We start from the raw sequence: 115343 nt of genomic DNA, 5'->3' as shown, positions 1-115343 counted from the left end.
CGAGGAGCCCGAGGGCAACGAGCCCCTGCCGCTCTACGAGTTCGAGCCGGACGCCGATGCGGTGCTCGACTCGCTGCTCCCGGTCTACATCGAGAGCCGCATCTTCAACGCCATGCTGCAGTCGGCTGCTTCCGAGCACGCCGCCCGTCAGAAGGCGATGAAGGCGGCCAGCGACAACGCGGACTCGCTGATCCGTGACTTCACCCGACTCGCGAACAACGCGCGTCAGGCGGAGATCACGCAGCAGATCTCCGAGATCGTCGGCGGCGCCGACGCCCTCTCGTCGAAGAAGAAGTAGTCCGCGTCGTTCGCGGACAGATACCCACCCTCAGGAAGGCACCAGCCATGACCGACACCGCAACCACCGCGGTCGAGACGTCGTCGGCGCCCGGTGTCGGCCGGATCGCCCGTGTCACGGGTCCCGTCGTCGACATCGAGTTCCCCCACGACGCAATCCCGGAGATGTACAACCTCCTGTTCACGACCATCACCATCGGTGACTCGTCGCAGGAGATCGGCCTCGAGGTCGCCCAGCACCTGGGCGACGACCTGGTCCGTGCCATCTCCCTGAAGCCGACCGACGGCCTGGTCCGTGGCCAGGAGGTCCGTGACTCGGGCGCTCCGATCTCGGTCCCCGTCGGCGACGTCACCAAGGGCAAGGTGTTCGACGTCCTCGGGAACGTGCTCAACACGGACGAGAAGCTCGAGATCACCGAGCGCTGGCCGATCCACCGCAAGGCCCCGGCCTTCGACCAGCTCGAGTCGAAGACCTCGATGTTCGAGACCGGCATCAAGTCCATCGACCTCCTCACCCCGTACGTGCAGGGTGGCAAGATCGGCCTCTTCGGTGGTGCGGGCGTCGGCAAGACCGTCCTCATCCAGGAGATGATCCAGCGCGTCGCGCAGGACCACGGCGGTGTGTCGGTGTTCGCCGGTGTCGGTGAGCGCACCCGTGAGGGCAACGACCTCATCGGTGAGATGGAAGAGGCGGGGGTCTTCGACAAGACGGCCCTCGTGTTCGGCCAGATGGACGAGCCGCCGGGAACGCGTCTCCGCGTGGCCCTGTCGGCGCTGACGATGGCGGAGTACTTCCGCGATGTCCAGAAGCAGGACGTGCTCCTCTTCATCGACAACATCTTCCGCTTCACGCAGGCCGGCTCCGAGGTCTCGACGCTGCTCGGTCGCATGCCGTCCGCCGTGGGCTACCAGCCCAACCTCGCCGACGAGATGGGTGTGCTCCAGGAGCGCATCACCTCGACGCGTGGTCACTCGATCACCTCGCTGCAGGCGATCTACGTGCCGGCTGACGACTACACCGACCCGGCTCCGGCCACCACGTTCGCGCACCTCGACGCGACCACCGAGCTCTCGCGTGAGATCGCGTCGCAGGGTCTGTACCCCGCGATCGACCCGCTGACCTCGACGTCGCGGATCATGGACCCGCGGTACCTGGGCGCCGACCACTACGAGACGGCCACGCGCGTCAAGCAGATCCTCCAGAAGAACAAGGAACTGCAGGAGATCATCGCCATCCTCGGTGTCGACGAGCTCTCCGAAGAGGACAAGATCACGGTCGAGCGCGCTCGTCGTATCCAGCAGTTCCTCTCGCAGAACACGTACATGGCGAAGAAGTTCACCGGCGTCGAGGGCTCCACGGTGCCGCTCAAGGACACCATCGAGTCCTTCCGCGCCATCGCCGACGGCGAGTTCGACCACGTTGCGACGCAGGCGTTCTTCAACGTCGGTGGCATCAACGACGTGGAAGAGAAGTGGGCACAGATCCAGAAGGAGAACCGCTGACATGGCGGGTCTCAGCGTGAGCGTCGTCTCGGCCGACCGTGAGGTCTGGTCGGGCGACACCACCATGGTCGTCGCACGCACGACAGAGGGCCAGATCGGTATCCTCGCGGGACACGAGCCGATGCTCGCGATCCTCGCGCAGGGTCAGGTCCGCATCACGCGGGCCGACGGGTCGACCGTCGCGGTCGACGCCGAAGACGGCTTCCTGTCGGTGGAGCACGACACGGTGACGATCGTCGCGCGGCAGGCCGCGCTGGCGTCCTGACCGGACTGACCGTCCTCCTCCCGCCTTCGGAGACGAAGCGGGAGGGTGGGGACACGAGCCGCACGCTCGATCTGCGTGCACTCTCGTTCCCGGAACTGGCCGATGAGCGGGCCGCGGTGATCACCGCGGCCCGCTCTGTCAGTTCCGAGGAGTCCTCGGCCAGGACGGCTCTCAAGCTCGGCCCGAAGTCGATCGCCGAACGGTTCCGGAACCTCGAGTTCGACACGTCGGGGACGATGCCCGCGATCGAGCGCTACACGGGGGTGCTCTACGACCCGCTCGGCGCGCAGACGGCCGACGACTCGACGCGGTCGTGGTGGTTCGACCACGTGGTCGTGCAGTCGGCGATGTTCGGTCCGATCGGCGCGGGCGACCCGATCCCGGCGTACCGGCTGTCGCACGACTCCCGGCTCGGGAACCTCCGGCTCGCGTCGCACTGGCCGGCGGTCTCGTCCCGGGTCCTGGACGAGCGGGCAGACGGCCTGGTCCTCGACCTCCGGTCGGATGGCTACCGCCAGCTCGGTCCCGTCCCGGGCTCGGTCGCCCCGCGCGTCGTGAGCGTCGACGGCTCCGGTCGACGACGAGCGTTGAACCACTGGAACAAGACCGCGAAGGGTCGGCTGGTCGCGCTGCTCGCGCGCGCCGGAGCGGTCGTCGCGACCATGGACGAGCTGGTCGACTGGGCCGCGGCCAACGGTGTCGTCGTCGAGCGCAGCGACTCCGGGTGGGACCTGGTCGCCGAGAGCCTCGAACCCGTCGCCGTCTGACCATCGCCCCGGTCCGTCCTCCACAGGTCGGGCCGGGGCGGTGCTGTCCACAGGTGGTCGGCTCGTGCCTGCCGGGAGGCCCGGATCACGCTTCGATGGCGTGCATGATCCCCTCGACGGCACGTTCCCCCGACCAGACCGCAGTCCGTTTCCCTCGCGAGATCGCGGCGGCGGTCACACTGCCCGCGGCCGCAGCATCGCTGGTCGCGCCCGGCGCTGGCCCCTGCACCAGGACCGGGGCGATCGCGATCGTCACGGCGTGTGGTGCCCTCGCGACACGTCTGGCCCTCGTGCCGTTCCTGGTGGCACGCGATCTGCCGGATCCACGGTCGGTCCGCGGGTTCGACCCGTCCGACGGCCCCGTGCCGCCAGCGCTTCTGGGTCGCGGGCCCGAACCGGACCGCGACCGTGTGCGGACGGCTGGCGACCGGTGTGCCGAGGCGTGGCGGGTCTGGCGCGCCGAGGACCGGCTGGGGGACAGCGCGGCCGGAGCCGCCGGTGCGCTCGCGCTCGGAGCCTGGTGTGCGTGGGCGCTCGGGTCGTCGGCCCGAGCGGAGACCCGTGCGCGCTACGCCCTCGAGACCTGCGCAGACGACCCGCTCGCCGGCCTGGTCCTGCGCTCGGTGCTGGCCGGTAGCTCCCCGACGTGGGGTGACCCCCGTCGTGACCGGCGCCGATCGTGACCGGCCCCGGCCCCGGTCACCCGCACGTCGGACGACACGGTGTGACGGGTCGACCGGATCGTCTACGGTGGATGGGACCACATCCGAAGGGCTCCGGTTGCGCGACGACGACATCGACGACACCGTCATCCGTCGACCCCACGGTACGGGCGGCGGCGACCGTGTCGACGACCTGTTCGGCGACACCGTCATCCGGCCGCGCACGGAGCCGCCGGCGCCCGACGGCGAGCCGGCCGTCGACGGAGCCGACCCGGAGGACACGATCGTCCGCGCCCGTGTCCGGAGCACCGCCGGACCGAGCGTGCCCGTCGGAGCCGTGCCGGGCCTCCCGTCCGTCCCTGCCGCGCCCGCGGCGCGTGTGCCGTCCGTCCGCATCGGCGACCGCACCTTCCGACTGGACCACCCGGTGATCATCGGGCGGCGCCCGTCGCTGCCGCGGATCACCAGCGGCCCCGAACCGGAACTCGTGACGGTGCGCTCCGCCAACGGGCAGGTGTCGTCCTCGCACGTCCGCATCCACGCCGAGGGCGAAGCCGTGGTCGTGCAGGACCTCCGGTCCACGAACGGCACCGTCGTCCGACCGGCCGGCGCGCCGGTGTACCGCATGGCATCGGGTGCGTCGATCGTCGCACTGACGGGTACGGTAGTCGAGGTCGGTGACGGCAACGCCATCGAGGTCCTGTCGCCGTACCTCCGGGTCGCACCGACGGCGGACGGGTTCCCACCGGTTCCCCCGTGGCCCACCGACCAGACAGCACCCGGCACGCCCCGACCCCCCAGAGAGCGATCCTGAAACGTGACCGAACTCGGCCGAGCAGCGACTGCGCACGCCATCGACGTCCCCGGTGCCGACGGTGCCACCCTGACGCTCTCGTGGGGAGCCGCGACCGACGTCGGTCGTCGGCGTGACCACAACGAGGACAGCTACATCGTCGGGGCGCCCTTCTTCGTCGTCGCCGACGGCATGGGCGGTCACCTCGCCGGTGACCGCGCGAGCGACGCCGTCGTGCGTCGGCTCGAGCAGGTGACGCAGGAGTCCTTCACCTCGCGGCAGGGCATCCAGCGGGCGCTGCTGCTCGCCACCGCCGACATCGAACGCGCAGCCGGTGGCAACGCGATCGGCGCCGGGACGACCGTCACCGGCATCGCACTGGTCGCGTCGCTCGGCCAGCCGGCCGCACTCGTCTTCAACGTCGGCGACTCCCGGACCTACCGCATCGAGGACGGCGTCCTGCGACGCGTCACCGTGGACCACTCCGTGGTGCAGGAGATGGTGGACGCCGGCCTGCTGCGCGCCGAGGACGCCGAGCAGCACCCGGACAGCAACGTCATCACCCGCGCGGTCGGGTTCGGCGAGCCACCGGCACCGGACTGGTGGACGCTGCCGCTCCGCGCGGGTGACCGCTACATCGTCTGCTCCGACGGACTGACGAAGGAACTCGGCGACGCCGGCATCGCCCGCATCGCCGCGCGGGAAGCCGGCGCGCAGGAGCTCGCCGAACGCCTGGTCGGCGACGCGGTCGTCGCCGGCGGTCGGGACAACGTCACCGTCGTCGTGCTCCAGGTCGATGCCGCGCCCGACGACGGCGACCTCGAGGACACGCTCCCGCGGCACTGACCACTGTCAGGACCCCCCGAACTGGGGGAGTGCACCCGTCCACAGGCGGTCGGTGCGCGGATCGACGGTCACCGGCGCTTCGTACAATGACTGTGCCACGACGAGAGAGTTGGCCGCTCGGCCGGGGAGGAGACGACGATGGCTCGACGCCTGCCGTCCAACCCGCCGGTGATCGGCGGGTTCAGCCCCGTGCACGTCCTCGGCTCCGGTGGCTTCGCCGACGTCTTCCTGTACGAGCAGGACATGCCGCGCCGTCAGGTCGCGGTGAAGGTCCTGCTCGACGAGGTCGTCGACGACCGCGTCCGACAGATGTTCCAGGCCGAGGCCAACCTGATGGCCCGGCTCAGCACCCACCCGTCCATCCTGACCGTGTTCCAGGCGAGCGTCGCGGCGGACGGCCGTCCGTACCTGGTGATGGAGCTCTGCTCCTCGTCGCTCAGCGAGCGCTACCGGCGTGAGCCGATCCCGGTGTCCGAGGTGCTCTCGATCGGTGTCCGGATCGGGTCCGCCCTCGAGACCGCGCACCGCGAAGGCGTGCTCCACCGCGACATCAAACCGTCGAACATCCTGCTCACGGCGTACGGCAACCCCGTCCTGTCCGACTTCGGGATCGCGGCCACCATCGGCGGGACCGACCCGGACGAGCCCGTCGGCATGTCGATCCCGTGGTCGGCGCCCGAGGTGCTCATCGACGAGTCCCGCGGCACGATCCAGTCCGAGGTCTACTCCCTCGCCGCCACCGTGTACTCGCTGCTCGCCGGCCGCAGCCCCTTCGAGGTCCGCGGCGGCAAGAACGGTGCGAGCGACCTGATGGCCCGGATCGACAAGGGCGGCGTCAAGCCGACCGGTCGCACCGACGTGCCGCCGTCGCTCGAACGTCTGCTCGCCACCGCGCTGTCCCGCAAGGTGCCGTCGCGGCCGACGACCGTGCTCGAACTGGTGCGCGGGTTCCAGCAGGTCGAGGCCGAGCTCGGGATCCCGCAGACCGCCGCCGACGTCGCGGTCGAGGCCTGGGCCATCGCGACCCCGGCGCCCGAGGGCGACCGGACCATGATCCGCGAGCTCCAGCCGCCGTCACGGGTCGGTGCCCGGCGCCGAACGCGTCGTGCGGTCCAGGGCGGGGTGGTCGCCGGCGGCTCGCAGAGCGTCGGGACGGTCCACCGCACCGGGTCGGTCACGCGTGCGCGTCGCCGCACCCGTTCGACGCTCGTCTGGGCGACGTCCCTGACCGTCGTCGTGGTCGCGGCCCTGGCCATCGCCACCGTGGTCGTCGTCGGGCGGCTCGGCGCCGGGGCCATCCCCGTGGTGGCCGACGTCCGCGCGCAGACCTCGGCGGAGTCAGTGTCCTTCTCGTGGGCGGACCCCGGGCTGCGGAGCGGCGACACGTACGTCATCTCGTCGAACGGGTCGTCCAGCCAGCAGACCGGCACGACGTTCGTCGTCTCCGGCCAACGCGGTGACGAGGAGTGCATCGCGGTCGCGGTGAACCGTGACGGCAAGACCGGCGCCGCGAGCGCGCAGAAGTGCGCGACCGTCGGGAGCGCCGGGTGATCCGCGCGCTCGTCGCGAAGCACCGTTCCGCCGCCGTCACCACCGGGGTCTCCGTCCTGGTCGCCGCGGTCGTCGCGACCACGGCGATCGTCTCGACCGGGTACCACACGCAGCGCGTCGACCTCGGCGACGGCACCGTCTGGGTGCCCTCTGCGGAGTACGGAGCGGTCGGCCGGGCCAACACCGGGGTCCTCCAGCTGAACACCGCCGTCGAGACCGCGAGCGACGACCTGTCCGTGCTGCAGCGCGGGTCCATGGTCTACAGCGTCGACCAGACCAAGGGGACCGTCGCGAAGGTCGACGTCGCCGACGCCACCGTCGGCGATGCCGTGACGCTGCCCGCCGGGACACCCAAGGTCTTCTTCGCGGGCGACACGGCGGTGATCGGCAACCAGGACACCGGCGAGCTCTGGGCGACGCCCGCGGCGGACCTGACCGAGTTCGACGCCTCGACCAAGGCCGACCTGACGCTCGGGGCGGACACCGTGTTCGACGCCTCGGACGGACACGTCGCCGTGTACTCGGCGAAGACCGGCACCGCGTCGCTCGTCGACGTCGGGTCGACACTGTCCGTCGACCAGCGGTGGAAGGTCGACATGGACCGCACCGACGACTTCCAGGTGGCGACCTTCGACGGGCACCTGGCCGTGCTCGACCGCACCAGCGGTGCCCTGTCGATCGACGGCCGCTCGGTCGAGCTCGGCGACCGGGTGGGGGCGTCGCCCGCGCTCCAGCGATCATCCGACACCTCGTCCGACGTCACCGTCGCCGGGACCGCCGGGCTCGTGCGCGTGAGCGCCTCGGGTTCCGTCGACGCCACGGCCCTCCAGGTGTCCGGCCGTGCGGCGCGACCGTACGTCGACGGGAGCTGCACCTACGCGGCGTGGGCCGGCGGTCAGGCGATCGACACCTGCGACGGCAACGCCCTCCAGCGGCTCGCGAGCACCGGCGGGACCAGCACGCTGCAGATCCTGCACAACGGGCAGACGATCGTCGCGAACGACCCCGCGAGCGGCCGGTCCTGGGCGATCGACCGCAGCGGCCAGCTCATCGACAACTGGGCCGACCTCATCAAGCAGGACGACGAGCAGCAGCAGGAGCAGGTCTCCGACGACGACCCCGAGGTCGACAAGGACCAGAAGCCGCCGGTGGCGGTCGACGACGACCTGGGCGCTCGTCCCGGACGCACCACGAGCCTCCCGGTCCTGCTGAACGACTACGACCCGAACGGTGACCCGATCATCGTGAGCGAGGTCGGGTCCTTCCCGGAGTCGGCGGGTCGCGTGGCGATCGTCGGGGACGGCCAGCGGCTGCAGGTCACGCTGTCGTCGCGGGCGAGCGGCACGGTGACCTTCCCCTACACGATCACCGACGGCAACGGCGGATCGGACACCGCGACCGTCCGGGTGAGCGTCCGGCCGGAGTCGCAGAACGAAGCCCCGCGGCAGGTGCGCGACACCTCGGCGGACGTGGTGCAGAACGGACACGTCGTCAGCAGCGTGCTCGGCGACTGGGTCGACCCCGACGGTGACCCGGTGTACCTGAAGTCCGCGACCGCCTCCGACGGCGACCGGGTGTCCACCACACCGGACGGTCTGCTGGACTTCCGTGCGGACAGCGGACGGACCGGCGACCGCGCCGTGCAGCTCGTCGTGAGCGACGGACGTGCTGACGGCCGCGGCTCGGTGACCGTCCACCTCGCGAAGCAGGGCAGCGTGCCCCTGCGTGCCGACCCGTTCCCGGTGCAGGGCTACGCCGGCAAGGCCTTCACGGTGGAACCGCTCGACCACGTCCGCGGCGGCAACGGCACCGTGACCCTGACGAGCGTGTCGTCGGCGTCGGGCCTGACGGTCACCCCGAGCTACGACGCGGGCACCTTCCGGGTGCAGGGCGCGAGCGCCGGCGACCACCAGCTCGAGTACACCGTGACCGACGGCGTGAAGACGTCGAGCGGCATCGTCCGCGTCACGGTGCTCGCGCCCCCGGACGCCTCGACCGCCCCCATCACGACCCCGAAGACGGTCTTCGTCAACACGCTGTCGACCAAGGACACCGACGTCACCGCGACCGACATCGACCCCGCGGGCGGCGTGCTGCTCGTCACCGCCCTCGACGGGCCCGTCCGGGGGAGCGGCGTGCAGGCGAGCATCCTCGACCAGCACACCGTGCGCGTCACGCTGACCGCACCGCTCGACGGGCCGGTGTCGTTCGGCTACACCGAGACGAACGGCCTGGCGTCGTCCACCGGCACGATCACCGTCGTCGAGATCCCCAAGCCCGACCGGATCCAGCCGCCCGTGGCCCAGCCCGACAGCGCCACCGTCCGGGTCGGTGACGTCGCGAACATCGACGTGCTCGACAACGACACCCAGCCCGAGGGCGAACCCCTGACCCTCGAGCCCGAACTCGTGCAGAACGTGCCCGGCGACGGCGGTCTGCTGTTCGCCTCGGGCGACCACCTGCGCTACCTCGCGCCGAAGACCCCCGGCAACTACACGGCCGTCTACCGCGTCGCGGGTCCGGACGGCCAGTACGCCGACGCGGCCGTCTCGATCTCGGTGCGCGAGCGGGACGCAGCGACGAACAACCCACCGGTGCCGCAGACCGTCACCGCCCGGGTCGTGGCCGGCTCGTCGGTGCGGATCACGGTGCCGCTGAACGGGATCGACCCGGACGGCGACTCCGTGCAGCTCGTCGGCGTCGGATCCAACCCCGACAAGGGCTCGGTCACCGACGTGGCCTCCGACGCACTGACCTACGAGGCGGGCGACTACTCGGCCGGCACCGACGAGTTCACCTACACGGTGGTCGACGCCCTCGGCGCACGCGCCACCGGCACCGTTCGCGTGGGCATCGCGCCACGGGCCGAGCAGGCGTCGAACCCCGTCGCCGAGGCCGACCACGTGACGATCCGACCCGGCGGCTCAGTGACCGTGCGGGTGCTGCAGAACGACTCCGACCCCGAGGGCGGCCAGCTCACCGTGTCGGCGGCCGAGCCCACCGCCGACGACGTGTCGGCGAAGATCCTGCGGAAGCAGCAGATCCGGGTGACACCCCCGAAGGCCGCGAGGTCGGGCGACTACGCCGTGCTCTACACGGTGGCGAACGCCAGCGGGGGGTCGAGCACCGCGTTCCTCACGGTCACCGTCGACCCGGACGCGCAGCCCCTCCGTCCCGAGGTGGACGACACCACCCTGGACCTGCAGGACATCCTGCGGCGTGAGAGCGTGACCGTCGATGTGCTCGACAACGTCTTCTTCGCCGAGGGCACCGCCGCCGATCTGCAGGTCGGGGTCGTCGACGGCTACGGCGACACCGCACGGCTCACGGACGACGGACGGATCACGATCCGGCTCACCGACGAGTCCCAGGTGATCCCGTTCTCGGTCGCACGGGTCGACCACCCCGACATCGTGTCCTACGGCTTCATCAACGTGCCCGGGTTCGACGACGCCCTGCCGCAGATCAACCGCTCGGCCGGCGCCGTCACCGTGAAGAGCGAAGCCACCGTCCGGATCCCGCTCGAGGACTACGTCGTCACCGCGAACGGCGAGACGGCGACGATCACGGACCGCGGCACGGTGAAGGCGACGCACGCGAACGGCCAGAGCCTGGTCGTGGACTCGTCGACGCTGCAGTTCACGTCGTCGAAGCTCTACTACGGCAACGCGTCCATCTCGTTCGAGGTCACGGACGGGTCCGCCGCCAACGGCGGGAAGGGCCGCGTGGCGACCCTCGTGCTGCCGGTCACCGTGACGCCACGGTCGAACCAGCCGCCGGCGTTCACCGGCTCGGCGGTCGAGATGCAGCCGGGCGAGACCCGCACCGTCGACCTGACGAAGCTCACCGACTACCCGTACCCGAAGGACCTGCCGGAGCTGCGCTACTCCGTCGTCGGTCGTCCCACGGCCGGCACCACCGCGACGATCTCCAAGCAGCAGCTGACCATCACGGTCGCCGACACCGCGAAGAAGAACACCACGGCGTCGATCGGCATCGGCGTGCAGGACGACGCGAACGCCGGTCGTGCCGGCACCGTCACCGTCGGGGTGGTGGCCTCGACCCGGCCGCTCGTGCAACCCGGCGCCGACCGGTCGATCACCAAGCGCGGCGCGACGACCACCATCGACGTCCTGACCAACGACCAGCCGACGAACCCGTTCCCCGGGCAGCGGCTGCGCGTCGTGAACATCCGCGGTCTGTCCGGCGGGCTGCCGAGCGGTGTCTCCGTGACGCCGAGCGCCGACCGCACCCGCCTGCAGGTCCGCGTGTCCGACAGCGCCAAGCCCGTGGACGCCCACCTGCAGTACCAGGTCGCCGACGCGACGAACGACCCGGACCGGTACGTGTGGGGCGACGTGACGATCTCGGTGCAGGACGTCCCCGACGCTCCGGGGACACCGACCCGTACCGGGTCCTACGACGGGGGGCAGGCCACGCTGACCTGGTCCACCCCGCAGGGCAACAACTCGCCGATCACCGGGTACCGCGTCACCGGCACCAACGGCGTGTCGAAGAACTGCGGTACCGCGACGGTGTGCACCCTCACCGGGCTCGACCCGAAGGCGTCCTACCGGTTCCAGGTCATCGCCACCAACGCCATCGGCGACTCGAAGCCGTCGGGCCGCTCCGCCCCGATCAGCGCGGACTTCGTGCCGGCACCGCCGAAGGGCATCACCGTCACGCCGAGCAAGTCGACGCCGAACCAGCTCGACGTCAAGTGGAACGCCGTGGCTGCTCCGAATCGGGGGAGCGCGGTCGACGACTACATCGTGACCATCGAGGGGCCGGGTCTGTCCGGCACCCGGCACACCGGCACGGCGACGAGCACCTCGTTCACCGGTGCCCAGAGCGCCGCGCAGTACAAGGTGACGATCTCGGCCCGGAACGACGCCGACCGCAACGGCACCGTCGTGCAGTGGAACTCGGGGTCGGCCACGGGCACGGCCGTCGGCACGCCCGCGGTCCCGACCCTGAACGCGACGCGGGACCAGTCCCCGGGGAAGACGACGGTCGCGCTGAGCGCGTCCGAGAGCGACTGGGCCGGCAGCGGTCGCACGCTCACGATCGTCCGCTACCCGCCCGGCGTCGACATCCCGGGCGGCTGCACGACGACGGGCTCGGACAAGAAGTGGGACGGCAGCAGCGCGACGGACACGTTGAGCTCGAACGGGAACTTCCAGTACGTCGCACTGGCCGACAACGGCCTGTTCTGCACCCCGAGCCGTGCCGCATCCGTGCAGGGGTACGCGGCACCGGGAACTGCGTCGGCGGACATCGCGGTCGAGAAGTTCAGCGACGATGCGGGCACGTACGCCATCCGCATCCGAAACCCGCGAGCGCAGCCCAGCGCCAACGGATCCGTGGATCACTACGCGTACGCGGTGAACGGCGGCGGGCTCGTGTCGTTCGGCGCGAACGGTTCGTGGGTCGACGGTGTCGCCTTCGGTTCCGCGGTGAGCGTCACCGTCGTGGCGTGTGCGGACAGTACGTCGAACTTCTGCGGCGACGGCACCACCGTCAACGGGCTCCGTCCGGTTCAGACCCGGGCAACGCTGCCGGACTCGATGACCGCCGGCACCCAGGTGACGGTGAGCGCGGCGCCGCAGAACGCCGGTCTCCAGCCGACCGGCTACCGCGTGGTCTTCTGCGCGTCGCGGTACTACGCGCTCTGTGGTCAGGGAACGGTCTACGCGCCCGATGCCCTGCCGACCGTCGAGGACTCGCTCCTGGCGCGGTACGTGTACGTCGCCGCGATCGTCGACGGGCACGAGGACCCGAACCCGCCGAGCGCGACCATCGCAGCGGCGCCGGCACCCGAACCCGAGCCGTCGCAGCCCGTTCCGGGTGAGCCCGATCCGGAACCCGCGCCCGGCTGACCCGGTTCCGCGGCCCGCGGACCGTACGCTGCACACACCGCCATCCCCGAGAACGAGGAACGACCACGCATGAGCATGACCCCGGAGCAGGCCACCTGGTTCGCCGACGTCGCAGGCCGCATCGTGACCAACGTCGAGCAGGTGCTCCTCGGGAAGACGTTCGTGATCCGCCTCGCGGTGACGGCGATGCTCAGCGAGGGGCACCTGCTGCTCGAGGACGTCCCCGGCACGGGCAAGACGAGCCTGGCGCGGGCGATGGCGCAGAGCGTGCAGGGGACCACGAACCGCATCCAGTTCACCCCCGACCTGCTGCCCGGCGACATCACCGGCATCAGCGTCTACGACCAGCGCACCCAGGAGTTCGACTTCCACCGCGGCCCGGTCTTCGCCAACATCGTCCTCGCCGACGAGATCAACCGTGCGAGCCCGAAGACGCAGTCGGCCCTGCTCGAGGCGATGGAGGAGTCGGCGATCACCGTCGACGGTGTGAACCACCGCCTGGCGGCCCCGTTCATGGTCATCGCGACGCAGAACCCGATCGAGCAGGCCGGCACGTACCGCCTGCCCGAGGCGCAGCTCGACCGCTTCCTCATGAAGACCTCGATCGGCTACCCCGACCACGCCGCCACGGTGAAGATCCTCGAGACCTCGTCGGCGCCGTCGGCATCGGTGCCGCTCGCGAGCGTGGTGCCCGCGGCGACGATCACCGAGATGGCCGCGCTGGCGCGCACGGTGCACGTCGACGCCGTCATCGCCGACTACGTCGCACGGCTGGTCGACGCGACGCGTTCGGCCAGCGAGGTCCGCCTCGGCGTCAGTGTCCGCGGCGCCATGGGTCTCATCCGGTCGGCACGTGTGCTCGCTGCGCTGAGCGGCCGCCACTACGTCACCCCGGACGACGTCAAGGCCCTCGCCGTGCCGGTGCTGGCGCACCGCCTGGTGCTCGACGCCGAGGCGGAGTTCGACGGTGTCAGCGCGCCGAGCGTCATCGCGCAGCTGCTGGTGGAGACGCCGCCGCCCGCCGACCGAGTCACGACGTGACGGACCGCCGGCCCGTCTCCACGCGCTCGCGCCGTCCGTCCTCGACGCGGTCGCGTCGCGGGACGACGGCGTACGAGCGCACGGGGACGGTCGCCGGCCTGACCAACGTCCGCTCGCGGATCGTCGGTGACCGCGAAGGCGTCGCCGCGGATGCGGTCGTCGGGATCGTCCGGATCTGGGCGACGGCCTGGAGGCTCGTCAAGCGTTCCTGGGGCGAGGTCTCGTCCGTCGTCACCGGGCTCGGTTGGACGGTCGCCGCGCTCACGTTCGTCGCGTTCGTCGCCGGCTACCGGTTCGGCCTGCGCGAGATCGTCGTCGTCGGCTTCGCGGGGGCGGTGCTGGTCGTCGTGGCGGCGATCGCGCTCATCGGCCGGACTCGTCTGGTGATCCGGATGCGCCTGCCGCAGCACCGGGTGGCGGTCGGCGACGAGGCCGGTGTGGTGGTCACCGCGGAGAACCCGACGCGCCTGCCCTCGGTGCCGACGACGGTCGAGGTGCCGGTCGGTCCGGGTCTGGTCGACGTCGCGATCCCGGCGATCGGCGCGCACGGCACGTTCGAGCAGCTGGTGCCGGTGCCGACCGTGCGCCGCGGCGTGCTCGACGTGGGTCCGGTCACCGGTGTCCGCGCCGACCCGGTCGGTCTCGTCCGTCGCGAGGTCGTGTGGACAGCGCGCGAGCAGGTCATCGTGCACCCTCGCACGATCGCGATCCCGTCGACGAGCACGGGGCTGGTGCGCGACCTCGAGGGGCAGGCGACCACCGACCTGTCACCGGCCGACATCGCCTTCCACGCCATCCGCGAGTACATGCCCGGTGACGACCCCCGGACCATCCACTGGAAGTCGACGGCGAAGTCGGGCGCCCTGATGGTGCGCCAGTTCGAGGACACGCGCCGCTCGCACCTGGTCGTGGCGCTCGGCATCGCCCGGTCGGAGTTCGGGGACGACGAGGAGTTCGAGCTCGCGGTGAGCGCGGCGGCGTCGCTCGGTGCCCGCGCGATCCGTGACGGCCGGGAGGTCTCGGTCGTCGTGTCCGAACGCACCCCGGAGTTCGCGAAGCGCGCGGTCTACGCGGTGCGGACCCTGCCGACCGTCACCCCCACACGCCTCCTCGACGACTTCGCCTCGGTCGGACTCGCCGATGCCTGCCTGCCCATCGCCGAGGTCTCGCGGATCGTCGGCAGCGACACCGAGGGCATCTCGGTGGCGTTCCTGGTCGTCGGTTCGACGATCGGGTTGCCGGCACTCCGGCTCGCGGCGACGCGCTTCCCGGTCGGGGTCGAGGTCGTCGCGGTGATCTGCGAGCCCGAAGCGCAGCCGCGGTTCCTGCGCGTCGCAGGGCTGACCGTGATGACCATCGGGTACCTGGACGACCTCCGGCACGCCCTCCACCGATCGGCCGCAGCGTGAGCGCCGCTCCGGTGACCACTCCGACGCCGCCGGCGGAGCGTGCTCGCCGGTCGACCCGCCGTTCCCATCGCCGCGATGCCCGACGGCTCGCGCCGTTCCGTCTCGCCGGCGGGACCCTCGTCGTGTGGCTCCTGCTCGCGGTCGCGAGCGTGTCCTGGTGGCCGGTCTACCGCGACGACTCGATGATCGTCGCGGCGGTGACCGCGATCGTCTTCGGCACGCTCGTCGCCCTCGTCGGCGCGGTCCTGCGTCTGCCGCTCGTCGTCGTGGCGATCGCGACGGTGGCGGCGTTCACGCTCGCCGGTGTGCCCGCGGCCGTTCCCGGGCAGGCCAACGGGGTCCTGCCCACGGGGCCGGGCCTGCTCGCGCTGTTCGCCGGTGTCGCGCTCGGGTGGAAGCAGCTGGTGACCATCAGCCTGCCGGTCGGGTCGTACGAGGCGCTCCTCGTGCCGTACTTCGTGACGCTCCTCGTCGCCACGGTGACGGCCGTGAGCGTGGCGACCCGGGCCTCCAGGCAGGAACTCGCGAGCATCCCGGCACTGGTGCTGTTCGCGGTCGGGGTGGTCGTCGGGCCGAGTCGGCTGGACACGTCGATCGTGACGGCCGTCGTGCTCGTCGCCATCGCGCTCGTCTGGGCGCTGACGGTGCGGCACGCGCGTCGCGCGGTCGCCGTCGCGACCACGATCGGGTCGGCGGTGCCGATCGCACGGTCCGTCGTGCGCCCTGCGCTCGTCGGTACGGGCACGATCGTGGCGGCGGCCGTCGTCGCCACCGGGCTCGGACTGGTCGCACCGCCCGGGAACGAGCGCACCGTCGCCCGGACCGACGTCGTCAAGCCCTTCGACCCGCGCGACTACGTCAGCCCGCTCAGCGGATTCCGGGCGTACGAGGAGCGGAGCGCCGCGGACACGGCACAGCTCCGGGTCACCGGGCTGCCGGAGAACGGGTTCGTGCGCATCGCGACGCTCGACACCTACGACGGCGTGGTCTACCGCGTCGGCGGGTCGGACGGCTCCTCGGCGTCGGGCACCTTCGAGCGCGTCCCGACGTCGGTCGACGTCCGCGGCGTGGACGGCACGAGGGTGCGCGTCGGGGTGACCGTCGACGGCTACAGCGGGGTCTGGCTGCCGACGGTGGGCGACCTGGAGCGCGTCGAGTTCACCGGTGCCGACGCCGATGACGAGCGCGGGTCCTTCTTCTACAACGGCTCGACGCAGACCGGTGCCGTGGTCGGCGGTGTCCGTGACGGCACCTCGTACGACCTCATCGCCGTGGTGCCGGACCAGCCGACTGACGCGCAGCTCGAGGCGGCTCGCCCCGGGAGCGCAGCGGTCCCGACGGTGCGCGACGTGCCGGACGCCGTCCGCGAGACGGTCGAGGCCACGACCGACGCCGATGCGTCGTCGGGAGCGAAGCTGGTCGCGGTGATCCAGGCCCTCAAGCGCAACGGCTACGTCAGCCACGGCGTCGGAGACGACCGGATGAGCCGTTCCGGGCACGGTGCCGACCGCATCCAGGAGCTCTTGACGTCGCCGCTGATGATCGGCGACCAGGAGCAGTACGCGGCCGCCGCAGCGCTCATGGCCGACGAGCTCGGGTTCCCGGCCCGGGTCGTCATGGGCTTCACCGCCGGCGGCGACTCCGGGTCCGCCGGGGCGTCGGCGAGTGGCGGCACCACCACCTTCCGCGGCTCGGATGTCACGGCCCGTATCGAGGTCGACACCGCGCAGTGGGGATGGGTGATGCTCAACCCGAACCCGAGCGTCCGCGAGATCCCGAACGAGCAGCAGCAGACGCCGCAGCCGGTGACCCGCCCCGAGACCGTCGTGCCGCCGCCCCCGGTGGACCAGCAGGACCAGGACCAGCAGGCGCCGCCGCAGAGCGACCGGAACACGCCGCCCGTGCAGCCGCTGTGGCTGCAGATCCTGCTGGCGGCACTGCCCTGGGTGCTCGGTGCGCTCGGGCTGATCGCGCTCGTCCTCCTGCCGTTCGGCGTGATCGTCCTGCTGAAGCGGATCCGTCGTCGTCGGCGTCGTCGCGCACCGACGCCACGCGGCCGCATCGTCGGCGCGTGGGACGAGTACCGCGACGCGCTCCTCGACCGCGGGCACGACGTCGCCGGATCGGCCACCCGGCGCGAGACCGTCGCCGGCGCCCCGGGTGAGGGCGGGGCCGGACTGGCCGCGCTCGCGGACCGGGCGGTGTTCGGACCGAGCGACGTCGACCAGGTCGCTGCCGACCGGATGTGGTCGGCGACGGACGACGCCGTCGGGACCCTGCGTGCCGGTCGGACGCGGCGTGAGCGGTTCCGCACCGCCGTGTCGCTCCGGTCCCTGCGCGGACCCGATCGACCGCGCGGGACGACCGGTCAGGGCTCGGCGAGACGCGGTGACTACGATGGCCGGAGGCCTGACGAGCGTCGTGGACGGCCGAGTGAGGACAGAGGCAGACCGTGATCAGATGCGAACACTGTGGATCGATGCTCCCGGACGGGGCGATCTTCTGCGGTGAGTGCGGACGCGCGGTGACCGCCGGGGCGAGCCGCCGGCCGGTCGCTCCGACCCCCGTCGAGCAGGCTCCGCCACCGCCCCTGCAGCAGCCCGACGCCCACGGACGTCGCTCCGATCCGGCCGCCGACGCGTGGTTGCCCGAGTCGACCCTCGACCCCGCCACCCGCGCCTGGCTGACCGGTGCCGACCGCCGCGACACCGAGCCCCCGGCAGCCGTGCCGGTCCAGCGCCCTGACGACCTCGCCCCGCGCGAGGCACCGTCGCACGTGCACGGTTCGGGTTCGGGCCTCGGCGACTGGTCGAACGCGGCCGCGCAGCCCGGCGCCGCACCTGTTCAGGACGAACCGCCGCTCGACCCGGACGCCTACTGGTCCGAGCCCGCAGACGCCCTGGCCGACGACCCCGAGCGCACGCGCTTGGCCCCCGTCGACGAGCGCCCCGCGACCCCGGCGCCCGACGAGGCCCCGGCACCGGTGTGGGCGCCGCCCGTCGCTCCCACCCCGACCGCCGCTCCGAGCGGCCCCTCGTGGTGGGTCGGTCGAGGCGCCGCAGTCGAGCCGGACGCCGCAGCGGAACCCGGGGCGCCGTCGGAACCCGACGTACCCGTCGTGCCGCCGATCCCGACCACGTCTGGTCGCGACGCCGTCGGTGACGCCGACACCTCCTCGGCTGACGCCACGCAGGACGCGTCTGCCCCCGCGGGGTCCGACGCGGATGCGCCCGGACCGAACGGCGCCGGCGAACAGTCCGCCGCTGCGCCCGTCGTGTCCCCGCCACAGCCGGGGGACACCGCCGTGGTCGAGCCGCTGATCGACCGCCGACCGCCGCGGCCCGCACCCCTCGTGACGCCGGGAATGCACGCCACGACCATCTGCCACGTCTGCGGCAACCGCCTCGAGCCGGACGACATCTTCTGCGGCGAGTGCGGTGCCGTCCGGCCTGCCGTGACCGCCGCCTTCACCGGGCCGGTCGTGCCGCTGCCCATGGCGCGTCCGGACTGGGCGACCGAGCACTCCGGCGAGGAATCGGCCGGAGCGGGCGGATCGTCGTCGGCAGCCGTGCCGGACGACGAGATCCCGGTCGGCGAGACCGCTGCCGACGAGACCGCTGCCGACGAGATCACGCTCGACGACGGCGCTGCCGACGACGGCGCTGCCGACGACGGCGCTGCCGACGACGAGTCGGCCCTGCCGGACAGCGAGGCATCGCGGCCGGGTGGGCGTCCCCGCGGCGCACACGCGGCGCCGGTCACCGAGCCGTCCGAACCCGGTGATGCGGCAGGGTCCGGCGAGTCACAGGGGGCCGAACGGTCCTGGGCTCCGACGGCGCAGACTCCGCTCGCCGCGCCGCTGCCACCGGTTCCCGGGGCGACGACGCCTGAGGTTCCGCTCCCGCCGTCGGAGCGTCCTGAGGCCAGCGCGGACGCCGACGAACTCGACGAGGACGTCGACGAGACCCGCATCGTCTCGAAGACCCCGACGCGTGCGCCGTTCCTGCTGCACTTCAGCACGGGCGAGCGCTTCGGCGTGCACGGCACCGGACTGCTCGGCCGTCTGCCGCGTCCGCAGCCGGGGGAGCGCTACGACGACCTGCTGACCGTCCACGACCCGGGCAAGTCGGTCTCCAAGACCCACCTCGAACTCGGTCGTGACGGCGACGACCTGTGGGTGTCCGATCGGTTCTCCGGCAACGGCACCGTCGTCCGGCACATCGACGGTTCGATCCGCCGGTGCGAGCCGGGGCGCCGCTACCGCGTGGAGCGCGGTGCACGCGTGGACATCGGCGAGCAGTTCTTCCTCGTGCAGTAGCGATCCCGACCTTCTCCACAGATCGGTCGGGGCCGCCCCCGCACCGTCGCGCTTCTGGTGCGATGGAGGCATGACCCCGTTCGCTGCTCGGTGCGTCCTGGTCGGGACCGCCGTCGTGCTCGTGCTCGCCGGGGTGTTCGCGCCGCTCGACGGCGCCTCCCGTCCCGTGGTGTTCGCAGCCGCCGGGTGCTGCGCGGTGCTCGACGTCCTGCTGTACCGGTCCAGTGCGGACGGACGCCACGAACCGGAGTCGCTGTCCGGCGACGACTCCGCAGCGACGGTCGAGCCCCTCCGTGCGAGCGCACCCGGACGGCTCCTGCTCGGCCACGGCCCGGACGGTGTCCCGTGGGAGACCGACACGACCGGTCACCTCGTGGTCGTCGGCACCGGGGCACTGGCCGCCGCGGTGTTCCAGGCGATCGCCGGACAGCTCCGTGCCACCGCCGACCCGTGCGACGACCTCCGCACGGCCGGCCGACTCGAGACCCCCGCCGGCGAGACCGCGGCGCTGCCCGCCGGCGCGGCGGTGCCTGACGGCACGGCGCTGCCCGACGGCACGGCGGTGCTCGCGCGGCTCGACCGGTCCGGACGTCCGAGCGGCACGGTCGTGCTCGTGCCGGGCCTCGGCGCGATGCCACGGCTCTGGGACGCCGCGGTCGAGGTCACCCGCTACGGCTGCACCGTCCGTCGCCCACCCGACCGACGCGGTGTCACGCTCACACCGGTGCTCCCGCTACTGCCGGAGCTCGTCGGGTGAGGGCCTCAGCGCAGGCCGGAGCCGACCCGGACCGCGCCGACCGGCACACCACCGCCGAGCACCTGCTCACCGGTCGCCGCGAGCACCTCGGCCACGCCGTCGGCACCCACCAACCCGTTCCGCTGCAACAGGGCCAGTGCTGCGAGGGTGCCCGCGCGCTGCGATCCGTCCAACACCTTCACCGCGACCGCGGCACCGCCGGGGAGCCCCATGACCATGACGCCCTCGGCACCGAGCTTCGCCAGGACCTGCAGTCGCTCGATCGTGACGGTGTTCGCCCGCCCGACGCCGTCGATCGCCCACGGGTGCGCCAGGACGGCGTCGGTCAGCGCCGCGGAGTCGTCGTCGGCACGGGCGACGACACCGGCGAAGCCGCGTGCGAGTCCGGTCAGCGTGAGCGGGAACACGGGGGCGCCGCAGCCGTCGGTGCCCACCAGGTCCACCGTCTCGTGCGTGTACTCCTCGACCACCGAGCGGACACGCTGCTGCATCGGGTGCTCGATGTCCAGGTACGTCGCCTCGTCCCAGCCGTTGACGCGGCAGGCGGCGAGCATGCCGGCGTGCTTGCCCGAGCAGTTCATCGCCAGGCGTCGGGGACCGTCCATCGTCCGGCCGGTCGCGCGGTCGAAGGGCATGTCCGGCGGGCACCCGAGGTCGGCCTCGACGTGGTCGAACGACTCGAGCATGTGCAGGGCGAGGGCCTGGTGCGCGGCGGTGCCGGCGTGGCTCGCGGTGGTGAGGACGAGTTCCTCGTCGGAGAACAGGGCACCGGCGCGGCGGACGGCGAGGGCTTGGAACGGCTTCATCGTCGAGCGCGGGTAGATGCTGGCGGTGGCGTCGCCGACCGAGTCGACCACGGCTCCCGCGGAGTCGACCACGACCCCGGCGCCGATGTGCCGGCTCTCGTCGAACCCGGACCGGTCGAGGACCGCGAGTTCGACCGACCCGTCGGCGGTGAGAGGATGGCGATCAGTGCGGACTTCGTGGCTCACCGTCATGCCGCCATGCTAGCCAGGGCGGACGACCGCCAGCGACGCCGACGAAGGGGCACCCGCGTGCAGGACCACACCTACGAGGTCTCCGTCAGTTGGACGGGGGACCGCGGCACCGGTACCTCCGGCTACCGCGACTACGGCCGCGACCACGTCGTGTCGGCGGTCGGTAAGCCCGACGTGCCCGGCTCCGCCGACCCCACGTTCCGCGGTGACCGCGACCGCTGGAACCCGGAGGAACTCGTCGTCGCGGCGTTGGCCCAGTGCCACATGCTCAGCTACCTGCACGTCGCGGTCACCCAGGGCTTCACCGTCGTCGACTACCGTGACACGGCCACGGCGTCGCTGAACCTGAACCGCGACGGCTCGGGCGAGCTCACCGGGGCGACCCTGCACCCGGTCGTGACGATCCTCGAGGCCGACCGCGTCGCCGATGCCGAGGCCGCGCACGCCACCGCCAACCAGCTCTGCTTCATCGCACGCTCCGTCGCCTTCCCGGTGCACCACGAGGCCGAGACGGTCGTCCGTGCCGCGACATTGGCAGGGGACTCTTCGGCACGTGGGGCAGACTAGGGTCCCGTGAAGCGTCTGCGCCTGCTCCCGATCGCCCTCGTCCCCGCCGTCGTGCTGGGACTCGCCGCATGCTCCGGCTCCGGTTCGGACGGGTCCACGGCGTCGCCGACCCCGACCGCCAGTGCCACCGCCTCGGCGATCACGTCCTGCCCGGACCCAGGCAAGTCGTCCGACGCGATCCGTGCGACCGGCTCGTTCGGCGGCGCGAAGGCCCCGACGGTCAAGTTCGAGGCCGGCCTGTCGGCGAAGACCCCGCAGGCCACCAAGCTCGTGACGGGCAAGGGCGCGTCGCTGGACGAGGGCGACTACGCCCAGGTGTCGTACACGGTCTACGAGGCGTCCGACGCCAAGAAGCTCGGCACCGTCGGCTTCGACGAGGGCAACCCGCAGGTCCTGTCCGTCGGCGGCTCGGGCTTCGGAGCCCTGCTCGCCTGCTCGAAGGTCGGCGACCGCGTCGCCGCGGTCGGCCAGTCGTCGGCGCTCGGGTTCAACACCGGCGGCGAGATCGTCGTGGTCGCGGACGTCGTCGCACAGACCCCCACCAAGGCGAACGGCACCCCGCAGGACCAGGATCCCGGCCTGCCGACGGTCAAGGACAAGGCGTCCGGCGAGCCGGAGATCACGATCCCCGACGGCGTGAAGGCCCCGACGAAGACGACCGTCGAGGTCCTCAAGCAGGGCGACGGCGCGTCCATCGCCGACGGCGACACCGCCCTCGTGCAGTACAAGGGCGTCGTCTACAGCACCGGCAAGGAGTTCGACTCCTCGTGGTCGAAGGGTGCCCCGACGACCTTCACGGTCTCCGAGAGCGCGCTCATCAAGGGCTTCGTCACCGGGCTCGTCGGCCAGAAGGTCGGTTCCCAGGTGCTGATCGTCGCCACGCCGGAGGACGCCTACGGTGCGAACCCGCAGGAGGGCTCGGGCATCCCGAAGAACGCCACCCTCGTCTTCGTGGTCGACATCCTCGCGAAGGGCTGACCGTGGCGCGGCGCCGCATCGTCGTCCTCGGCAGCACCGGCTCGATCGGCACGCAGGCGCTCGACGTCGTCGCCCGCAACCCCGACCGGTTCGAGGTCGTCGGCCTGACCGCCGGCAGCAACCGCGACCTGGTCGCCGAGCAGGCCGCCCGGTTCGGTGTGCGCGACACGGCGTTCGGGGCGCAGGAGTCCGAGCAGCTCGTCCGCAGCGTCGAGGCCGACGTCGTCCTGAACGGCATCACGGGCTCGGTCGGCCTCGGACCGACGCTCGCGGCACTCGAGACCGGTGCGACCCTCGCGCTCGCCAACAAGGAGAGCCTCATCGTGGGCGGTTCCCTGGTGCAGCAGGCTGCAGCGCCGGGCCAGATCGTCCCCGTGGACAGCGAGCACTCGGCGATCGCGCAGGCGCTCCGCTCCGGTGCCGACGCCGAGGTGCAGCGCCTCGTCCTGACCGCGAGCGGCGGACCGTTCCGTGGTCGCACGCGTGCGGACCTCCGCGACGTCACGCCCGCGCAGGCGCTGGCGCACCCGACGTGGGACATGGGTCTCGTCGTCACGACGAACTCCGCCACGCTCGTCAACAAGGGGCTCGAGGTCATCGAGGCGCACCTGCTCTTCGGCGTGCCCTACGAACGCATCGACGTCACGGTGCACGCGCAGTCGATCGTGCACTCGATGGTCGAGTTCGTCGACGGTTCCACCATCGCCCAGGCCTCGCCGCCGGACATGCGCCTGCCCATCGCGCTCGGTCTCGCCTGGCCGGACCGGGTGCCCGGCGTCGGCGTGCCGCTCGACTGGACCACGGCGAGCACCTGGACGTTCGAGCCGCTCGACCAGGACGCCTTCGGCGCCGTCGCCCTCGCCAAGCGGGTGGGTGAGCTGGGCGGCACGTTCCCGGCCGTGTTCAACGCCGCGAACGAGCAGGCGGTCACCGCGTTCCACGCCGGTGCGATCGGTTTCCTGGACATCGTCGACACGGTGGAGCGCGTCGTCGAGGAGCACACGGCGGGGGAGCCGTCACTCGACGGCGTGCTGGCGGCGGAGCACTGGGCCCGCGCTGCGGCGGACCGCGCGCTGACCCGCTGACGCGAGTCGCGCCTCCCGTCCGACGCGGAGGCGGCAGACCGCGGACGTGACGCGCAGGCCTGGAGGCCCAGCTCGCCTCTCAGACGGCGCTCGGCTCCGTCATGGCAACCGTCCCGTACCCTTTCCCGGTGACCGTCGAATCCGTCCTGCTCTTCGTCCTCGGCGTGGTCGTCTTCATCATCGGCCTGCTGGTCTCGATCGGACTCCACGAGCTGGGGCACCTGTCCTTCGCGAAGCTGTTCAACGTCAAGGTGACGCAGTACTCGCTGGGGTTCGGCAAGGCCATGTGGTCGTTCAAGCGGGGCGAGACCGAGTACGGCATCCGCCCGATCCTGCTCGGCGGGTACATCTCGATGGTCGGCATGCTCAAGCCGCGTGCCTCCGGCCGTCCGAGTGCGATCACGAACACCGGCATGTACGGGGCGTTCGTGCAGGACGCCCGCCAGGCCAGCGCCGAGCAGATCGCGGACTCGGGCGGCGACGACTCCCGTGCCTTCTACCGACTCACCCCCTGGAAGCGCATCATCGTGATGGTCGCGGGCCCCGCGATGAACCTGGTGATCGGCATCGTGCTGTTCGGCGTGCTGCTGTGCGGCTTCGGATCACCGACCACGACCTTCACGTCGAGCGTCGACTGCGTCCTGCCGACCAGCCAGGCGACCGAGTGCACCTCGGGCGACCCGGAGTCGCCGGCGAAGCAGGCCGGCATCGCGTCCGGCGACGTCGTGCTCTCGGTGAACGGCGAGCAGGACCCGACCATCGCGCGCGTCTCCGAGGTCTTCCAGGAGTCCGCCGGCGAGCAGGTCACGGTCGTCGTCGAGCGCGACGGCGCCCGGAAGACGCTCGAGATCACCCCGACGACCGCCACCCGTGACGTCTACGATGCCGAGGGCAAGGTCGTCACGAACGACGACGGCACGACGAAGACCCAGCGGGTCGGTGTCGTCGGCGTCAGCATCGGGCAGTCGCTCGTGCGGCAGTCGCCGGCCGAGGTCCTGCCCGCGACGGGTGCGCAGATCTCCGCGTCGGCGCACCTCATCATCGACCTGCCGCAGCGCCTCGTGGCCGTCTGGAACGCTGCGTTCGGCGCGCAGGAGCGGTCGCAGGACAGCCCCGTGTCGGTCGTCGGTGTCGGCCGCGCGATCGGCGAGGTCTCGTCGATGAGCGGCGTGCCGGTGGTCGACAAGGCGTACACGATCCTCGGGCTGCTGGCCTCGTTGAACATCGGCCTGTTCGTGCTGAACATGGTGCCGCTGCTGCCGCTCGACGGCGGGCACATCGCCGGCGCCCTGTGGGAGGCGATCAAGCGACGATCCTTCAAGCTCGTCGGCAAGGCGGACCCGGGCCCCATCGACCTGGCGAAGACGATGCCGCTCACGATGGTCGTCGTGGTGCTGCTGGCGGGGATGAGCGCGCTGCTGATCTACGCCGACATCGTGCGGCCCGTGAACCTGTTCGGGTAGTCGCTCCGGCGCTACGCTCAGCGGATGAGCACAGCGCCCACGAACTCCGGGCCCACCACCGCCGCGCCCGAGGTCCGCACCGTCGAACGACAGGGCCTCGACGTCATCGCCGAGTCCGACCGCAAGGGCACCCCGCGGGGACTGTTCTGGCCGTGGTTCGCGGCGAACATCTCCGTCCTCGGCATCGCCTACGGGTCCTTCGTCGTCGGGTTCGGCATCTCGTTCTGGCAGGCCACCGTCGTCTCGGTCATCGGGGTGGTGTTCTCGTTCCTGCTGTGCGGCATCGTCGCGATCGCCGGCAAACGCGGGTCGGCGCCGACGATGGTGCTGAGCCGCGCGGCCTTCGGGGTCCGCGGCAACCGGCTGCCCTCGTTCCTCAGCTGGATCCTCACCGTCGGGTGGGAGACGGCCCTCGCCGCACTGGCGGTCCTCGCGACCTCGACGGTGTTCACCGAGCTCGGCTCGGACGGCGGGGTGCTGACGAAGGTCGTCGCCCTCGTCGTGGTCGCCGCGCTCGTGGTCGGGGCCGGCGTCGCGGGCTTCGACGTGATCATGCGCCTGCAGACCTGGATCACGGTCATCACGGGGGTGCTCACCGTCGTCTACGTCGTGCTCGCGGTGCCGTCCATCGACTTCGCCGCGATCGCCGCGATGCCGACGGGCAGCAGCCAGCAGTTCATCGGTGCGCTCGTGCTCGTGATGACCGGCTTCGGGCTGGGCTGGGTGAACGCCGCGGCCGACTACTCGCGGTACCTGCCGCGGTCGTCGTCCACCGGGGGAGTCGTCGGCTGGACGACCTTCGGTGGAGCGCTGGCACCAGCGATCCTCGTGGTCTTCGGTGTCTTGCTCGCCGGCTCGTCACCAGACCTGAACGCCGCGATCCAGGACGACCCGATCGGCGCGCTCACCACGATCCTGCCGGTGTGGTTCCTCATCCCGTTCGCCCTCGTCGCGATCCTCGGGCTCGTCGGCGGCGCGGTGCTCGACATCTACTCGTCGGGCCTCGCGCTGCTGAGCGTCGGCGTGAAGATCCCGCGGCCGGTCGCCGCCGGGGTCGACGGTGTGTTCATGGTGGCGGGTGCGATCTACATCGTCTTCTTCGCGACGGGCTTCGCCAAGCCGTTCCAGGCGTTCCTCATCACCCTCGGCGTGCCGATCGCGGTGTGGGCCGGCATCTTCGTCGCGGACGTCCTGCTGCGTCGCGCGGCGTACGCCGAGGGCGAGCTCGACGACCGTCACGGCCGGTACGGCGACGTCCGGTGGGGTGCGATCGCCCTGGTCGCGGTCGGCACGGCGCTCGGGTGGGGCCTGGTGACGCTGGCGTCGCCGGCGTGGCTGTCGTGGCAGGGCTACCTGCTCGAGCCGTTCGGGCTCGGCGGACGCGACGGTGCCTGGGCCTACGCGAACCTCGGAGTGCTGGTCGCCCTGGTCGTCGGGTTCCTCGGCACCCTGCTGTTCGCCCGGGGCTCCGTCCGGCGCCAGGAAGCACAGCGGTGAGCACGATCGTCCCCGACGATGCCTGGCTCGTCGTCATCGACATGCAGCAGGTCTTCACGGGGGAGTCCCCGTGGGCCGCCCCGCGGTACGACCACGCCGGTGCCGGCATCGAACGTCTGCTGCCCCGGTTCACCGGCCGCACGGTGTTCACCCGGTTCGTCGCGCCCCAGCGCCCGCAGGGCGCCTGGGTGCCGTACTACCGCGAGTGGCCCTTCGCCCTCGTGCCGGACGCCGATCCGCTGTACGCGCTGACCGAACCCTTCGCGAGTGCGGCAGGGGATCGCAACGACCCCGTCGTGACCGAGCCGAGCTTCGGCAAGTGGGGGACGGGCCTCCAGGCAGTCGTCGGTGACCACCCGCACCTGGTGCTGACGGGCGTCTCGACCGACTGCTGTGTCCTGTCGACCGCCCTCACTGCTGCGGACGCCGGAGCGACCGTGACGGTCGTCGCGGACGCGTGCGCCGGAGCGAGCGACGCGGACCACGAGCGGGCGCTGGACGTGATGCGGCTGTACGCGCCGCTCATCACCGTGGTGGACGACGCCTCGCGGCTCTGAACGTCCGGTGTGACCGGGGCTGGTCGACCAGAGCGAGCGCGTAGAGTGCTCACGTGCCCGCTGTGAACCTCGGTATGCCCAAGTCGCCCGAAACCCTCGCCCCCCGACGCAAGTCGCGCCAGATCCGGGTCGGCAAGGTGCTCGTGGGCGGCGACGCTCCGGTGTCCGTCCAGTCGATGACCACGACCCCGACGACGAACATCAACGCGACGCTGCAGCAGATCGCCGAGCTCACGGCGTCCGGCTGCGACATCGTCCGGGTCGCCGTGCCGACGCAGGAAGACGCCGACGCGCTGCCGATCATCGCGAAGAAGTCGCAGATCCCGGTCATCGCCGACATCCACTTCCAGCCGAAGTACGTGTTCCAGGCGATCGACGCCGGTTGCGCCGCGGTCCGCGTGAACCCGGGCAACATCCGCAAGTTCGACGACCAGGTCGGCGCGATCGCCGCCGCAGCGAAGGCCGCCGGGGTGAGCCTGCGCATCGGCGTCAACGCCGGGTCGCTCGAGCCGAGCCTGCTGCAGAAGTACGGCAAGGCCACGCCCGAGGCACTCGTCGAGTCCGCCGTGTGGGAAGCCAGCCTGTTCGAGGAGCACGACTTCCACGACTTCAAGATCTCGGTCAAGCACAACGACCCGATCGTCATGGTCAAGGCCTACCGACAGCTCGCCGCCGCCGGTGACTGGCCGCTGCACCTCGGTGTGACCGAGGCCGGCCCGGAGTTCCAGGGCACGATCAAGAGCGCCACCGCGTTCGGCATCCTGCTGGCCGAGGGCATCGGCGACACCATCCGCGTGTCCCTGTCCGCGCCGCCCGCGCAAGAGGTCAAGGTCGGCCTGCAGATCCTGCAGTCGCTCAACCTGCGCGAGCGCAAGCTCGAGATCGTCTCCTGCCCGAGCTGCGGCCGGGCCCAGGTCGACGTCTACCAGCTGGCGAACGACGTCACCAAGGGGCTCGAGGGCATGTCCGTCCCCCTGCGCGTCGCCGTCATGGGCTGTGTCGTGAACGGCCCGGGCGAAGCCCGCGAGGCCGACCTCGGCGTGGCGTCGGGCAACGGCAAGGGCCAGATCTTCGTCAAGGGCAAGGTCGTCAAGACGGTGCCGGAGCACGAGATCGTGCAGACGCTCATCGCCGAGGCGAACCGCATCGCCGACGAGATGGGCCCCGAGGCCGCGCTCGGCAGCCCCGAGGTCATCACCACCCCGTAGGCCGCGCTCCGGCACCGTGCGGATTCCGTCACTCTGTGCCGGGTTGACGGTTCGGTGCAGGGTCAGAAGGCGGCACGGCGCGGCTCTCGCCGCACCCGCCGGCGAACTTCGCACGGTGCGCGTCAGCCCGCCCCGGGCGTCGCGGTCGTGCCGGACGGGAGGCCCGTGGCGGCCTGGCGCCGGGCGTCCCGTCCGCACCATGCCGACTTCGCGGGCCCGTGACGGGTCAGCAGTCCGGTGCGAGCTCGTGACGGCGCACGGTGCGGCTGGCGCCGCACCCGCCGGCGAACCTCGCACGGTGCGGGTCCGCCCGCGCCTCGCGCGGTGCGCGCACGCCGCTAGGCTGGCCCCGTGGTCACACGGCTTTCGCATCTGTTCCTCCGTACGCTCCGCGACGACCCCTCCGACGCCGAGGTGACGAGCCACAAGCTGCTCGTCCGCGCCGGGTACGTCCGTCGCCAGTCCCCGGGGATCTTCGCCTGGCTGCCACTCGGTCTCCGGGTGCGCGCCAAGATCGAGGGGATCATCCGCGACGAGATGGTCGCCGCCGGTGCGCAGGAGGTCCTGCTGCCGGCGCTGCTGCCGCGCGAGCCGTACGAGGCGACGAACCGCTGGACCGAGTACGGCGACGGCATGTTCCGCCTGCAGGACCGCAAGGGTTCCGACTACCTGCTCGCCCCGACGCACGAAGAGATGTTCGCGCTGCTGGTGAAGGACCTGTACTCGTCGTACAAGGACCTGCCCGTCACGCTGTTCCAGATCCAGGACAAGTACCGCGACGAGGCACGGCCCCGCGCCGGCCTGCTGCGCGGTCGCGAGTTCACCATGAAGGACGCGTACTCGTTCGACCTCACCGACGAGGGCCTCGAGCGTAGCTACCAGGTGATGCGCGACGCGTACGAGAAGATCTTCGCGCGCCTCGGCCTCGAGTACGTCATCGTCAAGGCGGACGCCGGCGCGATGGGCGGCTCCAAGTCGGAGGAGTTCCTGCACCCGATCGCCGTCGGCGAGGACACCTTCGTCCGCAGCGCGAACGGCTACGCCGCGAACGTCGAGGCCTACGTCACGCCCGTGCCCGCGTCGCTGCCGATCGAGGGCCAGCCCGAGGCGGTGCTCCTGCCCGCTTCCGACACCCCGACGATCGACACGCTCGTCGCCCACGCGAACGAGGTCGCGCCGCGCGACGGTGCGCCGTGGACCGCGGCCGACACGCTGAAGAACGTCGTCCTCGCGCTCACCCACCTGGACGGCACGCGCGAGGTCGTGGTCGTCGGGCTCCCCGGTGACCGCGACGTCGACCTGAAACGTGCCGAGGTCGCGTTCGCCCCGGCCGAGGTCGAGGCCGCAGGCGACGACGACTTCCGCAAGCACAAGGGCCTGGTCAAGGGGTACATCGGTCCGCAGGTCCTCGGTGCCGACAGCGCCACGGGCATCCGGTACTTCGTCGACCCGCGCGTGGTCGACGGCACCGCCTGGGTCACCGGCGCGAACGAGCGCGGCGTGCACGTCTCCGGCCTCGTCGTCGGCCGCGACTTCGTGGCCGACGGTGTCGCCGAGGTCTCCGACGTCCGTGCGGGGGACCCGTCGCCCGACGGCTCCGGCCCGCTCGAGACCGCCCGCGGCATGGAGATCGGGCACGTCTTCCAGCTCGGCCGCAAGTACGCCGAGGCCCTGGGCCTGAAGGTGCAGGACGAGAACGGCAAGCTCGCGACGGTCACGATGGGCTCGTACGGCATCGGCGTGACGCGCATCCTGGCGATCCTGGCCGAGGCCCACAATGACGAGAAGGGCCTGGCCTGGCCGAAGAACGTCGCGCCGTTCGACGTGCACATCGTCGCGACCGGCCGTGACCAGGTCGCCTACGACCTGGCGACGTCGATCGTCGCCGAGCTCGAGGGCGAGCGGTTCGACGTGCTCTACGACGACCGTCCGAAGGTGTCGCCGGGCGTGAAGCTGCGCGACGCGGAGCTGCTCGGCATGCCGATCGTGGTCGTCGCCGGCCGCGGCGCCGCCGACGGCGTCGTCGAGCTGTGGAACCGGGCCAGCGGCGAACGCCGCGACGTGCCGGTCGCCGAGCTGCTCGACGCGGTCCGCGCGATCTAGCGGGTCGCGTCCTGGACGCGACCACTCGACGGACGGGAGGCCCGTGGCGACGCCGCCACGGGCCTCCCGTGCATCCGTGCTCGGGTCCGCGAGCCGCAGTGCGGTACGCTTGTGGCCGACTTCTGCGACGGTTCCATCCGCAGGAGCGACTCATCTGAATACGGAGGCACCTCGGTGAAGATCGATCTCGCAGTCCTGCGACTCATGGAGCGCGAGCGGGAGATCCCGTTCGACGAACTGGTCCAGATCATCGAATCTGCCATCCTGACCGCCTACCAGAAGCACGCCGAGGAGAACGGCGAGCCGGCCCACGCGCAGTCGCGTGTCGAGCTCGACCGCAAGTCCGGCGAGGTCAGCGTCTACGTCCCCGAGCTCGACGACGAGGGCACCGTCATCGGTGAAGCCGTCGACCAGCCCAGCGACTTCGGCCGCATCGCGGCGTTCGCGGCGAAGCAGGTCATCAACCAGCGACTGCGCGACATCGGCGACGACAAGATCCTCGGCGAGTTCCGCGGCAAGGAAGGCGACATCGTCGCCGGCGTGGTCCAGCAGGGACCGAACCCGCGCATGGTGATGGTCGACCTCGGCACGGTCGAGGCGATCCTGCCGCCGGAGGAACAGGTCCCCGGGGAGTCCTACGCCCACGGTTCCCGCATCCGCGTGTACGTGACGAGCGTCGCCCGTGGCAACAAGGGTCCGCAGATCACGGTGTCGCGCACGCACCCGGGCCTGGTCCGGAAGCTCTTCGCGCTCGAGGTCCCGGAGATCGCCTCGGGCGTCGTGGAGATCACGTCGCTCGCGCGTGAAGCCGGTCACCGCACGAAGATCGCGGTCAAGGCGAACGAGCCCGGCGTGAACGCGAAGGGCGCCTGCATCGGCGAGCTCGGCGCGCGCGTCCGTGCCGTCACCAACGAGCTCGGCGCCGAGAAGGTCGACATCGTGGACTGGTCCCCGGACCTGTCGGCGTTCGTCGCGAGTGCCCTGTCGCCGGCCAAGGTTACGAGCGCCTTCGTGCTCGATGCATCGACCAAGGCCGTCCGCGCGCTCGTGCCGGACTACCAGCTGTCGCTCGCGATCGGCAAGGAAGGGCAGAACGCCCGCCTCGCCGCGAAGCTCACCGGGGCCCGGATCGACATCCAGCCGGACTCCATCCTGGACGGCGACGACTAGGGCGATTTCGCCGCCGGCGTGTCCACAAGGGCGCGCCGGATCGCGCACGTCCGAGGCAAGGAGTAGAGTGATTCCCGTCAGAACGTGCATCGGCAGTCGTCGTCGCGCTTCCCGATCCTCACTCCTCCGAGTCGTCGCCCTCAGCGATGGCCGCGTCGTGGCGGATCCGAAGGCAGTCATGCCGGGCCGGGGAGCATGGCTCACACCGACCGTCGATGCCTACGATCTGGCCGTCAAGCGCAGGGCTTTCCGCCGTGCGCTCCGGTTGGATCGCGATCCCGACACGTCCGCGGTGCTCGACCACATCGTCGGTCTCCCACAGGAGTCGACCGAGCGCCCGGACATGACAGAACAGGCTGAACGGCTTATGGACAACTGATGAGCGGCTCGAAATGAGACCCGTCATCCATTGAGTCCTGCCCTTTACGGGGTGGGACCCGTGAAGGAGAACAGTGGCTAAACCACGCGTACACGAGATCGCAAGCGAACTCGGCGTCGACAGCAAGACCGCACTCGAGAAGCTCAAGGAGCTCGGAGAGTTCGTCCGGGGTGCCAGCTCGAGCATCGAGCCCCCCGTTGCCCGGAAGCTCCGTGCCGCCCTGCAGGCGGACGGCGTCCCGGCATCCAAGCCCGCAGCCTCGGCCCCCGCGCCGAGCACGCCGGCGAAGAGCAGCACGCCCAAGTCCGGCGCGCCGAAGCCCGGCGGCCCGCGCCCCGGCCCGGTCCGTCCGGCACCCGCTCCCGAGCCCGCGGTCCAGGCAGCACTTGCGGCCGAGGACGTCCCGACCCCGGCAGCACCGAAGTCCGTCGCCCAGCGACAGGCAGAGGCCGAGGCCGCACAGAAGGCCCGTGCCGAGAAGGCCGCCGCCGAGCAGCAGGCCGCCACGCAGCCGGCTGAGTCCGCCGGCGACGAGCCGAAGACCGACGCGGTGAAGCCCGGCTCGAGTGCCAAGCCCGCCGCTGCCGGTCCGAAGCCCGGTGGCCCCAAGCCCGGAGCACGTCCGGGCAACAACCCCTACGCGTCGAACCAGGGCATGGGCTCGCGCCCGCCGCGCCCCGGCAACAACCCGTTCGCCTCGAACCAGGGCATGGGCCAGCGCCCCGCCGCTGGTGCCGGCGGAGCGGGCATCCCGCGTCCGCAGCCCCCGCGTCCCGGCGTCCCGCGTCCCGGTGCACCGCGTCCGGGTGGACCCGGTCAGGCGAACCGTCCCAACGGCTTCGGGCAGCGCCCGGGCCAGGGTGGCGGTCGTGGCGGCCCCGGTGGCGCCCGTCCGGGTGCCGGCGGCGGTGCCGGTGGCGGCTTCCCGCGTCCGGCCTTCAGCGGCCCCCGTCCCGCCGGTGGCGGTGGCCGTGGTCGTGGCCCCGGTGGCGGTACCGCTGGTGCGTTCGGTCGCGGTGGCGGCAAGAGCCGTGCCCGCAAGTCGAAGCGGACGAAGCGCGCCGAGTACGAGATGCGTCAGGCCCCGTCGCTCGGCGGTGTGCAGGTCCCCCGTGGTGACGGCAACACGGTCGTCCGACTCCGTCGCGGTGCGAGCATCTCGGACTTCGCGGACAAGATCGACGCCATGCCCGGCAACCTGGTCACGGTGCTGTTCCACCTCGGTGAGATGGCGACCGCGACCGAGTCGCTGGACGAGGCCACGTTCGAGGTCCTCGGTGACGAGCTGGGCTACAAGATCCAGATCGTCTCGCCCGAGGACGAGGACAAGGAGCTCCTCGAGGGCTTCGACATCGACATCGATGCCGAGTACGCCGACGAGGACGACTCCGTCCTGCAGGTCCGTCCCCCCGTCGTGACCGTCATGGGTCACGTCGACCACGGTAAGACGCGACTGCTCGACGCGATCCGGAACTCGAAGGTCGTCGAGGGTGAAGCCGGTGGCATCACCCAGCACATCGGTGCGTACCAGATCGTCACCGAGCACGAGGGCATCGAGCGTCCGATCACGTTCATCGACACCCCGGGTCACGAGGCCTTCACGGCCATGCGTGCTCGTGGTGCGCAGGTCACCGACATCGCGATCCTCGTGGTCGCGGCGGACGACGGCATCATGCCCCAGACGATCGAGGCGCTGAACCACGCGCAGTCGGCCAACGTGCCGATCGTGGTCGCGGTGAACAAGATCGACAAGGAAGGCGCGAACCCGGCCAAGGTCCGCCAGCAGCTCACCGAGTACAACCTGGTGGCGGAGGAGTACGGCGGAGACGTCATGTTCGTCGACGTCTCGGCTCGGCAGAACATCGGTATCCAGGAGCTCCTGGACGCCGTGCTGCTCACCGCTGATGCCGGGCTCGACCTGCGTGCGAACCCCGACAAGGACGCCCGCGGCGTCGCGATCGAAGCACGGCTCGACAAGGGCCGCGGTGCGGTGGCGACCGTCCTCATCCAGTCTGGAACGCTGCACGTCGGCGACGCCATCGTGGCGGGCACGGCGTACGGCCGCGTCCGTGCGATGACCGACGAGAACGGTGTCGCGGTCAAGGCCGCCACGCCGAGCCGCCCGGTCCAGGTGCAGGGTCTGTCCTCGGTGCCCCGCGCCGGTGACACGTTCCTCGTCACCGAAGAGGACCGCACGGCACGTCAGATCGCCGAGAAGCGTGAGGCCGCCGAGCGCAACGCCCAGCTGGCCAAGGCCCGCAAGCGCATCTCGCTCGAGGACTTCACCCGTGCACTCGAAGAGGGCAAGGTCGACTCGCTCAACCTCATCATCAAGGGTGACGTCTCCGGTGCCGTCGAGGCACTCGAGCAGTCGCTCCTGGACATCGAGGTCGACGACAGCGTCCAGCTCCGCATCCTCCACCGCGGTGTCGGTGCGATCACGGAGTCGGACATCGACCTCGCCACGATCGACAACGCCATCGTGGTCGGCTTCAACGTCCGTCCGGACGTCAAGGCCCGTGAGCGTGCGGCGCGCGAAGGCATCGACGTGCGCTTCTACTCGGTCATCTACAACGCACTCGACGACATCGAGCAGTCCCTCAAGGGCATGCTCAAGCCCGAGTACGAAGAGGTCCAGTCCGGTGTCGCCGAGATCCGAGAGGTCTTCCGCTCCTCGAAGTTCGGCAACATCGCGGGTGTCATCGTCCGCTCCGGCACGATCACGCGCAACGCCAAGGCGCGCGTCATCCGTGACGGAGTGGTCCTGGCCGACGGACTGGCGATCGAGTCGCTCCGTCGCTTCAAGGACGACGTCACCGAGGTCCGCACGGACTTCGAGGCCGGTATCGGTCTGGGCAAGTTCAACGACATCCAGATCGGTGACGAGATCGAGACCACCGAGCTCGTCGAGAAGCCGCGCGACTGATCGTGTGACCACCCTGGGCCCCGGCCTCCCCGTACGGGAGGTGCGAGTCCAGATGGGCCCCGGCCTCCCGTTCCGGGAGGTCGGGGCCCGACCCCTTTCCACGCAGAACCACCGGCGGGAAACGTCCCGCCACTGCCTCAGGAGGCACCCATGGCCGATCCGCAGCGCGCACGCAAGATGGCGGACCGCATCAAGGAAGTCGTCGCACGCCGTCTCGACAAGGGTCTGCGCGACCCGCGTCTCGGGTTCGTGACGATCACCGACGTCCGCGTGACCGGAGACCTGCAGCACGCATCGGTCTTCTACACCGTGTACGGCACCGACGAGGAACGCGCCGACTCCGCTGCCGCGCTCAAGGCGGCGACCGGCATGCTCCGCTCCGAGGTCGGCAAGAACATCACGGCGCGGCTCACCCCGTCGCTCGAGTTCATCGCCGACGCGCTGCCGGAGACCTCCGCGCACATGGAGGACCTGCTCGTGCAGGCCCAGGTGCGTGACGAGCAGGTGCGTGCCGCCTCGGTCGGCGCGACGTACGCCGGCGACGCCGACCCGTACAAGCGCGACGAGGACGAGGACGACGAGTCCGACGACGAGCAGGACGCCGAGCGGGCCTAGTCAGCGCGTGTCAGAACACCCCGCCGCACCGTGTGCAGCGGGGCGTTCGTGCGTCCGGCGGTCGCGCCCCGGGCGGTCGTGCGTCAGGCGTCCGGCAGCTGGTACCCGGTCGTGTCGTCGCCGACCGCCAGCCCGTCGCGCAGCAGCGACGCGAGCGCCCGGTCCCGCTGCTCGGCGTCCGGCCAGACCAGCTCGATCTCGGACCGGGCGACCGGTACGTCGCTCGCCCGCAGCTCGGCCATCACCAGGCCGCGCACCTGCCGGTCGCTGCCGGCGAACTTCGCCTGCTTCGGCGCACGCGGCCCGTCGTGGTCGGGGTAGCCGGCGGCTCGCCAGGCGCAGCGGTCGGCGATCGGGCAGGCGTCGCACGCGGGGGAGCGGGAGACGCACACGAGCGCACCGAGTTCCATCACCGCAGCGTTCGTCGCAGCGGCGTCGTCGCGGTCGGCGGGCAGCACGGACTCCATCAGCGGCAGGTCGTCCTTCGCCTTCGCCGGCCCGGGTTCGCCCTGGCCGAGGAGCGCGCGCTTGAGCACCCGCCGCACGTTGACGTCCACGACCGGGTGCCGGTCGCCGTACGCGAACACCGCCACGGCCCGTGCCGTGTAGTCGCCGATGCCGGGGAGTGCGAGCAGCGCATCGACGTCCCGCGGCACGACGTTGCCGTGCTCGTTCGCGATCACGGTTGCGGCTGCGTGCAGCGCGAGCGCGCGTCTCGGGTAGCCGAGCCGGTCCCAGGCGCGCACCGCATCCGCCGGGGGTGACGCCGCGAGGTCCGCAGGCGTCGGCCACCGGGTGAGCCACGCCTCCAGTCGGGGGACGACGCGCGCCACCTGCGTCTGCTGCAGCATGATCTCGCTGACCAGCGTGCCCCAGGCGGGGAAGCCGGGGCGACGCCACGGCAGGTCGCGGGCCTCCTGTCGGAACCAGCTGATCAACGGGGTCGCGATGTCGGGGATGCTCGCGTTGTCCACATCCGGTCGGGAGGCCCTGCTCGCGTTCACCACGACAGCCTACGGTGGACGCATGGCACGCTGGGCACCCGAAGAGACCGACACGATGGCCGCGATCGCTGCGGAGGCGATCGCGCAGGTCGGCACGAACCGGACCGTGATCGGCATCGACGGTCAGGACGGCACCGATCTCGAACACGTCGCCGCGGCGCTGGTGGCGGGTTTCCAGCAGCACGGGGTGTCCGCGATGGCCGCCGCCGCGCCGTCCACCGACCCCGACACGCTGCGCGCCGAGGTGGTCACCCCGTTCCGTACCACCGGTGCCGGGGACGGCGTGCTGGTCGTGCACGGGCACGGGCTGTTGGCTCCCGGTGTCCGCGGTCTCTGGCGCTGGTCGCTGTGGGTCGAGCAGGAAGCGGGTCGGCTGGAACGCCGCGCGGACGTCAAGATCGCCGCCTCCGCCGTCCTCGACGTCACCGATCCCGAGCACCCCCGTCGCGAGTGGAACGACGCCTGCTGACCGGCGCTGGTAATCTCCTCTGGTGCTCGAAACCGTGCCGGACGGCATCCTCCTCGTCGACAAACCGCAGGGGATCTCCAGCCACCGCGTCGTGTCGATCGCCCGTCGCCGCCTCGGTCTGAAGAAGGTCGGGCACGCGGGGACCCTCGACCCGATGGCGACCGGGTTGCTGCTTCTGGGCATCGGGCACTCCACGCGGCTGCTCACGCACCTGGTCGGCCTCGGCAAGACCTACACCGCCACCATCCGGCTCGGCGTGTCCACGGACTCCGACGATGCCGACGGCACCCCGACCGCCGCGACCGGCGTCGCGACCGCGGACGTCACGGACGAAGCCGTCGAACGTGCCGTCGCCCAGCAGCGCGGCCAGATCGACCAGGTTCCCTCCACCGTCAGCGCGATCAAGGTCGACGGGCGCCGTGCGTACGACCTCGCGCGCAAGGGGGAGACCGTCGAGCTGCAGTCCCGCACGGTGACCGTCTCGCGGTTCGACGTCACCGGCCGGAACGACCGCACCGTCACGGTCGACGGCGCCGAGGTGCCGGTCGTCGACCTCGACGTCGTCGTGACCTGCTCGTCCGGCACGTACGTCCGGGCCCTCGCGCGCGACGTCGGCGCGACCCTCGGCACCGGTGCCCACCTCACCGCGCTCCGCCGCACCCAGGTCGGTCCGTTCGACGTGGCCGACGCGATCGACCTCGAGGACGACGCGGTCGACGTCCGCGCTGCGCTCGCGCGTCCGGCCGACGTGGCGCGTCGCCTGTTCTCCTCGGTGTCGCTCGACGCGGCCGCGGCGAAGGACCTGACCGACGGCAAGCGCGTCGCGGCCGACCACCCGGACTCGGATGACCCGGTGGCCGCGGTGGCCGCCGCCGACGACCGCCTCGTCGGACTGGTCTCGGTCCGGCGCGGACTGCTCCGGGTCATCACGAACTTCCCGGCGCCGGCTGCCGCTCCTGCGCCGGCTCCGCAGAACGGGGCGCACGCGTGATCGAGTGGTTCATGTGGGTCCAGCTCGTCGTCGCCGTCCTGGCCGGGCTGTTCGCCGTCGTGGTCGGGTTCATCGGCTGGAAGCCCAACGACTACACCGTCGGGTCCCTCGCGCTCATCGAGGTCCTGCTCCTGGCGCAGGGTGTCATCTCGATCGTGCTCCCCGCGACGGGCAGCCCGCCGGACGGCAACGCCCTCGAGTTCGGGGTGTACGCGGTGTCGGTGCTCCTGGTGCCGCCGGCTGCCATCGTCTGGGCGCTCGTGGACCGCACGAAGTGGAGCACGGTCGTCCTCGGTGCCGGTGCGTTCACCGTCGCGGTCATGGTCTACCGGATGTACCAGATCTGGTTCGCCCTGAACTGACCCCGAGCGTCATGGTGGTCCCCGCACGTCGGTAGAATCGGTGCAATGGCGACCAGATCCTCACTCGCGACCGGCATCGGCCGCGTCCTCATCGCCGTGTACGGCATCCTCGCCCTGGCGGCGACGGGCCGGAGCGTCGTCCAGATCATCGAGAAGTTCTCGTTCGCACCGTTCGCGTACACGGTGAGCGCCATCGCCGCCGTCGTGTACATCGTGGCGATGATCGCCCTGATCGTGCCCGGACGCTCCTGGTACCGGGTGGCCTGCGTGACGATCGTGTTCGAGATGACCGGTGTGCTCGTCATCGGCACGTTGTCGCTCTTCGACCGGCAGCTCTTCCCCGACGACACGATCTGGTCGTACTACGGCATGGGCTACGCCTTCGCACCGCTGGTGCTGCCGATCGCCGGTCTCTGGTGGCTCCGCAAGCACCACCGCACCGCGTCGGCCGAGCCGGTGGCCGCATCGACCACCGCCCCCGTGGGCGAGTAGGAGCAGCCGTGCAGTTCTACGACGACATCGCCGACGTGGCGGAGGGCTTCGGCCCGAGCGCCGTCACGATCGGCAAGTTCGACGGTGTGCACGTCGGGCACCGCGCGGTGATCGCGCACCTCGAGCGCGCCGCCCACGAGCAGGGCCTGGTCGCCACCGTGGTGACGTTCGACCGGCACCCGCTCAACGTCATCGACCCGCAGCACGTCCCGCCGGCGCTCACGAGCACGGCGCAGCGGCGCGAGCTCCTCGACGCCGCCGGTGTCGACGCCACCCTGCTGCTCCGCTTCGACGAGCAACTGCAGTCGAAGTCACCAGAGGCGTTCGTGTCCGAGATCCTCGTCGACACCCTGCACGCCCGGCTCGTCTTCGTCGGCAGTGACTTCCGCTTCGGGGCCAAGGGCGCCGGCGACGTCACCCTGTTGCGCGCCCTGGGGGAGCAGCACGGCTTCACGGTCGAGCTCATCGACGACGTCGACCTGGTGGACGACGTCCGACCCGACGGCGAGCGACGCGTCTCGTCGACGTGGATCCGCGAGCTCCTCGGCGACGGGCGGGTGGCCGAGGCCGCTCGGCTGCTCGGTCGTGAGCACGCGGTCCGCAGCACCGTCGTGCACGGCAACCAGCGGGGGCGGGCGATGGGGTACCCGACGGCGAACCTCGACCCGGCCTTCGAGGGCTTCGCGCCGGCCGACGGCGTCTACGCCGCCCGGGTGCTGCACGACGGCACGGTGTACCCGGCAGCCGTCTCGGTCGGCAACAACCCGACGTTCGAAGGCGTGCCGGCCAAGCAGATCGAGGCGCACCTGCTCGACGTCGACCTCGACCTGTACGGGGACCGCATCTCCGTGCTGTTCGTGTCCTACGTGCGCGGCATGGTGAAGTTCGACTCGATGGACGAGCTCGCCACGCAGATGCGCCAGGACGACCTCGACATCCGGTTGCTGTTGGGCCTGCCCACGCCGGTCTGACCTGCGACGCCACGCGCCGCGACGCCACGCCACGCGCCGCCACGCGACGACGCCCCCGTGACCGATCGGTCACGGGGGCGTCGTCGACCGGCGATCAGCTGCCGAGGGCGTCGAGCCAGATCTTGCGGGCGTCGAGTGCTTCCTGCGCGTCCTTGATCTTGCGCGCGTCACCGGAGGCCTGCGCGTCGGCGAGCTCGGACTCGAGCTTGCCGATGGCGTCCTCGAGCTGGCTCGCGAGTCCGGTCTGCCGGGCCTTGCGCTCCGGGTTGGACTCCTTCCAGTGCGCGTCCTCGAGCCCACGCACGTGGTCCTCGATCGCCCGCAGGCGGTCCTCGATGCGGCGGACGTCCCCGCGGGGGACCTTGCCGATCTCGTCCCAGCGCCGCTGGATGCCGGTCAGGGTCTTGCGGGCGGCGACGCGGTCGGTCGCCTTGAGCAGCGGCTCGGCCTCGGTGAGCAGGGCCTGCTTCGCCTCGAGGTTGCCGGAGAACTCTTCGTCCTCGGCTGCGCTCTCGGCGTGGCGCTGCTCGAACAGGACGTCGCCGGCGGCCTTGAACCGCGCCCAGAGGGCGTCGTCGTGGCGCTTGCCGGCGCGCCCGGCGTTCTTCCAGTCGTCGAGGAGCTGACGGTAGTCCGGGATCGCGTCGGACCCGCGTGACGCGAGTGCCTCGGCCTGCGACACGAGCTCCTGCTTGCGGGTGCGGGCGTCGCGGTGCTGCGCGTCGAGCTCGGAGTAGAACGCGCGGCGGTGCTGGTCGACGGTGGACCGCGCTGCGCGGAACCGCTTCCAGAGTTCGTTCGCCTCGTTCTTGGGGATGCGCGGGCCGTCGTGCTGGTGCTGCTGCCACCGGGCGAACACGTCGTCGAGCTGTGCCGTGATCTGCTTCCACTGCGCGCGCGCCGGGTCCACCGCCGCGAGCGCCTCGGCCTCTTCGACCAGGGCGGCGCGGTGTGCCAGGGCGTCGTTCAGCGCCTGCTGCGCCTGCTCCGCCTGCTCCTTGGTGAGCGAGCCGAGCTGCTCGGTGAGCGCACCCACACGGGTCTCGAGCGACTTGATGTCGCCGACGACGCGGGCTTCGGCCACCAGGGTCGTCAGGTGCTCGACCGTCCGGGCGACGTCGTTCGCCGACGCACCACGCTGGACGCGCTGCTCGGCGATCTTCACCTGCCCCTCGAGGTCGGCGTACTTCCGCGCGAAGTAGGCGAGGGCTTCTTCGGGGGTGGCGTCCGGGTACTCACCGACAGCACGTTCGGTCTCTTCGTACCGGACGTACACGGTCCCGTTCTCGTCGACCCGCCCCCAGGTCGTTGCTTCGTCAGATCCCACAGGTCTCGCCTCGATCGTGGTCGTGCATCGCCGACGTCACCGTCGGCACGGTCAGGTCGTCAGCCTATTGCACGGACGGGCTCCGCGGCCCGCTGTGAGCGTCGGCTTGTGGACTACTTCTCCTGCGCGATGGTCGCGTCGGTGATCTTCGTCGCCACCTTCGGCTCGCCGGTGCCGTCGTCACCGGGCGACGCGATGCCCTTGTCCGCGATCTTCGACTCGAGTTCGGACAGGCCGCTCGTGACCTTCCCGACGACCGTGTAGCCGCCGGTGGAGCCGTCGAGCGTGGTGTCGCCGTAGACGATGAAGAACTGCGTCGACTGCGAGTACGGCGAGCTCGACCGCGCGATCGCGATGGTGCCCTCGTCGTAGACGCCGTCCTCCGGCACGTTCTCGAGCGGACCGTACTCGAACCCGGCGTCGCCCGTGCCGTCGCCGTTCGCCGAACCGCACTGCAGGAACTTCAGCCCGTCACTGTCGGCCAGCCGGTGGCAGGTGGTGCCGTTGTAGAACTGCTCCTTGATCAACGAGATCTCGACGCTCGCCGCCTGCGGCGCCTTCGCGCCGTCGAGCTCGATGCCGAGGTCGATCGACCCGTTGAGCGTCAGCGACCCCGTCCAGGTCGCGCCCTTCGCGATCTCCTTGCTCGGCACGTCGCCCGTGTTGGCCGCCGTGGCACTCGCCGAGGGCGTCGGTGTGGCCGTGGCGCTCGCACTGGCGTCGGCCGATCCGTTCCCCTGCGAGCCCGCGAAGGCGAGCTGCGACCCGGTGGCCAGCGCGGCGACCAGCACGAGCGCACCGGCGCCGACCAGGTTGTCGCGCACCCGCCGGCGGCGCTGCCGGTCGTGGAGCCCCTGGCGGGCCTGGTAGAGGCGGAGGCGCTCGCGCGCCTCGCGGTTGTCGCGCGCTGGGTTCTTCGGTGCCACGGTGCTGTTCTGCCCTCTCGTCGCAGTGTGCGACGAGCGTATCCGAGTCGTCACCGTCAACGGCCCGGGAGGCGCGTGGCTGTCAGTGGGTCGGCCTACGATTGCTGCATGGCAGCGGACCGTTCGAGCATGCGTGCGCCCACGACGGGCGGTCGCGCCGGGCTCGCGCAGGGTTCCGTCCCGCTCGCGGTCCGGATGCGCCCCACCAGTCTCGACGAGGTCGCGGGCCAGCAGCACCTGCTCGGTCGCGGTTCACCGCTCGTGCAGCTCGCCACCGGCACCCGCGACAACCCGGGTGGCGTCTCGGTCATCCTCTGGGGTCCTCCCGGCACCGGCAAGACGACGTTGGCGCAGGCCATCGCCCGCCAGTCGGGGCGCGAGTTCGTCGAGCTCTCCGCGGTGACCGCCGGCGTCAAGGACGTGCGCGAGGTCATGGAGAAGGCCCTCACCCACCGCGACCTCTACGGCTCCACGACGGTGCTGTTCCTCGACGAGATCCACCGGTTCAGCAAGGCCCAGCAGGACGCCCTGCTGCCCGGTGTCGAGAACGGGTGGGTGATCCTCATCGCGGCCACCACCGAGAACCCGTCGTTCTCGGTCATCTCCCCGCTCCTGTCCCGGTCCCTGCTCCTGACGCTCAAGCCGCTCACCGACGCCGACCTCGGCATGCTCGTCGACCGTGCGGTGGAGGACCCACGCGGTCTCGGTGGTGCGGTCGTCCTCGGTGACGAAGCACGCGGGGCCATCGTCCGGTTGGCCTCGGGTGACGCCCGACGCGCCCTCACCGCGCTCGAGGCCGCTGCGGCGTCGGCCACCGCGGCCCAGGACGACGAGGACGACACCGTGCCGGTTGTCGACGCGGACACCGTCGCCGCAGCCGTCGACCGTGCGCTGCTGCGGTACGACCGACAGGGCGACGAGCACTACGACGTCATCAGCGCCTTCATCAAGTCGGTGCGGGGGAGCGACGTCGACGCAGCACTGCACTACCTCGCGCGGATGATCGAGGCGGGCGAGGACTCGCGGTTCATCGCGCGCCGGATCATCATCTCGGCGTCCGAGGACATCGGCATGGCCGACCCGCAGGCGCTCCCCATCGCCGTCGCGGCGGCGCAGGCCGTGCAGCTCATCGGGATGCCCGAGGGGCGCATCCCCCTGGCCGAGGCAGTGGTGTACCTGGCGACCGCGCCGAAGTCGAACGCCGCCTACAACGGCGTGAACGCGGCGATGGCGGACGTCAAGGCCGGCCGGATGGGCACCGTGCCGATGCACCTGCGCGACGCGCACTACGCCGGGGCCAAGCGACTCGGCCACGGCAAGGGGTACGTCTACTCGCACGACGCCGAGCACGGGGTCGCCGAGCAGCAGTACCTGCCCGATGCGCTCGAGGGCACCGAGTACTACACCCCGACGGCGAACGGCTACGAGCGCGAGGTCGGTCCGCGGCTCGAACGACTCCGGAAGATCACCCGCGGGCAGTAGGACGGCACGTCGACTTCCTGCTAGCATTGCCGGGCCTACGTCCTGGTCCTCGAGCACGGCTGCGTCGAGGACAGAGTGCCACTCCGGTGGTACGGGGGCAGAGGTTCGGACTGTAGCCGTCCGATCCCACAGGCTCATCCCTCTGGATCCCGTCGTCGGGGCCACTGGCACTCGCGTGCCCGGCCTCCGGTGAGTATTCAGTTCGAACAGAGAAAAGGACCCTGTGTCTACCAAGTCACGTACCCGCAGCAAGACCCGCCTGTCGCGCGCACTCGGCATCCCGCTGACGCCGAAGGCGGCCCGTTACCTCGAGAAGCGCCCCTACGGCCCCGGTGAGCACGGCCGTACGCGCCGTCGTGCGGACAGCGACTACGCCGTCCGCCTCCGAGAGAAGCAGCGTCTGCGCGCCCAGTACGGCATCCGCGAGAAGCAGCTCCGCATCGTCTTCGAAGAGGCCCGCAAGACGAAGGGCCTGACCGGTGAGAACCTGGTCGAGCTCCTCGAGCAGCGCCTCGACGCCCTCGTGGTCCGTGCCGGTTTTGCCCGCACCACCGCGCAGGCCCGTCAGCTGATCGTGCACCGTCACCTGCTGGTCGACGGCAAGCTCGTGGACCGCCCCTCCTTCCGAGTCAAGGAGGGCCAGCTGATCCACGTCAAGCCGAAGTCCGAGTCGATGGAGCCCTTCCAGGTCGCCGCTGCCGGTGGCCACCAGGAAGTCCTGCCGAAGGTCCCGGGTTACCTCGAGGTCGAGATCGACAAGCTCCAGGCCCGCCTCGTGCGTCGCCCGAAGCGCGCCGAGGTCCCCGTGACCTGTGAAGTGCAGCTCGTCGTCGAGTACTACGCAGCTCGCTGATCCACTGATCACACCCGAACGGCGGGTCGTCCTCTCGAGGACGGCCCGCCGTTCGGCGTTCCGGCCCCGAAGTGCCCGGCGACTAAGCTTGTCCGGGCATGCACCGCCAGGGTGCACAGAGGGAGAGGCACCGTGAAGCAGCTGTTCTTCGTAGCGGTCGGCGTCGTCATCGGGTTCGCCGTGGCGCACCAGGTCGCCAGGACCCCCGGAGGCGCACGGCTCTTCGCCGTCGTCGACGCGAGCACGAAGGCCTTCACGGGCGCGGTCGCCGACGGGTACCGGTCCCGCGGGGCCGAGCTCCGCACCGACGTCTGAGTCGTCGAGCTCCACCGCGGTCCGGCCGCACCGTCGTCCCGCCTCCACCTCCCACCCCCGAGCTGAACCCAGGAAGCACCATGCAGACCGCAGAGATCCGCCGCCGTTGGCTCCAGTACTTCGGTGACCGCGGCCACACCGTCGTCCCGTCCGCGTCCCTCGTCTCCGACGACCCGTCGCTCCTCTTCACGGTCGCCGGTATGGTGCCGTTCATCCCGTACCTGACCGGGCTCGTCCCCGCGCCGTACCCCCGTGCCACGAGCGTCCAGAAGTGCATCCGCACGAACGACATCGAAGAGGTCGGCAAGACCCCTCGCCACGGCACGTTCTTCCAGATGAACGGCAACTTCTCGTTCGGCGACTACTTCAAGGAGCAGGCGATCCAGTTCGCCTGGGAGTTCCTGACGAACCCCGAGTCCGACGGTGGACTCGGCTTCTCGCCCGACGACCTCTGGGTGACGGTCTACGAGGACGACGACGAGGCGATCGCGTTCTGGAAGCAGCACTCCTCCCTGCCCGAAGAGCGCATCCAGCGCCTCGGCAAGGACACGAACTACTGGTCCACCGGCCAGCCCGGACCCGCAGGACCCTGCTCGGAGATCTTCTTCGACCGCGGGCCCGAGTACGGCATCGACGGCGGCCCGGCCACCGACGACGACCGGTACGTCGAGATCTGGAACCTCGTGTTCATGCAGTACCAGATCGCGGACGTCCGCTCGAAGTACGACTTCGAGATCACCGGCGAGCTGCCGAACAAGAACATCGACACCGGCATGGGGCTCGAGCGCGTCGCCTTCATCAAGCAGGGCGTCGACAACATGTACGAGATCGACCAGGTCCGCCCGGTCCTCGACCGCGCGTCCGAGATCTCCGGCCGCCGCTACGGCGCCGTGCACGAGGACGACGTCCGCATGCGGGTCATCGCGGACCACGTGCGCTCCGCGCTCATGCTCATCGCCGACGGCGTGAGCCCGTCGAACGAGGGCCGCGGGTACATCCTGCGTCGTCTGCTGCGCCGCACGGTCCGTGCGATGCGCCTGCTCGGCGTCGAGACCGCGACCTTCCCGGAGCTGTTCCCGGCGTCCCGCGACGCGATGCGCGACGCCTACCCCGAGGTCGCCTCCGACTACGACCGCATCGCGCGGATCGCCTACGCGGAAGAGGAGACGTTCCTCCGCACGCTCGCGCAGGGCACGACGATCCTCGACGTCGCCGTCGAGCGCGCGAAGCAGGACGGTGCACCGTCCATCGGCGGGGACACCGCGTTCCTGCTGCACGACACCTTCGGGTTCCCGATCGACCTGACGATGGAGATGGCCGAGGAGGCCGGTGTCCACGTCGACCGGACCGCGTTCGAGACCCTGATGTCCGAGCAGCGTGCCCGGGCGAAGGCCGACGCGAAGAGCAAGAAGACCGCGATCGCCGACCTGAGCGTGTACAGCGCGTTCCGGGCGAAGGGCGAGACGGTCTTCCTCGGCTACGACGCGCTCGAGGCCGAGACGAACGTGCTCGGCATCATCGTCGGGGGCGTCAGCGTGGACCGTGCCGTGGCGGGCGACATCGCCGAGGTCATCCTCGGCGAGACGTCGCTGTACGCCGAGTCCGGCGGGCAGGACGCCGACCAGGGATCGATCGTCGGCAACGGCTTCGACCTCGAGGTCCTCGACGTCCAGCGTCCCGTCGCCGGCCTCTGGAGCCACACCGTCCAGGTCCGCTCCGGTGAGGTCGGCGTGGGCGACGCGGCGAGTACCGTCGTCGACGCCGAGTACCGCCGCGGCGCCACGCAGGCGCACTCCGCGACGCACCTGGTGAACGCCGCGCTCCGCGACATCCTCGGCCCCGAGGCACTGCAGGCGGGCTCGTACAACAAGTCCGGGTACATGCGCCTCGACTTCTCGTGGTCGCAGCCGATCTCGCTCGCGACCCGTTCGGAGATCGAGGAGGTCGTCAACACCGCGATCCGCACCGACCTCGAGGTCTCGACCCGCATCATGCCGATCGACGAGGCGAAGGCACTCGGCGCACAGGCGCTCTTCGGCGAGAAGTACGGCGCCGAGGTCCGCATGGTCGACATCGGCGGACCGTGGTCCCGCGAGCTCTGCGGTGGCACGCACGTCGCGTCGAGCGCCCAGATCGGCCTCGTCAACCTGGTGGGGGAGTCGAGCGTCGGTTCGACCAACCGCCGTGTCGAGGCGCTCGTCGGGCTCGAGGGCTTCCGCGACCTCGCGGTCGAGCGGACCATCGTCTCGCAGCTCTCCAGCGCCTTGAAGGCGCCCCGTGCCGACCTGCCCACGCGCGTGCAGTCGCTCATGGAGGACCTCCGGACCGCGCAGAAGAAGATCGCCGAGTACGAGTCGGCGAACTTGCAGCAGCGGGTTCCGTCGATCGCCCGCACCGCGACGACCGTCGGGTCGACCACGGTCGTCGCCGAGACCGTCGACGGCCTGCAGTCCGGCGACGACCTGCGCTCGCTGGCGACCGGTGTGCGCGCGCAGCTCGGTGACGGTGCTGCCGTCGTCGTGCTCGGCGCCGTGGTGAGCGGGAAGCCGATCGTCATCGTGGCGACCAACGACGCGGCGCGCTCCGCCGGTGTCCAGGCGGGTCCGCTCGCCAAGGAGGCCGCCGGCGTGCTCGGTGGTGGTGGCGGCGGCAAGCCGGACCTGGCGCAGGGTGGCGGGACCGACCCGGCCGCGCTCCCGGCCGCGCTCCGTGCCGTGACCGCCCGGATCGCGGGCTGATCGTGGCGATCCGGTCCGGGCGGCGGCTCGGCGTGGACGTCGGCCGCGCCCGGATCGGGATCGCCGTGTGCGACCGCGACGGGTTGCTGGCGACGCCGGTCGAGACCGTGCCTCGTGACGACTCGTCCGACCTGCGGCGGATCCTCGAGATCGCCGACGAGTACGACGCCCTCGAGCTCGTCGTCGGACTGCCCTTGTCGATGTCCGGCGGCGACACACCGTCCACGGACGACGCTCGGGCGTTCGCGGCCCGGATCGCCGAGCACCGTCCGGTCCGGCTGGTCGACGAGCGGCTGTCCACCGTGACCGCCCAGCGTGGTCTGCACCAGGCCGGCAAGAACACGAAGAAGTCGCGCTCCGTGATCGACCAAGCGGCCGCTGTTATCATTCTGCAACACGCGCTCGACCACGAACGCAGTGCCGGTGCCCCTCCGGGCACCACGCTTCCCTGACAGGGCGACCCGCCGCGACCCGGCTGCCCTTCCGTCACCCGAGGACGACGGTGCCCAGGCGGAGTTCCCGACCGAGAGACCGAGAACCGTTGGCAGACGATCTGGACTGGAACGCGATCATCGCGCCCGGCAACGAAGCCGAGCGGCGGAAGACGACTTCCGACCGCGCAGCAGGTACCGATGACCGTGACGACTCCGTGCGGGTGGCCCCGCAGCCGGACCGTCCGCTGTCCCGCCGCGAGGCCCGCGCACTCGAAGCGGAACGTGCTCGTCGCGACGCCGCCGCCGCGGGGACCGAGCCCGACCCGACGCCCGACGGGCCCGTCACTCCGGACGACCGCGTCGACACCGACTCGACCGCTCCGCGCGAGCAGTCGTCTCCGGAGCCCGCTCCACAGCAGCAGGCGGCCCCCGGACTCCACCCCGAGGTCGCCGCGCTCCTGACCGGCGAGGTGCCGTCAGCTCCCACGGCCGGCGGAGCCGGGTCCGACGGGCCCGACCGTCCCGACGACGCCGGGCGCACCGGCGGCGGTGGAGCCGCGGGAGGCGGCGGCCGCGGCGGGCGTGGCGGACGCGGTGGAGCCTCCAGGCCGCCGCGCGAACCGCGCCCGAAGCGCCGGCGCGGGCCGCTCATCGCCGGCATCGTGATCGTCGCGGTGGTCGTGGCGGGCGGGGTGAGCGCGTACGCGTTCGCCGCGCCGAAGATCCAGCAGATCGTCGCCGCGGTCAGCGGGTCGAGCGAGCCGGACGACTACACCGGGACCGGCAAGGCGAAGGTCACCATCACCATCAAGCAGGGCGACATCGGCGAGAACGTCGCCGCGACGCTGCAGCGCAGCGGCGTCGTGAAGGACTCGAAGGTCTTCTACAAGCTGCTGCTGGCCTCGCCCGACGTCCAGTTCCAGCCGGGCTCGTACTCGCTGAAGAAGCAGATGAGCTCGAAGTCGGCGCTGGCGGCGCTGCAGGACGAGGACAACCGCGTGCAGGCCTCGATCGTGATCCCCGAGGGCACCGCGCTGGCGGACATCGAAGCCGGCATGGTCTCGAAGGCCGGCCTGACGAAGACCGAGGTCGCGAAGGCCGCGAAGAACCTGTCCGCGTACGACCTGCCGTCCGGCGTGACGACGCTCGAGGGCTGGCTGTTCCCCGCGACGTACCCGATCAACCCGGGCTGGAGCGCGGAGCAGTACTTTGCGTCGATGGTCGACACCATGAAGGAGCACCTGGCGGCCGCGGGCGTCAAGGAGGCCGACCAGGAGCGCGTCATCGTGTTCGCGTCGCTCGTGCAGAAGGAAGCCGGCCTGGCAGCCGACTACCCGAAGGTCGCGCGGGTGTTCCAGAACCGGCTCGACCAGGGCATGCGCCTGCAGTCCGACGCCACGGTCGCCTACGGCACGGGCAACACGCACACCGTGACGACGACGGACGCCGAGCGCGCCGACGAGTCGAACCCGTACAACACCTACGTGCACGACGGACTGCCGCCGGCACCGATCTCGAACCCCGGTGACATCGCGATCAAGGCAGTCACGAACGAGGCGCCGGGCAAGTGGCTCTACTTCGTGACGGTGAACCTGGAGACCGGCGAGACGGTGTTCTCGGACACCTACGACCAGCACCTCGTCGCCGTGGACCAGTTCCAGGCGTGGCTCCGGGCGCACCCCGACTACCAGTAGACCGGCGACGTCGCACGTCGGTGCGCTGTGGGAGGATTGCAGCATGCTTCGTTGGTTGACTGCTGGTGAGTCCCACGGACCCGAACTGATCGCGATGCTCGAGGGCCTGCCCGCGGGTGTCCCGGTGTCGTTCGAGTCCATCCGTACCGATCTCGCGCGCCGCAAGCTCGGCTACGGTCGTGGCTCGCGCATGAAGTTCGAACAGGACGAGCTGCACGTGTCCGGCGGTGTCCGGCACGGGTACTCGCTCGGCAGCCCGATCGCGATCCGGATCGGCAACACCGAGTGGCCGAAGTGGGTCGAGGTCATGAACCCCGAACCCGTCGAGTCCACCGAGATGTCGCGCGGCCGCAGCGCCCCGCTGACGCGCCCCCGACCGGGCCACGCCGACCTGGTCGGCATGCAGAAGTACGGCTTCGACGAAGCCCGCCCGATCCTCGAGCGCGCGAGCGCCCGTGAGACCGCGGCCCGCGTCGCACTCGGGGCGGTCGCCAAGTCCTTCCTCGCTGAACTCGGCATGCGGTCGGTGGCGCACACCCTGCAGGTCGGTACGGTCCGTGTGCCCGACGGCACCGACCTGCCGCTGCCCGACGACGTCGACCGTCTCGACGACGACCAGTTGCGGTGCTTCGACGCGGACACCTCGGCCCGCATGGTGACCGAGGTCGAGGCCGCGAAGAAGGACGGGGACACCCTGGGTGGCGTCGTCGAGGTGCTGTTCTACGGCGTCCCGCCCGGGCTCGGCTCGCACGTGCAGTGGGACCGACGGCTCGACGCGCGCCTGGCCGCCGCCATCATGGGCATCCAGGCGATCAAGGGCGTCGAGGTCGGCGACGGCTTCGCGACCGCCGGTCGTCGCGGCTCCGCCGCTCACGACGAGCTCTACCGTGAAGACGGCGAGATCTACCGCACGAGCGACCGGGCCGGCGGCACCGAGGGCGGCATGTCCACGGGGACCGTCCTGCGCGTCCGTGCCGGCATGAAGCCGATCGCGACCGTGCCGCACGCGCTGCACACCGTCGACGTCGTCTCGGGCGAGGACGCCTCGGCGCACCACCAGCGTTCCGACGTCTGCGCGGTCCCGGCCGCCGGCGTCGTGGCCGAGGCGATGGTGGCCCTCGTGCTCGCCGACGCCGTGCTCGAGAAGTTCGGCGGCGACAACGTCGTCGAGACCAAGCGCAACCTCGACGCCTACCTCGCGTCGATCCCGGAGACGCTCCGCACCCGTCGGACGGAGCCGGCGGCACCGGCCGACGCGTCGTGACCGCGCGCGGCGGCGGTGCCGCGTCCGGCGACGTCCCGTCCGGCGGCGCCGCGCGGGGTCCGGCTGCGCCCGTCGTCGTGATCGGCCCGATGGGCGCCGGCAAGTCCAGCGTCGGCAAGCGCGTCGCCAAGGCGCTGGGCGTGCCGTTCACCGACACCGACCGGGTCATCGTCCGCGAGCACGGGCCCATCCCCGGCATCTTCGCGGACCGCGGTGAACCCGCCTTCCGCGCCCTCGAGGCCGACGCGGTCCGCACCGCACTCGGCACCGGGGGCGTCATCGCCGTCGGCGGCGGAGCGGTGACGCACGCCGACACCCGTGAGGCACTGACCGGTGCCCGCATCGTCCTGCTCACCGTCTCGCCCGAGGCCGTCGCCGAGCGGATCGCCGGCTCGGACCGGCCCCTGCTCGCGAACGGCGGCATCGACGCCTGGCAGACGATCATGGACGAGCGTGCGGCGACCTACGCCGAACTCGCGCACGTCGTGGTCGACACCTCGCGCCGTCCGATGTCCCGGGTGGTCGACGAGGTCGTCACCTGGCTGCGCAGCGACAGCAGCGACAGCAGCGACAGCAGCGACGACACCAGCACCACCACCGAAGGAGCACCGTGACCGACCCGATCCTGCCCGCAGGGACCACCGAGATCCGCGTCGGCGGTGACGACGGCTACGTGGTGGCGGTCGGCTCGGGCCTGCTCGGCTCGCTCCCCGCGATCCTCGGCCCTCGCGTCGCCAAGGTCCTGATCGTGCACGCCCCGACCCTCGGCGCGCGGGCGAACGACCTGCGCGACCTGCTCGTCGACGCCGGCCTCGAAGCCCTCATCGCCGAGGTCCCCGACGCCGAGGGCGCCAAGCGCATCGAGGTCGCGTCGTTCTGCTGGCAGATCATGGGCCAGTCCGACTTCACCCGCACCGACGCGGTCATCGGCCTCGGCGGCGGCGCCGTCACCGACCTGGCCGGCTTCGTCGCCGCGACCTGGCTGCGGGGCGTGCCGTACGTGGCGGTGCCGACGAGCGTGCTCGGCATGGTGGACGCCAGCGTGGGCGGGAAGACCGGCATCAACACGAACGAGGGCAAGAACCTGGTCGGCGCCTTCTCCGCCCCCCGCGCGGTCGTGGCCGACCTCGACCTCGTCCGGACCCTGCCGCGCAACGAGATCCTGACCGGTTTCGCCGAGATCGTGAAGGCCGGGTTCATCGCCGTGCCGGAGATCCTCGACATCGTCGAGGCGGACGTCGACCGCGTCACGGACCCGACGACGCCGGAGTTCCGCCGGGTGGTCGAACTCGCCATCGCCCTGAAGGCCGAGGTCGTGTCGGACGACTTCACCGAGCAGGGTCGTCGCGAGATCCTGAACTACGGCCACACGCTCGGACACGCCATCGAGCACGCGGAGCGGTACCAGTGGCGCCACGGCGCGGCGGTGTCGGTCGGCATGGTGTTCGCCGCGGAGCTCGCACGTCTGACGGGGCACCTCGACGACGCGACCGTGGACCGGCACCGGGCGATCCTGGACTCCCTGGACCTGCCGACGTCGTACGGGATCGGCCGGTGGCAGGGCCTCCTCGCCGCGATGCGTCGCGACAAGAAGGCCCGTGCCGGCATGCTCCGGTTCATCATCCTCGACGGGGTCGGCAAGCCGGTGGTCCTCGAGGGGCCGGAGGACCACCTGCTCTTCACCGCGTACCAAGAGGTCGGCGTCTAGTACTTCCGCGGTCTCCTCCCGGCTCGGGCCGGTGGTGCACGATTCTCAGGGCGCGGTGTTCCGGCATCGTCTCGATCGGGAAACACCGTCGAAACGATGCGCCGCTAGCGTCACCGCATGTCCCGTGCAGCCCTCGCCCCGTTCCCGATCGAACTCCGTGTCGGCGTCCCCGACTGGCTCCGCGACGCGCAGGCCGCTGCACCGGAGTACCTCGGCACCCGAGCGGAACGGTTCGCGCTCGTCAACGCCCTCGCCGAACGGAACGTCGAGGAGGGCACCGGCGGCCCGTTCGCCGCGGCCGTCGTCGACGAGGACGCGGGTGCGGTCGTCGCGCTCGGGGTGAACCTCGTGCTGCACGCGAACGTGTCGTCGATGCATGCCGAGGTCGTCACCCTCGGACTCGCACAGGCTCGGACGGGCGCCTGGAACCTGGGCCGCGACGTCGGGCACCGGCGTGTGCTGGTCGTGAACGCCCAACCGTGCGTGATGTGCCTCGGCGCGCTGCTGTGGTCGGGCGTCTCGGCGCTGGAGTTCGCCGCGGACGGTGCCACGGTCGAGCGCATCACGGGCTTCGACGAGGGACCGGTGCCGGGGGACTGGCGCGAGCAGCTCGTGGCGCGGGGCATCGACGTGCACCAGGAGCACGACACGGGTGCCGAGGCCGCACTCGAGCGCTACCGCGACCTGGTCGAGTCCGGCGTCACCGCGCGCTACAACGGGAGCGGCGCCTGACCCGGCGTCAGCGCGACACCCGCCGCGTCCGTCGCCACCACCACTTGACCTGCATCGACGATCGGTCGTCCGCCGGCCCTGGAACGCCCCGAACCAGCTGACGACCGCCGCCACGATCGCCGCGCCGGCGGCGATGCACGCCGCGATCCGTGCTGTCTCCACGGGGAGAGCCTGCGGCAGTGGGCGCGACCCGACGAGACACGCGAGCCGATCTGTGGATGCCGGACCGCGCCTCCCGGCCTGTGCAGGAGGACGAGTCCACCTGGCGGACCCAGCAGCGGGGAGCAGACTGGCGACGTGCCCAACCCACCCCGCCTGAGCGACCTGTCCGGCTCGCAGGAGGCCGACACCGGCACCCTCCGGTCCCGCGGCCGCCGGTTCACCGAACTCCTGTCGATCGCCCGGCGCCACCGCCTCGTGCCGTTCCGCCGCCTCGACTTCTCGCACGACCCCGCCACCTCCGACCTGCGCAGAAGCCAGGCCGAGCACCTGCGGCGTGCGCTCGAGGAGGCCGGCGGCGGGTTCGTGAAGATGGGGCAACTGCTGTCCACGCGCGACGACCTGCTCCCCGAGGAGTGGACCGAGGGGCTCGCGCACCTGCAGCGCAACGTCACCGCCGCTCCCGCCGACCAGGTGCTCGCCCTGCTCGAACGGGAACTCGGCGCCCCGGTCGACCAGGTGTTCGCGTCCTTCGACCCGGTGCCCGTCGCGGCGGCCTCGATCGCCCAGGTCCACCGCGCCCGCCTGCCCGACGGCACCGCGGTCGCGGTCAAGGTGCAGCGGCCGGGGATCGACGCCGCGGTGCGCCGTGACGTCGACATCGCGCTCCGCGTCGTCCGCTTCCTGGCGCGGTGGTCGACCGAGGCCCGGCAGGTCGGCGTGCAGGACGTGGCCGCGCAGTACGCCGACGACCTGGTCCGCCAGGTCGACTTCGTCTCCGAGCTGCGGAACCTCACCGCCCTGCGCGCGGCGCAGGCACGCAGCGCCCGGCCTGACGAGGTCCGGTTCCCGGACCCGTACCCCGAGCTGTCCGGACGCCGCGTGCTCGTGATGGAGTTCCTGGAGGGCGACACGCTCAGCGCGATCCGCGCCGAGCGCGCGGACCGCGACCTGGACGGCCCGATGCGCGCGATCCTGCGCGCGTTCCTGCGCCAGGTCGTCTTCGACGGCCTGTACCACGCCGACCTGCACCCGGGGAACGTCCTGGTGCTGCCCGACGGGCGGCCCGCGTTGATCGACTTCGGATCGGTCGGGAGGCTCGACCCGACCCTCAGGGACACGGTCCAGGACCTGCTGGTCGCCTACCTGCAGGACGACACGTCGCGGATCGCCGATGCGGTCCTGCGGATGGCACCGGTGCGCGACGCGCACGACGAGCCCGACTTCCGTCGGGACATCGCGCGCTTCGTCGCCGACGAGCTCGGACCGGGTGCCCGCATCGGGGTCGAGACCGTGGACGATGCGGTCGAGGTCTTCGGGCGCTACCGGCTCAAGCCGCCGCCGGACTTCGTCGCCGCCGCGCGGGCCCTGGCGATCTTCGAGGGCACCCTCCGGACGCTCGCACCGTCGTTCGACCTGCTCGAGGAGTCCCGCGGGCTCGCCCGTGAGCAGATCACGGACCAGTTGCGCCCCGGCAAGCTCCGCGACCTCGCGGCCAAGGAACTCATCGGTGTCGTCTCCGCGGCACGACGGCTGCCGCGCCGGGTCGACCGGATCGGCGAGGCGATCGAGACCGGCAAGTTCACCGTGAACATCCGGCTGTTCGCGGACCGCCGCGACCGGGAGCTCGTGTCCGGCATGGTCCGGCGCATCCTGCTCGTGCTGCTCGGAGCCGGTGCCGGCGTCCTGGCGATCGTGTACCTGGCGCTGCCCGCCCGACCCGACGCGGCGATCTCGACCGTGGTCGCCGGAGCCCTGCTCGGGGGAGCGGCCGTGGTGCTGCTCGGCTGGGCGGCGATCGACGCCTGGCGCGCCCGACGGCGACGCTGATGGCGACGGGCGGGCGTCCGCTACACTCGTCCGGGGCCGAGCGCGGCCCGAAGACCTTTCACAACACGACCGAACGGGACACCGAAGACTCATGGCCAGTACCACTGACATCAAGAACGGCGCCGTTCTCATCATCGACGGCCAGCTGTGGTCGGTCGTGGAGTTCCAGCACGTCAAGCCCGGCAAGGGTGGCGCGTTCGTCCGCACCAAGCTGAAGAACGTCGTCTCCGGCAAGGTCGTCGACCGCACCTTCAACGCCGGCGCGAAGATCGACACCGCGGTGGTCGACCGCCGTGACTACCAGTTCCTCTACGAGGACGGCGACTCGTACGTGTTCATGGACACCGACACCTACGACCAGATCCCGGTCTCGGCGACGGTCGTCGGCGACGCGAAGAACTACCTGCTCGAGTCCGCGATGGTCACCATCGCGATGAACGAGGGCAACCCGCTCTACGTCGAGCTGCCGACGTCGATCGTGACCGAGGTCGAGACCGAGCCGGGCCTGCAGGGCGACCGTTCCTCCGGTGGCACCAAGGACGCGACCATCATCGCGACCGGTCACCGCATCCAGGTCCCGCTCTACCTCGAGAGCGGCACCACGGTGAAGATCGACACGCGCGACGGCAGCTTCCTCGGCCGCGTCAACTCCTAGGCGACGCCCGTATGAGTGCTCGTTCGAAGGCCCGTAAGCGCGCCCTCGACATGCTGTACGTGGCCGAGGTGCGTGAGCTCCCGATCGCGGACGTCCTGGCCACCGAGACGGTCCGCCACCTGGACCAGCCCGAGCGCGCCTCGAGCTGGGACTACGCGCGGCAGATCGTGACGGGCGTCGACGACGCCCGTCACGAGATCGACTCCGTCATCGTCGACCACGCCCAGGGGTGGTCGATCGCCCGGATGCCGGTCCTCGACCGCTGCATCCTGCGGATGGCCGTCTGGGAGCTCCGGTTCAACCCGGAGGTGCCCGACGCCGTCGCGATCGCCGAGGCCGTCGAGCTCGCCCAGTCGCTCTCGACCGAGGACTCCGCGGGCTTCGTGAACGGTGTCCTCGGAGCCGTCGCCGGCGGCCGTGCACCGTCCGGTCGGACGGTCGCAGGGGACCAGGAGTCCCGCTAGGCTTGTCCCCGTCAGCATCCTTTAATGCCGTCCAGTGAGGCGGGGAAGGGGGTCGACGTGGGTACCAGAACGGTCCTGCAGCAACCCGACATCACGCGCGCTCTGACGCGCATCGCACACGAGATCCTCGAGGCCAACCACGGCGGCTCGGACCTCGTGCTCCTGGGGATCCCGACCCGCGGCGCGGTCCTGGCGGAGCGGCTCGGCCGGATCCTGGCCGACATCGAGCCGGAGTGGGCCTCGGCCGCCGGTGGCATCGGGACCGAGCGTGTCGGCACGCTCGACGTCACGATGCACCGCGACGACCTCGGCCACGGCATCGGCCGCGCACCGCACCGCACCGTCATCCCCGCCGGCGGCATCGACGGCAAGGTCGTCGTGCTCGTCGACGACGTCCTGTACTCGGGCCGCACGGTCCGGGCAGCGCTCGACGCCCTGCAGGGGATCGGCCGACCGCGTGCCGTCCGGCTCGCCGTGCTCGTCGACCGTGGCCACCGCGAGCTGCCGATCCGCGCCGACCACGTCGGCAAGAACCTGCCGACCGCGTCCGACGAGCGGGTCACCCTGCACCTGTCCGAGACCGACGGCGACGACACCGTGTTCATCGAGCAGGGGGTGGCGTGATGCGGCACCTGCTCTCCACCGCCGACCTGTCGCGCGACCAGGCCGTGCACATCCTCGACGTCGCCGAGGAGATGGCCGAGGTCAACACGCGCGAGGTCCGGAAGCTCCCGGCGCTGCGTGGCAAGACCGTCGTGAACCTGTTCTTCGAGGACTCGACGCGCACGCGCATCTCGTTCGAAGCGGCAGCGAAGCGCCTGTCGGCCGACGTCATCAACTTCGCGGCCAAGGGCTCGAGCGTCTCCAAGGGCGAGTCCCTGAAGGACACCGTGCAGACCCTCGGCGCCATGGGCATCGACGGGATCGTGATGCGGCACGGCTCGTCCGGTGCCCCGCGCGTGCTCGCCGACGCCGACTGGATCGACGTCCCCGTGGTGAACGCCGGCGACGGGACGCACGAGCACCCGACGCAGGCGCTGCTGGACGCCTTCACCATGCGCCGCCGCCTGCACGGTGCGGGGTCGCGCGGACAGGGCCTCGACGGTGTCCGGGTCCTGATCGTCGGCGACGTGCTGCACAGCCGCGTCGCCCGGTCGAACGCGTGGCTGCTCCGGACCCTCGGGGCGAGCGTGACCTTCGCCGCGCCGCCGACGCTGCTGCCCGCGACGACGACGCCGTTCGGGGCGGCCGTGCACCACGACCTCGACGCCGCCCTGGCCGAGGACCCGGACGTCGTGATGACGCTCCGCATCCAGCAGGAGCGGATGAACGACGCGTTCTTCCCGAACCCGCGCGAGTACACGCGGCACTGGGGCCTGACGGCTGCACGGTTCGCGCGGCTGTCGGAGCGCACGCTGATCATGCACCCCGGTCCGATGAACCGCGGGCTGGAGATCGCCGGCATCGCGGCCGACGACCCGCGCTCGACGGTGGTCGAGCAGGTCGAGAACGGCGTCTCGGTCCGCATGGCGGTCCTCTACCTGGCCCTGACCGGCAGTGACGCGACCACCACCGAAGCGAAGGAGTCAGCCGCATGACCGCTCACCTGATCCGCGGCGCGCAGCTGGTCGACGGCTCGCGCGCCGACATCCGTCTGCAGGACGGCCGCATCACGGCGGTCGGGTCCGGTGTGGACGCGGGCGGCGCGACGGTCGTCGACGCCGACGGGCTCATCGCCCTGCCCGGCCTCGTCGACCTGCACACCCACCTGCGCGAGCCCGGGCACGAGGAGTCCGAGACGGTCCTGACGGGTTCGCGCGCCGCCGCGGCCGGGGGCTTCACTGCCGTGAACGCGATGGCGAACTCGAGCCCGGTCGCCGACACCGCCGGTGTCGTCGAGCAGGTCCAGGCGCTCGGCGACGACGCCGGCTACGTCACCGTCCGCCCGATCGGCGCGGTGTCGCAGGGGCTGCAGGGCACGCACCTGTCCGAGATCGGTGCCATGGCGACTTCGCGGGCGAAGGTCCGGGTGTTCTCGGACGACGGTTCCTGCGTCGCCGACCCGCTGCTCATGCGCCGCGCGCTCGAGTACATCAAGGGCTTCGGCGGTGTGCTCGCGCAGCACGCGCAGGAACCCCGCCTGACCATCGGCGCGCAGATGAACGAGGGCCGGCTGTCGTCGGAGCTCGGGCTCGCTGGTTGGCCGGCCGTGGCGGAGGAAGCGATCATCGCCCGTGACGTCCTGCTCGCCGACCACGTGGGCGCACGACTGCACGTCTGCCACGTGTCGACCGCCGGCAGCGTCGAGGTGATCCGCTGGGCCAAGTCCCGCGGCATCGACGTCACCGCCGAGGTCACGCCGCACCACCTCGTGCTCACCGAGGACCTGATCGCCGGGCACGACGGCGCCCCCGGGTACGACGCCCGCTACAAGGTGAACCCGCCGCTCCGGGCACGCGAGGACGTCGACGCCCTGCGCGCGGCCCTGGCCGACGGCACCATCGACATCGTCGCGACCGACCACGCACCGCACACCGCCGAGGCGAAGTGCTGCGAGTGGCCGGCGGCGGCGAACGGCATGGTCGGCCTCGAGTCGGCGCTCAGCGTCGTGCAGTCCGCCGTCGTCGCGTCGGGCCAGCTGGACTGGGCCGACGTCGCACGGGTCCTGTCCGAGGCGCCCGCCCGCATCGGCCAGGTGGAGGGCCACGGCCAGCGACTCGCCGAGGGCGCGCCCGCCGAGGTCACGCTCTACGACCCGTCGGCCAGCCGCGAGTTCGCGGTCGCCGACCTCGCCGGACAGTCGCAGAACTCGCCGTACCTCGGCATGACCCTGCCCGGCCGGGTCGTCGCGACGTTCCACCTGGGCGCGCCGACGGTGCTCGACGGCCGCCTGGTGGACGCCGACACCGTGGCCGCGCACGCCGCGGCGCTCCGGACGGGGGCGCGCGCATGAGCGGCGACGCCGCGCGCTGGCTGCTCGGCGGGGTGATCCTGCTCGCGGTCGCCGCGCTGTTCGTCGCCATGGCGCGCACCTGGCGGACGCGGACCAGGAAGCAGGCGGAAGCCGTGCCTCCCGTCCCCGTCCCGACCACGGTCGGACCGGCGGCCGGGTCCTGGGACGGCTTCTCCGTCGCGACGACCCGCGCCGACCAGCCGCTGGAACGCATCACCGCCGGCGGACTCGGGTTCCGGGGCCGCGGTGGCGTGACCGTCCACGAGACCGGTGTGGTCCTGCGACTCGCCGGTGCGGACGACCGGTGGATCGCACGTGCTGCGGTCCGCGGTGCCGACCGCTCGACGTGGGCGATCGACCGCGTGGTCGAACCCGGGGGACTGGTCCGTCTGCGATGGACGGCGACCGGCGCCGCAGGTGCGACGGACCTCGACACGTACTTCCGGTTCCCGGAGGGCGACGCAGCCGCGCTGCTCGCCCTGCAGGGACTGACCGAGACCGGGCCGCAGGCGACTGCGGCCGATGCCCCGCGAACCGCGGGCGAAGGGAAGAAAGCATGACACGCGAACGGGCCGTCCTGGTCCTCGAAGACGGCACCCGGTACGACGGCTGGGCCTACGGCGCCCGTGGGCGCACGCTCGGCGAGGTGGTCTTCGCGACCGGCATGACCGGGTACCAGGAGACGCTGACCGACCCCTCCTACGCCGGCCAGATCGTGGTGCAGACCGCGCCGCACATCGGCAACACCGGTGTGAACGACGAGGACCCCGAGTCCCGTCGCATCTGGGTCGCCGGGTACGTGGTGCGCGACCCCAGCCGCGTGGTGTCGAACCACCGCGCGAACGCGTCGCTCGACGACCACCTGGTGCGCGACGGCATCGTCGGCATCTCCGGGATCGACACCCGCGCCCTGACGCGCCGGATCCGCGACGCCGGGGCCATGAAGGGCGGCGTCTTCAGCGGTGCCGACGCGGCGCTGCCGGAGTCGGAGCAGCTGGACGCCGTCCGGTCGCAGGCCACGATGGCGGGTGCGAGCTTCTCGGCGATCGTGTCCACCCCCGAGACGTACGTGGTGCCGGCCGAGGGCGAGCAGATCGGCCGACTGGCCGTGCTCGACCTGGGCGTGAAGGCATCGACCACCCGCTACCTCGCCCAGCGCGGGTTCGAGGTGCACGTGGTGCCGCAGGACATCAGCGCCGCCGACCTGGAAGCCCTGGCACCGGACGCGCTCTTCTACTCGAACGGCCCAGGGGACCCGGCCGCGTCGGACGCCCAGGTCGAACTGCTGCAGGGGAGCCTGCGGACCGGGCGCCCGTTCTTCGGCATCTGCTTCGGCAACCAGCTGCTCGGCCGCGCGCTCGGCTTCGGCACCTACAAGTTGCCCTTCGGTCACCGCGGCATCAACCAGCCGGTGCTCGACACCACCACGGGCAAGGTCGAGATCACGAGCCAGAACCACGGCTTCGCGGTCGACGCGCCCCTGGGCCAGGTGCTCGAGTCGCCGGCCGGGTTCGGCCGCGTCGAGGTCTCGCACTACTCGCTGAACGACGACGTGGTCGAGGGCCTGCGTGCGCTCGACGTCCCCGCGTTCAGCGTGCAGTACCACCCCGAGGCCGCCGCTGGTCCGCACGACAGCATGTACCTCTTCGACCGGTTCGCGGACCTGGTGCGCGCGCGACGTGACGGGGAGCCGCTCGACGCGGCCACCGCCGACGCGACCACTCCCGCAGCAGACATCACCAAGGAAGCGAACTGATGCCCAAGCGCGCAGACATCAACTCCGTCCTCGTCATCGGGTCCGGCCCGATCGTCATCGGTCAGGCCGCCGAGTTCGACTACTCCGGCACCCAGGCGTGCCGCGTCCTCCGTGCCGAGGGCGTCCGGGTCATCCTCGTCAACCCGAACCCGGCGACGATCATGACCGACCCCGACTTCGCCGACGCGACCTACATCGAGCCGATCACGAACGCGTGCCTCGAGGAGATCATCCGCATCGAGAAGCCGGACGCCGTCCTGCCGACGTTGGGCGGCCAGACCGCCCTGAACGCGGCGATCGCGCTCGACGAGGCCGGCATCCTCGCAAAGCACGGCGTCGAGCTCATCGGCGCCAAGGTCGAGGCCATCCAGCGCGGTGAGGACCGCCAGCTCTTCAAGGAGCTCGTGCTCGAGTCCGGTGCCGACGTGGCCCGCAGCCACATCGCCCACACGCTGGAAGAGGCGAAGGAGTTCGCGAAGGACCTCGGCTACCCGCTGGTCGTCCGCCCCTCGTTCACCATGGGCGGTCTCGGTTCGGGCTTCGCGTACGACGAGGCCGAACTCGTCCGCTTCGTCGGTGACGGGCTGCAGTCCAGCCCGACGACCGAGGTCCTGCTCGAGGAGTCGATCCTCGGCTGGAAGGAGTACGAGCTCGAGCTGATGCGCGACAACTACGACAACACCGTCGTCATCTGCTCGATCGAGAACGTCGACCCGGTGGGCGTCCACACCGGCGACTCGATCACCGTCGCCCCGGCGCTCACGCTCACCGACCGCGAGTACCAGAACATGCGCAACATCGGCATCGACATCATCCGTCGCGTCGGCGTCGACACCGGTGGCTGCAACATCCAGTTCGCCGTCGACCCGTCGAACGGCCGCCTGATCGTCATCGAGATGAACCCGCGTGTCTCCCGCTCGTCGGCCCTGGCGTCGAAGGCCACGGGCTTCCCGATCGCGAAGATCGCCGCGAAGCTCGCCATCGGGTACCGCCTGGACGAGATCCAGAACGACATCACGAAGGTCACGCCGGCCAGCTTCGAGCCGACGCTCGACTACGTCGTCGTGAAGACCCCGCGCTTCGCGTTCGAGAAGTTCCCCGCGGCGGACGCCACGCTCACCACGACGATGAAGAGCGTCGGCGAAGCGATGGCCATCGGCCGCAACTACGCGACGGCACTGCAGAAGTCGCTGCGGTCGCTCGAGAAGCGCGGCTCGAGCTTCCACTGGGACACCCCGGCGGCGGAACTCGACAAGGACGCCCTGCTCGCGAAGTCGTCCGTCCCCACCGACGGCCGGATCGTCACGGTGCAGCAGGCCCTGGTCGCCGGCGCCACCGCGGACGAGGTCTTCGAGGCCACGAAGATCGACCCGTGGTTCATCGACCAGATCGTGCTCATCAACGAGGTCGCGGCCGAGGTCGCGGCCGCCGAGGAGCTCGACGCGGACACCGTCCGCTGGGCCAAGGAGCACGGCTTCAGCGACACCCAGATCGCGGCGCTCCGCAGCACCCCCGAGCACCCCGTCAGCGAGCAGCAGGTCCGCGACGAGCGGCACGCCCTCGGCATCCGCCCCGTCTTCAAGACCGTCGACACCTGTGCCGGCGAGTTCCCGGCCCTGACGCCGTACCACTACTCGTCGTACGACGCCGAGACCGAGGTGGCCGCGAGCGACCGCAGGAAGGTCGTCATCCTGGGGTCCGGCCCGAACCGCATCGGCCAGGGCGTCGAGTTCGACTACTCGTGCGTGCACGCGTCCTTCGCGCTGAGCGACGCCGGGTTCGAGACGATCATGATCAACTGCAACCCCGAGACGGTCTCCACCGACTACGACACCTCGGACCGCCTGTACTTCGAGCCGCTCACGGCCGAGGACGTCCTCGAGGTCATCGAGGCCGAGGCGGCATCGGGTGAGCTGGTCGGCGTCGTCGTGCAGCTCGGCGGCCAGACCGCCCTGGGACTGGCGAAGCCGCTCGAGGCCGCGGGGATCCCGATCCTCGGGACCAGCCCGACGGCGATCGACTCGGCCGAGGAGCGCGGGCAGTTCTCCGCCATCCTCGACGCCGCGGGGCTGCTCGCACCGCGCAACGGCACCGCCCACGACCTGGCGAGCGCGACCGCGGTCGCCGAGGAGATCGGCTACCCGGTCCTCGTCCGCCCGTCCTTCGTGCTCGGCGGCCGCGGCATGGAGATCCTGTACGACTCCCCGTCGCTCGCCGACTACTTCGACCGGATGGCCGACCAGGCGATCATCGGCCCGGAGCTCCCGCTCCTCGTCGACCGGTTCCTGGACGACGCGGTGGAGATCGACGTCGACGCGCTCTTCGACGGCGAGCGGCTCTACATCGGCGGCATCATGGAGCACCTGGAAGAAGCGGGCATCCACTCCGGCGACTCCGCGTGCACCCTGCCCCCGGTCGGCCTCGGCCGCGCCGAGATCCAGGGCGTCGTCGACGCGACCGAGAAGATCGCCCGCGGCATCGGCGTGCAGGGGTTGCTCAACGTCCAGTTCGCCATCGGTGCCGGTGTGCTCTACGTCCTCGAGGCGAACCCGCGCGCCAGCCGCACGGTCCCGTTCGTCTCGAAGGCGCTCGGCATCCCGCTGGCGAAGGCCGCGTCCCGCATCATGACCGGCACCAGCGTCGACGAGCTCGTCGCCGAGGGCATGCTGCCGGCCCGCGACGGTGCGTTCGTCCCGATGGAGGCCCCGGTCGCCGTGAAGGAGGCCGTGCTGCCCTTCCGCCGCTTCCGCACCCGCGAGGGGCAGGTCGTCGACTCGGTGCTCAGCCCCGAGATGCGCTCCACCGGCGAGGTCATGGGCATCGACCGTGACTTCCCGCGGGCGTTCCTCAAGTCGCAGGATGCCGCGTACGGCGGCCTGCCGACCAGCGGCACGGTCTTCGTGAGCGTCGCGGACACCGACAAGCGCGCCATCGTGCTGCCGGTGCACCGCCTGCAACAGCTCGGCTTCACGATCATCGCGACCGAGGGCACGGCGGAGATCCTCCGTCGCAACGGCATCGAGGTCGGCATCGTCGGCAAGTACAGCCAGGGCGGCGAGAGCGTCGTCGACCTGCTGACGCGCAACGAGGTCGACATCGTCATCAACACGCCGTCGGGTGCCGCCGGTCGTGCGGACGGGTACGAGATCCGCGCGGCCACGGTCGCCGCGGACAAGCCGCTGTTCACGACGATCGCGCAGATCGGTGCGGCGGTCGCGGCGATCGAGACGATCGGCACGCCGCTCAACGTCCGCAGTCTGCAGGACTACGCGCGGGAGCGCGCGACCTGGTGAGCGACGGACGGTCGGGAGGCCCGGCCTCCTTCGGCGATCGGCTCGCGTCCGCGATGGGCGAGCGTTCACCGCTCTGCGTCGGCATCGACCCCCACGCCACCACCCTGGCGGCGTGGGGGCTCGGCCGCGACGAGCAGGGCCTGACCGCCTTCGGCGCGGCCCTGGTCGACGCGGCCGCCGGCCGCGCGGCGATCGTGAAGCCGCAGATCGCCTTCTTCGAGGCGGCCGGGGTGGCGGGCTACCGTGCGCTCGACGCGACGATCCGTCGGGCACGCGATGCGGGCCTCCTGGTCGTCGCCGACGTCAAGCGGGGCGACATCGGGACCACCGGTGACGACTACGCGCTGGCGTGGCTGGACCGTGACGGGCCGTTCGCGGCCGACGCCATGACGGTCTCGCCGTACCTGGGGTACGGCTCGCTCCGCGGCACGATCGACGTCGCGCGCCGGAACGGTGCCGGGGTCTTCGTGCTCGCCGCGACGAGCAACCCCGAGGCCCGGGTGCTGCAGACCGCGGTGCTGGCGGAGGGACCGCGTACCGGCCGGACGGTCGCGGCCGGTATCGTCTTGGACGTGGCAGACGACAACCGATCCGTGGGCGACCAGGCCCTGGGCGACGTCGGGCTCGTGCTCGGCGCGACCCTTCACCTCGACGACTTCGGCATCGACGCGGACGCGATCGGCACCGCACCGGTGCTCGCCCCGGGCTTCGGTGCCCAGGGGGCCCGGATCGAGGACCTCCGCGCGCTGTACGGCTCGCGTGCCGAGCAGGTGCTCGTGAGCGAGTCGCGGGGTCTGCTGACCGACGGTCCGGACGGGGTCGCAGCGCTCGTCGCCGACCGCGCGGACCGCATCGTCGCCGCACTCGGAGCAGCGGCATGACCGCTGACGGCACGGACCGCGGCGACCAGCCCGCCCACCGCACCCCACCGGAGGTCGACCGTGTCGCGGCCGCCCAGGCCGCGGTCGCCGCGCGACGCGCCCGAGCCGCGGTGAAGGCCGCGATCGCGTCGGAGGAGCGGTCGGCGCTCGAGGTCGCACGCTCGGCGTGGGACGACGCCCTGGTCGAGACGACCTCGGCGGAACGCTCGCTCCGGGTCCGGGACCTGCTCGTCAGCCTGCCCGGCATCGGCCCGGCACGCGCCGAGTCGATCATGGGCACGCTGCGCATCGCGCCCTCGAAGCGTCTCGGGGGACTCGGCAGCAGGCAGCGCACGGCCCTGGCCGACTGGCTCGCCGCCCGCGGTCGCAAGCGCGGTGCGTCGAAGCTCGTGGTGCTCGCCGGACCGACGGCCGTCGGCAAGGGCACGGTGAGCGCGTACATCCGCGAGCAGTACCCCGACGTCAACCTCAGCGTCTCCGCCACGACCCGCAAGCCCCGTCCGGGCGAGGTCGACGGCGTGCACTACTACTTCGTCGACGACGCCGAGTTCGACCGGATGATCCGCGAACGCGAGCTGCTCGAGTGGGCCACGGTGCACAACTCCTACCGGTACGGCACCCCGCGGCCGCCGATCGACCGCGCGCTCGACGCCGGCGAGCGGGTCATGCTCGAGATCGACCTGCAGGGTGCTCGTCAGGTCCGTGACGCCATGCCCGAGGCCGTCCTCGTGTTCCTGCTGCCCCCGACGTGGGAAGAACTGGTGCGCCGGCTGATCGGCCGCGGTACCGAGTCGCCCGAAGAACAGGCGCGTCGACTCGACACCGCGAAGGTCGAACTGGCCGCCCAGGACGAGTTCGACGTCCGCATCGTGAACTCCGATGTCGGCACCGCGGCACGACAGGTCGTAGACTTGTTCTCTGCGCCCTGACGGGTGCACCGACGACGAGGAGACTCCATGGCCAACCCCCAGGGCATCATCGACCCGCCCATCGACGACCTGCTCAGCAAGGTCGAGTCGAAGTACGCGCTCGTCATCTTCGCTTCCAAGCGCGCGCGCCAGATCAACGACTACTACGCCGACCTGCACGAGGGCTCGCTCTTCGACAACGTCGGCCCGCTCGTCGACTCGACGATCGACGACAAGCCGCTGTCCGTGGCTCTGCACGAGATCAACGAGGACAAGCTCACCGTCACCAAGCAGCAGCAGCCCTCCGACTGATCCCGGTGACTGCAGCTGCTCTGCGCCTCTTCACGTCCGAGTCGGTGACCGAGGGGCACCCCGACAAGATCTGCGACCAGATCTCGGACAGCATCCTCGACGCCCTGCTCACGGTGGACCCGAACGCTCGGGTCGCCGTCGAGACGATGGTGACGACCGGCCTCGTGCACGTCGCGGGCGAGGTCACGACCTCGGGCTACGTCGAGATCCCCAAGCTCGTCCGTGACGTCATCACGGGCATCGGCTACAACTCGTCGGACGTCTCCTTCGACGGCGCCACGTGCGGCGTCGAGGTGTCGATCGGCGCGCAGTCGCCGGACATCGCGCAGGGCGTCGACGAGTCGCTCGACTCCCGCACCGGCGCCGTCGACCCGCTCGACCGCCAGGGCGCCGGGGACCAGGGCATCATGTTCGGCTTCGCGACGAACGAGACCCCCGAGTACATGCCGGTCGCGATCTGGCTGGCGCACCGCCTGGCCGAGCGGCTGGCCGCCGTCCGCAAGTCCGGCGAGCTGTCGTTCCTGCGCCCGGACGGCAAGACGCAGGTCACCGTCGGGTACGACGGCGTCGTGCCGAAGACCGTCGAGACCGTCGTGCTCTCCACGCAGCACTCGCCGAGCGTCACGCTCGACGAGCTCACCGCGGCGATCACCGAGCACGTGATCCGTCCGGTGCTCGACCTCGTCGACCTCGACTCGTCGCACGTCGACGTCATCGTGAACCCGACCGGTCGCTTCGAGATCGGCGGCCCGCAGGGCGATGCCGGACTCACCGGCCGCAAGGTCATCGTCGACACCTACGGCGGGGCCTCCCGTCACGGCGGCGGCGCGTTCAGCGGCAAGGACCCGTCGAAGGTCGACCGTTCTGCGGCGTACGCCCTCCGCTGGGTCGCGAAGAACGCGGTCGCCGCGGGGCTCGCCGACCGGCTCGAGGTGCAGGTCGCCTACGCGATCGGCCGCGCCAAGCCCGTCGGGCTCTACGTCGAGACGTTCGGCACCGGGCACGTCGACGACGCCACGATCGAAGCCGCGATCCGCCAGGTCTTCGACCTGCGTCCGGCCGCGATCATCCGCGACCTCGACCTGCTCCGTCCGATCTACGCGCAGACCGCGACCTACGGGCACTTCGGCCGCGAACTGCCCGGGTTCACCTGGGAGCAGCTCGACCGCGTCGAGGAGCTCCGCGCCGCCGCAGGGCTCCTGACCGCCGCCGTCTGAGGCACCGCGTGACCACCGTCGCGCGCGTCGTCCTCGACTCGCCGCTCCCGCAGTTGGACCGTCTGTTCGACTACCGGGTGCCGGCCGAGCTCGAGGACGACTGCGTGCCGGGGGTCCGCGTGAAGGTCCCGCTCCGGACCGGGGCCCGGATGTCCGACGGCTACGTCGTCGAGATCGTCGACGAGGGCGACTACCCGGGTGAGCTCAGCGCGATCGAGACCCTGGTCTCACCCGTGCCGGTCCTCGCGCCGGAGATCTGGAAGCTCGCCCGCGCCGTGGCCGACCGCGCCGCCGGTGTGGCGTCCGACGTCCTCCGCCTGGCCGTGCCGACGCGGCAGGTCCGGGCCGAGAAGGCCTGGCTCGCGCGCGACCCGTCGTGGTCGCCGCCGCCGGTGTCCGCTCCGCCGGTGACCGGCTACGCCGAGGGCATGCTCGAAGGGGTGATCGCGGAGCACGACCGCGCTGCGGTGGCCGCCGTGCCGCACCCGGTGGCGCTGCCCGGGCCCGCCGGCGACGGGGGCGACGGCGATGGCGATGGTGATGGCGCCGCGGATCCCGTCTGGGTCCCCGGGTGGGCCGCGACGCTCGCCCAGGCGGCCGCCCACACCCTCGCGGCCGAGCAGTCCGCCGTCATCGCCGTCCCGGACTTCCGCGACGTCATCGACCTCGAGCGCGCCCTGCTCGCGGTGCTGCCACCGGAACGCGTCGTGCGCTTCGACGCCAAGCAGACGAACGGGCAACGGGCGAAGGCCCTGCTGCAGGCGCGCACGCACCCCGTCGTCGCCATCGGCAACCGCACGGCGGTGTACGCGCCGGCCACTGACCTCGGGCTCATCGCGATGTGGGACGACGGCGACGCCTCGTTCATCGAGCAGCGTGCGCCGTACGTGCACACGCGCGACGTCGCGCTGGTGCGTGCTGCGCAGTCCGGTGCCGCTCTGCTGTTCGTCTCGCACGCCCGCAGCACCGACGTGCAGCGCCTCGTCGAACTCCACTGGCTGCAGGACGTCACGCCGTTCCGGGTGAAGACCCCGAAGGTCATCCCGACCGTGCAGCAGACCTCGGCAGAGGGGTACGCCGCACAGGCACGCATCCCGAGCTCTGCGTGGCGTGCGGCGCGCGAGGCCAGCCAGCACGGCCCGGTGCTCGTGCAGGTCGCGAGCCCCGGGTTCGGCACCGGACTCGTCTGCGCCGAGTGCGGCGAACGGGCGCACTGCCGGATCTGCGGCGGCCCGCTCGGCAGTCCGCACCGCGGTGCGACCCCGCAGTGCCGCTTCTGCGGTGCGCTCGCGGTCGGCTTCCGCTGCCCGACGTGCGGCAACGGCACCGTGAAGCCCGTGGGGCAGGGCGCCCAACGCACCGCGGACGAACTCGGGCGGGCGTTCCCCGGTACCCGGATCGTGGTGGCCGACGGCTCACGCCCGCTCGACGAGGTGCCCGCGAGACCGTCCGTCGTCGTCGCGACCCGTGGTGCCGAGCCGAGCGTGCCCGGTGGGTACGCGTGCGTGCTGCTGCTCGACGGCGAGAAGATGCTCGCGCGTGAAGGGCTCCGCGTGCAGGAGGACGTGCTCCGGTTCTGGACCAACGCCGCCGCGAAGGGCGCTCCCGGGGCCGAGGCCTACCTGGTCGGCATCGGCGGCAAGCTCGCGACCGCGATGGCCCTGTGGCGGCTCGACGGCCCCGCGCACGACGAACTCACCGACCGCCGCGAGCTGCACTTCCCGCCGGCGGTCCGCGTCGCGACGATGACCGGCACCGACGAGGCCGTGACCGCCGCGGTCGAGGCCCTCGAGGGGGCGACCGCCGGTCCGGTCCTCGGCCCGGTCCCGGTGGAGGACGACGCCCTGCCCGGCACGGTCCGGGCGATCGTGCGGTTCCCGTACGCCCACGGCGCCGAGGTCGCGGCGACCCTGAAGGCCGAGGTGATCCGGCGCTCGTCGACCCGCCGGGTGCTCAAGGGTGGCAACCGGCGTCGGGCGGCACCGACGCTGCGGGTCCGGCTCGACGACGCCGAACCGTTCAGCGAGGTCTGACCCACCAGCTGCCGACGTCGGACGACATCCTCGACGTCGTACGACGACGAGGATGTCGTTTCGGGTCGATGACCGACCGCGGGTCAGGCGCCGACCGGACGAGGACGCTCGCGCGGGAACACCACGCCGAGCGCGACCATGCCGACCGCGAGCACGAGGTGCAGCCAGTTGTCCGCCCAGTTCAGCGGCACGAAGTTCGCACCGGAGGAGTGCCCGGCCGTGAAGAGCCCGTAGACCCAGAGCACGAAGTAGACGACCCCGCCGAGCACCAGGTACATCCTCGAACCGGTGGCGTACCCGGCGGCGAGCACCCCGACGACCCCGAACAGCAGGTGCACGATGTTGTGCAGCACCGACACCTGGAAGAGCCCGAGCAGCATCGCCATCGAGCCGTGGCCGGCGCCCCCGAGGTCGCCCGTGGTCAGCCCCGGCACGAAGCCGGCGATCCCGACGAGCAGGAACACGACGCCGACGAGCAGCGCGACCTTCTGGATGCTGGACCCTGCGAAGCGGTTGGTGGACGTGGTGACGTCGGACATGGGAACCCCTCTCGTTCTGTGCCGCAGACCGTACCCACCCGGCCGAGGCCCGGTTCGCGTCAGTCCGGCGAGCGCGCTCGTGGGAGGATCGAACCCATGCGTCTCGTCGTCGCCGGCAGCCCCGCTGCGGCCGTCCCCACCCTCCGTCGCCTGGCGGCGTCCGACCACGAGATCGCCGCGGTCCTCACGCGTCCGCCGACACCGCAGGGCCGGAAGCGCGTCCTGACGCCGACACCGGTCGCGCAGGTCGCCGCGGAGCTCGGACTGCCCGTCATCGAGGCCAGCCGCGTCGACGACGCGGTGACCGCGCGCATCGCCGACCTCGACGTCGACCTCGGCGTCATCGTCGCCTACGGGGCGTTGCTCCGACGCCCCGCGCTCGACGCCCCGCGCCTCGGCTGGGTCAACCTGCACTTCTCCGACCTGCCGGCGTACCGCGGCGCCGCGCCGGTCCAGCGGGCCGTGATGGCGGGGGACACCCGCACCGCCGCGTCGGTCTTCCAGCTCGTCGAGGCGCTCGACGCCGGTCCGGTGTACGCCGCCGACCCGTTCGACATCGACCCGGAGGCGACCTCCGGCGAGGTCCTCGCCGCCATGGCCGAGTCCGGCGCCGAGACGGTCGCCCGGGTGGTCGACGACATCGCCGCCGGCGCGGCCGTCGCGACCGAGCAGACCGGTGCGCCGACGCTCGCGCCGAAGCTCACGATCGACGACGGGCGCATCGACTTCGGTGCTCCGGCGACCGTCGTGCACGCCCGCCTGCGCGGGGTCACCCCCGAGCCCGGCGCGTACGCCCACCTCGGCGAGACCCGGGTGAAGCTGCTCCGCAGCAACCGCCTGACGGGAGGCACGGGGGACCCCGCCCCGCAGCTCGCGCCCGGTGCGCTGGCACTCCACGGCGGCCGGCTGCTGGTCGGGACCGCCGACACCCCGCTGGCGCTGCTCGAGGTGCAGCCGGCCGGCAAGAAGGCGATGGACGCCGCAGCCTGGGCCCGCGGCCTGGGTGAACTGGACGGGAAGGTCCTCGCATGAGCCAGCCGACGAACACCCGTGGCGCCCGCCGCGGCCCGCGCCCCGCGAACGCCCGACGTGTCGCGTTCGACGTGCTCCGTGCCGTCCAGGTCGACGACGCCTACGCGAACCTGCTGCTGCCGACCCGCATCCGCCGTGCCGGACTCACCGCCCGCGACGCCGCGTTCGCGACCGAGCTCACCTACGGCTCGATCCGGATGCTCGGCCGCTACGACGTCATCATCGCGCTGGCCTCCGGTCGTCGGGCCGAGAACATCGAGGCCGACGTCCTCGACGTCATGCGGCTCGGCGCCCACCAGCTGCTCGCGATGCGCACCCCGACGCACGCCGCGGTCGACGCCACGGTCGAGCTCGCGCGCGAGGTCGGTGCCCGCCGCGCAACCGGCTTCGTGAACGCCGTGATGCGCAAGATCGCGGCGCGCACCGACGCGGAGTGGGACGCGCAGATCACCGCGGGCCGTGGCGGCGACGCGCTGCTCGCCACCCGGTGGTCGCACCCGGTCTGGGTCGTCTCGGCACTGCGCGACGCCCTGGCCGCCGAACGCTCCCGCGACGAGCTCGCCGCCCTGCTCGCCGCCGACAACGCCGCGCCCCGGGTGCAGCTCGCCGCGCTGCCCGGGCTCGCCACCGACGAGGACATCGCCACCGCGACCGCGCGCACGGTGCCCGACGCAGACGAGGACGCCGATGCCGCGTTCGCCGACGCGATCGGTACGGACGACGTCCCCGCGGCCCTGGTGCCGGCCGACGACGAACCGGAGGCCGACGGCGCGACCGGCACCGTGCCTCCCGTCCGGACCGCCGACCCCGTGCCGGACGCCGACGCCCTGCCGGTCTCGCCCGTCGGGATCCGGGGCATCTCCGGTGACCCCGCGCGCGTGCCGGGCGTCGCCGCCGGTCGCCTGCGCGTGCAGGACGAAGGCTCGCAGCTCGCCGCCCTCGCGCTGAGCCGGTCGTCCGAGGTCCGCGCGGGGGAGCGCTGGCTCGACATGTGCGCCGGCCCCGGCGGCAAGGCCGCGCTGCTCGCCGCCGAGGCGCAGCAGGGCGGTGCGACCCTCGTCGCGAACGAGCTCGTGCCGGCGCGCGCCGGACTCGTGCGGAACGCGCTCGGCGTGTTCGGCGACCACGTCCGCGTCGTCGAGGGCGACGCGAGGCGCTACGGCCGTGACGGCACCGGCATGACGTTCGACCGCATCCTGCTCGACGCGCCGTGCACGGGCCTCGGCGCCCTGCGTCGTCGGCCGGAGGCGCGCTGGCGGAAGACCCCCGAGGACGTCCAGGAGCTCGCGGCACTGCAGACCGAGCTGCTCGACGCCGCGGTCCGGGTGCTCGCACCAGGTGGGACGCTCGCGTACGTGACGTGCTCGCCGCACCTGGCCGAGACGCGCGGGCAGGTCGACGCGCTGATGGGGCGGCACGGGGACGTGCTCGAGCAGCTCGAGACCGCGTCGATCGTCCGCGGGGTCGCCGCTCGCGACCCGGAGATCGCGGACGGGAACACGGCGCAGCTCTGGCCGCACCGGGTCGGGACGGACGCGATGTTCATCGCGTTGTTCCGCCGCGTGGTCTGAGCGTCGCGCCGGGCCGGGTGTCGGCCACGCGCCGGTAGGATCGTCGGGTGACGATCCGCATCTCGCCGAGCATCCTGTCCGCCGACTTCGCGAACCTCGAGCGTGAACTCCACCGCATCGAGACCGCCGACCTGGTGCACGTCGACGTGATGGACAACCACTTCGTACCGAACCTCACGCTCGGCCTGCCGATCGTCGAGCGCCTGCAGCAGGTGTCCCCGGTGCCGCTCGACGTGCACCTCATGGTGACCGACGCCGACGTCAACGCGCCGAAGTACGCCGAGACCGGTGCGTCGAGCGTCACGTTCCACTTCGAGGCAGCCGACGACCCGGTGGCGACCGCCGCCGCGATCCGGTCGAACGGCGCCCGCGCGGCCGTCGCCGTGAAGCCCGGCACCCCGATCACGCAGGTGCTGCACCACCTCGACGCCTACGACATGATCCTGCTCATGACCGTCGAGCCCGGGTTCGGCGGCCAGTCGTTCATGCCGTCCGTGATGCCGAAGCTCGCCGATGCCCGCGCGGCCGTGGACGCCTCCGGGCTCGACGTGTGGCTCGAGGTCGACGGCGGCATCTCGGTGGACACCGTGCCCGAGGCCGTGCGCAGCGGCGCCGACACGCTCGTCGCGGGGTCGGCCGTCTACGGCGGTGAGCCCGCCCAGCGCATCACCGACCTGCGCGAAGCGGCTGCCCGGGCGCGGGCATGAGCGCGCCCCGTCCGGACGGTACGTCGGAAGCGTCAGCGGAGACCGGTAGCCTGGACCGCGTGAAGACGTTCGACGACCTGTTCCAGGAGCTCACCGAGAAGGCGCGCACGCGCCCCGAGGGCTCCGGCACCGTCGCCGAACTGGATGCTGGCGTGCACCAGATCGGCAAGAAGATCGTGGAAGAAGCAGCCGAGGTCTGGATGGCGGCCGAGTACGAGGGCGACGAGCGCACCTCGGAGGAGATCTCGCAGCTCCTGTACCACCTGCAGGTCCTCATGGTCGCGAAGGGTCTGTCCCCGGCGGACATCTGGCGACATCTGTAGGACGCGCCGGGCATCGCCCGTGCACCGACCTCGATCCGTCATGCTCCCGACCAGAAAGCAGACCTCCTGATGCTCCGCATCGCCGTGCCCAACAAGGGTTCCCTGTCCGAGACCGCGTCCGACATGCTGCGCGAGGCCGGGTACGCCGGTCGGCGTGACCCGAAGGCGCTGCACCTGCTCGACGAGCGCAACGGTGTCGAGTTCTTCTTCCTCCGCCCGCGCGACATCGCGACGTACGTCGGTTCCGGTGCGCTCGACGTCGGCATCACCGGGCGCGACCTGCTGCTCGACTCCGGATCCGAGGCGCACGAGGTCGACGCGCTCGGCTTCGCGGACTCCACCTTCCGGTTCGCCGGCACGCCGGGCCGCTTCAGCACCCTGCAGGACCTCGACGGGGTCCGCGTCGCGACGAGCTACCCGGGCCTGGTGGGGGACTTCCTCACCCGCCACGGCGTGACCGCCACGCTCGTCAAGCTCGACGGCGCGGTCGAGAGCGCCGTGCGCCTCGGGGTCGCCGACGCCGTGGCCGACGTCGTGTCGACGGGCAGCACGCTGCGACAGGCCGGCCTCGAGATCTTCGGCCCGGTCATCCTCGAGTCGACGGCACTGCTGGTGTCGACCGACGAGACGATCCCCGGCATCGACGTGCTCCGTCGTCGGCTGCAGGGCGTGCTCGTCGCCCGCGGCTACGTCATGCTCGACTACGACATCCCGACCGCCCTGCTCGAGCAGGCGACGGCGGTCGCCTCCGGCATCGAGTCGCCGACGGTGTCGCCGCTGCACGGCCGCGACTGGTCCGCGGTGCGCGTGATGATCCCGCGCGACGACGCCAACCTGATCATGGACGCCCTGTACGACCTCGGCGCCCGTGCGATCCTCGTCAGCCCGATCCACGCGGCCCGACTGTGACCGCGGCAGCCACGGCGCTCGGCGGCGTGGCCGTCCGGGTCATCCCGTGCCTCGACGTCAAGGGCGGCCGGGTCGTCAAGGGCGTCAACTTCCTCGACCTGCAGGACGCCGGTGACCCCGTCGAGCTCGCCGCCCGCTACTACGAGCAGGGTGCCGACGAGCTGACCTTCCTCGACGTGGGCGCCACGGTCGAGAACCGCGCCACGATGTACGACACGGTCACCCGCACCGCCGAGCAGGTCTTCATCCCGCTCACGGTGGGCGGCGGCGTCCGCTCCGTCGACGACGTCTCCCGCCTGCAGCAGTGCGGCGCGGACAAGATCGGCGTGAACAGCGCCGCGATCGCCCGGCCCGACCTGGTCGGCGAGATCGCCGACCGCTTCGGCGCGCAGGCCGTCGTGCTGTCGCTCGACGTCAAGCGCTCCGACCGGACCGCGTCCGGCTTCGTGGTCACCACGCACGGCGGCCGCACCGAGACGGACATCGACGCGATCGCCTGGGCGCGTGACGCCGTCGAGCGCGGCGCGGGGGAGCTGCTCGTCAACTCCATCGACGCGGACGGCACGAAGAACGGGTTCGACCTCGAACTCGTGACCGCGGTGCGCTCGGTCGCGCGCGTCCCGGTCATCGCCTCGGGAGGCGCGGGTCGGGTCGAGCACTTCGCCCCCGCCGTCGACGCGGGTGCGGATGCCCTCCTCGCCGCGTCCGTCTTCCACCGTGGCGAGATGACGGTGGGCGACGTCAAGGCCGCGCTGCGCGCGACCGGCCACGCCGTCCGCTGAAGCGCCGAACCGCCGCCTTCCGCCGATCCGCCGCCGTAGGCTAGGAGTCTCATGACCGACAGCACCAGCACCGACACCGAGGCGGTCCTCGACCGCGCACGTTTCGGTGCGGATGGGCTGCTCCCCGCCATCGTGCAAGAGGAGTCGTCGAAGGACGTCCTCATGCTCGGGTACATGGACCGGGAAGCGCTCCGCCGCACCCTCACCGAGGGACGCGTGACCTTCTGGTCGCGGTCGCGGAACGAGTACTGGCGGAAGGGCGACACCTCGGGGCACGCCCAGTACGTCCGCGGTGCCGCGCTGGACTGCGACGACGACACGCTCCTCGTCACGGTGCAGCAGGTCGGGGCGGCCTGCCACACCGGTGCGCACCGGTGCTTCGACGTCGACCCGCTCGCGCCCGTGACCGCATCTGCGCCGACGGACGCGACCGCGTCTGCCCCGGCCGAGACGGCAGTGGAGGCGACCCGATGACGACCGCGACGATCTCCGACGCGCCGCACACGACCTCCCGGCCGGAGTTCGACGCCCTGCTGGGCGCCCACCGTGTCGTCCCGGTGGTGCGCGCGCTGTACGCCGACAGCGAGACGCCGGTCGGCGTCTACCGCAAGCTCGCCGACGGCCGTCCCGGGTCGTTCCTGCTCGAGTCCGCCGGCCAGGGCGGCCTCTGGTCGCGCTGGTCGTTCGTCGGCGTGCGGAGCTTCGGCGTCCTGACGCAGGAGGGCGACCGTGCCGCCTGGATCGGCACCGGCATCGACGCCGAGCGCGCCGTCGGCTCGCTCGACGGCGAACCGCTCGAGGTCCTCGCGCGCCTGCACGAGCGCTGGGCAACGCCGCGGGTGCCCGGCTCGCCGCCGCTCGTCGGCGGGACCGTCGGGTTCATCGGCTGGGAGGCCGTCCGCCAGCTGGAGCACCTGCCGAACGTGCCGCCGGCCGACTTCGACGTGCCCGGACAGGCGCTGTCGTTCGTCTCCGAGCTCGTCGCGCTCGACCACCGCACGGGGCTCGTCCTGCTCGTCGCGAGCGTGCTCAACGACGGCACCGACGACGCGGACACCCTGTGGGCCGACGCGCACCGCCGCCTCGACCGCCTGCAGGCCGACCTGGTGCAGCCGAGTGCCGCGACCGTCGCCGAGGCCTTCGAGATCGCCGAGCCGACGCCGACGCACCGCTCCACGCCGGACGAGTACATGGCCGCGGTCGAGCGCTCCAAGGAGTTCATCCGCGACGGCGACGTGTTCCAGGTCGTCGTCTCGCAGCGGTTCGACCACGAGGTGACGGCCGACCCGCTCGACGTGTACCGCGTGCTCCGGACCCTGAACCCGAGTCCCTACATGTACTTCCTCGCCCTGGCGGACACCGCCGACGAGCGCTACTGGATCGTCGGTGCTTCGCCCGAGGCGCTGGTGAAGGTGCAGTCCGGCCGCGCCATCACGCACCCGATCGCCGGGTCGCGCCCGCGCGGTGCGACCCCGGAGGAGGACGTCCGGTTCGGCGACGACCTGCTCGACGACCCGAAGGAGCGCGCCGAGCACCTGATGCTCGTCGACCTGGCCCGCAACGACCTGCAGAAGGTCTGCGAGCCCGGCAGCGTCGCGGTCACCGAGTTCATGACGGTCGAGCGGTTCAGCCACATCATGCACCTGGTGTCGAGCGTCGAGGGTGCGGTGCGGCCGGGGATGACCGCCATCGACGTGTTCCGGGCGACGTTCCCGGCGGGCACGCTGTCGGGCGCGCCGAAGCCCCGCGCGCTGGAGATCATCGACGAGCTCGAACCGGCGAAGCGCGGTGCCTACGCCGGGGTCGTCGGGTACTTCGACTTCGCCGGCGACGCGGACATCGCGATCGCGATCCGGACTGCCCTCATCAAGGACGGCGTGGCCCGCGTGCAGGCGGGCGCCGGCCTGGTGGCCGACTCCGACCCCGCGACCGAGCACGAGGAGACCATCAACAAGGCGGCCGCACCGCTGCGGGCCGTGGCCACGGCGAACCGGATGCGCGAGGTGCGCTCGTGAAGCGCTCGCGCCCGATCGTCGTCGTCGCCGGGCTGCTCGTCGCCGGCGTCATCATGCTCTCGTGGACGCAGACCTGGTTCACGGTGGACCTGCACGCCGGTGCTGCGGTCACCTCGACGGTCGACGCCGACGGAGCCGCGGTGGTGCCGCAGTACACCGCCCTGGCGATCGCGAGCCTGGCGCTGTTCCTCGCGATGACGATCGCGGGCCGGGTCCTGCGCGTCGTGCTCGCGTGCGTCGAGATCCTGCTCGGCGTCGGCGTCGTGGTCAGCGGCATCACCTCCCTCAGCGACCCGATCGCCGCCGCGAAGGGTGCGGTCGGCGAGGTGGCCGGGGTCAGCGACCTGGCCGCCGTGCGCCGTGTCGTGTCCGGAGTGGACGTGTCGCTCTGGCCGGCCGTCGGGATCGCGGGTGGCGTGCTCGCCGTGCTGCTCGGCATCGTCGTCATCGTGGTGCAGCGCTCCTGGCCCGGACCGAGCCGGAAGTACGGCGCGGCCACGGCCGGCGCTGCGGCCGACGCCCGCGCGAAGGCACCGGTCGAGCGTGACGCCGTCGTGGACTGGGACGACCTCAGTGCTGGGGTCGACCCGACCGCCGGCACGGTAGGATCGGATGGGCGTCGGTCGACCGACGACGCCGGAGCAGAACGAGGAGCACCGTGAGCAACACTGAGCCCGCAGAACTCGGCGAAGGCCACTCGCCGGCCGCCTGGACCGCCGTCGTGATCATGCTGATCGGATTCGCGGCAGGCACGCTGTTCTTCTGGTTCGACCAGGCGTGGGGCGTCTGGGCCTCTGCCGCGGTCGTCGTCATCGGGCTGGTCATCGGCGCGGTCATGGCGAAGGCGGGCTACGGCGTCAACGGTCCGAAGTACGTCGCCAAGCACCACGCCGAGTAGGACTCGCATGCCGAACGTGCTCGAGACCCTCGTCGCGGGCGCGCTCGAGGACGCCGCCGCCCGTCGTGTCGACCGTCCCTACTCGGACGTCGAACGCGACCTCGACCGGGTGGCGTCGCCGCTCGACGCCCTCGCGTTCCTCGCCCCCGGCGACCGGGTGAAGATCCTCGCCGAGGTCAAACGCGCCAGCCCGTCCCGCGGCTCGATGGCCCCGATCGAGGACCCGGCCGCACTCGCTGCCGACTACGAGCGCGGCGGCGCGTCGACGATCAGCGTCCTGACCGAGGGGCGCAAGTTCCTCGGCAGCCTCGCCGACCTCGAAGCCGTCAAGGCCCGTGTCGGCGTCCCCGTCCTGCGCAAGGACTTCATCGCCGACCCGTACCAGGTCGTCGAGGCACGGGCTGCCGGCGCCGACGTGGTGCTGCTCATCGTGGCAGCACTCGAGCAGCAGCAGCTGGTCGAGCTCCACACGCTGGCGGAAGAGCTCGGCATGCGCGTGCTGGTCGAGGCGCACTCCGCCGACGAGGTCTCCCGTGGCCTCGACGCCGGCGCGCGGATCCTCGGCGTCAACGCGCGCGACCTCACCGACTTCTCGCTCGACCGCGACCTGTTCGGGTCCCTCGCCGACCGCATCCCCGACGGGGTCGTGCGCGTCGCGGAGTCGGCCGTGGCGGGTCCCGACGACGTCGCCCACTACCGCGCCGCGGGTGCCGACGTCGTCCTCGTCGGGGAAGCGCTCGTCACCGGTGCCGACCCCGCCACCACCCTCGCGTCGTTCATCGAGGCCGCCGACCGCGGCTGAACGTTCCACCCGTCCGACCACCGGCCCAGCCCGGTGCGTCGGACTCGTCCCGGGAAGACCCATCGTGACCTCACTCCGCGACCTGCACGGCCCCTACTTCGGTGACTTCGGGGGACGCTTCGTCCCCGAGTCGCTCGTCCTCGCGCTCGACGAGCTCGAGGCAGCCTTCCGCACGGCCTGGGCCGACCCGGCGTTCCGTGCGGAACTCGACGAGCTCCAGCGCGACTACACCGGGCGTCCGTCGATCATCACCGAGGTGCCGCGGTTCGCGAAGCACGCCGGCGGTGCCCGGGTGATCCTCAAGCGCGAGGACCTCAACCACACCGGTTCGCACAAGATCAACAACGTGCTCGGCCAGGCGCTCGTTGCCCGACGGCTCGGCAAGACCCGCCTCATCGCGGAGACCGGTGCCGGCCAGCACGGCGTGGCCACCGCGACCGCCGCGGCGCTGTTCGGCATGGACTGCGTCGTGTACATGGGCGCCGTGGACACCGAGCGCCAGGCGCTCAACGTCGCCAGGATGCGGTTGCTCGGTGCCGAGGTGATCCCGGTCGAGACCGGATCGCGCACCCTCAAGGACGCCATCAACGAGGCACTCCGCGACTGGGTGGCGAACGTCGACTCGACCCACTACCTGCTCGGCACGGTCGCCGGCCCGCACCCGTTCCCGGAGATGGTGCGCGAGTTCCACAAGGTGATCGGCGAAGAGGCCCGCCAGCAGGTCCTCGACCGCGTCGGCCGTCTGCCGGACGCCGTCGCCGCGTGCGTCGGTGGCGGCTCGAACGCGATGGGCATCTTCGAGGCGTTCCTCGACGACGAGTCCGTCGCGCTGCACGGCTTCGAGGCCGGCGGCGACGGCGTCGAGACCGGTCGGCACGCCGCGAGCATCACCCTCGGACGCGAAGGCGTCCTGCAGGGTGCGAAGTCGTACCTCATGCAGGACGAGGACGGCCAGACCATCGAGAGCCACAGCATCTCCGCCGGGCTCGACTACCCGAGCGTCGGGCCGGAGCACGCCTACCTGGCGTCGATCGGCCGTGCGAAGTACGCGCCGATCACCGACACCGAGGCGATGGAGGCGTTCCGTCTGCTCAGCCAGACCGAGGGCATCATCCCTGCGATCGAGTCGTCGCACGCCCTGGCGGGTGCGATCAAGCTCGGCAAGGAGCTCGGCCCCGAGGGCGTCGTGCTCGTGAACCTGTCCGGCCGTGGTGACAAGGACGTCGCGTCCGCCAGTCGCTACTTCGGCATCCTCGACGAGAACGCGGTGCAGCTGTGACCACGAACCAGACCGTCGCCACGACGATCGACACCGCCAACGCCGAGCGTGCCGGTGCCGTCGTCGGCTACCTGCCCGCCGGCTACCCCGACGTGCAGACCAGTGTCGACGCCGCCGTCGCCCTCGCCGAGAACGGCGTGGACGTCATCGAGTTCGGCCTGCCGTACTCCGATCCCGTCATGGACGGCCCCGTCATCCAGCGTGCGGCGGAGGAGAGCCTGGCGAACGGCTTCCGGGTCGCGCAGGTCTTCGACGCCGTGCACCAGATCACCGAGCGCGCGGACGTGCCGGTGCTCGTGATGACGTACTGGAACCCGGTGCTCCGCTACGGCGTGGACCGGTTCGCCGACGACCTCGTCGCCGCGGGTGCCGCAGGCCTCATCACGCCCGACCTGATCCCCGACGAAGCCACCGAGTGGATGTCGTCGTCGGAGCGGACCGGACTCGACCGTGTCTTCCTCGCGGCACCGTCCTCCTCCGACGCCCGGATGCAGCAGGCGGTGGCGGCGAGCCGCGGCTTCGTCTACGCCGTGTCGACGATGGGCGTCACCGGAGCGCGTGCCGGCGTCGACGTCGCTGCGCGCACCGTGGTCTCCCGACTCCGCGACGCCGGCGTCGCACGCACCTGCGTCGGGCTCGGCATCTCGACCGCCGAGCAGGTCGCCGAGGTGCTCGAGTACGCGGACGGTGCGATCGTCGGCTCGGCGTTCGTCCGGGCCCTGGCCGACCTCGGCGTGCAGGGGGTCGCCGACCGCGCCGCCGACCTCACCACCGGCGCCCGCCGCTCCTAGTCCAGTTCCTGGCGGGCCCACGACCCGCGCTACAGTGAGCGGGGCCGACGACACGTCGACACCGCGCCCCGTCAGTTCCGAAAGGCGACCGTTCCTCCATGCCCCTCCTGAGCATCCCGAGCCCGAGCACCGCCTGGCAGTACTTCGACCTGACCGCCTGGCTGCGCGACGCGTTCGGTTGGTCGCTGCCGCTCGACTTCCGCATCCACGCCTACGCGATCTGCATCCTGCTCGGGATCGTCGCCGCGGTGCTGCTCGCCAACCACCGCCTCAACGCACGCGGGGTGGAGCGCTGGATCATCATCGACATCGCGATCTGGGCGGTGCCCGCCGGGATCATCGGTGGTCGGCTCTTCCACGTGTTCACGCACGTGTCCGACTACTTCGGCCCCGGCATCGACCCGCTGTCGTTCCTGTACATCTGGGAGGGCGGGCTCGCCATCTTCGGCGCCCTGATCCTCGGTTCCGTCGGTGCGTGGATCGGCTGCCGACAGGTCGGTCTGCGGTTCACGTCCTTCATCGACGCGGTCGTGCCCGGGGTGCTGCTGGCGCAGGCGTTCGGCCGGCTCGGCAACTACTTCAACCACGAGCTCTTCGGCATGCCGACCAGCCTGCCCTGGGGCCTGCAGATCGAGTCGACGAACGCCGCGTTCCCGAAGGGCCTGCCCGAGGGCACGCTGTTCCACCCGACGTTCCTGTACGAGATCATCTGGAACGTCCTGGGCGTCGTCGTCATCCTGCTGCTCGACCGCAAGTTCACGCTGCAGTGGGGCAAGGTCCTCGCCCTGTACCTGATCTGGTACGGGGTCGGCCGGTCGTTCCTCGAGTCGATCCGCGTCGACACCAGCGAGACGTTCGCGGGCATCCGCACGAACGTCTGGATGTCCTTCGCCGCCATCCTGCTCGGCATCGTCATCTTCATCGTGCAGACCCGACGGCACACCGGCAAGGAGCCGAGCCCGTACCTGCCCGGTCGCGAGCCGCGTCCGAAGTCCGATGTAGACTCCGACGACACCTTCTCGGAGCACGAGGGCGACGACGACGACCTCGTGGTCCAGGGCTCCGGAGCGGTCACGACTCCCACTGACCGCGCCTAGGAGCACCCTCCCCGCCACAAGCGGGGCACGGGCACCAGTCCCGCCCCGTCCGGGCGGAACGCACCACCGGGCCACCGCTGTCCCTGTTCCACTTCCTCGTGAGGACGGTTCCCCCATGGCGCTCCAGCCACTCCAGCCCTCGGCACCGAAGAACCTCGTGCCGGCGCACCGTCGGTTCTCGGCGATCCCCGACGCCACCGGCATGTACGACCCGGCGAACGAGAAGGACGCCTGCGGTCTCGCGATGGTCGCGACACTGCGTGGGACGCCCGGCCACGACATCGTCGACGCCGCGCTCGGCGCCCTCCGCAACCTCGAGCACCGCGGTGCCGTCGGTTCGGACGCGGGCACCGGCGACGGCGCGGGCATCCTGTGCCAGGTGCCGGACGAGTTCCTGCGCGCCGTGGTGCCGTTCGACCTGCCGGCGGCGGGGGAGTACGCGGTCGGCACCGCCTACCTGCCGAAGGACGAGGGCGACCGGCACGCGGCGAAGGGCGCCGTCGAGCGGCTCGCCCGCGAAGAAGGCTTGAAGGTCCTCGGCTGGCGTGAGGTCCCGGTGCGCCCCGACGTGCTCGGCACCCTGGCCCGTGCCGCCATGCCCGCGTTCGAGCAGCTGTTCGTCGCCTCGGTGCGGCACGACGTGCACGGCGCGTCGTGGAGCGGCATCGCCCTGGACCGCCAGACCTTCCGTCTCCGCAAGCGCGCCGAGCACGCGAACGACCTGTACTTCATGTCGCTGTCGAGCCGCACCATGGTCTACAAGGGCATGGTCACGACGCTGCAGCTCGAGCCGTTCTACCCGGACCTCAGTGACGAGCGCTTCGCCTCGAAGCTCGCGATCGTGCACTCGCGCTACTCCACCAACACCTTCCCGTCGTGGCCGCTCGCCCAGCCGTTCCGGACGATCGCGCACAACGGCGAGATCAACACGGTGCGGGGGAACCGCAACTGGATGCGCGCACGGCAGTCCCAGCTCGAGAGCGAACTGCTCGGCGACATGGCTCCGCTGCTGCCGATCGTGAGCCCCGGTGCGAGCGACTCGGCGTCGTTCGACGAGGTCCTCGAGCTCCTCACCCTGACCGGCCGGACGTTGCCGCACGCGGTGTCGATGATGGTGCCGGAGGCATGGGAGAACCAGGTCGGGATGGACCCGGATCTCCGCGCGTTCTACGAGTACCACTCGATGCTCATGGAGCCGTGGGACGGTCCGGCCGCCATCACGTTCACCGACGGTTCGCTCGTCGGCGCGACGCTCGACCGCAACGGGCTGCGCCCCGGACGCTTCCTCGTCACCGACGACGGCCTCATCGTCATGGGGTCCGAGACCGGTGTCATCGACGTGCCCGCCGCGAAGGTCGTCCGCAAGGGGCGTCTGCGCCCCGGCCGGATGTTCCTGGTGGACACCGAGGCCGGCCGCATCATCGAGGACGACGAGGTCAAGCAGGGTCTGGCGTCGTCCGGCCCGTGGGGCGAGTGGCTCGACGAGGGCCGCATCAACCTGAACGACCTGCCCGACCGTGAGCACATCGTGCACACCCCGGCATCGGTCACCCGTCGGCAGCGTGCGTTCGGGTACACCGAAGAAGAGGTCCGCATCCTGCTCCGCCCGATGGCGCAGGTCGGCGCGGAACCGCTCGGCGCGATGGGCTCCGACACCCCGATCGCCGTGCTCTCCCAGCGGCCGCGGCTGCTGTTCGACTACTTCACGCAGCAGTTCGCGCAGGTGACGAACCCGCCGCTCGACTCGATCCGCGAGCAGGTCATCACCTCGATGGGCATGGGCCTCGGTCCGGAGCGCAACCTCCTGTCGGCCGGGCCCGAGCACGCGAAGCAGATCACGCTCGACTTCCCGGTGATCGACAACGACCAGCTCGCCAAGGTGCAGCACTTCGAGACCGAGTCGGGTCGGCACCTGACCGTCACGATCAAGGGCCTGTACCGCGTCGACGCCGGCAAGAAGGCGATGCAGAAGCGCATCGCCGCGGTGTGTGACGAGGTCGACGCCGCCATCGAGTCGGGGAAGCAGTTCATCGTGCTGTCCGACCGCGACGGCAACGCCGAGCAGGCGCCCGTGCCGAGCCTGTTGCTCCTCGCCGCCGTGCACCACCACCTGATCCGCACCGAGCAGCGCATGAAGGTCGGTCTGATCGTCGAGGCCGGCGACGTGCGCGAGGTCCACCACGTGGCCACGCTCATCGGGTACGGCGCCTCGGCGATCAACCCGTACCTCGCGATGGAGACCTGCGAGAACCTGGTCCGGGCCGGCATGATCACGGGGATCACCCCGGAGCAGGCCGTCAAGAACGTGATCAAGGCGCTCGGCAAGGGCGTCCTGAAGATCATGTCGAAGATGGGCATCTCGACCGTGTCGAGCTACGCCGGTGCGCAGGCGTTCGAAGCAGTCGGGCTCAGCCAGGAGTTCGTCGACAAGTACTTCACCGGTACGTCGTCGATCCTCGGCGGCGTCGACATCGACGTCATCGCGAAGGAGAACGCCGAGCGGCACGCCCAGGCGTACCCGCAGGACGGCGCGGTGCTCTCGCACGAGCGGCTGCAGACCGGCGGCGAGTACCAGTGGCGTCGCGAGGGACCCCCGCACCTGTTCAACCCGGACACCGTCTTCCGGCTGCAGCACGCCACCCGTGCGCGCCGCTACGACATCTTCCGCGAGTACTCGAGCGCCGTGGACGACCAGTCCGAGGAGCTCATGACGCTCCGTGGGCTGTTCCGGTTCAAGCACGGGCTCCGCAAGCCCGTCGCGCTCGACGAGGTCGAGTCGATCGAGTCCATCGTCAAGCGCTTCAACACCGGCGCGATGTCGTACGGCTCCATCTCGAAGGAAGCCCACGAGACCCTCGCCATCGCGATGAACCGTCTCGGTGGTCGCTCGAACACGGGCGAGGGCGGCGAGGACGTCGACCGGCTGCTCGACCCCGAGCGCCGCAGCGCGATCAAGCAGGTCGCCTCCGGACGGTTCGGCGTGACGAGCATGTACCTCACCCACGCCACCGACATCCAGCTGAAGATGGCGCAGGGTGCGAAGCCGGGCGAGGGCGGCCAGCTGCCCCCGCAGAAGGTGTACCCGTGGGTCGCCCGCACCCGGCACGCCACGGCCGGCGTCGGCCTCATCTCGCCGCCGCCGCACCACGACATCTACTCGATCGAGGACCTCAAGCAGCTGATCTTCGACGTGAAGCGCGCCAACCCGGCCGCCCGCGTCCACGTCAAGCTCGTGAGCCAGTCCGGCATCGGTGCGGTCGCGGCCGGCGTGACGAAGGCCCTGGCCGACGTCGTGCTCGTGTCCGGCCACGACGGTGGAACGGGCGCGTCCCCGCTCAACTCGCTCAAGCACGCCGGCACCCCGTGGGAGATCGGTCTCGCCGAGACGCAGCAGACGCTCATGCTCAACGGCATGCGCGACCGCGTCGTCGTGCAGGTCGACGGTCAGATGAAGACCGGGCGCGACGTCGTCGTGGCGGCGCTCCTCGGCGCCGAGGAGTACGGCTTCGCCACCGCCCCGCTCGTCGTCGAGGGCTGCATCCTGATGCGGGTCTGCCACCTCGACACCTGCCCGGTGGGCGTCGCGACGCAGAACCCCGAGCTCCGCAAGCGTTTCTCCGGCAAGCCCGAGTTCGTCGTGAACTTCTTCGAGTTCATCGCGCAGGAAGTGCGGGAGCTCCTCGCCGAGCTCGGGTTCCGCACGCTCGACGAGGCGATCGGCCAGTCCGACGCGCTCGACGTCGACCGTGCCCTCGAGCACTGGAAGGCGTCCGGGCTGGACCTCGCCCCGGTGCTCGCGGGCCCCCACTTCGAGGCCGCCGAGCCGCGTCGCCACCAGCGCGAGCAGGACCACGAGCTCGAGCACCACTTCGACGTGGGCCTGATCCAGCAGACCGCCGACGTGCTCGACCACGGCGGCTCGATCGCCCTCGACCTGCCCATCCGCAACACCGAACGCGCGGTCGGCACGATGCTCGGCCACGAGGTCACGAAGCGGTACGGCGAGCACGGGCTGCCCAGTGGCTCGATCGACGTCACGCTGCGTGGTTCGGCCGGACAGTCGCTCGGCGCGTTCATGCCGGCCGGCATCACGCTGCGACTCGTCGGCGACAGCAACGACTACGTCGGCAAGGGCCTGTCCGGCGGTGAGATCATCGTGCGCCCCGACGCCGGTTCCGGCTTCGACCCGGCGCAGAACGTCATCGCCGGCAACGTGATCGGCTACGGCGCGACCCAGGGCAGCATGTTCATCCGCGGCATCGCGGGCGAGCGGTTCCTGGTGCGCAACTCGGGTGCGACCGCCGTGGTCGAGGGTGTGGGCGACCACGCGCTCGAGTACATGACCGGCGGCCTCGCCCTCATCCTGGGCGAGACCGGCCGCAACCTCGGCGCCGGCATGTCCGGCGGCACCGCGTACGTCCGCGGTCTGCGCGAGGAGCACGTCAACACCGACGCGCTCGCGACCGGCGAGCTGCGACTCGAGGCACTGGACAGCGCCGACGTCGAGATCGTCACCGACCTGCTCACCCGGCACGCCGAGGAGACCGGTTCGACGCTGGCATCCGACCTGCTCGAGTCCGGCGACCTGAGCGACTTCGTCAAGGTGCTGCCGCGGGACTACGCAGCGGTGCTCGAGACCCGCCAACGCGCCGTCGACGAGGGGCTCGACCCCGACGGCGACGTCGTGTGGAACCGAATCATGGAGGTGACCGGTGGCTGACCGTCACGCACGTCCGGAACAGGCAGCACCCAACACGACCTCGGAGGTGACCGGTGGCTGACCCCAAGGGATTCCTCAAGGTCCAGGAACGCGAACTCCCGGCACGGCGACCCGTGCCCGTCCGGCTCATGGACTGGAAAGAGGTCTACGAGCAGCAGGAGTCCGGCGCCCTCAAGCGCCAGGCCGGCCGCTGCATGGACTGCGGCGTGCCGTTCTGCCACCAGGGCTGCCCCCTCGGCAACCTGATCCCGGAGTGGAACGACCTCACCTGGCGCGGTGAGGGCCGGCAGGCCATCGAGCGGCTGCACGCGACGAACAACTTCCCGGAGTTCACGGGCCGGCTGTGCCCCGCCCCGTGCGAGTCCTCGTGCGTGCTCGGCATCAACCAGCCGCCGGTGACGATCAAGCAGGTCGAGGTCTCGATCATCGACGACGCGTTCCAGAACGGTTGGGTCACCCCCCACCCGCCGGAGCGTCTGACGGGCAAGACCGTCGCCGTCGTGGGGTCCGGCCCCGCCGGGCTCGCCGCCGCGCAGCAGCTCACACGCGCCGGGCACACCGTCGCCGTCTACGAGCGCGACGACCGCATCGGCGGGCTGCTCCGCTACGGGATCCCCGACTTCAAGATGGAGAAGCGCCAGATCGACGCGCGCCTCTCCCAGATGCAGGCCGAGGGCACCCGCTTCCGTGCGGGCGTCGAGATCGGCCGCGACATCACCTGGGACGACCTGAAGTCGCGCTACGACGCGGTCGTGGTGGCCACCGGCGCCACGGTGCCGCGTGACCTGCCGATCCCGGGGCGCGACCTCGAGGGCGTGCACTTCGCGATGGACTACCTCGTCCAGCAGAACAAGGCGAACGCCGGCACCCGGGTCGACAACCAGCTGACCGCCGAGGGCAAGCACGTCGTCGTCATCGGCGGCGGCGACACCGGGGCGGACTGCATCGGTACCGCACACCGGCAGGGCGCGCTGAGCGTGACGAACCTGGCGATCGGCAAGCAGCCGCCGCTGGAGCGTCCGTCCGAGCAGCCGTGGCCGATGTTCCCGACCGTGTTCGAGGTCACGAGCGCCCACGAAGAGGGCGGCGAGCGGCACTTCCTCGCCTCGACGGTCGAGTTCCTGGCGAACGAGGCCGGCGAGGTCCGTGCCCTCCGTGTCGCCGAGACCGAGTACCTCGACGGCCGTCGCGTGCCGAAGGCCGGCTCCGAGCGCGAGATTCCCGCAGACCTCGTCCTCGTCGCGATGGGCTTCACCGGCCCCGAGGCGGACACGATCGAGCCGCAGCTCGGGCTGCCGACCACGGTGTCCGGTGCGCTCGACCGCCGCGCCGACTACACGACGAACGAGGCGGGCGTGTTCGTCGCCGGCGACGCCGGCCGCGGGCAGTCCCTGATCGTCTGGGCGATCGCCGAGGGGCGAGCCGCGGCGGCGAAGGTGGACGAGTACCTCGAGGGCTCGACGATCCTGCCCGCGCCGGTGAAGGCGACGGACCGCGCGATCTCGATCTCGTGACCGAGGGGCCACCCGCACTCGATAAGGTGCTGGTGGCCTCGCTTCGTTCCGCGCGGCCCCACAGCGCGGAAACCCAAGCACCATCCACCACCACGAAGGAATCCATTGAGACGCGCAAAGATCGTTTCGACGCTCGGACCGGCAACGTCGGACTACGAGACCGTCAAGGAGATCATCGAAGCGGGCGTCGACGTCGCCCGACTCAACCTCAGCCACGGTGACTACAGCGTCCACGAGGCCAACTACGTGAACGTCCGTCGCGCGGCCGAGGAACTCGGCAAGCCCGTCGCGATCCTCGTCGACCTGCAGGGTCCGAAGATCCGTCTGGCCAAGTTCGCCGACGGCCCGCACGACCTCGCGGTCGGCGACGTGTTCACCATCACGACCGAGGACGTCCCCGGCTCCAAGGAGATCTGCGGCACGACGTTCAAGGGCCTGCCCCAGGACGTCAAGCCCGGCGACCCGCTGCTCATCGACGACGGTCGCGTCCGCCTGCGCGTGCTCGACACCGACGGCGTCCGCGTCCGCACCGAGGTCGTCGTCGGCGGCACGGTGTCGAACAACAAGGGCATCAACCTGCCCGGCGTCGCCGTCAACGTCCCCGCGCTGAGCGAGAAGGACGAGGCCGACCTCCGGTGGGCGATCCGTCAGGGCGCCGACCTCATCGCGCTGTCGTTCGTGCGCAACGCCGCCGACGTCGACCGTGCCCACGAGATCATGGACGAGGAGGGCAAGCGCCTGCCCGTCATCGCCAAGGTCGAGAAGCCGCAGGCCGTCGACGCGCTCGAGGAGATCATCGACGCCTTCGACAGCATCATGGTCGCCCGCGGTGACCTCGGCGTCGAGCTGCCGCTCGAGGCCGTCCCGATCGTGCAGAAGCGCGCCGTGGAGCTGTCCCGCCGCATGGCGAAGCCGGTCATCGTCGCGACGCAGATGCTCGAGTCGATGATCTCGTCGCCGATCCCGACGCGCGCGGAGACCTCCGACGTCGCGAACGCCGTGCTCGACGGCGCGGACGCGGTCATGCTCTCGGGCGAGACGAGCGTCGGTGAGTACCCGGTGCAGACGGTCCGCACGATGGCCCGCATCGTCGAGTCGACCGAGGACCACGGCCTCGAGCGCATCGCGCCGCTCGGCACCAAGCCGCGCACCCTCGGCGGTGCGATCACGCTCGCCGCGGTCGAGATCGCGGAGTTCACCGAGGCCTCGTACCTCTGCGTGTTCACCGAGTCCGGCGACTCCGCGCGACGCATGTCGCGTCTGCGCCACGGCCTGCCGATCATCGCCTTCACCCCGAACGAGGCGACGCGTCGCCGCATGGCGCTCACCTGGGGTGTCCGGTCGTTCCTCGTCGAGCGCAAGACCCACACCGACGAGCTCTTCTCGCAGGTGGACGACGTCCTGCTCGAGAACGGCCTGGCCGCCCCCGGCGACCGCGTCATCGTGACGGCCGGTTCCCCTCCCGGCATCGAGGGCTCGACGAACGACCTGCGCGTGCACCGGGTGGGCGACGCCCACGCCGAGGCCGCTCCGGCCTACGTGCGGGACTGATCCGCAGGATCCCGACGCCGACAGGGCGCGGACGGGAGGCCCGGCGCACGAACACGCGTCGCCTCCGGTCCGCGCCCTGTCGCGTCCCGCCCGGACGCCGGACGCTGGACGCGCCGCGGCTGCGCCCCGCCGTGGTCGTCGCGCCCCCGCACACCGGGGCGCGACGGCGTCTGCAGGGCGCGGCTGTGGGGTTCCCGACGGGCGTCGACGCTCGGGGCGCGCTCGGTGGGGTGGAGCCGGGGCGCGACCGGACCGCCGTGCGGGCAGGATGGGCGGGGTGAGCCTCCAGGACGACACCGCCTCCGCATCCACGGCGCCGCGCGCCGACGTCCGCCGCTGGCGCCGCTACCTGGCCGACGAGCGTGCGGAGGCGGCGGTCTACCGCAACCTCGCCGCGCGGCGGTCCGGAGAGGAACGCGAGATCCTCGCCGCCCTGGCCGAGGCCGAGGGACGGCACGAGCAGCACTGGCTCGACCTGCTCGGCGACGACGTCGGGCGTCCGCAGCGCGGCAGCCTGCGCACCCGCGTCCTCGCGACGCTGGCCAAGCGGTTCGGGTCGGTCTTCGTCCTCGCGTTGATGCAGCGCGCCGAGGACCGCTCGCCGTACGCCGACGACGACGACGCGACCGCGAGCATGGCGGCCGACGAGCGCATCCACGGCGAGGTCGTCCGCGGGCTGGCGAACCGCGGCCGCATGCGGCTGTCGGGCACGTTCCGCGCGGCGGTCTTCGGCGCCAACGACGGACTCGTGTCGAACCTGGCGCTCATCATCGGCATCAGCGCCTCGGGTGCGGACCGGCACTTCGTCCTGCTGAGCGGCATCGCCGGTCTGCTCGCCGGCGCCCTCTCGATGGGAGCGGGGGAGTACGTCTCCGTGCGCTCGCAGCGCGAACTGCTCGAGGCGTCCGCACCGCACCCCGAGGCGGGACGTGCCGTGGCGGACCTCGACGTCGACGCGAACGAGCTGGCCCTGGTGTACCGGGCCCGTGGCATGTCCGAGGCCGAGGCGACCGAGCACGCTGCCCACGTGCTGTCCGGCATCGGCGAGCGTCGTCCGGCGACCGGCCCGGTGCCCGTCGCCGACGACCACGAGGCGGTCGGGAACGGCCTGAGCGCCGCGGTGTCGAGCTTCCTGTTCTTCGCCTCGGGCGCGATCATCCCGGTGCTGCCGTTCCTGTTCGGCATGCAGGGGTGGGCGGCCATCGCGGTGGCCGGCACGCTCGTCGGGCTCGCGCTGCTCGGCACCGGAGCGGTCGTCGGGGTCCTCAGCGGGGCGTCGCCGGGCAAGCGGGCGTTCCGGCAGCTCGCGATCGGGTTCGGTGCCGCGGTGGTGACGTACGCGCTCGGACTGCTGTTCGGGACGGGTGCCGCCTAGCGGCGGAGGGCGGCGCGTGGGGGCAGCAGCAGCAGGGCCGCGGCGCCGACGACGATGAGCGCGATGCCTGCGAAGACCATGAACACGGTGAGCGCGAGGCCCGGCGCGACGAGCACGACCACACCGCCGAGGATCGAGAGCACCCCGCTCACCAGGGTCGGCACCCGGGACGAACCCGGGTGGCCGACGAAGCCGCCGACGATCGAGACGATGCCCTCGACGACGAATCCGACCCCGGCGAGCACGGCGTAGACGACCAGGGGGATCGCGGGATCGAGCAGCGCCACCAGGCCGGCGACCGCGACGAGCGCGCCCACCACGCCGGACGTCCACCGCCAGACCGTCGGCGTCCCGTGTCCCCGCACCGACGCCACGACCCGCAGGGCGCCGGCGACGACGAGGTAGACGCCGAACAGCAGTGCGACGACGACGAGCGACGGCCGCGGCCACGCGATGGCGACGATCCCCAGGGCGATCGCGACGACCGCGGTGACGACGACGAACACCCGGAACGTGCGGACGGCACGAGAATCCACGGACACTCCTCCTGATCGGACCGCTGGAGTCCCGAACGCTACCCGGCCGACGGCGAGCCGGTGCAACCGGATGCAACCCCCGCCGACGTACCGTGCGAGCAGGCACGCGATCCGAACGTGCCCCGACAACGTCGTCGAAAGGCCACCACCATGACCATCGCACCATCGCCCACCACCTACGCGGCACCCGGTGAACCGGGCTCCCTCGTCCAGTACCGGTCGCGGTACGACCACTTCATCGGCGGCGAGTACGTCCCCTCGGCGAGTGGGCAGTACTTCGAGAACCCGACCCCCGTCACCGGCAAGGTCTTCACCGAGGTCGCCCGCGGGGACTCCACCGACGTGGACCGCGCGGTGGCAGCGGGCTGGAAGGCGTTCCCGAGCTGGGGGAGGACGAGCGCCGCCGAGCGCGCGATCATCCTCAACAAGATCGCCGACCGGATGGAGGAGCACCTCGAGATGCTCGCCGTCGCCGAGACGTGGGAGAACGGCAAGCCGATCCGCGAGACGCTCGGTGCCGACATCCCGCTCGCGATCGACCACTTCCGCTACTTCGCCGGGGCGATCCGCGCGCAGGAGGGCTCGGCTGGCGAGATCGACCACGACACCGTGGCGTACCACTTCCACGAACCCCTCGGCGTGGTCGGGCAGATCATCCCCTGGAACTTCCCGATCCTGATGGCCGTGTGGAAGCTCGCACCCGCCCTGGCAGCGGGCAACTGCGTCGTGCTGAAGCCCGCCGAGCAGACTCCGGCCTCGATCCATGTCCTCGTCGAGCTCATCCGCGACCTGCTGCCCGCCGGCGTCCTCAACGTCGTCAACGGGTTCGGCATCGAGGTCGGCGCGCCGCTCGCCCAGCACCCGGACATCCGGAAGATCGCGTTCACCGGCGAGACCACCACCGGCCGGTTGATCATGCAGTACGCCTCGCAGAGCCTCATCCCGGTGACGCTCGAGCTCGGCGGCAAGAGCCCGAACGTGTTCTTCCCGGACGTCGCCGCCGAGAAGGACTCGTTCTACGACAAGGCGCTCGAGGGCTTCACCTTCTTCAACCTCAACCAGGGCGAGGTCTGCACCTGCCCGTCCCGGGCGCTGGTGGCGAAGGAGATCTACGACGGGTTCGTCGCCGACGGCCTCGACCGGGTGCGCGCCGTCAAGCAGGGGCACCCGCTCGACCTCTCCACGATGATCGGCGCGCAGGCGTCGAACGACCAGCTCGAGAAGATCCTGAGCTACATCGACATCGGCAAGCAGGAGGGCGCGAAGCTGCTCACCGGCGGGGAACGCGCGGACCTCGGTGGCGAACTGTCCGGCGGGTACTACGTCACGCCGACGGTGTTCGAGGGCGTCAACTCGATGCGGATCTTCCAGGAGGAGATCTTCGGTCCGGTCCTCGCGCTGACGTCCTTCAGCGGCTACGACGACGCGATCGCCACGGCCAACGACACCCTGTACGGACTCGGCGCCGGGGTGTGGAGTCGCGAGGCGACGACCCTGTACCGCGCCGGTCGGGACATCCAGGCCGGACGGGTGTGGTCGAACACGTACCACCAGTACCCCGCGGGTGCGGCGTTCGGCGGGTACAAGCAGTCCGGCATCGGGCGGGAGAACCACAAGATGATGCTCGACCACTACCAGCAGACGAAGAACCTGCTCGTGTCCTACGCGGACGGTCCGATGGGCTTCTTCTGATGCCCGACACCGCACGCGTGGCGGTCACGCCGGCGGCGGGGGAGCTGCTGCGCACCCTCGCCGCCCGGCACGGCCCCCTGATGTTCCACCAGTCGGGCGGCTGCTGCGACGGATCGAGCCCGATGTGCTACCCGGTCGGCATGTTCCGGACCGGTTCCGGCGACGTGTTGTTGGGGGCGCTCCAGGTGGACGGCATCGACCCCGTCGAGGTCTACATGTCGGTGTCGCAGTTCGAGTACTGGAAGTACACGCACCTCACCATCGACGTCGTCGACGGGCGCGGCGGCGGGTTCTCGGTCGAGAGCCCCGAGGGCAAGCGGTTCCTGACCCGGTCGCGGATGTTCGACGACGCCGAGCTGGCGGATCTCGGCCTGGTCCCGGTCGCACGCCGGACGTAGGCTGGCCGTACTCGTCGCGACGGTGCGGCGGGTGGGGTCGATCGGAGGACGCATGCGCGCACCCGACCGGCTCCGCCCGCTCGTCGCCGCGTCCTGGCGGCGGTCCGCGGCGGTCGACCCGGACGCGGTCCCCGCACTCGCCCTCGGCGACGACGAGCTCGACGCCGCCCGCCGTGACGGCCCGCTGGCCACCCTGCTGCCCGTCGTCCGGCACCTCCTGCTCGACGACACCCGCTCCGCCGGCTGCGTCCTGGCGGTCGGGGACGCCTCCGGCCGGCTCGTGTGGGTCGACGGCGCGCGGACGGCCCGACGAGCGGCAGAGGACATGGGCTTCGTCCCCGGGGCCGACTGGGCCGAGGACCGCGTCGGCACGAGCGCACCCGGCACCGCCCTGCGTCTCGACCGGCCGGTGCAGATCCGCTCTGACGAGCACTACGCCAACGCCGTGAAGCCGTGGTCGTGCACCGCCGTCCCCGTGCACGACGCCCACGGCTCCACCGTCGGTGTGCTCGACCTGACGGGCGACGACCGGGCGGTCGAACGGCACACCCTCTCGCTCCTCGCCGCCACGGTCGCCGCCGCCGAGGCGCGGCTCGCCCTCGCCGCGAGCCGGGTCCCCGGACCCGCCGTGCCGACGCCGGCCGCGCCCGGCGCGGAACTGACGGTCCTCGGCACCGACACCGCCGTGCTGCGCATCCGCGACCGCCGGGTGCAGCTGTCCGCGCGGCACTCCGAGCTCCTGGTCGTCCTCGCCGCCCACCCCGACGGGTTGGCGGCAGCCGACCTCGCGCACGCGGTGTACGGCGACGCCGGTGCCGTCGTCACGCTGCGCGCCGAGGTGGTGCGGCTCCGACGTGTCCTCGCGGAGCACGCGTCGGGCGTGACCGTGACGTCGCGTCCGTACCGGGTGACCGGGATGGCGACCGACGTCGACACCGTGCTCTCCGCGCTCGACCGCGGGGCGCGCCTCCAGGCCGTCGACCGGTACACCGGGCCGGTCCTGCCGGGGTCGGCTGCGCCGGGGGTGGACGCCGTGCGCGACCTGGTGCGCGGTCGGTTCCGCGAGTCGGTCGTCGCGGACGGCAGTGTCGAGGCGCTGCTCGCGTGGGCGCGGACGCCCGACGGCGCAGCGGACGGCCGCGTGCTCCGCGCGCTGCTCGCGGTCCTGCCGCGGCGGTCGCCGCGACGGGCCGGTCTCGTGGCGGCGATCGAGGCGCTCGAGGGTCCCTGAGTCGGTCGCGACGACCCGGCCTGGAGGCGCGCCCCGCGCGGTCGAGATCGCCGACGGCGCGCGCCTCCCGGCCTGGTGATCAGGAACCAGAGGTCGGCGCCGGCGTGGTGGTCGCGTCGGGGTCCGGCGGGGTCGGGGCCTTCCCCTCGTGGCCCTTCGGCGGCGCGGGCACGGTCGCTGGATCGCCGGCCGTCGGCAGTGCCGGGCAGCCGGGCGTCGTCGCGGGGCCGCCCTCGGGCGGTGCGGGCACCGTCGCGGTGTCGCCGTCCGACGGAACCGGGGCCGGTGTGGTCGCGCTGGTCGGAGCACCGCTCGGTGCACCAGTCGGGGCGCTCGGCGCCGGGGTGGTCGTCGCGGCGTTCGCCGTGGCGATGCCGAACCCGCCGAGCACCAGCACCGCGGCCGCGGCCGTGCCGATCCCGACCCGTCGCAGGAGTGCGCCGCGTCGCGGGGTGGCGGTGGTGGTCGAGTCGTCTCGTTCGTCGAACATGGTGGTTCCGTTCCGTGACCGGGCAGATCCGGGTGATCCGCCGCTGGAGACGACGCTCGAGTCCGAATCTGAAGCATGCCTGAAGCACAGGGGTTCTCCAGCGTCCTCCATGGTCGGCGGCTGCTGGAGCGCCCTACGGTGTCCGCCGTGCCTGTTCCCGCTCGAATCCTGGTCGTCGACGACGACGACTCCATCCGGACCTCCGTCGCGACGACGCTGCGTGCCGAGGGCTTCACCGTCGCCGAGGCGTCCGACGGACGCGACCTCGTCGAGGACCTCCGCCGCGCCGCACCCGACCTCGTCCTGCTGGACTGGATGCTGCCCGGGCCGAGCGGCATCGTGCTCGCCGGGCGGGTGCGCTCCACCTCGGACGCCGCCGTCGTGATGATGACCGCGCGGGACGAGCTCGACGAGCGGTTGCGCGGCTTCGCCGAGGGCGCCGACGACTACGTGGTGAAGCCGTTCGCGATGGCCGAGCTGGTTGCGCGGGTGACGGCGGTGCTCCGGCGGCGCGGGCGGATCCCGTCGGTCGTCGAGGTCGGCGACCTCGTCCTCGACCCGGACGCCGCCACCGCTCGGCGTGCCGGGGTCCTGCTCGACCTCACCGCGACGGAGTTCCGACTGCTGCGGTTCCTCGCCGAGAGCCGGGGTCGCACCGTGTCGAAGGGGCAGATCACGACGCAGGTGTGGGGCTACGACGACGTCGCGGCGAACGTCGTCGAGGTCCACCTCAGCGCCCTCCGACGGAAGATGGAGGCGCACGGGCCGCGGCTCGTGCACACCGTCCGCGGCATCGGGTACCGGCTGAGCGACGAGCGGACGGCGGCGTGACGGGCGAGAGCGGCCCGCTCCGGACGACGTCGTTGCGGCTGCGCACGGTCGTCGCGATCGTGGTCCTGCTCGCGGTCCTGCTGGCCGGACTGGCGGTCGCCGTCGAGGTGCTGCTCGGCATCCGGCTGCGCGCCCAGGCAGAGGACCGGCTCCGCGACCGGGCATCGGCCGCCGCCGCACTCGTCGGGACCGTCGACGCCGAGGACCTCGCCGACCGGCTCTCCGCGCAGGGGTTGTCGGTGCGCATCGTCGGGCCGGACGGCGGGGCCGTCGAGGCCGGTCCGACGCCGGACCAGCTGCGGGCGGGCCCGCCGGACCCAGGCGGCCTGCCGGCGACCGTACCGCGCGGCAGCGGACTCGCCGGTGGGACCGCACCCACGGCCGCGGCGACGCCGACGACCACCGCGGACGGCGCCACGATCTCGTCGTCGTCCGTGCGCGAGGGCGACGGGGTGCTCACCCTCGTGAGCCGGCTCGACGACGGCACCCGCATCACGCTGACCGTCGGCATTCGCGACGTGCAGGACACCCTGGTGCAACTCGGCTGGGTGATGGGCGGTGCCTCCGCGGCGTTCCTCGGGGTCGCCGTCCTCGGTGTGGTGCTCGTCGTCCGTCGGTCCCTGCGGCCGCTCGACGAGATGGCGACGACCGCGCGGTCGATCGCGGGCGGCGACCGCGGCCGGCGCCTCCGACCCTCGCGCCAGGACACCGAGATCGGTCGCGTCGCCGTCGCCATGGACGAGATGCTCGACGCCGTCGAGGGCGCGGAGCGCGAGGCCGTCGCCGCGGAGGCACGGGTCCGCTCGTTCCTCTCCGACGCCGCGCACGAGCTGCGCACGCCGGTCGCCGGGGTCCGTGCGGCGGCCGACACGCTCGTGCGCGGCGGCGGCGACGTCGCCACGCGCGAGGTGCTCGCCGTGCACGTCGTCCGCCAGGCAGACCGCGCCGCGCGGCTCGTCGAGGACATGCTCACGATGGCCCGGCTCGACCGGGGGATCGAACTCGACCGACGACCGGTGGACCTCGGCGCCGTCCTCGTGGCGGAGGGCGACCGGCTGCGGTTGCGGCTGCCGTCCGTCGCGCTCGAGGTCGTGGTGCCCGAGCGGGCCGTGTGCGCCGACGTCGACGCCGAGCGGCTCGCCCAGGTCGTCGCCAACCTCGTCGACAACGCCGCCCGCGCTGCCGGACCCGCGGGCAGGATCGTCGTCACGCTCGACGACCGGGGAACGGGCCCCGTGGTCCGGGTGGAGGACGACGGTCCGGGCATCCCGGTGCAGGACCGCGTGCGGGTCTTCGACCGACTCGTCCGGCTCGAGGCCGCTCGCGACGCCCGTTCCGGCGGGGCCGGACTGGGACTGCCGATCGCTCGGGGCATCGCCGAGGCGCACGGCGGGTCCCTGCAGCACGCCGAGGACGGCGGAGGCCACGAGGTCGGCCTGCTCGGCGGTGCGGTGTTCGAGCTGCGGCTGCCGGCGGCGGTCGAGGGGCGGGGGTCCTGCTAGCCTGGAGGCCTCGCGAGTGTGGTGGAATCGGCAGACACGGGGCACTCAAAATGCTCTGCCTCACGGCGTGCGGGTTCAAGTCCCGCCACTCGTACAACGCTTTCTGGCAACCTGAGTCGTGTGCTGACATGAAGCACTTCTGACGTCTAGTAGGCTTGCGGCTGTGAGTGACACAGAAGCAACTGCAACAGCACCCCGTCGCGTCGTCGTCGCCGAGGACGAGTCGCTCATCCGCCTCGACATCGTCGAGATCCTCCGCGACAACGGGTTCGACGTGGTCGGTGAGGCCGGCGACGGCGAGACCGCCGTGCAGCTCGCCACCGACCTCCGTCCCGACCTCGTCGTGATGGACGTCAAGATGCCCCAGCTCGACGGCATCTCCGCAGCCGAGAAGCTGTCCAAGAACCACATCGCTCCGGTGGTCCTCCTCACGGCGTTCAGCCAGAAGGACCTCGTCGAGCGTGCCACCGAGGCCGGCGCGCTGGCCTACGTGGTCAAGCCGTTCACGCCGAACGACCTGCTCCCCGCGATCGAGATCGCCCTCTCGCGGCACCAGCAGATCATCACGCTCGAGGCCGAGGTCGCCGACCTGGTCGAGCGCTTCGAGACGCGCAAGCTCGTCGACCGCGCCAAGGGCCTGCTCAACGAGAAGATGGGCCTCACCGAGCCCGAGGCGTTCCGCTGGATCCAGAAGGCCTCGATGGACCGCCGCCTGACCATGCACGACGTCGCCAAGGCGATCATCGAGCAGCTCAGCGCCAAGAAGTAGCACCACCGTCGCTCACACCAGCGCCGTCGGACCCCGGTCCGGCGGCGCTGCTGCGTTCCCGGACGCGTGGGGCGGTGGAGGCGACCACCTGGCAGGCTGGAGCCGTGGACGACGTGGTGATCCGGGCCTCCCGGCCTGACGACATGCCTGCGGTGGCCGACCTGCGGTGGCGGTGGAGCGTCGGCGAGGGCGGCGCCGAGCCGGCCGCGACGCCGGACGACTACCGCGCGGCGATGACGGCCTTCGCCCTGGAGCACCCGGACACGCACCGGTGCGTGGTCGCGGAGCGCGACGGCGCGGTCCTCGGCATGGCGTGGCTCGGGCTCGTCGCCCGGCCGCCGACCCCGGACCGGCCGGGGCGACGCCTGACCGCCGACGTGCAGACCGTGTACGTGCACCCCGACCTGCGCGGGCTCGGTGTCGCCGGACGGCTCGTCACGGCACTGCTCGACATAGCCGACGACCTCGGCGTCGAGCGGACCTCGGTGCACTCGAGCGTCGACGGCGAGCGGCTCTACCGGCGTCTCGGCTTCGGCGATGCGCGCCTGTTGCTGCAGCGTCCGCCCGAGGACTGACGACGGTTCAGCGTGCCTCGCGGATGAGGTTGGTGATGCGGACGGTGGAGCAGCGCCGCCCCTGGTCGTCCGTGATCACGATCTCGTGCGTGGTGAGCGTGCTGCCGAGGTGGATCGCGGTGCAGACGCCGGTGACGGTGCCGGACGTGGCGCTGCGGGTGTGCGAGGCGTTCAGCTCGATGCCGACGGCGTAGCGGCCCTCGCCGGCGTGCACGTTGGCGGCCATCGAACCGAGGCTCTCGGCGAGGACGACGTAGGCGCCCCCGTGCAGCAGGCCGACCGGCTGGCGGTTGCCCTCGACCGGGATGCTGCCGACGGCACGGTCGGCCGTCATCTCGGTGATGACCATGCCCATCTTGTCGGCGAGCTCACCCATTCCGCGGGCCGCGAGGCGCTCGTCGACGTTCCCGGTGATGGTGGCTTCGTCGGTCACGCGCTCGAACTCCCGTGTCGGATGGCGTCGGTAGGCTGTCCGGGTGTCGGACTCCGCAAAGCCTACCCTCATGGTCATCGACGGCCACTCGCTCGCCTTCCGGGCCTTCTACGCACTGCCGGTCGACAGTTTCGTGAACCGCGACGGGCAGCACACGAACGCCATCCACGGCTTCATCTCGATGCTGCTCATGCTCCTGCAGCGCGAGAAGCCGACCCACCTGGCGGTCGCGTTCGACATCTCCCGGTTCTCGTTCCGCACCCGTGAGTACGAGGCGTACAAGGGCACCCGCTCCGAGACCCCGGCCGAGTTCAAGGGCCAGATCCCGCTGCTGCAGCAGGCGCTCGAGGCGATGGGCATCACCACGGTGACGAAGGAGGACTACGAGGCCGACGACATCCTCGCGACCCTGTCGTCCCAGGGTGCTGCGCAGGGGTACCAGGTCTACGTGGTCTCCGGCGACCGCGACGCCATCCAGCTCGTCAACGACGACGTGACGCTGCTCTACCCGTCGGTCCGTGGCGTGTCCGAACTGACCCGGTACGACCGCGACAAGGTGTACGAGCGCTACGGCATCGAGCCGCACCAGTACCCCGACATCGCCGCCCTCGTGGGCGAGACCAGCGACAACCTGATCGGCATCGACAAGGTCGGCGAGAAGACCGCGGTCAAGTGGGTCACCCAGTACGGCTCGCTCGAGGGCGTCCTCGAGCACGCCGACGAGATCAAGGGCGTCGTCGGCAACAACCTGCGCGAGCAGCAGGACCGGGCGATCCGGAACCGCCGGCTGAACCGCCTGGTCACGGACGTCGAGCTGCCGGTGGGCCCGGCCGACGTCGCGCTCCGGCCCCTCGACGAGACCGCCGTGCGTGAGCTGTTCGCCAAGCTGCAGTTCCGCACGCTGCTCGACCGCGTCTTCAAGGTCGCCGGCTCGGGCGAGCCGTCCGAGCAGCCGGCCGAGGGCGGGGTGACGGACGGGGCCGCGACCCCGCCGTCGGTCAAGACCCTGATCGACGAGGAACTCGGCTACTGGCTCGAGCGGCGCAACGCGTCCGAGGCGGCGAACGGCTACGGCGTCGCCGTCGAGGTCATCGACGGCCGGCTCAGCACCATCGGCATCGCGACCCACGACGACGCCGTCCAGGTCCCGGGCGGCAGCGGCGCGAAGGACTACGAGCAGCTGTCGGCGTGGTTCGCCTCCGACGCCCCGAAGCACTTCCACGACGCCAAGGCGGCGATCAAGGCGCTCGCGACCGCCGGCTTCGTGGTGAACGGCGTCGCCGGTGACGCCCGCATCACGGGGTGGCTCGCCCAGCCCGGCAAGCAGGGGCAGCCGCTGGCCGACCTCGTCTACCAGGAGCTCGGCGAAGAGCTCCCCACCGCCGACCCGAACCAGCTCGTGCCCGAGACCGACCCGGTGAACGTCGGCGTGCACGCGTGGTTCGTCCTGCGGGTCACCACGGCGCTCCGTGCCCGACTCGACGAGTCGTCGCTCACGGTCCTCGACGACATCGAGCTCCCGCTGGTGTCGGTGCTCGCGAGCATGGAGACGATCGGCGTCGGGATCGACCGTCCGGTGCTCACGGGGCTGTCGAAGGAACTGGGGGAGCGCGCCGCCGAACTGGCGCAGCAGGCGTTCGCCGAGATCGGGCACGAGGTGAACCTCGGTTCCCCGAAGCAGCTGCAGGAAGTCCTGTTCACCGAGCTCGCGATGCCGAAGACCCGCAAGACGAAGACCGGGTTCTCGACCGACGCCGCCAGCCTGGCGGACCTGCAGGAGCAGCACCCGCACCCGTTCCTCGGGTTGCTGCTGCAGCACCGCGACGCCACCAAGCTCCGCCAGATCGTCGACACGCTCGACGCGGCGATCGTCGACGGGCGCATCCACACCCGGTACGAGCAGACGGGCAGCAGCACCGGCCGCATCTCGTCGACCGACCCGAACCTGCAGAACATCCCGGTGAAGACCGCCGTGGGGCGCCGGGTCCGGTCGGCGTTCGCCGTCGCCGAGCCCTACACGACGCTCATCACGGCCGACTACTCGCAGATCGAGATGCGGATCATGGCGCACCTGTCGGGTGACCCCGGGCTCATCCAGGCGTTCAACGAGGGTGAGGACCTGCACCGGTTCGTCGGCGCCCGGGTGTTCGGCGTTGAGCCGGCCGAGGTGTCCGCCGAGATGCGCACCAAGGTCAAGGCGATGTCGTACGGCCTGGCCTACGGGCTGAGCGCGTTCGGGTTGTCGAAGCAGCTGCGGATCGAGCAGTCCGAGGCCCGGACGCTCATGACCGAGTACTTCGCCCGGTTCGGCGCGGTGCGCGACTACCTGCGCAACGTCGTCGAGCAGGCGCGCGAGGACGGCTACACCGAGACGATCTTCGGCCGTCGCCGCCCGTTCCCGGACCTGAAGAGCCCGAACCGCGTCCTGCGCGAGAACGCCGAGCGCGCGGCGCTGAACGCGCCGATCCAGGGCTCGGCTGCCGACATCATGAAGATCGCGATGCTCGGTGTCGACGAGGACCTGCGCGACGGCTGCCTCGAGTCGCACCTGCTGCTCCAGGTGCACGACGAGCTCATCCTCGAGGTCGCGCCCGGCGAGCAGGAGCGCGTCGAGGAGATCCTGCGCACCCGGATGGGCAGCGCCGCCGAGCTCACCGTGCCGCTCGACGTCTCGGTCGGTGTCGGCGCGAACTGGGAGAGCGCGGCGCACTGACCGCGTGCCGGACGGCGCTGGTGGATAGGGTCGGAGCATGAGCGAAGCGCGTCCCGTCCGTCAGCAGACCGCCGTCGACCACGTGGCCGAGGGATGGGTCGCCACCCTCGTCGACCTCGACCCGACGACGGCGACGTACATCGGTGTGCCGGGTCGGACGGGGGAGTACGGCGACACCTCGCCCGCCGGAGCAGCCGCCCTGGCCGATGCGGCCCGGGCGACGAAGCGCGCCCTCGACGCCGCCGCGGCGGTCGACCCGGTCGACGAGGTCACGAAGGCCGACCTCGGCGCCGAACTCGACCTCGTGCAGGAGTCGTACGAGCGGAAGCTCCACCTGCGCGACCTCAACGTGATCGCGAGCCCGGCGCAGTCCGTCCGCGAGATCATCGACCTGATGCCGACGGCGACGGAGGCGGACTGGCAGGACGTCGCCAGCCGGCTGCACGCGCTGCCGGACGCGCTCGAGGGCATCCGCGAGACCCTGCTCGAGGGCACGCGCGAGGACGTCACCCCGGCGAAGCGGCAGGTCGCCCTGGTCGCGGAGCAGGCCGCCCGCAACGGCGCGGAGGACGGCTTCTTCCGCCGCCTGGCCGAGGGCGCGGCGTTCGACGACGGCTCCGCCGTGCCGGACTCGCTCCGCGCCGAGCTGACCCGCGGCGCCGAGGTCGCATCGGCTGCGTACCGGAGCCTCGGGCAGTTCCTCGAGCACGAACTGCTGCCGCTCGCCACCCCGGTCGACGCCGTCGGACGCGAGGCGTACGAGCTGCACTCCCGCCGGTTCCTCGGCGCCGTCGTCGACCTCGACGAGACGTACGAGTGGGGCCTCGAGGAACTCGCCCGCATGCGTGACGAGCAGGAACGCATCGCCGACCGGATCGAGTCGGGCGCGAGCGTGGCCCGTGCGATCGAGGTGCTGGACACCGACCCCTCCCGGATCCTGCACGGGACGGACGCCCTGCAGCGGTGGATGCAGGAGACGAGCGACGCCTCGATCGCGGCGATGGCCGGCACCTACTTCGACATCCCGGAACCGATCCGCCGCCTCGAGTGCCGGATCGCCCCCACGCAGGAGGGCGGGATCTACTACAGCGGTCCGTCGGACGACTTCTCGCGCGCCGGCCGGATGTGGTGGTCGGTGCCCGAGGGCGTCACCGAGTTCGGCACCTGGCGTGAGAAGACGACGGTCTACCACGAGGGCGTCCCCGGTCACCACCTGCAGATCAGCCAGGGCGTCTACAACCGCGGCGAGCTCAACACGTGGCGCCGCCAGCTGTCCGGCTCGTCGGGCCACGTCGAGGGCTGGGCGCTCTACGCCGAGCGCCTGATGGAGCAGCTCGGGTTCCTCGACGACGACGGCGACCGGCTCGGCATGCTCGACGGGCAGCGCATGCGTGCCGCCCGCGTGGCGCTCGACATCGGTGTGCACCTGCAGAAGACCAACCCGGACGGCGGCGGCTGGACGTGGGAGTACGCCCTCGACTTCATGCGCGAGAACGTGAACATGGACGACGCGTTCGTGCAGTTCGAGGTCGCGCGCTACTTCGGGTGGCCCGGCCAGGCGCCGTCCTACAAGGTGGGCCAGCGCGTGTGGGAGTCGATCCGCGACGAGGTCGCCGCCCGCGAAGGCGCCGACTTCGACCTGAAGGCGTTCCACCGTCGTGCGCTCGCGCTCGGCAGCATCGGTCTCGACACCCTGCGCAGCGCCCTGCTCCGCTGACGCGCCGCCGACACGCCCGGTTGTGGGGGCTCGGCCGGTGCGGTTAGACTTGTGCGGCGCAATCCGCGCCACTCAATCAATCGCCACGGCGGAGCACCACGGGGGTCTCGACTCCCCGCACGCCACGGCCCGACTCATGTCCGTTCGGAGCAATCTCTACATGACAACCACTACGACCAAGGCTCCTAAGCAGGTCGCCATCAACGACATCGGTTCGGCTGATGACTTCCTGGCCGAGGTCGAGAAGACCCTGAAGTTCTTCAACGACGGTGATCTCATCTCCGGCACCGTCGTGAAGATCGACCGCGACGAGGTCCTCCTCGACGTCGGTTACAAGACCGAGGGCGTCATCCCCTCGCGCGAGCTCTCGATCAAGCACGACGTCGACCCCAACGAGGTCGTCAAGGTCGGCGACGAGGTCGAGGCCCTGGTTCTCCAGAAGGAGGACAAGGAAGGCCGCCTCATCCTGTCGAAGAAGCGTGCGCAGTACGAGCGCGCATGGGGCGACGTCGAGAAGATCAAGGAGTCCGACGGCGTCGTGACCGGCACGGTCATCGAGGTCGTCAAGGGCGGCCTGATCGTCGACATCGGTCTCCGTGGCTTCCTCCCCGCGTCGCTCATCGAGCTCCGTCGCGTCCGCGACCTCACGCCGTACCTCGGCCAGGAGATCGAGGCGAAGATCCTCGAGCTCGACAAGAACCGCAACAACGTGGTCCTGTCGCGCCGTGCGCTCCTCGAGCAGACGCAGTCCGAGTCCCGGACCACGTTCCTCAACAACCTGCACAAGGGCCAGGTCCGCAAGGGCATCGTCTCCTCGATCGTCAACTTCGGTGCGTTCGTGGACCTCGGTGGCGTCGACGGTCTCGTCCACGTCTCCGAGCTCAGCTGGAAGCACATCGAGCACGCCAGCGAGGTCGTCGAGGTCGGTCAGGAAGTCACCGTCGAGATCCTCGAGGTCGACCTGGACCGCGAGCGCGTGTCGCTCTCGCTCAAGGCCACGCAGGAGGACCCGTGGCAGGTCTTCGCCCGCACCCACGCGATCGGCCAGATCGCACCGGGCAAGGTCACGAAGCTCGTCCCGTTCGGTGCCTTCGTCCGCGTTGCCGACGGCATCGAGGGCCTGGTGCACATCTCGGAGCTCTCGAACAAGCACGTCGAGCTCGCCGAGCAGGTCGTCTCGGTCAACGACGAGGTCTTCGTCAAGATCATCGACATCGACCTCGACCGTCGCCGCATCTCGCTCAGCCTCAAGCAGGCGAACGAGGGCGTGGACCCCGAGGGCACCGAGTTCGACCCGGCGCTCTACGGCATGCCGACCGAGTACGACGACAAGGGTGACTACAAGTACCCGGACGGCTTCGACCCGGAGACGAACGAGTGGCTCGAGGGCTACGACACCCAGCGCACCGAGTGGGAGGGCCAGTACGCGGCCGCCCAGGGTCGTTGGGAAGCCCACAAGGCGCAGGTCGCGAAGACCATCGCCGACGAGGAAAAGGGCGGCTTCGACCTCCCGGCCGGCGCATCGTCGTCGTCCGCTTCCTCTTCGTCGTCGTTCTCGAGCGAGACCGGTGGCGCGAGCCCCCTCGCCGACGACGCTTCGCTGGCGGCGCTCCGCGAGAAGCTCAGCTCGACCAACTGATCGAGCGAGTCGCACTGACCGGAAGCCCGGCATCCCCCAGGGGGTGCCGGGCTTCCGGCGTTTCCACGCCGCGGGTCGTTAGCCTGTCCGCGTGCGCATCATCGGTCTCACGGGCGGCATCGCCGCGGGCAAGTCGACGGTCTCCAGGCGTTGGGCGGAACACGGCGGGATCGTCGTCGACGCCGACCGGCTCGCGCGGGACGCCGTCGCGCCGGGCAGCCCCGGTCTCGCGCAGGTCGCCGAGCGGTTCGGCCCGACGGTGATCGCGGCCGACGGTTCGCTCGACCGTCCGGCGCTCGGGGCGATCGTGTTCTCGGACCCGGCGGCCCGGAAGGACCTCGAGGCGATCACCCACCCCGAGGTCTGGCGGCTCGCCCAGCGTGCCTTCGACGCGGCCGAGGCCGCCGATCCCGATGCCGTCGTCGTGTACGACGTGCCGCTCCTCGCCGAGGCCCGCGGATCCCGCCCGCTCCGGTTCGACGCCGTCGTGGTGGTCGACGCCCCGGCCGCACAGCGCATCGAGCGGCTCGTGGCCCACCGGAACATGCCCCGGGACGAAGCCGAGCGCCGCGTGGCCGCACAGGCAAGCGACGCCGACCGGCTGGCCCTCGCCGACCACGTCGTCGACGCGACGGGTTCGCTCGACCAGACCGTTCGATCGGCCGACGAGGTGTGGTCGCGGATCACCCCGTGAAGCATCGTCTGCTGCTGGTCCTCGCCGCGATCGTGCTCGTCGCGATCGGCGGCGGAGCACTGGTCGCCGCGAACCTGCTCGGCGCTCAGCGCATCGAGGACGAGGGGCGGGCACCGACGATCGACCGTTCGCACGCCGACGAGGCCCCGTCGGGCGACGAGCGCGGCCCCGAGGGGGAGTTCCACAGGTTCCGACTCGGCACCGTGAACGGCGAGCGGCTCACCCCCAACCGCGACGACTTCGCCGCCCGCACCTCGGTCGACGGCCCCCTGCTGCTGTTCCTGCCCGCGACACGGTCCCGCCCGGCCGAGTACCAGCGGTTCCTCGGACAGGCCCTCGCCGACGGCTACCACGTGCTGGGGCTCGACTACTGGAACCTCGGTCGCACGCTGTCCGGTACCTGCGAGGCCGACGCCCGCTGCTACGGCATGGTGCAGCGCAACCGGTTCGACGGCACCCGTCCGTCCGAGTTCAGCTCCGTGACGCCCGCCGGGTCGATCGTGTCGCGCTTCCGCGACGCCGTCGCGTACCTCGACGACCACGACCCCGACGGCGGATGGGGCCGCTTCGTGCAGGGCGACGACGACATCGCCTGGCAGGACATCGTCGTGGCGGGCCACTCCCAGGGCGGCGGCGAAGCGGCGTACATCGCGCACATCCGGTCCGTCCGCGGGGCGCTGATGTTCTCGTCGCCCGTCGAGTCGCGGGGTCCGTCGCACGCGGCGTGGATGGACCGCCCCGGCAAGACCCCCGTCGCCAGGATGTACGCCGTCGACGACGTCCGCGACGCCTTCGGGCCGCGGATCACCGGCTCGTGGAAGGTGCTCGGGCTCGACGGCGTCGACGGACCCTTCCGGACGGACACCGCCCCACCACTCGCCGGCGCGGACCCGCACGCGATCCTGACCGACGTCCGGGGCCGGGGGAAGGCGCACTCGCTCATCATCAAGGACTCCACGCCGCTCGGACCGGACGGCGACCCCCGGATGTCGGCGCTCTGGCAGTGGATGCTGCACCGCTTCCCGACGACGGCCGGGGGAGCTGCTCCCTCCGACGGTTCATAGGCTCCCGCAATAGCCTCTGCTGGTGCAGCCCGTCGACGGAGAACCCGACCTGCGCTCGCTCATCCGCGATCGTGCAGCGGAGAGCCCCGAGCGCCCGTACCTGGAGGACGCCCGCTCCGCGCGCGTCCTGAGCTACCGCGCCCTCGAGGACGCGGTGACCGCCTGGTCCGCGACGTTCGACGCGATCGGCGTCCCGGCTTCCGGAGCCGTCCTCGTCGACGTGGGCGACCCCCTCTGCTTCGCCGTGGTGCACCTGACCGCCGTGGCGACCGGGCGGCGGGCGGTCCCGGTGGACACCGGACAGCCGGCGACCGAGCCGGCCCGGCTCGCCGACCTGATCGGCGGGGCGTCGATCGTGGTGTCGGACCGTGCAGTGGACCGGGCCGTCCCCGGGGCGCCCGCGAGCGGGATCGACGCGGCCACGTTCCTCCCGGCCGCCGTCCGCGACGGTGACGTGCCCACGCAGAGCCCGGACGCACCGGGCGAGGGATCCGTGGTGCTGTTCACGTCCGGGTCGACCGGCGCGCCGAAGGGCGTCGAACTGCCGGAGTCGCAGCTGCTGTTCGTCGCGCGTGCCGTCGCACGGCACAACGGGTTGACCGACCGCGACCGCGGCTTCAACTCGCTGCCGCTGTTCCACGTCAACGCCGAGGTCGTCGGCCTGCTGGCGACGCTCGTCGCCGGGGCGACACTCGTGCTCGACCCGCGCTTCCGGCGGACCGGGTTCTGGGAACTGCTCGCCGAACGGCGCATCACCTGGCTGAACGCCGTGCCGGCGATCCTGGCCGTGCTCGCGAAGACCGGCCCACCGGACTTCCCGGAGGGCCTCCGGTTCGTCCGGAGCGCCTCGGCGCCGCTGCCGGACCAGGTACGCGCAGCGCTCGGGGACGTCCCACTCGTCGTGAGCTGGGGGATGACCGAGGGGGCGTCCCAGATCACCGCGACGCCGTTGGACGCGCCTGCCCGCCCCGGGACCGTCGGCGTGCCGGTCGGGGCCGAGGTGCAGGTGCGCGACGAGGACGGCACCCCGCTGCCCGCCGACGAGGTCGGTGCGCTGTGGGTGCGCGGGCCGGGGATCGTCGGGCGCTACCTGTTCGGGCGTGCGGCGGACCGCTTCGACGCCGACGGATGGCTCAGCACCGGCGACGTGGGGTCCGTCGCAGCGGACGGGTGGGTCTCGCTCGCCGGACGCTCCGACGACGTCATCAACCGGGGCGGCGAGAAGGTCTACCCCGCCGAGGTCGAGGACGTCCTGCTCGGTGACCCCCGGGTGCTCGAGGCCGTGGTCGTCGGGCGGCCGGACGACGTGCTCGGGGCCGTCCCGGTGGCGTACGTGATCCTGCAGCCGGACGGTGACCGCGACCCTGACGCCCACGTCGTCGTCGCCGACCTCACCGCGCGCGCCGAGGCCCACCTGACCCGCTTCCGCCGACCCGTCGAGATCATCGTCGTCCCCGACCTGCCGCGGGCTCCCACCGGCAAGGTGCAGCGGGCGAAGGTCCGGACGATGGCGCAGCCGTCGTGACCGACCCACAAGCACCCGCGCAGGCGCAGCCGCAGGCCCAGGCTCAGACCCAGACCCCGACCCGCACGGCTGCTGGCAAGCCGCGCCACCTGTACGAGGTCGACGTCCTCCGCATCCTGACCTTCGCCTGCGTCATCGGCGTGCACACCACGAGCCACACGGCCGCGTCCGACGACGTCGGCCTGAACGCGCTCCTCGCCCTGCTGCACTTCACCCGGCTCGTCTTCTTCTCGTTGACCGCCTTCGTGCTCGTCTACAGCTACACGCTGCGTCCGCGGCCGATGGCGCAGTTCTGGCCCAAGCGGTTCCTGCTCGTGGGGGTGCCGTACCTGGCGTGGTCGTTCGTGTACGTCGGGTCCAGCTGGCTCCTCAGCAGCACCCGTCGGGGTGACGTGCCCGACCTGGTGCGCACCCTGGCGGAGGGCATCGTCACCGGCACGTCCTGGTACCACCTGTACTTCCTGCTCGTGACCATGCAGGTCTACCTGCTGCTGCCCGTCATCGTGTGGCTCGTCCGGAAGACCCGTGGGCACCACCTGACGACGCTCGTCGTGGCGCTGGTGGTGCAGCTCGTGGTGTTCGCCGGCTACAAGTACTTCCCGTCGAGCGACGCCTGGTTGCACGGCTACCAGAAGCAGTTCTTCTTCTCGTACGTGTTCTTCATCGTCTCCGGGGCGATCGCCGCCGACCACGCCGACGCGTTCCTCCGGTTCATCCGCGTGCACCGCCGCGCCGTGCCCTGGGCCTTCGCCGGTGTCGGCGGGCTCACGCTCGGCGTCTGGGCGCTGCAGGTCGCCCTCGGCCAGTCGCTCTACGCCGCGGGGACGCCGCTGCAGCCGATCGAGGCCGTGTGGAGCACCGCGGTGTTCGTCGGCTTCCTGGCGATCGGTGCGCGCTGGGCGGACCGACGGCGACCCGGCAGCCCGGTCGCACGGTTCGTCGACTACGCCTCGGACCGGTCGTTCGGGATCTTCCTGAGCCACCCGTTCCTGATCTGGATCCTGCTGTACGGCGACAGCTGGCTCGAGGCCGTGGTGCCGCGGCCGTGGCTGACGCTCGTGACGTACCTGCTCGTGGTGGTGCTGTCCGTGGCGGTGACCGAGGCCTTCCGGTGGACCCCGCTGAGCGTGCCGCTCACGGGCCGGCCGTCGCTCGCGTCGCGCGCGAGTCGTCAGGCGCGCAGCCGGCAGCGCTGACCCGTGCGTTCCGGGCGTCCCTGGTCGCTTCTTCCGACCAGGTACGCCCGTTCCTGCTTGCTGTTCGCGGCGGTGGACGCGTGGTGCGGCGGACGGGAGGCGCGGGGCGGGCTGGACCCGGGCCTCCCGTCCGGTGGGTGGGGACCAGCAGGGCCCCGCGCGCGTCCGGGGGTCCGGACCACGCGCGTCCGGTGGGTCCGGACCGCGTGCGTCAGGCGGCGCGCTGCTCCGCGGCGGGGGTGCCGACCTCGAGGACGCCGTTCGTGGAGGTGAGCCGCTGCGGCTTCATGCACCACGCGACGACCGCCGCGGCGCCGAGCAGCACGCACGACAGGGCGAAGGGCAGCTGCCACCCCGACGCGTCGATGAGCAGGCCGAAGACGATCGGGGAGACCACGCCGGCGATGCCGAAGCCGGTGTTCATGAACCCGGACGCGGTGCCGGACCACTGTGGGGCGACGTCCATCGGGATCGCCCAGAGGTTCGCGTTGCAGAGCTCCAGGAAGAAGAACGACAGCGCCAGCGAGATCGTCGCGACGAGCAGGCCCTGCCCGATCACGAGGGGGATGAGGCAGACCAGCGAGCCGCCGAGTCCGATCACCAGGACGGTCCGGCGGGCGTTCCGGGTGTTGCCGCCGCGGTGGATGATCCGGTCGCTCAGCATGCCGCCGACCGTGTCCCCGACGACGCCGGCGAGCAGGATGAGGGTGGTGAACAGCGCGAAGTCGCCGATCTCGAGCCCGTACGTCGAGCTGAGGAAGGTCGGCAGCCAGGTGAGGAACACCCAGAGGGTCCAGCCGTAGCCGAAGTCGACGAACGTCACCGGCAGGATCTGCCGTGCCATCTGGCGCCACGGCACCGGCGGGCGGGTGGCACGGGTCTCGACGGGCGGGAGCTCGTCGATCTCGACCTGCGTGATGCCCTTCGTCGACTCGGGCCGGTCGCGGAACCAGACGAACCAGACGATGCCCCAGGCGAAGGACAGGACCGCCGTGGCGAAGAACGCCCACCGCCAGCTGCCCGTCGAGCCGATGACCCAGGCGACGAGCAACGGAGCCAGTGCGTTGCCGAGCCGGGCCGCGGAGTGCACGACGCCCTGCGCGAAGCCGTTGCGGTCGCGGGGGATCCAGCGGGTCATGGCCTGGGTCGCGGTCGGGAACGCCGCGGCCTCGCTGAGCCCGAGGAGCGCACGGGCGGCGAACAGCGTCCAGAAGCCGACGGCGAAGCCGGTCCACAGCGTCGCGACGCCCCAGACCACGGTGATGACGAAGAGGGCCTTGCGCGGCCCGAACTTCTCGCTGATCGTGCCGCCGAAGACCTGCAACAGGGCGTAGGGCAGCGAGAACGCGGACACGATCAGGCCGGCGGTGGCCTCGTTGAAGCCGAACTCCTCGGTGATGTGCGGCAGCGCGGTCGAGATGTTCGTGCGGTCGATGTACGAGATCGCGTACATGCAGCAGAGGAGGATGAGCACTCGTCCGCGGATGCGACCGCGGAACGGGGTGCCCTTCGTCGGTGCGGCGGGGGTCGCCGTCGTCATGGGGCCTCTTCGGGTGTGGCTCGTGCTGGCTCGTCGGGGACGTGCGGAGCGATCGGGTTGCTGAACGGACCGGACGCTATGCCCGCTGGTTATCAGCGGACTTGGAGGCTGCTTGGCGAGGACGATACGCCGAGGGCGAGCAGGGGCGCCGGTGTCAGGGGTGCCGACTACCGTTGACGGCATGGGTGTTGCGATCGAACCGACCCGAGCGGTACGTCCGTTCGAGGTCATCAGCGAGTACACGCCGAGTGGCGACCAGCCCGCGGCCATCGCGGAACTCGCCGGGCGGATCAACGCCGGTGAGACCGACGTCGTGCTGCTCGGTGCGACCGGTACGGGCAAGTCGGCGACGACCGCGTGGCTCATCGAGCAGGTGCAGCGGCCGACGCTCGTGCTCGCGCACAACAAGACCCTCGCCGCGCAGTTGGCGAACGAGTTCCGCAGTCTGATGCCGAACAACGCGGTCGAGTACTTCGTGTCGTACTACGACTACTACCAGCCCGAGGCGTACGTCCCGCAGACGGACACCTTCATCGAGAAGGACTCCTCGGTCAACGCCGAGGTCGAGCGGCTCCGGCACTCGACGACCAACTCGCTGCTCAGCCGGCGCGACGTCGTCGTGGTGTCGACCGTGTCCTGCATCTACGGCCTCGGCACGCCCGAGCAGTACATGAACGCCTCGGTGGCGCTGCACGTCGGGCAGACGATCTCGCGCGACCAGCTCGTGCGCAAGTTCGTCTCGATGCAGTACCAGCGCAACGACGTCGACTTCGCCCGCGGCACCTTCCGCGTGCGCGGCGACACCATCGAGATCATCCCGATGTACGAAGAGCACGCCATCCGGATCGAGATGTTCGGCGACGAGATCGAAGCGCTCTCCTCGCTGCACCCCCTGACCGGCAACGTGATCGACGACCTGCCGGCCGTGTCGATCTTCCCGGCGTCGCACTACGTCGCGGACACCGACGTCATGCACCGTGCGATCGCCGACATCAAGGTCGAACTCGCCGAGCGCCTGGCCGAGCTCGAGGGACAGGGCAAGCTGCTCGAGGCCCAGCGGCTCCGCATGCGCACCACGTTCGACATCGAGATGATGGAGCAGATCGGCTTCTGCTCGGGCATCGAGAACTACTCGCGCCACATGGACGGCCGCGTCGCGGGCGAGGCCCCGCACTGCCTCATCGACTACTTCCCCGACGACTTCCTGATCGTCATCGACGAGTCGCACGTCACCGTGCCGCAGATCGGCGCGATGTACGAAGGCGACGCCTCGCGCAAGCGCACCCTGGTCGACCACGGGTTCCGCCTGCCGAGCGCGCTCGACAACCGACCGCTGCGGTGGGAGGAGTTCCTCGACCGCGTCGGGCAGAAGGTCTTCCTGTCGGCGACGCCCGGTCGGTACGAGCTCGGCATCACGGACAGCGTCGTCGAGCAGATCATCCGCCCGACCGGCCTGGTCGACCCCGAGATCGTGGTGAAGCCGAGCGACGGCCAGATCGACGACCTGCTCGAGGAGATCAAGCAGCGCGTCGACAAGGACGAGCGTGTGCTCGTCACCACCCTGACGAAGCGCATGGCGGAAGAGCTGACCGACTTCCTCGGCAACGCCGGCGTACGGGTGCGCTACCTGCACTCCGACGTCGACACCCTGAAGCGCGTCGAGCTGCTGACCGAACTGCGACAGGGCGTCTACGACGTGCTCGTCGGCATCAACCTGCTGCGAGAGGGCCTCGACCTGCCCGAGGTCTCCCTGGTGGCCATCCTCGACGCCGACAAGGAGGGCTTCCTGCGGTCCTCGACGTCACTCATCCAGACGATCGGTCGCGCGGCCCGCAACGTGTCGGGCCAGGTCCTCATGTACGCCGACAAGATGACCGACTCGATGAAGACCGCGATCGAGGAGACCGATCGTCGTCGCGAGAAGCAGGTCGCGTACAACCTGGAGCGCGGTATCGACCCGCAGCCGCTCCGCAAGAAGATCGCCGACATCACCGAGGTGCTGCAGCGCGAGAACGACGACACCAAGGCGCTGCTGCAGGGCCGTCCCGGTGCCGACGGTCGCCGTTCGCCCACGCCGAACCTGAAGCGCGGCGGCATCGCGGGCGAGGGCGCGACCCAGCTCGAGGCGACGATCGGCGACCTCAACGACCAGATGCTGCAGGCCGCGGCCGAGCTGAAGTTCGAGCTCGCCGCGCGTCTCCGTGACGAGGTGCAGGACCTCAAGAAGGCGCTGCGGCAGATGGAGTCGGCCGGGCATGTCAGCTGACGGTCGCCGCACGGTGGTCGTCACGGGGGCGAGCGCGGGCCTCGGGTACCACGCGGCCGAGCAGCTCGCCGCGTCCGGGCACCGGGTCGTGCTCGCCACCCGCGACCGTGCTCGGGCGGCAGCGGCGGAGCAGAGCATCCGCCGCCACGTGGACGCTGCGTCGTTGGCGCACGTGCACCTCGACCTCGCCGACCTCGACTCCGTCCGTGCCGCCGCCGCCGAGCTCGCGGCCCTCGAACCGGACGGCGTCGACGCAGTCGTGAACAACGCCGGAGTCGTGGGTGCCTCGACCGCGAGCACGACCGCACAGGGCACCGAGCTGCAGATCGGCACGAACCACCTCGGGCACTTCGCCTGGACGGCGCTGACGATGCCGCTGCTCGAACGGCGTGCCGGTCGCGTCGTGCACCTCGGGTCCATCGCGCACCGGTGGGCCCGGCTCGACCCGGCCGACCCGTTCCGCGTCGGCCGGTACTCCAGCTACCGGCAGTACGGCCGCAGCAAGCTCGCCGTGATGCTGTTCGGCTTCGAACTCGCCCAGCGGCTGGCGGACGCCGGCTCGTCCGTCTCCAGCGTCGTGGCACACCCCGGGCTGTCGCTCGACGCGCTCTCGCCGGAGCGACCGGACGTCGCGCCGTCCCGTCCGGAACCCGCGTGGACCCGGCCGGCACAGCGGCTGTACGCGCAGGGCAAGGACGCCGGCGCCGAGCCCCTCGTGCACGCCGCGGTCGCCGCGGGTGTGCGCTCGGGGGAGTACTGGGGCCCGGCCG

At 71.5% G+C, this 115343-nt stretch carries 98 protein-coding genes and 1 tRNA gene (2 of these 99 only partly in view); 90 read left to right on the top strand and 9 right to left on the bottom strand.

Annotation, left to right across the window (positions count from 1 at the left end):
* From ACGH48_RS11095 to ACGH48_RS11030, 14 genes are all read left to right on the top strand, one after another.
* Positions 1–298 carry the final stretch of a F0F1 ATP synthase subunit gamma gene (locus tag ACGH48_RS11095; RefSeq protein WP_123312398.1) on the top strand. It extends 605 nt beyond the left edge of the window, so 298 of the gene's 903 nt are visible here — the last part of the coding sequence; its start codon lies beyond the left edge, outside the window; it ends in the stop codon at positions 296–298.
* A 47-nt stretch (positions 299–345) separates the two neighbouring features.
* Positions 346–1800, top strand: coding sequence for a F0F1 ATP synthase subunit beta (gene atpD / locus ACGH48_RS11090; RefSeq protein WP_065959250.1), 1455 nt, complete (start codon positions 346–348; stop codon positions 1798–1800).
* Position 1801: 1 nt separating this feature from the next.
* The gene (locus tag ACGH48_RS11085; protein WP_027465776.1) at positions 1802–2065 is read left to right on the top strand and encodes a F0F1 ATP synthase subunit epsilon; all 264 of its coding nucleotides are present in this window, start codon (positions 1802–1804) and stop codon (positions 2063–2065) included.
* Positions 2062–2832 carry a YaaA family protein gene (locus ACGH48_RS11080; protein ID WP_396291124.1) on the top strand — a complete coding sequence of 257 codons (771 nt, stop codon included), beginning with the start codon at positions 2062–2064 and terminating at the stop codon, positions 2830–2832. Before ACGH48_RS11085 ends, ACGH48_RS11080 begins: the two co-directional genes overlap by 4 nt.
* Before the next feature lie 104 nt (positions 2833–2936).
* Positions 2937–3515, top strand: coding sequence for a hypothetical protein (locus ACGH48_RS11075; protein ID WP_396288616.1), 579 nt, complete (start codon positions 2937–2939; stop codon positions 3513–3515).
* A gap of 97 nt (positions 3516–3612) precedes the next feature.
* Complete coding sequence (locus ACGH48_RS11070; RefSeq protein WP_396288615.1) at positions 3613–4308, top strand: FHA domain-containing protein; 696 nt, start codon at positions 3613–3615, stop codon at positions 4306–4308.
* 3 nt (positions 4309–4311) lie between these two features.
* Positions 4312–5133 carry a PP2C family serine/threonine-protein phosphatase gene (locus ACGH48_RS11065; protein WP_123312402.1) on the top strand — a complete coding sequence of 274 codons (822 nt, stop codon included), beginning with the start codon at positions 4312–4314 and terminating at the stop codon, positions 5131–5133.
* Positions 5134–5271: 138 nt separating this feature from the next.
* The gene (locus tag ACGH48_RS11060; RefSeq protein ID WP_222657835.1) at positions 5272–6684 is read left to right on the top strand and encodes a serine/threonine-protein kinase; all 1413 of its coding nucleotides are present in this window, start codon (positions 5272–5274) and stop codon (positions 6682–6684) included.
* Positions 6681–12563 carry an Ig-like domain-containing protein gene (locus tag ACGH48_RS11055; protein WP_396288612.1) on the top strand — a complete coding sequence of 1961 codons (5883 nt, stop codon included), beginning with the start codon at positions 6681–6683 and terminating at the stop codon, positions 12561–12563. Before ACGH48_RS11060 ends, ACGH48_RS11055 begins: the two co-directional genes overlap by 4 nt.
* 69 nt (positions 12564–12632) lie before the next feature.
* Positions 12633–13604 (top strand): MoxR family ATPase, encoded by a 972-nt coding sequence (locus ACGH48_RS11050; protein ID WP_123294288.1) that lies wholly within the window; start codon positions 12633–12635, stop codon positions 13602–13604.
* Entirely contained in the window at positions 13601–15013 is a 1413-nt protein-coding gene (locus ACGH48_RS11045) for a DUF58 domain-containing protein (RefSeq protein ID WP_396288610.1), read from the top strand. Before ACGH48_RS11050 ends, ACGH48_RS11045 begins: the two co-directional genes overlap by 4 nt.
* Before the next feature lie 11 nt (positions 15014–15024).
* Positions 15025–17469: a DUF3488 domain-containing protein gene (locus tag ACGH48_RS11040; RefSeq protein ID WP_396288608.1), complete on the top strand. Its 2445-nt coding sequence runs from the start codon at positions 15025–15027 to the stop codon at positions 17467–17469.
* Positions 17466–19331, top strand: coding sequence for a zinc-ribbon domain-containing protein (locus ACGH48_RS11035; RefSeq protein WP_396288606.1), 1866 nt, complete (start codon positions 17466–17468; stop codon positions 19329–19331). The genes ACGH48_RS11040 and ACGH48_RS11035 overlap by 4 nt, the downstream gene beginning before the upstream one ends.
* Before the next feature lie 70 nt (positions 19332–19401).
* Positions 19402–20088 (top strand): hypothetical protein, encoded by a 687-nt coding sequence (locus ACGH48_RS11030; RefSeq protein ID WP_396288604.1) that lies wholly within the window; start codon positions 19402–19404, stop codon positions 20086–20088.
* A gap of 5 nt (positions 20089–20093) precedes the next feature.
* Here the strand turns inward: ACGH48_RS11030 and ACGH48_RS11025 are convergent, their stop codons facing one another.
* On the bottom strand, positions 20094–21086 hold the full coding sequence (locus tag ACGH48_RS11025) for an asparaginase (protein ID WP_340197604.1): 993 nt from the start codon (positions 21084–21086) through the stop codon (positions 20094–20096).
* Between the two features lie 57 nt (positions 21087–21143).
* On the opposite strand from ACGH48_RS11025, the gene ACGH48_RS11020 reads away from it, so the two are divergent.
* From ACGH48_RS11020 to rbfA, 12 genes are all read left to right on the top strand, one after another.
* Positions 21144–21653 (top strand): OsmC family protein, encoded by a 510-nt coding sequence (locus ACGH48_RS11020; protein ID WP_260233016.1) that lies wholly within the window; start codon positions 21144–21146, stop codon positions 21651–21653.
* Positions 21654–21659: 6 nt separating this feature from the next.
* A complete protein-coding gene (locus ACGH48_RS11015) occupies positions 21660–22631 on the top strand; it encodes an FKBP-type peptidyl-prolyl cis-trans isomerase (protein ID WP_222657829.1) in 972 nt (323 codons plus the stop codon).
* Positions 22632–22633: 2 nt separating this feature from the next.
* Positions 22634–23716, top strand: coding sequence for a 1-deoxy-D-xylulose-5-phosphate reductoisomerase (gene dxr / locus ACGH48_RS11010; RefSeq protein WP_340197606.1), 1083 nt, complete (start codon positions 22634–22636; stop codon positions 23714–23716).
* Between the two features lie 128 nt (positions 23717–23844).
* Positions 23845–25179 carry an RIP metalloprotease gene (locus ACGH48_RS11005; protein WP_185021336.1) on the top strand — a complete coding sequence of 445 codons (1335 nt, stop codon included), beginning with the start codon at positions 23845–23847 and terminating at the stop codon, positions 25177–25179.
* Positions 25180–25203: 24 nt separating this feature from the next.
* The gene (locus tag ACGH48_RS11000) at positions 25204–26676 is read left to right on the top strand and encodes a purine-cytosine permease family protein (RefSeq protein ID WP_396288600.1); all 1473 of its coding nucleotides are present in this window, start codon (positions 25204–25206) and stop codon (positions 26674–26676) included.
* Positions 26673–27233, top strand: coding sequence for a cysteine hydrolase family protein (locus tag ACGH48_RS10995; protein WP_396288598.1), 561 nt, complete (start codon positions 26673–26675; stop codon positions 27231–27233). The genes ACGH48_RS11000 and ACGH48_RS10995 overlap by 4 nt, the downstream gene beginning before the upstream one ends.
* Positions 27234–27307: 74 nt before the next feature.
* On the top strand, positions 27308–28441 hold the full coding sequence (ispG, locus tag ACGH48_RS10990; RefSeq protein WP_111083888.1) for a flavodoxin-dependent (E)-4-hydroxy-3-methylbut-2-enyl-diphosphate synthase: 1134 nt from the start codon (positions 27308–27310) through the stop codon (positions 28439–28441).
* A gap of 351 nt (positions 28442–28792) precedes the next feature.
* Positions 28793–30544 carry a proline--tRNA ligase gene (locus ACGH48_RS10985; protein ID WP_396288597.1) on the top strand — a complete coding sequence of 584 codons (1752 nt, stop codon included), beginning with the start codon at positions 28793–28795 and terminating at the stop codon, positions 30542–30544.
* A gap of 174 nt (positions 30545–30718) precedes the next feature.
* Complete coding sequence (gene nusA / locus ACGH48_RS10980) at positions 30719–31714, top strand: transcription termination factor NusA (RefSeq protein WP_111083890.1); 996 nt, start codon at positions 30719–30721, stop codon at positions 31712–31714.
* A gap of 67 nt (positions 31715–31781) precedes the next feature.
* On the top strand, positions 31782–32093 hold the full coding sequence (locus ACGH48_RS10975) for a YlxR family protein (RefSeq protein WP_396288594.1): 312 nt from the start codon (positions 31782–31784) through the stop codon (positions 32091–32093).
* A 73-nt stretch (positions 32094–32166) separates the two neighbouring features.
* The gene (gene infB / locus ACGH48_RS10970) at positions 32167–35019 is read left to right on the top strand and encodes a translation initiation factor IF-2 (protein ID WP_396288592.1); all 2853 of its coding nucleotides are present in this window, start codon (positions 32167–32169) and stop codon (positions 35017–35019) included.
* A 150-nt stretch (positions 35020–35169) separates the two neighbouring features.
* Positions 35170–35634 carry a 30S ribosome-binding factor RbfA gene (gene rbfA / locus ACGH48_RS10965; protein WP_123312419.1) on the top strand — a complete coding sequence of 155 codons (465 nt, stop codon included), beginning with the start codon at positions 35170–35172 and terminating at the stop codon, positions 35632–35634.
* An 83-nt stretch (positions 35635–35717) separates the two neighbouring features.
* On the opposite strand, the gene ACGH48_RS10960 is transcribed toward rbfA, so the two are convergent.
* The gene (locus ACGH48_RS10960) at positions 35718–36593 is read right to left on the bottom strand and encodes an A/G-specific adenine glycosylase (RefSeq protein ID WP_396291123.1); all 876 of its coding nucleotides are present in this window, start codon (positions 36591–36593) and stop codon (positions 35718–35720) included.
* A gap of 67 nt (positions 36594–36660) precedes the next feature.
* On the opposite strand from ACGH48_RS10960, the gene ACGH48_RS10955 reads away from it, so the two are divergent.
* Genes ACGH48_RS10955 through ACGH48_RS10935 form a run of 5 tightly spaced genes read left to right on the top strand, consistent with a single transcriptional unit; the run spans position 36661 to position 39923 of the window.
* Positions 36661–37107 (top strand): hypothetical protein, encoded by a 447-nt coding sequence (locus tag ACGH48_RS10955; RefSeq protein WP_396288590.1) that lies wholly within the window; start codon positions 36661–36663, stop codon positions 37105–37107.
* A gap of 22 nt (positions 37108–37129) precedes the next feature.
* Positions 37130–38098, top strand: a complete 969-nt coding sequence (gene truB, locus ACGH48_RS10950) for a tRNA pseudouridine(55) synthase TruB (protein ID WP_396288588.1) — start codon at positions 37130–37132, stop codon at positions 38096–38098.
* Positions 38095–38460, top strand: a complete 366-nt coding sequence (locus ACGH48_RS10945) for a hypothetical protein (protein ID WP_123312424.1) — start codon at positions 38095–38097, stop codon at positions 38458–38460. The genes truB and ACGH48_RS10945 overlap by 4 nt, the downstream gene beginning before the upstream one ends.
* Positions 38461–38505: 45 nt before the next feature.
* Positions 38506–38952, top strand: coding sequence for a hypothetical protein (locus ACGH48_RS10940; RefSeq protein WP_123312425.1), 447 nt, complete (start codon positions 38506–38508; stop codon positions 38950–38952).
* Positions 38953–38960: 8 nt separating this feature from the next.
* Positions 38961–39923 carry a bifunctional riboflavin kinase/FAD synthetase gene (locus ACGH48_RS10935; RefSeq protein ID WP_396288585.1) on the top strand — a complete coding sequence of 321 codons (963 nt, stop codon included), beginning with the start codon at positions 38961–38963 and terminating at the stop codon, positions 39921–39923.
* A 94-nt stretch (positions 39924–40017) separates the two neighbouring features.
* Here ACGH48_RS10935 and ACGH48_RS10930 read toward each other — a convergent pair whose 3' ends face one another.
* Positions 40018–41250: a DUF349 domain-containing protein gene (locus tag ACGH48_RS10930; protein ID WP_340197616.1), complete on the bottom strand. Its 1233-nt coding sequence runs from the start codon at positions 41248–41250 to the stop codon at positions 40018–40020.
* A gap of 113 nt (positions 41251–41363) precedes the next feature.
* Entirely contained in the window at positions 41364–42176 is an 813-nt protein-coding gene (locus tag ACGH48_RS10925) for a peptidylprolyl isomerase (protein WP_396288583.1), read from the bottom strand.
* A 108-nt stretch (positions 42177–42284) separates the two neighbouring features.
* Here ACGH48_RS10925 and ACGH48_RS10920 point away from each other — a divergent pair, with 108 nt between their 5' ends.
* The 24 genes from ACGH48_RS10920 (at position 42285) to ACGH48_RS10805 (ending at position 69857) form a co-directional block, all read left to right on the top strand.
* Positions 42285–43658, top strand: a complete 1374-nt coding sequence (locus ACGH48_RS10920; RefSeq protein WP_396288581.1) for a replication-associated recombination protein A — start codon at positions 42285–42287, stop codon at positions 43656–43658.
* A gap of 223 nt (positions 43659–43881) precedes the next feature.
* Positions 43882–44511 (top strand): 30S ribosomal protein S4, encoded by a 630-nt coding sequence (gene rpsD, locus ACGH48_RS10915; RefSeq protein WP_111083900.1) that lies wholly within the window; start codon positions 43882–43884, stop codon positions 44509–44511.
* 132 nt (positions 44512–44643) lie between these two features.
* The gene (locus ACGH48_RS10910) at positions 44644–44826 is read left to right on the top strand and encodes a hypothetical protein (RefSeq protein WP_111083901.1); all 183 of its coding nucleotides are present in this window, start codon (positions 44644–44646) and stop codon (positions 44824–44826) included.
* An 80-nt stretch (positions 44827–44906) separates the two neighbouring features.
* Positions 44907–47564, top strand: a complete 2658-nt coding sequence (gene alaS / locus ACGH48_RS10905) for an alanine--tRNA ligase (protein WP_396288579.1) — start codon at positions 44907–44909, stop codon at positions 47562–47564.
* A gap of 8 nt (positions 47565–47572) precedes the next feature.
* Entirely contained in the window at positions 47573–48016 is a 444-nt protein-coding gene (ruvX, locus tag ACGH48_RS10900) for a Holliday junction resolvase RuvX (protein ID WP_396291122.1), read from the top strand.
* Positions 48017–48105: 89 nt separating this feature from the next.
* A complete protein-coding gene (gene mltG / locus ACGH48_RS10895) occupies positions 48106–49692 on the top strand; it encodes an endolytic transglycosylase MltG (protein WP_396288577.1) in 1587 nt (528 codons plus the stop codon).
* 43 nt (positions 49693–49735) lie between these two features.
* Positions 49736–50956: a chorismate synthase gene (gene aroC / locus ACGH48_RS10890; RefSeq protein WP_123312434.1), complete on the top strand. Its 1221-nt coding sequence runs from the start codon at positions 49736–49738 to the stop codon at positions 50954–50956.
* A 77-nt stretch (positions 50957–51033) separates the two neighbouring features.
* Complete coding sequence (locus ACGH48_RS10885; RefSeq protein ID WP_396291121.1) at positions 51034–51570, top strand: shikimate kinase; 537 nt, start codon at positions 51034–51036, stop codon at positions 51568–51570.
* Positions 51567–52664, top strand: coding sequence for a 3-dehydroquinate synthase (aroB, locus tag ACGH48_RS10880; protein ID WP_185021339.1), 1098 nt, complete (start codon positions 51567–51569; stop codon positions 52662–52664). The genes ACGH48_RS10885 and aroB overlap by 4 nt, the downstream gene beginning before the upstream one ends.
* A gap of 117 nt (positions 52665–52781) precedes the next feature.
* A complete protein-coding gene (locus ACGH48_RS10875) occupies positions 52782–53396 on the top strand; it encodes a deaminase (RefSeq protein ID WP_396288574.1) in 615 nt (204 codons plus the stop codon).
* A gap of 297 nt (positions 53397–53693) precedes the next feature.
* Positions 53694–55385 carry an ABC1 kinase family protein gene (locus ACGH48_RS10870; protein ID WP_396288572.1) on the top strand — a complete coding sequence of 564 codons (1692 nt, stop codon included), beginning with the start codon at positions 53694–53696 and terminating at the stop codon, positions 55383–55385.
* 91 nt (positions 55386–55476) lie between these two features.
* Entirely contained in the window at positions 55477–56040 is a 564-nt protein-coding gene (gene efp / locus ACGH48_RS10865; protein ID WP_111083909.1) for an elongation factor P, read from the top strand.
* Positions 56041–56051: 11 nt separating this feature from the next.
* Positions 56052–56504, top strand: a complete 453-nt coding sequence (gene nusB / locus ACGH48_RS10860) for a transcription antitermination factor NusB (protein ID WP_027465744.1) — start codon at positions 56052–56054, stop codon at positions 56502–56504.
* Positions 56505–56528: 24 nt separating this feature from the next.
* Positions 56529–57128: a bifunctional pyr operon transcriptional regulator/uracil phosphoribosyltransferase PyrR gene (pyrR, locus tag ACGH48_RS10855; protein ID WP_123312441.1), complete on the top strand. Its 600-nt coding sequence runs from the start codon at positions 56529–56531 to the stop codon at positions 57126–57128.
* Entirely contained in the window at positions 57128–58102 is a 975-nt protein-coding gene (locus ACGH48_RS10850) for an aspartate carbamoyltransferase catalytic subunit (protein WP_222657812.1), read from the top strand. The genes pyrR and ACGH48_RS10850 overlap by 1 nt, the downstream gene beginning before the upstream one ends.
* The gene (locus tag ACGH48_RS10845; protein ID WP_123312445.1) at positions 58099–59457 is read left to right on the top strand and encodes a dihydroorotase; all 1359 of its coding nucleotides are present in this window, start codon (positions 58099–58101) and stop codon (positions 59455–59457) included. The genes ACGH48_RS10850 and ACGH48_RS10845 overlap by 4 nt, the downstream gene beginning before the upstream one ends.
* Positions 59454–60017 (top strand): hypothetical protein, encoded by a 564-nt coding sequence (locus tag ACGH48_RS10840; protein WP_123312447.1) that lies wholly within the window; start codon positions 59454–59456, stop codon positions 60015–60017. Before ACGH48_RS10845 ends, ACGH48_RS10840 begins: the two co-directional genes overlap by 4 nt.
* Positions 60014–61213 (top strand): glutamine-hydrolyzing carbamoyl-phosphate synthase small subunit, encoded by a 1200-nt coding sequence (gene carA, locus ACGH48_RS10835; protein ID WP_396288568.1) that lies wholly within the window; start codon positions 60014–60016, stop codon positions 61211–61213. The genes ACGH48_RS10840 and carA overlap by 4 nt, the downstream gene beginning before the upstream one ends.
* Positions 61213–64506 carry a carbamoyl-phosphate synthase large subunit gene (gene carB / locus ACGH48_RS10830; protein WP_396288566.1) on the top strand — a complete coding sequence of 1098 codons (3294 nt, stop codon included), beginning with the start codon at positions 61213–61215 and terminating at the stop codon, positions 64504–64506. Before carA ends, carB begins: the two co-directional genes overlap by 1 nt.
* Entirely contained in the window at positions 64503–65387 is an 885-nt protein-coding gene (pyrF, locus tag ACGH48_RS10825) for an orotidine-5'-phosphate decarboxylase (RefSeq protein ID WP_260233019.1), read from the top strand. Before carB ends, pyrF begins: the two co-directional genes overlap by 4 nt.
* Positions 65384–66316, top strand: a complete 933-nt coding sequence (gene gmk, locus ACGH48_RS10820) for a guanylate kinase (protein ID WP_123312453.1) — start codon at positions 65384–65386, stop codon at positions 66314–66316. The genes pyrF and gmk overlap by 4 nt, the downstream gene beginning before the upstream one ends.
* Positions 66317–66343: 27 nt before the next feature.
* Positions 66344–66607: a DNA-directed RNA polymerase subunit omega gene (gene rpoZ, locus ACGH48_RS10815; RefSeq protein WP_114849971.1), complete on the top strand. Its 264-nt coding sequence runs from the start codon at positions 66344–66346 to the stop codon at positions 66605–66607.
* Between the two features lie 5 nt (positions 66608–66612).
* The gene (gene metK, locus ACGH48_RS10810; protein WP_340197629.1) at positions 66613–67824 is read left to right on the top strand and encodes a methionine adenosyltransferase; all 1212 of its coding nucleotides are present in this window, start codon (positions 66613–66615) and stop codon (positions 67822–67824) included.
* 8 nt (positions 67825–67832) lie between these two features.
* Positions 67833–69857 carry a primosomal protein N' gene (locus ACGH48_RS10805; protein WP_340197630.1) on the top strand — a complete coding sequence of 675 codons (2025 nt, stop codon included), beginning with the start codon at positions 67833–67835 and terminating at the stop codon, positions 69855–69857.
* 83 nt (positions 69858–69940) lie between these two features.
* Here the strand turns inward: ACGH48_RS10805 and ACGH48_RS10800 are convergent, their stop codons facing one another.
* Complete coding sequence (locus ACGH48_RS10800; protein ID WP_123312459.1) at positions 69941–70396, bottom strand: DUF4383 domain-containing protein; 456 nt, start codon at positions 70394–70396, stop codon at positions 69941–69943.
* Positions 70397–70492: 96 nt separating this feature from the next.
* On the opposite strand from ACGH48_RS10800, the gene ACGH48_RS10795 reads away from it, so the two are divergent.
* The 18 genes from ACGH48_RS10795 to ACGH48_RS10710 all read left to right on the top strand — a co-directional run bounded on the left by ACGH48_RS10795 (position 70493) and on the right by ACGH48_RS10710 (position 91762).
* Positions 70493–71428 (top strand): methionyl-tRNA formyltransferase, encoded by a 936-nt coding sequence (locus ACGH48_RS10795; protein WP_396288561.1) that lies wholly within the window; start codon positions 70493–70495, stop codon positions 71426–71428.
* Positions 71425–72999, top strand: coding sequence for an RsmB/NOP family class I SAM-dependent RNA methyltransferase (locus ACGH48_RS10790; protein WP_396288559.1), 1575 nt, complete (start codon positions 71425–71427; stop codon positions 72997–72999). Before ACGH48_RS10795 ends, ACGH48_RS10790 begins: the two co-directional genes overlap by 4 nt.
* A 47-nt stretch (positions 73000–73046) precedes the next feature.
* Complete coding sequence (gene rpe / locus ACGH48_RS10785; RefSeq protein WP_123312466.1) at positions 73047–73706, top strand: ribulose-phosphate 3-epimerase; 660 nt, start codon at positions 73047–73049, stop codon at positions 73704–73706.
* 59 nt (positions 73707–73765) lie between these two features.
* A complete protein-coding gene (locus tag ACGH48_RS10780; protein WP_123313091.1) occupies positions 73766–74029 on the top strand; it encodes a phosphoribosyl-ATP diphosphatase in 264 nt (87 codons plus the stop codon).
* Positions 74030–74098: 69 nt separating this feature from the next.
* A complete protein-coding gene (hisG, locus tag ACGH48_RS10775; protein ID WP_123312468.1) occupies positions 74099–74938 on the top strand; it encodes an ATP phosphoribosyltransferase in 840 nt (279 codons plus the stop codon).
* A complete protein-coding gene (gene hisF / locus ACGH48_RS10770; protein WP_260233020.1) occupies positions 74935–75720 on the top strand; it encodes an imidazole glycerol phosphate synthase subunit HisF in 786 nt (261 codons plus the stop codon). The genes hisG and hisF overlap by 4 nt, the downstream gene beginning before the upstream one ends.
* A gap of 51 nt (positions 75721–75771) precedes the next feature.
* A complete protein-coding gene (gene hisI / locus ACGH48_RS10765) occupies positions 75772–76194 on the top strand; it encodes a phosphoribosyl-AMP cyclohydrolase (RefSeq protein WP_123312469.1) in 423 nt (140 codons plus the stop codon).
* Complete coding sequence (locus ACGH48_RS10760; RefSeq protein WP_396288556.1) at positions 76191–77735, top strand: anthranilate synthase component I; 1545 nt, start codon at positions 76191–76193, stop codon at positions 77733–77735. Before hisI ends, ACGH48_RS10760 begins: the two co-directional genes overlap by 4 nt.
* Positions 77732–78397 (top strand): Trp biosynthesis-associated membrane protein, encoded by a 666-nt coding sequence (locus ACGH48_RS10755; protein WP_396288554.1) that lies wholly within the window; start codon positions 77732–77734, stop codon positions 78395–78397. Before ACGH48_RS10760 ends, ACGH48_RS10755 begins: the two co-directional genes overlap by 4 nt.
* Positions 78394–78633, top strand: coding sequence for an HGxxPAAW family protein (locus ACGH48_RS10750; RefSeq protein WP_185021341.1), 240 nt, complete (start codon positions 78394–78396; stop codon positions 78631–78633). Before ACGH48_RS10755 ends, ACGH48_RS10750 begins: the two co-directional genes overlap by 4 nt.
* Positions 78634–78649: 16 nt before the next feature.
* Positions 78650–79435, top strand: coding sequence for an indole-3-glycerol phosphate synthase TrpC (gene trpC / locus ACGH48_RS10745; protein ID WP_123313093.1), 786 nt, complete (start codon positions 78650–78652; stop codon positions 79433–79435).
* Between the two features lie 64 nt (positions 79436–79499).
* On the top strand, positions 79500–80714 hold the full coding sequence (gene trpB, locus ACGH48_RS10740) for a tryptophan synthase subunit beta (RefSeq protein WP_123312475.1): 1215 nt from the start codon (positions 79500–79502) through the stop codon (positions 80712–80714).
* Positions 80711–81505 (top strand): tryptophan synthase subunit alpha, encoded by a 795-nt coding sequence (gene trpA, locus ACGH48_RS10735; protein WP_396288552.1) that lies wholly within the window; start codon positions 80711–80713, stop codon positions 81503–81505. The genes trpB and trpA overlap by 4 nt, the downstream gene beginning before the upstream one ends.
* A gap of 98 nt (positions 81506–81603) precedes the next feature.
* On the top strand, positions 81604–82602 hold the full coding sequence (gene lgt / locus ACGH48_RS10730; protein WP_396288550.1) for a prolipoprotein diacylglyceryl transferase: 999 nt from the start codon (positions 81604–81606) through the stop codon (positions 82600–82602).
* Positions 82603–82804: 202 nt separating this feature from the next.
* Complete coding sequence (gene gltB / locus ACGH48_RS10725; RefSeq protein WP_396291120.1) at positions 82805–87322, top strand: glutamate synthase large subunit; 4518 nt, start codon at positions 82805–82807, stop codon at positions 87320–87322.
* 53 nt (positions 87323–87375) lie between these two features.
* A complete protein-coding gene (locus ACGH48_RS10720; RefSeq protein WP_123312479.1) occupies positions 87376–88836 on the top strand; it encodes a glutamate synthase subunit beta in 1461 nt (486 codons plus the stop codon).
* Between the two features lie 105 nt (positions 88837–88941).
* A complete protein-coding gene (pyk, locus tag ACGH48_RS10715; RefSeq protein ID WP_111083936.1) occupies positions 88942–90387 on the top strand; it encodes a pyruvate kinase in 1446 nt (481 codons plus the stop codon).
* Between the two features lie 268 nt (positions 90388–90655).
* A complete protein-coding gene (locus ACGH48_RS10710) occupies positions 90656–91762 on the top strand; it encodes a VIT1/CCC1 transporter family protein (protein ID WP_396288547.1) in 1107 nt (368 codons plus the stop codon).
* On the opposite strand, the gene ACGH48_RS10705 is transcribed toward ACGH48_RS10710, so the two are convergent.
* Entirely contained in the window at positions 91759–92298 is a 540-nt protein-coding gene (locus ACGH48_RS10705) for an HdeD family acid-resistance protein (protein WP_185021342.1), read from the bottom strand. The genes ACGH48_RS10710 and ACGH48_RS10705 overlap by 4 nt on opposite strands.
* Before the next feature lie 150 nt (positions 92299–92448).
* On the opposite strand from ACGH48_RS10705, the gene ACGH48_RS10700 reads away from it, so the two are divergent.
* The 3 genes from ACGH48_RS10700 to ACGH48_RS10690 are packed head-to-tail and all read left to right on the top strand — an operon-like array spanning position 92449 to position 95619.
* The gene (locus ACGH48_RS10700) at positions 92449–93990 is read left to right on the top strand and encodes an aldehyde dehydrogenase family protein (RefSeq protein ID WP_396288545.1); all 1542 of its coding nucleotides are present in this window, start codon (positions 92449–92451) and stop codon (positions 93988–93990) included.
* Entirely contained in the window at positions 93990–94388 is a 399-nt protein-coding gene (locus ACGH48_RS10695) for a DUF779 domain-containing protein (protein ID WP_396288543.1), read from the top strand. The genes ACGH48_RS10700 and ACGH48_RS10695 overlap by 1 nt, the downstream gene beginning before the upstream one ends.
* A 52-nt stretch (positions 94389–94440) precedes the next feature.
* The gene (locus ACGH48_RS10690; protein ID WP_396288541.1) at positions 94441–95619 is read left to right on the top strand and encodes a GAF domain-containing protein; all 1179 of its coding nucleotides are present in this window, start codon (positions 94441–94443) and stop codon (positions 95617–95619) included.
* 79 nt (positions 95620–95698) lie between these two features.
* Here ACGH48_RS10690 and ACGH48_RS10685 read toward each other — a convergent pair whose 3' ends face one another.
* On the bottom strand, positions 95699–96109 hold the full coding sequence (locus tag ACGH48_RS10685) for a hypothetical protein (protein ID WP_396288539.1): 411 nt from the start codon (positions 96107–96109) through the stop codon (positions 95699–95701).
* Positions 96110–96256: 147 nt separating this feature from the next.
* On the opposite strand from ACGH48_RS10685, the gene ACGH48_RS10680 reads away from it, so the two are divergent.
* The 5 genes from ACGH48_RS10680 (at position 96257) to ACGH48_RS10660 (ending at position 99786) form a co-directional block, all read left to right on the top strand.
* A complete protein-coding gene (locus ACGH48_RS10680) occupies positions 96257–96940 on the top strand; it encodes a response regulator transcription factor (RefSeq protein ID WP_340197646.1) in 684 nt (227 codons plus the stop codon).
* Positions 96937–98442 (top strand): ATP-binding protein, encoded by a 1506-nt coding sequence (locus ACGH48_RS10675; RefSeq protein ID WP_396288537.1) that lies wholly within the window; start codon positions 96937–96939, stop codon positions 98440–98442. Before ACGH48_RS10680 ends, ACGH48_RS10675 begins: the two co-directional genes overlap by 4 nt.
* A 12-nt stretch (positions 98443–98454) precedes the next feature.
* A tRNA-Leu gene (locus ACGH48_RS10670) sits at positions 98455–98536 on the top strand.
* Positions 98537–98605: 69 nt separating this feature from the next.
* On the top strand, positions 98606–99211 hold the full coding sequence (locus ACGH48_RS10665; RefSeq protein WP_022905562.1) for an ANTAR domain-containing response regulator: 606 nt from the start codon (positions 98606–98608) through the stop codon (positions 99209–99211).
* Between the two features lie 104 nt (positions 99212–99315).
* Entirely contained in the window at positions 99316–99786 is a 471-nt protein-coding gene (locus ACGH48_RS10660) for a GNAT family N-acetyltransferase (RefSeq protein ID WP_214546945.1), read from the top strand.
* Between the two features lie 7 nt (positions 99787–99793).
* Here ACGH48_RS10660 and ACGH48_RS10655 read toward each other — a convergent pair whose 3' ends face one another.
* Positions 99794–100162 (bottom strand): PaaI family thioesterase, encoded by a 369-nt coding sequence (locus ACGH48_RS10655; protein WP_340197692.1) that lies wholly within the window; start codon positions 100160–100162, stop codon positions 99794–99796.
* A 100-nt stretch (positions 100163–100262) separates the two neighbouring features.
* Between ACGH48_RS10655 and polA the strand changes: the two genes are divergently transcribed.
* The 7 genes from polA (at position 100263) to ACGH48_RS10620 (ending at position 110767) form a co-directional block, all read left to right on the top strand.
* Complete coding sequence (gene polA / locus ACGH48_RS10650; protein ID WP_396288534.1) at positions 100263–102932, top strand: DNA polymerase I; 2670 nt, start codon at positions 100263–100265, stop codon at positions 102930–102932.
* A gap of 37 nt (positions 102933–102969) precedes the next feature.
* Positions 102970–104649: a DUF885 domain-containing protein gene (locus ACGH48_RS10645; protein WP_396288532.1), complete on the top strand. Its 1680-nt coding sequence runs from the start codon at positions 102970–102972 to the stop codon at positions 104647–104649.
* A gap of 160 nt (positions 104650–104809) precedes the next feature.
* Entirely contained in the window at positions 104810–106288 is a 1479-nt protein-coding gene (gene rpsA, locus ACGH48_RS10640; protein ID WP_123312516.1) for a 30S ribosomal protein S1, read from the top strand.
* A 91-nt stretch (positions 106289–106379) separates the two neighbouring features.
* Positions 106380–106982: a dephospho-CoA kinase gene (gene coaE / locus ACGH48_RS10635; protein ID WP_123312517.1), complete on the top strand. Its 603-nt coding sequence runs from the start codon at positions 106380–106382 to the stop codon at positions 106980–106982.
* Entirely contained in the window at positions 106979–108046 is a 1068-nt protein-coding gene (locus ACGH48_RS10630; RefSeq protein ID WP_396288529.1) for a BPSS1187 family protein, read from the top strand. The genes coaE and ACGH48_RS10630 overlap by 4 nt, the downstream gene beginning before the upstream one ends.
* Positions 108047–108068: 22 nt before the next feature.
* Complete coding sequence (locus ACGH48_RS10625; RefSeq protein ID WP_396288527.1) at positions 108069–109571, top strand: class I adenylate-forming enzyme family protein; 1503 nt, start codon at positions 108069–108071, stop codon at positions 109569–109571.
* Complete coding sequence (locus ACGH48_RS10620) at positions 109568–110767, top strand: acyltransferase (RefSeq protein ID WP_396288525.1); 1200 nt, start codon at positions 109568–109570, stop codon at positions 110765–110767. Before ACGH48_RS10625 ends, ACGH48_RS10620 begins: the two co-directional genes overlap by 4 nt.
* 211 nt (positions 110768–110978) lie before the next feature.
* Here the strand turns inward: ACGH48_RS10620 and ACGH48_RS10615 are convergent, their stop codons facing one another.
* A complete protein-coding gene (locus tag ACGH48_RS10615; RefSeq protein ID WP_396288523.1) occupies positions 110979–112307 on the bottom strand; it encodes an MFS transporter in 1329 nt (442 codons plus the stop codon).
* Positions 112308–112500: 193 nt separating this feature from the next.
* On the opposite strand from ACGH48_RS10615, the gene uvrB reads away from it, so the two are divergent.
* Entirely contained in the window at positions 112501–114573 is a 2073-nt protein-coding gene (uvrB, locus tag ACGH48_RS10610) for an excinuclease ABC subunit UvrB (RefSeq protein WP_123313097.1), read from the top strand.
* Positions 114563–115343, top strand: partial view of an SDR family NAD(P)-dependent oxidoreductase gene (locus ACGH48_RS10605; RefSeq protein WP_396288521.1) — the 5' portion only. Its footprint extends 137 nt past the window's final position; the window shows 781 of its 918 coding nt (coding positions 1–781); the start codon lies at positions 114563–114565; its stop codon lies off the right edge, out of view. The genes uvrB and ACGH48_RS10605 overlap by 11 nt, the downstream gene beginning before the upstream one ends.

Source organism: Curtobacterium pomorum, assembly GCF_044497295.1.
GTDB lineage: Bacteria > Actinomycetota > Actinomycetes > Actinomycetales > Microbacteriaceae > Curtobacterium.
The sequence above is the reverse complement of the archived record's forward strand: the minus strand, read 5'-3'. Positions and strand labels throughout refer to the sequence as shown.

Coding starts and splice junctions, on each gene's coding strand:
- rpoZ (WP_114849971.1), top strand. CDS start 66,344: ATGGCCAACCCCCAGGGCATCATCGACCCGCCCATCGACGACCTGCTC.
- gltB (WP_396291120.1), top strand. CDS start 82,805: ATGTACGACCCGGCGAACGAGAAGGACGCCTGCGGTCTCGCGATGGTC.
- ACGH48_RS10920 (WP_396288581.1), top strand. CDS start 42,285: ATGGCAGCGGACCGTTCGAGCATGCGTGCGCCCACGACGGGCGGTCGC.
- ACGH48_RS10655 (WP_340197692.1), bottom strand. CDS start 100,162: ATGGGTGAGCTCGCCGACAAGATGGGCATGGTCATCACCGAGATGACG.
- lgt (WP_396288550.1), top strand. CDS start 81,604: ATGCCCCTCCTGAGCATCCCGAGCCCGAGCACCGCCTGGCAGTACTTC.
- ACGH48_RS11060 (WP_222657835.1), top strand. CDS start 5,272: ATGGCTCGACGCCTGCCGTCCAACCCGCCGGTGATCGGCGGGTTCAGC.
- efp (WP_111083909.1), top strand. CDS start 55,477: ATGGCCAGTACCACTGACATCAAGAACGGCGCCGTTCTCATCATCGAC.
- ACGH48_RS10940 (WP_123312425.1), top strand. CDS start 38,506: ATGGCGACCAGATCCTCACTCGCGACCGGCATCGGCCGCGTCCTCATC.
- ACGH48_RS10685 (WP_396288539.1), bottom strand. CDS start 96,109: ATGTTCGACGAACGAGACGACTCGACCACCACCGCCACCCCGCGACGC.
- ACGH48_RS11025 (WP_340197604.1), bottom strand. CDS start 21,086: ATGACGGTGAGCCACGAAGTCCGCACTGATCGCCATCCTCTCACCGCC.
- hisI (WP_123312469.1), top strand. CDS start 75,772: ATGACCGACAGCACCAGCACCGACACCGAGGCGGTCCTCGACCGCGCA.
- ACGH48_RS10795 (WP_396288561.1), top strand. CDS start 70,493: ATGCGTCTCGTCGTCGCCGGCAGCCCCGCTGCGGCCGTCCCCACCCTC.
- aroC (WP_123312434.1), top strand. CDS start 49,736: ATGCTTCGTTGGTTGACTGCTGGTGAGTCCCACGGACCCGAACTGATC.
- ACGH48_RS11075 (WP_396288616.1), top strand. CDS start 2,937: ATGATCCCCTCGACGGCACGTTCCCCCGACCAGACCGCAGTCCGTTTC.
- ACGH48_RS10800 (WP_123312459.1), bottom strand. CDS start 70,396: ATGTCCGACGTCACCACGTCCACCAACCGCTTCGCAGGGTCCAGCATC.
- ACGH48_RS10710 (WP_396288547.1), top strand. CDS start 90,656: ATGGGCGGGGTGAGCCTCCAGGACGACACCGCCTCCGCATCCACGGCG.
- ACGH48_RS11030 (WP_396288604.1), top strand. CDS start 19,402: ATGACCCCGTTCGCTGCTCGGTGCGTCCTGGTCGGGACCGCCGTCGTG.
- ACGH48_RS10615 (WP_396288523.1), bottom strand. CDS start 112,307: ATGACGACGGCGACCCCCGCCGCACCGACGAAGGGCACCCCGTTCCGC.
- ACGH48_RS10850 (WP_222657812.1), top strand. CDS start 57,128: ATGCGGCACCTGCTCTCCACCGCCGACCTGTCGCGCGACCAGGCCGTG.
- ACGH48_RS10790 (WP_396288559.1), top strand. CDS start 71,425: ATGAGCCAGCCGACGAACACCCGTGGCGCCCGCCGCGGCCCGCGCCCC.
- ACGH48_RS10955 (WP_396288590.1), top strand. CDS start 36,661: ATGGCACGCTGGGCACCCGAAGAGACCGACACGATGGCCGCGATCGCT.
- ACGH48_RS10840 (WP_123312447.1), top strand. CDS start 59,454: ATGAGCGGCGACGCCGCGCGCTGGCTGCTCGGCGGGGTGATCCTGCTC.
- ACGH48_RS11085 (WP_027465776.1), top strand. CDS start 1,802: ATGGCGGGTCTCAGCGTGAGCGTCGTCTCGGCCGACCGTGAGGTCTGG.
- hisG (WP_123312468.1), top strand. CDS start 74,099: ATGCTCCGCATCGCCGTGCCCAACAAGGGTTCCCTGTCCGAGACCGCG.
- ACGH48_RS11000 (WP_396288600.1), top strand. CDS start 25,204: ATGAGCACAGCGCCCACGAACTCCGGGCCCACCACCGCCGCGCCCGAG.
- rbfA (WP_123312419.1), top strand. CDS start 35,170: ATGGCCGATCCGCAGCGCGCACGCAAGATGGCGGACCGCATCAAGGAA.
- pyrR (WP_123312441.1), top strand. CDS start 56,529: ATGCCGTCCAGTGAGGCGGGGAAGGGGGTCGACGTGGGTACCAGAACG.
- rpsA (WP_123312516.1), top strand. CDS start 104,810: ATGACAACCACTACGACCAAGGCTCCTAAGCAGGTCGCCATCAACGAC.
- carA (WP_396288568.1), top strand. CDS start 60,014: ATGACACGCGAACGGGCCGTCCTGGTCCTCGAAGACGGCACCCGGTAC.
- ACGH48_RS10760 (WP_396288556.1), top strand. CDS start 76,191: ATGACGACCGCGACGATCTCCGACGCGCCGCACACGACCTCCCGGCCG.
- atpD (WP_065959250.1), top strand. CDS start 346: ATGACCGACACCGCAACCACCGCGGTCGAGACGTCGTCGGCGCCCGGT.
- ACGH48_RS10700 (WP_396288545.1), top strand. CDS start 92,449: ATGACCATCGCACCATCGCCCACCACCTACGCGGCACCCGGTGAACCG.
- carB (WP_396288566.1), top strand. CDS start 61,213: ATGCCCAAGCGCGCAGACATCAACTCCGTCCTCGTCATCGGGTCCGGC.
- nusB (WP_027465744.1), top strand. CDS start 56,052: ATGAGTGCTCGTTCGAAGGCCCGTAAGCGCGCCCTCGACATGCTGTAC.
- ACGH48_RS11050 (WP_123294288.1), top strand. CDS start 12,633: ATGAGCATGACCCCGGAGCAGGCCACCTGGTTCGCCGACGTCGCAGGC.
- ACGH48_RS10645 (WP_396288532.1), top strand. CDS start 102,970: ATGAGCGAAGCGCGTCCCGTCCGTCAGCAGACCGCCGTCGACCACGTG.
- alaS (WP_396288579.1), top strand. CDS start 44,907: ATGCAGACCGCAGAGATCCGCCGCCGTTGGCTCCAGTACTTCGGTGAC.
- ACGH48_RS10845 (WP_123312445.1), top strand. CDS start 58,099: ATGACCGCTCACCTGATCCGCGGCGCGCAGCTGGTCGACGGCTCGCGC.
- ACGH48_RS10875 (WP_396288574.1), top strand. CDS start 52,782: ATGTCCCGTGCAGCCCTCGCCCCGTTCCCGATCGAACTCCGTGTCGGC.
- ACGH48_RS10695 (WP_396288543.1), top strand. CDS start 93,990: ATGCCCGACACCGCACGCGTGGCGGTCACGCCGGCGGCGGGGGAGCTG.
- gmk (WP_123312453.1), top strand. CDS start 65,384: ATGACCGCTGACGGCACGGACCGCGGCGACCAGCCCGCCCACCGCACC.
- ispG (WP_111083888.1), top strand. CDS start 27,308: ATGCCCAAGTCGCCCGAAACCCTCGCCCCCCGACGCAAGTCGCGCCAG.
- ACGH48_RS10690 (WP_396288541.1), top strand. CDS start 94,441: ATGCGCGCACCCGACCGGCTCCGCCCGCTCGTCGCCGCGTCCTGGCGG.